Annotated in this window: 85 protein-coding genes, 1 tRNA gene and 1 pseudogene; 56 read left to right on the top strand and 31 right to left on the bottom strand. The window is 66.3% G+C overall.

The window, feature by feature from the left end; translation table 11 throughout:
* The first annotated feature begins 145 nt into the window (after nucleotides 1-145).
* From AWC08_RS06115 to AWC08_RS06095, 5 genes are read left to right on the top strand one after another with little or no spacing between them, the layout of a single operon-like run.
* Nucleotides 146-1,228, top strand: coding sequence for an AraC family transcriptional regulator (locus AWC08_RS06115; RefSeq protein ID WP_083271091.1), 1,083 nt, complete (start codon nucleotides 146-148; stop codon nucleotides 1,226-1,228).
* A gap of 34 nt (nucleotides 1,229-1,262) precedes the next feature.
* Nucleotides 1,263-2,744: a flavin-containing monooxygenase gene (locus tag AWC08_RS06110; protein ID WP_069433341.1), complete on the top strand. Its 1,482-nt coding sequence runs from the start codon at nucleotides 1,263-1,265 to the stop codon at nucleotides 2,742-2,744.
* The gene (locus AWC08_RS06105) at nucleotides 2,741-4,459 is read left to right on the top strand and encodes a GMC oxidoreductase (protein WP_069433342.1); all 1,719 of its coding nucleotides are present in this window, start codon (nucleotides 2,741-2,743) and stop codon (nucleotides 4,457-4,459) included. The genes AWC08_RS06110 and AWC08_RS06105 overlap by 4 nt, the downstream gene beginning before the upstream one ends.
* Nucleotide 4,460: 1 nt before the next feature.
* On the top strand, nucleotides 4,461-4,997 hold the full coding sequence (locus AWC08_RS06100) for a hypothetical protein (protein ID WP_069433343.1): 537 nt from the start codon (nucleotides 4,461-4,463) through the stop codon (nucleotides 4,995-4,997).
* A gap of 4 nt (nucleotides 4,998-5,001) precedes the next feature.
* Nucleotides 5,002-5,937 carry a beta-keto acid cleavage family enzyme gene (locus tag AWC08_RS06095; protein ID WP_069433344.1) on the top strand — a complete coding sequence of 312 codons (936 nt, stop codon included), beginning with the start codon at nucleotides 5,002-5,004 and terminating at the stop codon, nucleotides 5,935-5,937.
* Here the strand turns inward: AWC08_RS06095 and AWC08_RS06090 are convergent.
* On the bottom strand, nucleotides 5,866-6,360 hold the full coding sequence (locus AWC08_RS06090; protein WP_083271092.1) for a DUF302 domain-containing protein: 495 nt from the start codon (nucleotides 6,358-6,360) through the stop codon (nucleotides 5,866-5,868). The genes AWC08_RS06095 and AWC08_RS06090 overlap by 72 nt on opposite strands.
* Nucleotides 6,360-7,535 carry a thiolase family protein gene (locus AWC08_RS06085; RefSeq protein WP_069433345.1) on the bottom strand — a complete coding sequence of 392 codons (1,176 nt, stop codon included), beginning with the start codon at nucleotides 7,533-7,535 and terminating at the stop codon, nucleotides 6,360-6,362. The genes AWC08_RS06090 and AWC08_RS06085 overlap by 1 nt, the downstream gene beginning before the upstream one ends.
* Before the next feature lie 97 nt (nucleotides 7,536-7,632).
* Between AWC08_RS06085 and AWC08_RS06080 the strand changes: the two genes are divergently transcribed.
* On the top strand, nucleotides 7,633-8,112 hold the full coding sequence (locus AWC08_RS06080) for a winged helix-turn-helix transcriptional regulator (protein WP_069433346.1): 480 nt from the start codon (nucleotides 7,633-7,635) through the stop codon (nucleotides 8,110-8,112).
* 79 nt (nucleotides 8,113-8,191) lie between these two features.
* Here the strand turns inward: AWC08_RS06080 and rsgA are convergent, their stop codons facing one another.
* Entirely contained in the window at nucleotides 8,192-9,172 is a 981-nt protein-coding gene (rsgA, locus tag AWC08_RS06075; RefSeq protein ID WP_065133616.1) for a ribosome small subunit-dependent GTPase A, read from the bottom strand.
* A complete protein-coding gene (gene aroA / locus AWC08_RS06070; protein WP_142283430.1) occupies nucleotides 9,169-10,446 on the bottom strand; it encodes a 3-phosphoshikimate 1-carboxyvinyltransferase in 1,278 nt (425 codons plus the stop codon). The genes rsgA and aroA overlap by 4 nt, the downstream gene beginning before the upstream one ends.
* Nucleotides 10,447-10,501: 55 nt before the next feature.
* On the opposite strand from aroA, the gene AWC08_RS06065 reads away from it, so the two are divergent.
* A complete protein-coding gene (locus AWC08_RS06065; protein WP_069433367.1) occupies nucleotides 10,502-11,266 on the top strand; it encodes an SOS response-associated peptidase in 765 nt (254 codons plus the stop codon).
* Nucleotides 11,267-11,272: 6 nt separating this feature from the next.
* Here AWC08_RS06065 and AWC08_RS06060 read toward each other — a convergent pair whose 3' ends face one another.
* Complete coding sequence (locus AWC08_RS06060; RefSeq protein WP_232007824.1) at nucleotides 11,273-11,536, bottom strand: hypothetical protein; 264 nt, start codon at nucleotides 11,534-11,536, stop codon at nucleotides 11,273-11,275.
* Between AWC08_RS06060 and AWC08_RS06055 the strand changes: the two genes are divergently transcribed.
* The 5 genes from AWC08_RS06055 to AWC08_RS06035 all read left to right on the top strand — a co-directional run bounded on the left by AWC08_RS06055 (nucleotide 11,535) and on the right by AWC08_RS06035 (nucleotide 18,111).
* Nucleotides 11,535-12,449 (top strand): 3-hydroxyacyl-CoA dehydrogenase family protein, encoded by a 915-nt coding sequence (locus AWC08_RS06055; protein ID WP_372513486.1) that lies wholly within the window; start codon nucleotides 11,535-11,537, stop codon nucleotides 12,447-12,449. The genes AWC08_RS06060 and AWC08_RS06055 overlap by 2 nt on opposite strands.
* 45 nt (nucleotides 12,450-12,494) lie before the next feature.
* Nucleotides 12,495-13,778 carry a PucR family transcriptional regulator gene (locus tag AWC08_RS06050; RefSeq protein ID WP_069433348.1) on the top strand — a complete coding sequence of 428 codons (1,284 nt, stop codon included), beginning with the start codon at nucleotides 12,495-12,497 and terminating at the stop codon, nucleotides 13,776-13,778.
* Nucleotides 13,779-14,115: 337 nt separating this feature from the next.
* Entirely contained in the window at nucleotides 14,116-15,624 is a 1,509-nt protein-coding gene (locus AWC08_RS06045) for a long-chain-fatty-acid--CoA ligase (RefSeq protein WP_142283429.1), read from the top strand.
* 1 nt (nucleotide 15,625) lies between these two features.
* Nucleotides 15,626-17,314 carry a PHA/PHB synthase family protein gene (locus AWC08_RS06040; protein WP_069433350.1) on the top strand — a complete coding sequence of 563 codons (1,689 nt, stop codon included), beginning with the start codon at nucleotides 15,626-15,628 and terminating at the stop codon, nucleotides 17,312-17,314.
* Nucleotides 17,311-18,111, top strand: coding sequence for an alpha/beta fold hydrolase (locus AWC08_RS06035; RefSeq protein ID WP_069433351.1), 801 nt, complete (start codon nucleotides 17,311-17,313; stop codon nucleotides 18,109-18,111). Before AWC08_RS06040 ends, AWC08_RS06035 begins: the two co-directional genes overlap by 4 nt.
* Here the strand turns inward: AWC08_RS06035 and AWC08_RS06030 are convergent.
* On the bottom strand, nucleotides 18,089-18,577 hold the full coding sequence (locus AWC08_RS06030; RefSeq protein ID WP_069433352.1) for a YbaK/EbsC family protein: 489 nt from the start codon (nucleotides 18,575-18,577) through the stop codon (nucleotides 18,089-18,091). The genes AWC08_RS06035 and AWC08_RS06030 overlap by 23 nt on opposite strands.
* Nucleotide 18,578: 1 nt before the next feature.
* Nucleotides 18,579-19,427, bottom strand: coding sequence for an SDR family oxidoreductase (locus AWC08_RS06025; protein WP_065133608.1), 849 nt, complete (start codon nucleotides 19,425-19,427; stop codon nucleotides 18,579-18,581).
* A gap of 255 nt (nucleotides 19,428-19,682) precedes the next feature.
* Here AWC08_RS06025 and AWC08_RS06020 point away from each other — a divergent pair, with 255 nt between their 5' ends.
* Together AWC08_RS06020 and rsrA are read left to right on the top strand one after the other, a co-directional pair.
* The gene (locus tag AWC08_RS06020) at nucleotides 19,683-20,327 is read left to right on the top strand and encodes a sigma-70 family RNA polymerase sigma factor (protein ID WP_167544940.1); all 645 of its coding nucleotides are present in this window, start codon (nucleotides 19,683-19,685) and stop codon (nucleotides 20,325-20,327) included.
* Nucleotides 20,324-20,623 carry a mycothiol system anti-sigma-R factor gene (rsrA, locus tag AWC08_RS06015; protein ID WP_065133606.1) on the top strand — a complete coding sequence of 100 codons (300 nt, stop codon included), beginning with the start codon at nucleotides 20,324-20,326 and terminating at the stop codon, nucleotides 20,621-20,623. The genes AWC08_RS06020 and rsrA overlap by 4 nt, the downstream gene beginning before the upstream one ends.
* A gap of 3 nt (nucleotides 20,624-20,626) precedes the next feature.
* Here rsrA and AWC08_RS39520 read toward each other — a convergent pair whose 3' ends face one another.
* A complete protein-coding gene (locus tag AWC08_RS39520; protein WP_011728008.1) occupies nucleotides 20,627-20,701 on the bottom strand; it encodes a 50S ribosomal protein bL37 in 75 nt (24 codons plus the stop codon).
* Between the two features lie 153 nt (nucleotides 20,702-20,854).
* Here AWC08_RS39520 and AWC08_RS06010 point away from each other — a divergent pair, with 153 nt between their 5' ends.
* Nucleotides 20,855-21,070: a biotin/lipoyl-binding carrier protein gene (locus AWC08_RS06010; protein ID WP_065047355.1), complete on the top strand. Its 216-nt coding sequence runs from the start codon at nucleotides 20,855-20,857 to the stop codon at nucleotides 21,068-21,070.
* A gap of 22 nt (nucleotides 21,071-21,092) precedes the next feature.
* A complete protein-coding gene (locus AWC08_RS06005; protein ID WP_065133023.1) occupies nucleotides 21,093-22,595 on the top strand; it encodes a sensor histidine kinase in 1,503 nt (500 codons plus the stop codon).
* Between the two features lie 54 nt (nucleotides 22,596-22,649).
* Here AWC08_RS06005 and whiB1 read toward each other — a convergent pair whose 3' ends face one another.
* Both whiB1 and AWC08_RS05995 read right to left on the bottom strand, forming a co-directional pair.
* Nucleotides 22,650-22,904: a transcriptional regulator WhiB1 gene (gene whiB1 / locus AWC08_RS06000; protein ID WP_036353357.1), complete on the bottom strand. Its 255-nt coding sequence runs from the start codon at nucleotides 22,902-22,904 to the stop codon at nucleotides 22,650-22,652.
* 289 nt (nucleotides 22,905-23,193) lie between these two features.
* Nucleotides 23,194-24,150 (bottom strand): diacylglycerol/lipid kinase family protein, encoded by a 957-nt coding sequence (locus AWC08_RS05995; RefSeq protein WP_069433353.1) that lies wholly within the window; start codon nucleotides 24,148-24,150, stop codon nucleotides 23,194-23,196.
* A 177-nt stretch (nucleotides 24,151-24,327) separates the two neighbouring features.
* On the opposite strand from AWC08_RS05995, the gene AWC08_RS05990 reads away from it, so the two are divergent.
* Together AWC08_RS05990 and AWC08_RS05985 are read left to right on the top strand one after the other, a co-directional pair.
* A complete protein-coding gene (locus AWC08_RS05990; protein ID WP_083271093.1) occupies nucleotides 24,328-25,710 on the top strand; it encodes a sensor domain-containing diguanylate cyclase in 1,383 nt (460 codons plus the stop codon).
* 54 nt (nucleotides 25,711-25,764) lie between these two features.
* Nucleotides 25,765-26,196 carry a hypothetical protein gene (locus AWC08_RS05985; RefSeq protein ID WP_069433355.1) on the top strand — a complete coding sequence of 144 codons (432 nt, stop codon included), beginning with the start codon at nucleotides 25,765-25,767 and terminating at the stop codon, nucleotides 26,194-26,196.
* On the opposite strand, the gene AWC08_RS05980 is transcribed toward AWC08_RS05985, so the two are convergent.
* Genes AWC08_RS05980 through AWC08_RS05970 form a run of 3 tightly spaced genes read right to left on the bottom strand, consistent with a single transcriptional unit; the run spans nucleotide 26,148 to nucleotide 28,332 of the window.
* A complete protein-coding gene (locus AWC08_RS05980; protein ID WP_069433356.1) occupies nucleotides 26,148-26,630 on the bottom strand; it encodes a GNAT family N-acetyltransferase in 483 nt (160 codons plus the stop codon). The two genes, AWC08_RS05985 and AWC08_RS05980, sit on opposite strands and share 49 nt — an antisense overlap.
* Nucleotides 26,627-27,724, bottom strand: coding sequence for an isochorismate synthase (locus AWC08_RS05975; protein WP_069433357.1), 1,098 nt, complete (start codon nucleotides 27,722-27,724; stop codon nucleotides 26,627-26,629). The genes AWC08_RS05980 and AWC08_RS05975 overlap by 4 nt, the downstream gene beginning before the upstream one ends.
* Nucleotides 27,721-28,332: an acid phosphatase gene (locus tag AWC08_RS05970; RefSeq protein ID WP_065133018.1), complete on the bottom strand. Its 612-nt coding sequence runs from the start codon at nucleotides 28,330-28,332 to the stop codon at nucleotides 27,721-27,723. Before AWC08_RS05970 ends, AWC08_RS05975 begins: the two co-directional genes overlap by 4 nt.
* 87 nt (nucleotides 28,333-28,419) lie before the next feature.
* Here AWC08_RS05970 and AWC08_RS05965 point away from each other — a divergent pair, with 87 nt between their 5' ends.
* Nucleotides 28,420-29,220: a ParA family protein gene (locus AWC08_RS05965; RefSeq protein ID WP_082986199.1), complete on the top strand. Its 801-nt coding sequence runs from the start codon at nucleotides 28,420-28,422 to the stop codon at nucleotides 29,218-29,220.
* Nucleotides 29,221-29,296: 76 nt separating this feature from the next.
* Here AWC08_RS05965 and AWC08_RS05960 read toward each other — a convergent pair whose 3' ends face one another.
* Nucleotides 29,297-30,511: an Rv3212 family protein gene (locus AWC08_RS05960; RefSeq protein ID WP_065133025.1), complete on the bottom strand. Its 1,215-nt coding sequence runs from the start codon at nucleotides 30,509-30,511 to the stop codon at nucleotides 29,297-29,299.
* A gap of 16 nt (nucleotides 30,512-30,527) precedes the next feature.
* Nucleotides 30,528-32,045: a DEAD/DEAH box helicase gene (locus tag AWC08_RS05955; protein ID WP_069433358.1), complete on the bottom strand. Its 1,518-nt coding sequence runs from the start codon at nucleotides 32,043-32,045 to the stop codon at nucleotides 30,528-30,530.
* Nucleotides 32,046-32,306: 261 nt separating this feature from the next.
* Between AWC08_RS05955 and AWC08_RS05950 the strand changes: the two genes are divergently transcribed.
* On the top strand, nucleotides 32,307-33,011 hold the full coding sequence (locus AWC08_RS05950; protein WP_065133015.1) for a ferritin-like fold-containing protein: 705 nt from the start codon (nucleotides 32,307-32,309) through the stop codon (nucleotides 33,009-33,011).
* Nucleotides 33,012-33,018: 7 nt separating this feature from the next.
* Here the strand turns inward: AWC08_RS05950 and AWC08_RS05945 are convergent, their stop codons facing one another.
* Nucleotides 33,019-33,756, bottom strand: coding sequence for an MmpS family transport accessory protein (locus tag AWC08_RS05945; RefSeq protein WP_069433359.1), 738 nt, complete (start codon nucleotides 33,754-33,756; stop codon nucleotides 33,019-33,021).
* Between the two features lie 215 nt (nucleotides 33,757-33,971).
* On the opposite strand from AWC08_RS05945, the gene AWC08_RS05940 reads away from it, so the two are divergent.
* Nucleotides 33,972-34,232 carry a DUF3107 domain-containing protein gene (locus tag AWC08_RS05940; protein WP_065133013.1) on the top strand — a complete coding sequence of 87 codons (261 nt, stop codon included), beginning with the start codon at nucleotides 33,972-33,974 and terminating at the stop codon, nucleotides 34,230-34,232.
* On the opposite strand, the gene AWC08_RS05935 is transcribed toward AWC08_RS05940, so the two are convergent.
* Nucleotides 34,229-34,915, bottom strand: a complete 687-nt coding sequence (locus AWC08_RS05935; protein ID WP_065133012.1) for an HTH-type transcriptional activator FasR — start codon at nucleotides 34,913-34,915, stop codon at nucleotides 34,229-34,231. The genes AWC08_RS05940 and AWC08_RS05935 overlap by 4 nt on opposite strands.
* A gap of 181 nt (nucleotides 34,916-35,096) precedes the next feature.
* On the opposite strand from AWC08_RS05935, the gene AWC08_RS05930 reads away from it, so the two are divergent.
* The 3 genes from AWC08_RS05930 (at nucleotide 35,097) to AWC08_RS05920 (ending at nucleotide 38,604) form a co-directional block, all read left to right on the top strand.
* On the top strand, nucleotides 35,097-36,131 hold the full coding sequence (locus AWC08_RS05930; protein ID WP_069433360.1) for a DUF3152 domain-containing protein: 1,035 nt from the start codon (nucleotides 35,097-35,099) through the stop codon (nucleotides 36,129-36,131).
* A gap of 94 nt (nucleotides 36,132-36,225) precedes the next feature.
* On the top strand, nucleotides 36,226-37,404 hold the full coding sequence (gene moeZ, locus AWC08_RS05925) for an adenylyltransferase/sulfurtransferase MoeZ (RefSeq protein WP_065133010.1): 1,179 nt from the start codon (nucleotides 36,226-36,228) through the stop codon (nucleotides 37,402-37,404).
* Nucleotides 37,405-37,749: 345 nt separating this feature from the next.
* Complete coding sequence (locus AWC08_RS05920) at nucleotides 37,750-38,604, top strand: TIGR02569 family protein (protein ID WP_065133009.1); 855 nt, start codon at nucleotides 37,750-37,752, stop codon at nucleotides 38,602-38,604.
* On the opposite strand, the gene AWC08_RS05915 is transcribed toward AWC08_RS05920, so the two are convergent.
* Together AWC08_RS05915 and AWC08_RS05910 are read right to left on the bottom strand one after the other, a co-directional pair.
* Nucleotides 38,601-38,903 carry an MGMT family protein gene (locus AWC08_RS05915; RefSeq protein ID WP_065133008.1) on the bottom strand — a complete coding sequence of 101 codons (303 nt, stop codon included), beginning with the start codon at nucleotides 38,901-38,903 and terminating at the stop codon, nucleotides 38,601-38,603. The genes AWC08_RS05920 and AWC08_RS05915 overlap by 4 nt on opposite strands.
* A 2-nt stretch (nucleotides 38,904-38,905) precedes the next feature.
* A complete protein-coding gene (locus AWC08_RS05910) occupies nucleotides 38,906-39,640 on the bottom strand; it encodes an alpha/beta fold hydrolase (RefSeq protein WP_069433368.1) in 735 nt (244 codons plus the stop codon).
* Between the two features lie 116 nt (nucleotides 39,641-39,756).
* On the opposite strand from AWC08_RS05910, the gene AWC08_RS05905 reads away from it, so the two are divergent.
* From AWC08_RS05905 to nudC, 4 genes are read left to right on the top strand one after another with little or no spacing between them, the layout of a single operon-like run.
* Nucleotides 39,757-42,846: an ATP-dependent helicase gene (locus tag AWC08_RS05905; RefSeq protein WP_069433362.1), complete on the top strand. Its 3,090-nt coding sequence runs from the start codon at nucleotides 39,757-39,759 to the stop codon at nucleotides 42,844-42,846.
* Nucleotides 42,843-46,091 carry an ATP-dependent helicase gene (locus AWC08_RS05900; RefSeq protein ID WP_069433363.1) on the top strand — a complete coding sequence of 1,083 codons (3,249 nt, stop codon included), beginning with the start codon at nucleotides 42,843-42,845 and terminating at the stop codon, nucleotides 46,089-46,091. Before AWC08_RS05905 ends, AWC08_RS05900 begins: the two co-directional genes overlap by 4 nt.
* A 10-nt stretch (nucleotides 46,092-46,101) precedes the next feature.
* Nucleotides 46,102-47,187, top strand: a complete 1,086-nt coding sequence (locus AWC08_RS05895) for a potassium channel family protein (protein WP_065133715.1) — start codon at nucleotides 46,102-46,104, stop codon at nucleotides 47,185-47,187.
* Nucleotides 47,188-47,195: 8 nt separating this feature from the next.
* Nucleotides 47,196-48,113, top strand: a complete 918-nt coding sequence (nudC, locus tag AWC08_RS05890; RefSeq protein ID WP_065133716.1) for an NAD(+) diphosphatase — start codon at nucleotides 47,196-47,198, stop codon at nucleotides 48,111-48,113.
* A 6-nt stretch (nucleotides 48,114-48,119) separates the two neighbouring features.
* Here nudC and AWC08_RS05885 read toward each other — a convergent pair whose 3' ends face one another.
* Complete coding sequence (locus AWC08_RS05885; protein ID WP_069433364.1) at nucleotides 48,120-48,764, bottom strand: sensor domain-containing protein; 645 nt, start codon at nucleotides 48,762-48,764, stop codon at nucleotides 48,120-48,122.
* Nucleotides 48,765-48,832: 68 nt separating this feature from the next.
* Entirely contained in the window at nucleotides 48,833-49,078 is a 246-nt protein-coding gene (gene mrx1 / locus AWC08_RS05880; RefSeq protein WP_065133718.1) for a mycoredoxin Mrx1, read from the bottom strand.
* Between the two features lie 99 nt (nucleotides 49,079-49,177).
* Here mrx1 and AWC08_RS05875 point away from each other — a divergent pair, with 99 nt between their 5' ends.
* Together AWC08_RS05875 and AWC08_RS05870 are read left to right on the top strand one after the other, a co-directional pair.
* Nucleotides 49,178-51,277: an ATP-dependent DNA helicase UvrD2 gene (locus tag AWC08_RS05875; protein ID WP_167544937.1), complete on the top strand. Its 2,100-nt coding sequence runs from the start codon at nucleotides 49,178-49,180 to the stop codon at nucleotides 51,275-51,277.
* A 370-nt stretch (nucleotides 51,278-51,647) separates the two neighbouring features.
* The gene (locus AWC08_RS05870) at nucleotides 51,648-51,911 is read left to right on the top strand and encodes a WhiB family transcriptional regulator (protein WP_082986300.1); all 264 of its coding nucleotides are present in this window, start codon (nucleotides 51,648-51,650) and stop codon (nucleotides 51,909-51,911) included.
* A 7-nt stretch (nucleotides 51,912-51,918) separates the two neighbouring features.
* Here AWC08_RS05870 and AWC08_RS05865 read toward each other — a convergent pair whose 3' ends face one another.
* On the bottom strand, nucleotides 51,919-53,259 hold the full coding sequence (locus tag AWC08_RS05865) for a macrolide-binding ATPase MABP-1 (RefSeq protein WP_065133738.1): 1,341 nt from the start codon (nucleotides 53,257-53,259) through the stop codon (nucleotides 51,919-51,921).
* Between the two features lie 125 nt (nucleotides 53,260-53,384).
* Here AWC08_RS05865 and AWC08_RS34975 point away from each other — a divergent pair, with 125 nt between their 5' ends.
* The gene (locus AWC08_RS34975; RefSeq protein WP_142283426.1) at nucleotides 53,385-53,558 is read left to right on the top strand and encodes a hypothetical protein; all 174 of its coding nucleotides are present in this window, start codon (nucleotides 53,385-53,387) and stop codon (nucleotides 53,556-53,558) included.
* Here the strand turns inward: AWC08_RS34975 and AWC08_RS05860 are convergent.
* Together AWC08_RS05860 and AWC08_RS05855 are read right to left on the bottom strand one after the other, a co-directional pair.
* On the bottom strand, nucleotides 53,555-54,370 hold the full coding sequence (locus tag AWC08_RS05860) for a cyclodehydratase (protein WP_065133739.1): 816 nt from the start codon (nucleotides 54,368-54,370) through the stop codon (nucleotides 53,555-53,557). The genes AWC08_RS34975 and AWC08_RS05860 overlap by 4 nt on opposite strands.
* Before the next feature lie 63 nt (nucleotides 54,371-54,433).
* Nucleotides 54,434-55,783, bottom strand: coding sequence for a zinc-dependent metalloprotease (locus AWC08_RS05855; protein WP_065133720.1), 1,350 nt, complete (start codon nucleotides 55,781-55,783; stop codon nucleotides 54,434-54,436).
* 96 nt (nucleotides 55,784-55,879) lie between these two features.
* On the opposite strand from AWC08_RS05855, the gene AWC08_RS05850 reads away from it, so the two are divergent.
* Together AWC08_RS05850 and AWC08_RS05845 are read left to right on the top strand one after the other, a co-directional pair.
* Nucleotides 55,880-56,902, top strand: coding sequence for a YlbL family protein (locus AWC08_RS05850; RefSeq protein ID WP_065133721.1), 1,023 nt, complete (start codon nucleotides 55,880-55,882; stop codon nucleotides 56,900-56,902).
* A gap of 69 nt (nucleotides 56,903-56,971) precedes the next feature.
* Nucleotides 56,972-59,953, top strand: a complete 2,982-nt coding sequence (locus AWC08_RS05845) for a UPF0182 family protein (RefSeq protein WP_069433837.1) — start codon at nucleotides 56,972-56,974, stop codon at nucleotides 59,951-59,953.
* 99 nt (nucleotides 59,954-60,052) lie between these two features.
* On the opposite strand, the gene AWC08_RS05840 is transcribed toward AWC08_RS05845, so the two are convergent.
* A complete protein-coding gene (locus tag AWC08_RS05840; protein ID WP_142283425.1) occupies nucleotides 60,053-61,012 on the bottom strand; it encodes a GlxA family transcriptional regulator in 960 nt (319 codons plus the stop codon).
* An 88-nt stretch (nucleotides 61,013-61,100) separates the two neighbouring features.
* On the opposite strand from AWC08_RS05840, the gene AWC08_RS05835 reads away from it, so the two are divergent.
* Genes AWC08_RS05835 through AWC08_RS38960 form a run of 7 tightly spaced genes read left to right on the top strand, consistent with a single transcriptional unit; the run spans nucleotide 61,101 to nucleotide 65,453 of the window.
* Nucleotides 61,101-61,751 carry an HD domain-containing protein gene (locus tag AWC08_RS05835; RefSeq protein WP_069433839.1) on the top strand — a complete coding sequence of 217 codons (651 nt, stop codon included), beginning with the start codon at nucleotides 61,101-61,103 and terminating at the stop codon, nucleotides 61,749-61,751.
* A complete protein-coding gene (locus AWC08_RS05830; RefSeq protein ID WP_069433840.1) occupies nucleotides 61,751-62,473 on the top strand; it encodes a nitroreductase family protein in 723 nt (240 codons plus the stop codon). The genes AWC08_RS05835 and AWC08_RS05830 overlap by 1 nt, the downstream gene beginning before the upstream one ends.
* Nucleotides 62,442-62,942, top strand: coding sequence for a Dps family protein (locus tag AWC08_RS05825; RefSeq protein WP_069433841.1), 501 nt, complete (start codon nucleotides 62,442-62,444; stop codon nucleotides 62,940-62,942). Before AWC08_RS05830 ends, AWC08_RS05825 begins: the two co-directional genes overlap by 32 nt.
* Nucleotides 62,909-63,373, top strand: coding sequence for a styrene oxide isomerase (locus AWC08_RS05820; protein ID WP_069433842.1), 465 nt, complete (start codon nucleotides 62,909-62,911; stop codon nucleotides 63,371-63,373). Before AWC08_RS05825 ends, AWC08_RS05820 begins: the two co-directional genes overlap by 34 nt.
* Nucleotides 63,361-63,951 carry a UbiX family flavin prenyltransferase gene (locus AWC08_RS05815; protein ID WP_069433843.1) on the top strand — a complete coding sequence of 197 codons (591 nt, stop codon included), beginning with the start codon at nucleotides 63,361-63,363 and terminating at the stop codon, nucleotides 63,949-63,951. The genes AWC08_RS05820 and AWC08_RS05815 overlap by 13 nt, the downstream gene beginning before the upstream one ends.
* A complete protein-coding gene (locus tag AWC08_RS38965; protein ID WP_331716075.1) occupies nucleotides 63,923-65,005 on the top strand; it encodes a UbiD family decarboxylase in 1,083 nt (360 codons plus the stop codon). Before AWC08_RS05815 ends, AWC08_RS38965 begins: the two co-directional genes overlap by 29 nt.
* Nucleotides 64,908-65,453: a hypothetical protein gene (locus AWC08_RS38960; RefSeq protein WP_336442422.1), complete on the top strand. Its 546-nt coding sequence runs from the start codon at nucleotides 64,908-64,910 to the stop codon at nucleotides 65,451-65,453. The genes AWC08_RS38965 and AWC08_RS38960 overlap by 98 nt, the downstream gene beginning before the upstream one ends.
* Here the strand turns inward: AWC08_RS38960 and AWC08_RS05805 are convergent.
* Nucleotides 65,440-66,645, bottom strand: coding sequence for an RtcB family protein (locus AWC08_RS05805; protein ID WP_069433844.1), 1,206 nt, complete (start codon nucleotides 66,643-66,645; stop codon nucleotides 65,440-65,442). The two genes, AWC08_RS38960 and AWC08_RS05805, sit on opposite strands and share 14 nt — an antisense overlap.
* Before the next feature lie 153 nt (nucleotides 66,646-66,798).
* On the opposite strand from AWC08_RS05805, the gene AWC08_RS05800 reads away from it, so the two are divergent.
* Nucleotides 66,799-66,875, top strand: a tRNA-Met gene (locus AWC08_RS05800).
* Nucleotides 66,876-67,676: 801 nt separating this feature from the next.
* On the opposite strand, the gene AWC08_RS05795 is transcribed toward AWC08_RS05800, so the two are convergent.
* Complete coding sequence (locus AWC08_RS05795) at nucleotides 67,677-69,353, bottom strand: AMP-binding protein (protein WP_082986301.1); 1,677 nt, start codon at nucleotides 69,351-69,353, stop codon at nucleotides 67,677-67,679.
* 29 nt (nucleotides 69,354-69,382) lie between these two features.
* Nucleotides 69,383-70,915: a flavin-containing monooxygenase gene (locus AWC08_RS05790; protein ID WP_065133724.1), complete on the bottom strand. Its 1,533-nt coding sequence runs from the start codon at nucleotides 70,913-70,915 to the stop codon at nucleotides 69,383-69,385.
* Between the two features lie 88 nt (nucleotides 70,916-71,003).
* Here AWC08_RS05790 and AWC08_RS05785 point away from each other — a divergent pair, with 88 nt between their 5' ends.
* The 11 genes from AWC08_RS05785 to AWC08_RS05735 all read left to right on the top strand — a co-directional run bounded on the left by AWC08_RS05785 (nucleotide 71,004) and on the right by AWC08_RS05735 (nucleotide 84,266).
* Complete coding sequence (locus AWC08_RS05785; protein WP_085087507.1) at nucleotides 71,004-71,834, top strand: alpha/beta fold hydrolase; 831 nt, start codon at nucleotides 71,004-71,006, stop codon at nucleotides 71,832-71,834.
* A 67-nt stretch (nucleotides 71,835-71,901) separates the two neighbouring features.
* Nucleotides 71,902-72,567, top strand: a complete 666-nt coding sequence (locus AWC08_RS05780) for a TetR/AcrR family transcriptional regulator (RefSeq protein ID WP_232007883.1) — start codon at nucleotides 71,902-71,904, stop codon at nucleotides 72,565-72,567.
* Between the two features lie 271 nt (nucleotides 72,568-72,838).
* Nucleotides 72,839-73,930 (top strand): phosphotransferase, encoded by a 1,092-nt coding sequence (locus AWC08_RS05775; protein ID WP_065133727.1) that lies wholly within the window; start codon nucleotides 72,839-72,841, stop codon nucleotides 73,928-73,930.
* Complete coding sequence (locus tag AWC08_RS05770; RefSeq protein WP_065133728.1) at nucleotides 73,927-74,307, top strand: nuclear transport factor 2 family protein; 381 nt, start codon at nucleotides 73,927-73,929, stop codon at nucleotides 74,305-74,307. The genes AWC08_RS05775 and AWC08_RS05770 overlap by 4 nt, the downstream gene beginning before the upstream one ends.
* A gap of 14 nt (nucleotides 74,308-74,321) precedes the next feature.
* A complete protein-coding gene (locus AWC08_RS05765; RefSeq protein ID WP_065133729.1) occupies nucleotides 74,322-75,380 on the top strand; it encodes a TIGR03857 family LLM class F420-dependent oxidoreductase in 1,059 nt (352 codons plus the stop codon).
* Between the two features lie 5 nt (nucleotides 75,381-75,385).
* On the top strand, nucleotides 75,386-76,222 hold the full coding sequence (locus tag AWC08_RS05760) for an SDR family NAD(P)-dependent oxidoreductase (protein WP_065133730.1): 837 nt from the start codon (nucleotides 75,386-75,388) through the stop codon (nucleotides 76,220-76,222).
* Nucleotides 76,219-78,066: an AMP-binding protein gene (locus tag AWC08_RS05755; RefSeq protein ID WP_065133731.1), complete on the top strand. Its 1,848-nt coding sequence runs from the start codon at nucleotides 76,219-76,221 to the stop codon at nucleotides 78,064-78,066. The genes AWC08_RS05760 and AWC08_RS05755 overlap by 4 nt, the downstream gene beginning before the upstream one ends.
* Nucleotides 78,063-78,896 carry an SDR family oxidoreductase gene (locus AWC08_RS05750; RefSeq protein WP_065133732.1) on the top strand — a complete coding sequence of 278 codons (834 nt, stop codon included), beginning with the start codon at nucleotides 78,063-78,065 and terminating at the stop codon, nucleotides 78,894-78,896. The genes AWC08_RS05755 and AWC08_RS05750 overlap by 4 nt, the downstream gene beginning before the upstream one ends.
* 49 nt (nucleotides 78,897-78,945) lie before the next feature.
* A complete protein-coding gene (locus AWC08_RS05745; RefSeq protein ID WP_082986302.1) occupies nucleotides 78,946-80,475 on the top strand; it encodes a wax ester/triacylglycerol synthase family O-acyltransferase in 1,530 nt (509 codons plus the stop codon).
* On the top strand, nucleotides 80,472-82,460 hold the full coding sequence (locus AWC08_RS05740; protein WP_065133733.1) for a linalool dehydratase/isomerase domain-containing protein: 1,989 nt from the start codon (nucleotides 80,472-80,474) through the stop codon (nucleotides 82,458-82,460). The genes AWC08_RS05745 and AWC08_RS05740 overlap by 4 nt, the downstream gene beginning before the upstream one ends.
* 246 nt (nucleotides 82,461-82,706) lie before the next feature.
* Nucleotides 82,707-84,266, top strand: a complete 1,560-nt coding sequence (locus AWC08_RS05735; protein WP_065133734.1) for a succinic semialdehyde dehydrogenase — start codon at nucleotides 82,707-82,709, stop codon at nucleotides 84,264-84,266.
* A 131-nt stretch (nucleotides 84,267-84,397) separates the two neighbouring features.
* Here AWC08_RS05735 and AWC08_RS05730 read toward each other — a convergent pair whose 3' ends face one another.
* Both AWC08_RS05730 and AWC08_RS05725 read right to left on the bottom strand, forming a co-directional pair.
* Nucleotides 84,398-85,042, bottom strand: coding sequence for a TetR/AcrR family transcriptional regulator (locus tag AWC08_RS05730; protein WP_065133735.1), 645 nt, complete (start codon nucleotides 85,040-85,042; stop codon nucleotides 84,398-84,400).
* Nucleotides 85,035-85,973: a hypothetical protein gene (locus AWC08_RS05725; RefSeq protein WP_156781214.1), complete on the bottom strand. Its 939-nt coding sequence runs from the start codon at nucleotides 85,971-85,973 to the stop codon at nucleotides 85,035-85,037. The genes AWC08_RS05730 and AWC08_RS05725 overlap by 8 nt, the downstream gene beginning before the upstream one ends.
* A 612-nt stretch (nucleotides 85,974-86,585) precedes the next feature.
* Here AWC08_RS05725 and AWC08_RS05720 point away from each other — a divergent pair.
* From AWC08_RS05720 to AWC08_RS05705, 4 genes are all read left to right on the top strand, one after another.
* The gene (locus AWC08_RS05720) at nucleotides 86,586-87,359 is read left to right on the top strand and encodes an alpha/beta fold hydrolase (protein ID WP_065133737.1); all 774 of its coding nucleotides are present in this window, start codon (nucleotides 86,586-86,588) and stop codon (nucleotides 87,357-87,359) included.
* A gap of 50 nt (nucleotides 87,360-87,409) precedes the next feature.
* Nucleotides 87,410-88,510 (top strand): hypothetical protein, encoded by a 1,101-nt coding sequence (locus AWC08_RS05715; RefSeq protein WP_083271166.1) that lies wholly within the window; start codon nucleotides 87,410-87,412, stop codon nucleotides 88,508-88,510.
* Between the two features lie 76 nt (nucleotides 88,511-88,586).
* Nucleotides 88,587-89,855 carry a cytochrome P450 gene (locus AWC08_RS05710; RefSeq protein ID WP_065133400.1) on the top strand — a complete coding sequence of 423 codons (1,269 nt, stop codon included), beginning with the start codon at nucleotides 88,587-88,589 and terminating at the stop codon, nucleotides 89,853-89,855.
* A 341-nt stretch (nucleotides 89,856-90,196) separates the two neighbouring features.
* Entirely contained in the window at nucleotides 90,197-91,135 is a 939-nt protein-coding gene (locus AWC08_RS05705) for an alpha/beta fold hydrolase (RefSeq protein ID WP_065133399.1), read from the top strand.
* 210 nt (nucleotides 91,136-91,345) lie between these two features.
* On the opposite strand, the pseudogene AWC08_RS38955 reads toward AWC08_RS05705, so the two are convergent.
* A pseudogene (locus tag AWC08_RS38955) lies at nucleotides 91,346-92,632 on the bottom strand (PE family protein); the annotation flags it as partial.

Genomic DNA, 92,632 nt, shown 5'->3' with positions numbered 1-92,632 from the left:
CGCCGGCGGATGCGGGTAACCACTTGGCATTGCAACTCCTAAGATCCATGTTGTTGCAATGACCGTATGAATTTGCCACGCCAAATGCGACTGCAGCGTCACGCTCGGCGCCAGGCCGGTTCGCCCGGGCGGCCATACTGGTCTAGTGCAGGTGTTCGTCGGCTCCCGAGTGTCGCACTGGGATTTTCCGCGGACTACCGCCAGCGTCGCCCTGATGGCCGAATTCGGTCGCCAGAACGGGCTTTCCGTCGCTGACGTACTGCAGCGTTCCGGTGTGTCGGAGGCCGACCTGCATGACCACGAGCGGATGATCCTGGGCCGCCAGGAGCTGGCGGTCGCAACGAATCTGGTGAACCTGCTGGGCAACCCCGCGGATCTGGGGGTGCGGGTCGGCCGCAACTACTACGTCGGATCGTTCGGCATCTTCGGTTTCGCCTGCCTGACCAGTTCGACGCTGGGCGACGCCGTCCGGTTCGCGGCCCGCTACTACGACCTGAGCTACGGCTTCTGCCTGCCTACGGTCACGGTGGAAGGTGCGGAGGTGGCGCTGCGGCTGGACCTGCCGGACCTGACCGGTCCGGTTGCCGAATTCCTGATGCGGCGTGACCTGGCCGCGATCGCCCGGGTGATGTCGGAGTTGCTGGGCAGTCCCATCCCGTTCACCTCGATCGACTTCGCCGGCCCGGCGCCCGCGTCAGGAGACGCCGCGGCCCGCGACGCATTCGGTCTGACGCCGGGTTATGACTCGCCTGCGACCGTGGCGCGCTGGCCGGTGGGTTTGCTGGACAACCGGTTACCGCAGGCCAGCGAGATGAGCAGGGTGATGTGTGAGCAGCAGTGCCAGGCGCTGCTAGAGCGCCGCCGCCAGCGCACCGGGGTCGCCCGGCGGGTGCGCGACCGGCTGGCGTCGATCAACGGCGAGCCCCACACGATCGGGGCCGTTGCCCGGCACCTGGCCATGAGCGAGCGCACGCTGCGCCGCCGGCTGGCCGAGGAGAACACGACGTTCCGGGAGCTGGTCGAGGAGGTGCACCGGGTGCTGGCCGAGGAGCTGCTGGCAACGGGCGCGCTCTCGGTGGAGGACGTCGCGTTGCGGCTCGGCTACGCGGAGGCGACCAGTTTCATCGCCGCCTTCAAGCGCTGGACGGGGACGACGCCGGCCCGCTATCAGCGGTCGGTGGCCCCGCGTTTGGCCGGAATCATGGATTTGCCGACCGCAATCGGCTGACACTTCGTTGTTGTTGGCCCCTAACGTCGGATTCATGACATCAACACCTCGCGTTGTGGTGATCGGGGCCGGCTTTGGTGGTCTCGCCGCCGCCTACGAACTGTCCAAGGACGGGCTTGCCGACGTCACGGTGCTGGAGAAGGCCGACGATATCGGCGGCGTCTGGCGGGAGAACACCTACCCCGGTGCCGCATGCGACGTCCCGTCGAACCTGTATTCGTACTCGTTCGCCCGCAAGACCGACTGGGGCCGCCGGTACGCCGAGCAGCCCGACATCCTGGGCTACATCCACGACACCGCGGACAGGTTCGGGCTGCGCGGCCTGGTGCGGACCGGCGTCGAGGTCACCTCCGCCAGCTACGACGAGAGCACCGCCACCTGGCGGGTGGCGACGTCGACCGGCGAGGTCTTCGAAGCCGACGTGCTCGTGCCGGCGGTGGGACAGCTGTCGCGGCCGGCGCTGCCGGACATCCCGGGACTCGACACATTCGCGGGCCCTTCGTTCCATTCGGCACAGTGGCGCCACGACGTCGACCTGACCGGCAAGCGGGTCGCGGTACTGGGCACCGGCGCGTCGGCCATCCAGTTCGTCCCGCGCATTCGCCAGAATGCCGCGCAGGTCACCGTCTTCCAGCGCTCTGCGTCCTACGTGGTGCCCAAGCTGGATCGCGCCTACACCGACTCGCACCACGCCGCCTTCGCCAAGGTTCCCGGATTCGCCGCCGCCATGCGCACCACGATCTGGGAAACCACCGAGCTGTTGGGCTTCGCGCTGACCAAGGCCGCGCCACTGGCGCGGGTGCTCAAGAGCCTCGCGATGTCAAACCTCAAGCGCCACATCAAGGATCCGGTGCTGCGGGCGAAGCTGACTCCCGACTATCCGATCGGGTGCAAGCGGGTGCTGTTCAGCAGCGAGTGGTACCCGGCGCTGGCGTGCGGCAACGTCGACGTCGAGACCGACGCGATCACCGAGGTGACGCCGACGGGGGCGCGGACCGCCGACGGCCGGCTGCACGAGGTCGACGTCATCATCTACGGCACCGGATTCAAGGCCACCGAATTCCTGGCCCCGATGACCATTACCGGACGCGACGCACGCGACCTGCACAGCGAGTGGGTCGAAGGCGCCCGGGCTCACCTCGGCATGGCCGTCCCCGGGTTCCCGAACATGTTCCTGATCTACGGCCCGAACACCAACCTCGGCAGCAGCTCGATCATCCTGATGATGGAGCAGCAGTCCCGCTACATCCGCCAGATCGTGCAGGAGCTGGCCCGCGGCGGGAAGGCCCGCGCGTTCGAGGTGCGGCGCGATGTCGAGCAGGCCTACGACTCGGGCGTGCAGTCCCGGCTGGAGCGCGGGGTCTGGACGACCTGTGACTCCTGGTACCGCGCCGAGTCGGGCCGGGTCACCACGAACTGGCCCGGACTGGTCCACGAATATCAGCGCCGCACCCGTTTCGCGGCTCTCGAGGATTACCACGAAGTTCTTCCGGTGCCGGCGGAGGTCAACGCGTGAGCGGCTTCGACTATGACGTGCTGGTGATCGGGTCCGGTTTCGGCGGCAGCGTCACGGCGCTGCGGCTGAGTGAAAAGGGTTACCGCGTCGGCGTTCTCGAAGCGGGCCGGCGGTTCCGGGACGAAGACTTCGCGAAGAACAGCTGGCACGTCCGGGACTATCTGTTCAAGCCATCGGTCGGCTGCTACGGCATCCAGCGGATCGACGTGCTGTCGGATGCCGTGGTGCTCAGCGGCGCCGGGGTCGGCGGCGGTTCCCTGGTCTACGCGAACACGCTGTACGAGCCCGGCGACCCGTTCTATAACGACCCGCGCTGGAGCGGCATCACCGACTGGAAAGACGAGCTCGCCCCCTGGTACGACCAGGCCACCCGGATGCTCGGCATCGAAACCTATCCGCGCACAACACCTTCGGACAAGGTGATGCTGCAGATTGCCACCGACCTCGGAGTGGCTGACTCCTTCCACGCCACCCGCGTCGGGGTGTGTTTCAGCGGTACGGACGGCCTGGCCGCCCCGGGGGCCCCGGTGGGGGACCCCTACTTCGGCGGTGCCGGCCCGGACCGCAACGCCTGCCTGCACTGCGGTGAATGCATGACGGGCTGCCGGCACAATGCCAAGAACACACTCGTCAAGAACTACCTGTACCTGGCCGAAAAGCTCGGTGCCGCAATCCATCCGCTCACCACCGTCGTCGACGTCCGGCCGCGCCGGGAGGGCGGGTACGACGTGGTGACGCGCCGCACCGGGAGCAAGCTGCGCCGGCGGCGCCGGACCTTCACCGCCGAGCAGGTGGTGTTCTCGGCGGCCGCGCTCGGCACCCAGCGACTCCTGCACCGGCTGCGCGACGGCGGCAGCCTGCCGCACGTCTCGCCGCGGTTGGGGGAGCTGTCGCGGACCAACTCCGAGGCGATCCTGGCCGTGCGGGCGCGCCGCGACGATGTGGACTACTCCGAGGGTGTGGCCATCACGTCGTCTATCCACCCCGACGAGCACACCCACGTCGAGCCCTGCCGCTACGGCCACGATTCCAACCTGATGGGGCTGATGGGCACCGTGCTGGTCGACGGCCTGGACGGCGTCGGGAAAAAGGGTAGGTGGCGTACCGGCCTGAAAGAGCTTGTGCGGCAACGCCGGGACCTGCGCCGCCTGCTCAATCCGAAGTGCTGGTCGCAGCAGACCATTCCGCTGCTGGTGATGCAGACGCACGACAATTCGCTCACCACCTTCACCCGGCCCGGGCTGTTCGGCCGCCGCATGGTGACCCGGCAGGGGGTCGGCGAGCCGAACCCCACGTGGATCCCGGTCGGCCACGAGGTCGCCCGGCGGGCCGCCGAGCACACCGACGGCATCGCCGGCGGCGCGTGGGCGGACCTGGCGGACATCCCGATGACCGGACACTTCATCGGGGGCTGTGTGATCGGGGAGACCGCGGCCGACGGCGTCGTCGATCCGTATCACCGCATGCACGGACATCCCGGGTTGCACGTGATCGACGGCTCGACGATCACCGCCAATCTTGGAGTGAACCCCTCGCTCACCATCACCGCGCTGGCCGAGCGTGCCGCGTCGCTGTGGCCGAACAAGGGCGAGCCGGACCCGCGGCCTCCGCTGGGCGGCGGTTATGTTCGCGTCTCGCCGGTGGCGCCGGTCAATCCCGCCGTTCCGGCGAGTGCGCCGGGCGCTTTGCGCTCAGACCGGGACTACGCTCTATAGCGTGCTCGCAGCGTTCGGCTTTGAAAACCTGGGTGTGGTCGTCGGCGACATGTACTTCGTCGACCCGTCCCCGATGAAAGGTCAGGAAACCCCGGAGCGGGGTGTGCGACTGGAACTGCGCCTGGTCGACCGGGCCGATCCGCAAGGGTCGATCTATGCCGGCATCCCGATCACCTTCACCCGGCCGGTGTGGCGGGTCGATCTGTTCGGCTCCACCGAGAGCCCGCCGGGGACGCTGGACCGGGCCCATCACCACCCCCGGTTCGACGGCTGGGAGCCCGGGCGCCGGCACTTTGTCCCCGAACTGTCCGCCGATCCGGTGTCCTGGCTGGCCGGTCAGCTGGCCGATCCGGCCGCGGTGCTGGAGCGCTCCGGCGTCGACCCGAGCGAGGTCACCGAGGCCGATCTGACCGGGTTGGCGGCGTCGGCACCCGAGATCGTCGCCACCGTCAAGCGGATGCTCGACGGGGTGCGCGACGGCCAGTTGGCGCCGTCGCCTCCAAAGCCGGTGGCCGCGGCCCGCACCGGCTGGCTCTGAATTCGTGGGTCCCGTCGTCATCGAGTGCGCCATCAACGGCGCCACTCCCAAGTCGGCCAATCCCCATGTGCCGGTTGAGCCCTCGGAGATCACCGCGGATGCGCTCGCCTGCATCGAGGCCGGCGCGGCCATCATCCACAACCACATCGACCGGTACGGGATCGGCGTAGCGGAGGCAGCGGAGCGCTACCTGCAAGCGTGGCGACCCGTCCTGGCGGCCCGGCCCGACGCCTTGCTGTACCCGACGATCCACTTCGGCGAGGGCTTCTCGATTTCCTACGAGCACCTCATCCCGCTTGCCGCGGCCGGGATGCGGGTCGGGCTCACCGATCCCGGCTCGGTCAACCTCGGCGGCACCGACGCCGACGGCCTACCTACCGGAGATCTGGTCTACCGCAATTCATTTCAGACGATCAGCCGGGCCTTCGAAATCTGCCGTGATGCGGGACTGGGCCCCAGCCTGGCCATCTACGAACCCGGCTTCCTGCGGACCACCCTGGCCTGGTGGCGCGCGGGGCGGTTGCCGCAGGGCGCGATGATCAAGCTCTACTTCTCCACCGAACTCGGTTATCTGGGTGCGCCTTTCGGGCTACCGCCGACCGAGCGCGCACTGGACGCGTACCTGGAATTGCTGGACGGGTGCGACATCCCGTGGGCGGTCTCGGTCGTCGGTGGTGATCTGTGCGCCAGCCCGGTGGCCAGGCTGGCGCTGGAACGCGGCGGGCACCTGCACCTGGGACTGGAGTTCTACCGCGGCGAGCGCACCCCGACCAACGTGGAGTTGGTCACTGAGGCCGCCGACCTGTGCCGGCAGGTCGGCCGCGCCATCGCCACGCCAGACGAGGCCGCGCAAATTCTGCGCCTGCCGCTACGAGCCGCCGGTCACCTTGGTGGCCAGCGCGGCCAGCTTGGCGTCGAGTTGCTCGGCGGCACTGAGTAATTCGGGATTGCGTTCGACAACCATCAGCGACGACGGCTTGACGTAGGTGAGGCTGCTGCCGTTCGGTTCGTCAAGGATCAGGATCTCGACCGGGGCGAACAAGCCCGCAGTGACGTCGTGGCGCAACATGGTGATGGCGATCAACGGGTTGCCCAGAATGACGCGCAGCGCCCGGCGTTCGATGCCCGCCTTGGCGATCCAGGCGCCATGGTCGACCAGCGCGAAAAGCATGAATCCGTGGGGGCCCTCATAGGATTCGACTCTGCGCGCGAACGACTCCCAGTCGTCTGACGTCCCCACGAGCTCCGCGATGGGCACCGGTTGGTCCCCGATGTCGGCCACCAACGCGGCGATCAGCTCGTCGTAACTCTTGGTGCTGTCGTAGCGCACCCGCACGCCGTTGAACGGGACGTCGCGTGCCATCAGCCAAGCCGCTCGATGATGGTGGCGTTCGCCATTCCGCCGCCCTCGCACATCGTCTGCAACCCGTACCGGCCGCCGCGCTGCTCCAAAGCGTTCACCAGCGTGGTCATGATGCGGGCACCGCTGGCGCCTAACGGGTGGCCGATCGCGATGGCGCCGCCGTTGACGTTGGTCTTGGCCAGATCTGCTCCGGTGTCGTGCGCCCACGCGAGGACCACCGGCGCGAACGCCTCGTTGACCTCGAACAAGTCGATGTCGGCCAGCGTCAGCCCGGCGCGCCGCAGCACCTTCTCCGTTGCCGGGATGACACCGGTCAGCATGTACAGCGGGTCCGAGCCCACCGCGGTCGCGGTGTGGATACGCGCCAACGGCTTCAAGCCCAGCTTCTCGGCGACGTCGCTGCTGGTGATCATCACCGCGGCGCTGCCGTCGGAGAGCGGCGAGGAGTTGCCCGGCGTGATCTGCCAGTTGATCTGCGGGAATCGCGCAGCCATCGGCTCACTGTAGAACGCGGGCTTGAGCCCGGCCAGCGAGTCCACCGAGGTACCGGGCCGGATGATCTCATCGGTGGAGAGCCCCGCGATCGGGATGAGCTCGTTGTCGAACAGCCCCTCCTTCGTCGCGCGGGCCGCCTTCTCATGGCTGGCGGCCGAGAACTCGTCGAGCTGGGCGCGGGAGAAACCCCACTTCGCGGCGATCAGTTCCGCGCTGATGCCCTGTGGCACCAGCCCTTCGGGGTAGCGCCGGGTCATCTCCTCGCCAAACGGGTTGCTGCCCGGTAGTACCGAGGTTCCCATCGGCACCCGGCTCATCGACTCCACACCGCCGGCGATCACGATGTCGTAGGCGCCGGCGATCACGCCCTGGGCGGCGAAGCTGATCGCCTGCTGGCTGCTGCCGCACTGGCGGTCGACCGTGGTGCCGGGCACCGACTCGGGAAAGCCCGCCCCCAGCAACGCGTTTCGGGCGATGTTGACGGCCTGGTCGCCGACCTGGGTGACGGCACCGGCGATGACATCGTCGACCTGCACGGGGTCGACGCCGGTGCGGGCCACCACCTCGCGCAGGCTGTGCGCCAGCAGGTCGGCCGGCAGTACGTCGTGCAGCGCGCCGTTGGCCTTGCCTTTGCCGACGGGGGTGCGAACAGCGCCGACGATCACGGCGTCACGGGTCATGGCTCCTCCTTGAGTCTCTGACAGCTGAGTATTGCTGTCTATACCCAGCTATAACAGCTGGGTATACTGAAATCAACCCAGTCCGGAGGTGACGTGCATGACAATGCTGCAGGGGCGGCTGGCCGATCGGGACTCGTGGTCGGCGGTGGGGGAGTGCGCGATCGAGCAGACCATGGCCGTCGTCGGCACCAAGTCCGCGATGCTGATCATGCGCGAGGCGTATTACGGCACCACCCGGTTCGACGATTTCGCCCGCCGGGTCGGTATCACCAAGGCCGCGACGTCGGCCCGGTTGGCCGAGCTGGTCGACCTCGGCCTGCTGGAGCGCCGGCCCTACCGGGAACCCGGGCAGCGCAGCCGCGACGAATACGTGCTCACCGAGTCCGGCATCGAGTTCATGCCGGTGGTGTGGTCGTTGTTCCAGTGGGGTCAGCGCCATCTGCCGGGCCGGCACCGGCAGCTGCGGCTCACCCATCTGGGCTGCCGGGCCGATGTCGAGGTCCAACTGCGTTGCGCGCAAGGTCATCTGGTGCCGCCGGACGAGCTGGGGATGCGGGTGGCCGGCCGCCAGGCATAAGCTTCCCTCCTGGCGCGAGCGTGCGCTCAATGCCAGTCGCAGCGGCGCGAGTGCACGCTCGCGGCAAACGGCGGCGGGGTCACGTCTCCCTGAGGGTGGCCAGCAGTCGTCGTGCGGCGGCGACGCGGCGCGGCGCCGCACCGGTCAACGCGTCCAGCGCGCACTCGGGATCGGCCGGCGGACCCATGTGCCCGCAGCCGCGGGGACAGTCTTCGATGGCTTCGGAAAGATCGGAGAACGCCTTCATCACGTCGTCGGGTTGGATGTGTGCGAGCCCGAAGGACCGGATGCCCGGGGTGTCGATCACCCAACCGCCACTGGCCAGTGGAAGCGCGACCGACTGGGTGGAGGTGTGTCGCCCGCGGCCGATATCCGTCACTTCGCCGACTGCCCGATCCGCTTCTGGCACAAGGCGATTCACCAGTGTCGACTTGCCCACCCCGGAATGTCCCAGCAGCACGGTGATCTGGTCGTCCAACAGGTCGGCCACCGCCAGCAGCGGATCGTCGACTCCGGCGGCTACCACCGTGAGGTCGAGGTCGACGAACTGCTCGGCGAACGGTTCGGGTGGCGCGAGATCGGTTTTGGTCAGACAGAGGATCGGCCGTAGCCCGCCGGCGTACGCGGCGATCAGCGCCCGGTCCACCAGCCCGCTGCGCGGCGGCGGGTCGGCCAGGGCCACCACCATCAACAGTTGGTCGGCGTTGGCGACCACCACCCGTTCGGTGGGGTCGGTGTCATCGGCGGTGCGCCGCAACACCGTTCGCCTCGGGCCGCGCCGCACGATGCGGGCCAGGGTGTCGGTTCGGCCGGACAGGTCACCGACGATGTCGACGTCGTCGCCCACGACGATCGGGGTGCGACCGAGTTCACGCGCCCGCATGGCGACGACGCGCCGCGCCGGGTCCCCGCCCAACACGCATCCCCACCGGCCCCGGTCAACGCTGACCACCATCGCGGACTCGGCGTCGGCGTGCTGCGGACGAGTCTTGGTCCGGGGTCGCGATCCCTTGCCGGATCGGACCTTGACGTCGGACTCGTCGTAGTCGCCAGGCCTCAATCGCCCACCATTTCACGCCACAGCCGCGGGAACTCCGGCAGCGTCTTGGTGGTGGCGCCGATGTCGTCGACCTCGACACCAGGAACCCGCAACCCCACGATCGCGCCCGCCATCGCCATCCGGTGGTCGGCGTAGGCGTGCCACAGGCCGGGCCGCAGTGCAGTCGCAGTGATCACCAGGCCGTCATCGGTTTCCCGGCAGTCGCCGCCGAGGCGGTTGATCTCGGTGCTCAGCGCGGCCAGTCGGTCGGTCTCGTGCCCGCGCAGGTGCGCGATTCCGGTCAGCTGGGAGACCGATCCCGGCACTGCGAGCGCCGCCAGAGCAGCCACCGACGGTGTCAGCTCGCCGACGTCGCGCAGGTCCACCGCGAAGCCCAGGTAGCCCTCGGAACCCCGTACCTCCAGGCATGAACCAGACTGTGCGACAACGGCGTTCGCCCTCTTCAGCACGTCGAGGATATGTTCGGCGGGCTGCACGCTGGTCTGCGGCCAGCCGGTGATGCGGACCGTGCCGCCGGTCACCACCGCCGCCGCGAGGAACGCGACCGCGTTGGTCAGATCCGGTTCCACCTCCCAGTGCCGGGCCCCGACCAGGCCGGGAAGTACCTGCCAGCGGTTCGCGACCGTGTCGTCGACGACGACCCCTGCCTGCCGCAGCATCGCGACTGTCATCGCGATGTGCGGCGCCGAGGGCAGCGACGCGCCGGTGTGCTGCACGGTCAGGCCTTCGGTGAACGACGCGCCGGACAGCAGCAGGCCCGAGACGAACTGTGAGGACGCCGAGGCATCGATGGCCACCGTGCCGCCGGCCACCGCGCCGCTGCCCTGCACCCGAAACGGCAGCCCCGAGCCGTCGACCGGGACACCGAGCCCACGCAGCGCATCCAGTAACGGCGCGATGGGCCGGGCGCGGGCCTGCTCGTCGCCGTCGAAGACGACCGGGGCGGCGCTCAACGCGGCCAGCGGGGGCACGAAGCGCAAGACGGTGCCGGCCAGTCCGCAGTCGACCCGGGCATCCGGTTCGGGGGCGATGTGGCCGCTGACCGTCAGGTCGGATCCGGAACCCTCGACGTGCAGCCCCAGTGTGCGCAGCGCGCCGATCATCAGGTCGGTGTCGCGGCTGCGCAGTGCGCCGGTGATGGTGGAGCTGCCCTGGCCCTGCGCGGCCGCCAGCGCGGCCAGGATCAGCGTCCGGTTGGTCTGGGATTTCGAGCCCGGAACGGTCACGGTCGCGTGCACCGGTGCCGGTGTGGACGGGGCCTGCCATGCGCTCACCGGTCCATCATCGCTTGTCGCGGCCCGACGGCCGCAATCTGCCAACATGGAAGATATGTGCGGACGATTCGCAGTCACCACCGATCCGGCCCTGCTGGCCGAGAAGATCAAGGCAATAGACGAGGCCACGGGCAGCGGTGAATCGGCGTCCGGGCCCAATTACAACGTGGCTCCCACCACCAGCATTGCCGCCGTGGTCACCCGCCACGACGAGCCCGACGACCAGGCCACGCGCCGATTGCGGCTGATGCGGTGGGGTCTCTTGCCGCCCTGGGTCAAAGCCGATGCGAACGGTAAGCCGGAGACCAAAGGTCCGCTATTGATCAATGCGCGTGCCGACAAGGTCGCCACCTCGCCGGCCTTCCGGGCATCGGCCAAGAGCAAGCGCTGCCTCGTGCCGATGGACGGCTGGTACGAATGGCAGGGCAGCCTGGAAGGCCCGAAGGGTGGAAAGAGTGCGAAAACACCGTTTTTCATGCACCGCGCCGACGGAGGGCTGGTGTGCATGGCCGGTCTGTGGTCGGTCTGGAAGCCGGATAAGAACGCAGATCCGTTGTTGAGTTGCACCATTATCACCACCGACGCGGTCGGCGAGATGGCCGAAATCCACGACCGGATGCCGCTGATGCTCAACGAATCCGATTGGGATGCGTGGCTGAACCCGGACGCTCCGCTCGATCAGCAGCTACTGGCCCGGCCGCCAGATGTGCGTGGCATCGAGATGCGCCGCATTTCCACCCTGGTCAACAATGTGCGCAACAACGGGCCCGAACTTCTGCAGCCGGCCGAGCCCGAGCCCGGTCAGATGACGCTGTTGTAGCGCGGGCTACCGCTGCAGCGTCTGCCCGAGCAGCCCGGCAATCGTGGCAACGGACGCTTCCAGGGTGCGGATACGTTGATTGGAATCGTCGGCCGTTGCCCTCATCTCGCTGATATTCGACCGAAGCACGTCGGCCAGCAACTGCTGGGTGTCACCGAACGCCTTGATCGCTTCGGTCATCGAACGGAAGTCGGCTTGCGATCTTTCGACCGCGGCAACCCGCGCATTGAGGTTCGCTAGGACACTGTCGAGTTCTTCCTGCGTGGGCATGGTCGGCATCGTAGGCGTTTCTGTGCCGCCTAGCATGCAAAATGTGACTGGCAAGTACACCCACACGTTCGAGGAAATCCAGGACCGTCCGGTCGCGGTGATCGGCGCCGGAACACTGGGCCGCCGCATCGCGCTGATGATGGCGAGTCGCGGAGGGACGGTGCGGATCTATGCGCGTCGGCCCGAGCAGCGGGCCGAGGCACGGCAATATGTGCTGGAAAATCTGCCGAAACTGTTGGAAGACAGAGGCTTTGGTGAAATGGGCGCTGCTGTCGGCGCTGCGACGCTGTCGGAGGCACTAGATGGTGCCTGGCTTGCGGTCGAGTCGGTTCCCGAGCGGCTCGACATCAAGATTCCGCTCTGGGGCGAGATCGACCAAGTCGCGCCGCCGGACACCATCTTCGGCACCAACTCGTCGTCATTTCCCTCGCGGCTGATGGTCGAAAACGTCCGCGACAAAACACGGTTGTGCAACATGCACTTTCATATGCCGCCGGAGTTCAACGCGTTGGAACTGATGTCAGACGGCCAGACCGACCGCGGTCTGCTCGACACGCTGCTGGCCGTGCTCCCCGAATTCGGCGTGCATCCGTTCGAAGCCCTCAAAGAGTGCACCGGGTTCATCTTTAACCGGGTGTGGGCCGCCATCAAGCGCGAGTGCGTCGCCGTCGTCGCCGAGGGTGTGGCCCGCCCCGAAGACGTCGACGGCATCTGGAAGGTCAACTTCGGCTTCCCGTTCGGGCCGTTTCAGATGATGGATCTGGTCGGCCTGGACGTGGTGCTCGACATCGAGAACAACTACGCACAGGAGTTTCCGCATCTGCCCCAGGGTGTTCGGGACCTGCTGCAGTCCTATGTGGACGCGGGCAAGCTCGGTGTCAAGACGGGCGAGGGTTTCTTCAGCTACCGGTAGGAGAGGTTATCGCCGGAATACAAGGTAGGGGCTAACGTCGTCAACGTGGACAAGCCACGCTCCGACCTCGTTGTCGGGGTGAGCGATTACGTTGCCGAGGTCGCCACCCGGTTGCACGAACGGCTGGCCGACGTTGCCTCGGACATCCGTCGATTCCTCGACGATCACATCCCCGAATTGCGTCGGGACGCTCGGATCGTGGAGCTGCTCGGGACCAGCATCGGAAGCAACGTCGACACGATGCTGCACGCGCTGCGCTACGACATCGCCGTCCAGCGCGTCGAGGCGCCGACGGCCGCGCTGGAATACGCGCGCCGGCTTGCCCAACACGGGGCGCCCGTCCATCAGTTGGTGCGCGCCTATCGGCTCGGCCAGCGCCGGATGAATGAGCTGATCTTCGACGAATTGCGTGCGACGGATATTCCCGACGCGATGCGGGTGGCGGTGCTCGAGGCGATGAGCACCTCGATATTCGAATACATCGACTGGATGTCGCAGCAGGTCGTCGTTGTCTATGAAGACGAACGCGAGAAGTGGCTGGAGAACCAGAACATTCTGCGTGGTGTGCGAGTGCGCGAGATTTTGGCCGCAACCAAGATCATCGACGTGGATGCGGCATCGGCGTCGATTCGTTATCCGCTGCGCTGGCACCACGTCGGGCTGATCATGTGGTTTCCGGACCGGAGTTCGGAAATCGACGAGCTTCCGCGCTTGCAGCGATTTCTCCAGGAACTCGGCGAAGCCGCCGCGGTAGGGGCCAGCCCGCTGTTCATCGCCTTCGATCGAAGCTGCGGCTGGGGCTGGTTGCCGTATCGGGCCGCCACGGATGAGGTCGTTTCGACGGTGCGCGGGTTTGCGCTGAGCCGGCCGGATTCGCCCCATGTGGCGATCGGCACGATGGCGTGCGGAGTCGAGGGTTTCCGTCGGTCGCATCGGGAGGCAGTCGATGCCCGCCGCGTCGCAATCGCCGGGCAGCGGCGCGGCTCACCGACTGTTATCGCCACCAGTGACCCCGGACTGTCGGTGGTGGCGCGCCTTGGCGCCGATGTCGCCGGGACCCGCGAGTGGGTGGCCGAGGTACTGGGCGACCTCGCCAGCGACGAGGACAACGACGAGCGGCTGCGCGAAACGCTGCGGGTGTTCCTGAATTGCGGCTCCAGCTACAAGGCCGCCGCGGACCAACTCAACATGCACTTCAACACGGTGAAGTATCGAATCGGCCGGGCCGTCGCGCGACGCGGACGCGATATCGGCAGCGACCGACTCGAGGTGGAGCTGGCGTTGCTCGTCTGCCATTGGTTCGGCTCGGCGGTCCTGCAGCCGAAGTAGGGCGCGGGCTCGCGTCAAGGCGCGTCAGGAACTCGGCTCGGTGAGCTTGTGTACCAGCGTGATGGCGGCCGGTAGCAACACCGGAAACAAGATCATGATCAGCATTGCGACGATGGTCAGATAGGCCATGGAGAGCTCACATTCTCGAAAGCGATTGTAACGCTGAGTATTTAGACAGCGCGACGTTGCGCTCGAAGTAAAACTAGGTGCGCGGCCGACGAGCGGGGATGTCTCCGAGGCATCAAGTTTCAGCGTAGTTTTGTTTCCCGGAGACAAAGGATCTATCTACCGTTGCCGTCACCATGGAAACCACTTCGAACACGACATGGAGCAGATTGTGAACGCTCTGAGCGCCAACCTGATCGCCTCGAAAGACCGCCACGCCGACCGCATCGCGCTGCGCTGCGATGACATCGAGCTGACCTACGCCGAACTGGACGCCGCCGCATCCAGGGTGGCGACACTGCTCGAGCGGGCGGGGATCGGGCCCGGTGACCGGGTAGGCGTAATGCTGCCCAACACACCGGCCTTCGCAATCGCGTTCTACGGAATCCTCTATCGCGGGGCCATCGCGGTACCGATGAACCCGCTGCTGAAGTCTCGCGAGGTGGCCTACTACCTGTCCAACAGCGGTGCCCAAGCACTGTTCGGCACAACGTTGTTCGCTGACGAGGCGACCGCCGGCGCCCAGGAGACTGGTGCCCGGTGCTGGCTTGTCGACGACGCCGGTCTGGCGCAACTGACCGAGGATCTGCCCGCGCAGGATGAACCGGTGGCACGCGCCGACGACGACGTGGCGGTCATCCTGCACACGTCCGGGACCACCGGAAAACCCAAGGGCGCCATGCTCACTCACGGCAACCTGAGCCGCAACGCCGATATCAGCGTGCGAACTCTGATCAAAACCGGTCCGGACGACGTAGTGATGGGCTGTCTTCCGCTGTTCCATGTTTTCGGGCTGACGTGCGGGCTCAACGGTTCGATCCTGGCGGGAGCGACGCTGACGCTGATCCCCCGATTCGACCCGCGCAAGGCGCTCGAGGTCATCGGGCGGGACGCCGTCACGGTATTTCAAGGCGTCCCCACCATGTACTCGGCGCTGCTCAGCTTGGCCGGTGACGTGGCACCGGAGGCAATAGCCAGCCTGCGGACCTGCGTGTCGGGTGGCGCTTCGCTGCCGGTGCAAGTTCTCTCCGACTTCGAGAACGCGTACGGCTGCGCAATTTTGGAGGGCTACGGTCTCTCCGAGACCTCGCCGGTGGCGTCGTTCAATCATCCCGACCGCCCGCGCAAGGCGGGCTCGATCGGCACGCCGGTGCACGGCGTCGAAATGCGCGTGGTCGACCCGCACGGCGCCGAGGTTGCCCAGGGCGAACCCGGTGAGATTCAGATCCGCGGGCACAACGTCATGAAGGGCTATTGGAATCTGCCCGACGCCACCGCGGCCGCCGTCTCTGCCGACGGCTGGTTCTCGACCGGGGACGTCGGACGCGTCGACGAGGACGGCTATTTCTATATCGTCGACCGCACCAAGGACATGATCATTCGCGGCGGCTACAACGTGTACCCGCGCGAGATCGAAGAAGTGCTGTACGAGCACCCGGCGGTGGCCGAAGCCGCCGTCGTCGGCGTGCCGCACCCCGAACTCGGCGAGGACGTCGGCGCCGCCGTCGCGCTGAAGAACAACGCGTCCGTCGACCCTGACGAACTCCGCGAGTACGTCAGGGCCCGGGTGGCCGCGTACAAATATCCGCGCCAGATCTGGCTGGTCGACGCCCTCCCGAAGGGCCCCACCGGCAAGATCCTCAAGCGCGAAATCTCCGTTCCCGCAAATGAAAGCACCTGAGATGGCAATCCGAACCCGCCCAGATGAACTCGCCGCGCCCCTCGACCTGCTGCTGACCAGCGCCACCCGGCCGTTTTTCAGCCGGATGATGCCGGATGCGACCTGGAGTCGCCTCGGCGCCAAGCTGGCAAAGCGGCCCGGCGTGGTGACCGACCGGGCCGGCGCGCTCACCCGTGAACTCGGCGAGATCGTGGCCGGCCGCTCGCAGCGTGCACCGGCCCGTGCCGACAAGCGGTTCGCCGACCCGGCGTGGCAGCAAAATCCGGTGTTACACCGGGTCATGCAGGCGTATCTGGCGGCCGCTGAGGCGGCCGAGGGAATCGTCGCCGACGCCGGACTGGACTGGCGCGATGCCGAGAAGATGCAGTTCGTCGTCGATAACGTGGTGGAAGGGCTGGCGCCGAGTAACAACCCGCTGATCAGTCCGCTGGGCTGGAAGGCGCTGATCGACACGGGTGGGCTGAGCGCGGTTCGCGGCGCCAAAGCCTTTGCCCGCGATATGCTTTCGCAGCCGCGGGTACCGGCGATGGTGGAGCCGGACGCGTTCGCGGTAGGGGAGACCGTCGCCGTCACGAAGGGTGCTGTGGTGGCACGGACGTCGATGTTCGAGTTGATCCAGTACGCCCCCCAGACCGCGAAGGTGCGGACCATCCCGTTGTTGCTGATTCCGCCCGTGATCAACAAGTACTACGTCATGGACATCGCGCCCGGGCGCAGCATGATCGAGTACTTCGTGCAGCAGGGTCAGCAAGTGTTCGTCGTGTCGTGGCGCAATCCGCAAGCCCGGCACCGGGACTGGGGCTTCGACGCCTACGGGGCGGCGATCATCGAGGCACTCGACGCGGTGCAGACGATCACCGGTACCGACAGCACGCACCTGTTCGCCACCTGCTCGGGTGGCATTCTCGCGGCGATGACGGCGGCCCACCTCGCTGACATCGGTGAGGCGGACCGGATCGCGGGATTGGCACTGGCGGTCACCGTGCTCGACGAGACCCGGGCGGGTTTTGCGGCCGCGGCGATGAGCGAGCGGGCCGCTCAGGCGGCGATCCGGGCGTCGGACAAGAAGGGCTACCTCGACGGCCGCGCAATGGCCGAGATGTTCGCTTGGCTGCGCCCCACCGACCTGGTGTGGCGGTATGTGGTGAACAATTACGTGCAAGGCCGAAAGCCGGCGGCGTTCGACGTGTTGTTCTGGAACGCCGACACCACCCGCATGACCGCGGCACTGCACCGCGACATGGTATTGATGGGTCTGCGCAACGCACTGGTCGAGCCCGGCGCGGTCAGCATGCTGGGCACTGCGGTGGATCTGGCGCAGGTCACCAACGACGCCTATGTGGTCGGTGGGGTGGCCGATCACATTTCGCCGTGGCAGGCCACCTATCGCAGCGCGCGCCTGCTGGGCAGCAAGGACAACCGCTACGTGCTCTCGACCAGCGGGCACATTGCCGCGTTGGTGAACCCGCCCGGCAACCCCAAGGCCTCGTACCGCGCCGGACCGGTCGATGTGGACGACCCCGGGCAGTGGCTCGACTCAGCTCAGCAGTCACCCGGCTCCTGGTGGCCGGACTACGTCAGCTGGCTGGGCGAGCGCAGCGGAGCCGAGATCGACGCACCGAAAACCCTTGGTGGTGATGGCTTTCCGCCGTTGGGTCCGGCTCCGGGCAGTTACGTGATGGACAAGTGAGCCATTTCGTCACCGCGGGAGGGCAGCGGATCCGGGTCGAGGTGCGACCCGGGTCCGGGGTGCCGCTGGTGCTGTGCAACGGGATCGGCGCCAGCCTCAAGGTGCTCGACCCGTTGGTGGAGCAAATGACCCGTCCGGTAATGAGATTCGATGTTCCCGGAACGGGGGGTTCGCGGATCTCGCCACTGCCCTACGGCATTCCCTACCTCGCCTGGGTGCTGGGGCGGGTGCTGACGAAGCTGGATTTCGGGGTGGTAGACATCCTCGGGCTGTCCTGGGGCGGCGCGCTGGCGCAACAGTTCGCGTTTCAGAATCCACGCCGGTGCCGCAGGCTGGTCTTGGTGGCGACCGGGACGGGAGCGCTGATGGTTCCTGCGCACCCGCGGGTGCTGGCGAAAATGGCTACTCCTCGGCGCTTCTCGGATCCCGATTACGCTGCCCGCATTGCCGGCGAGCTGTACGGCGGCACGGTCCGCGCCCACGGCGATGATGTCGCGCGACTGTTCTTCAAACAGTTGCACGCCGGTTCGAGGATCGGTTACCTGCACCAGCTGCTCGCCGGCTCGGTGTGGACCAGCCTGTTCGCGTTGCCGGCGGTGCGCCAGCAGACGCTGATCGTGGCCGGCACCGACGACCCGATCATCCCGGTGGTCAATGCGCACATCATGCACCGGTTGCTCCCGCATTCGCGTCTGCACCTGCACCCTGGTGGGCATATCGACGTCGTGCACAACGCGGCCGAACTGGCGCCCGTCATCGAAGGGTTCCTGACCGCTAAGCCTGGATCGCGGCGGTGAACGCGCCGGTGACCCGGATCAGATCCTGCGGTGACACTGCCACGTCCCAGCCGCGCCGGCCCGCACTGCAGTACATCGTCTCCCATTCCAGGGCACTGGAATCGAGCACTGTGGGCAGGCGTTTGCGTTGTCCGAAGGGGGAAACCGCACCGAGCACATACCCTGTCGTTCGCTCCGCGACAGCAGGTTCGGCCATGGCGGCTTTTCCGACGCCCAGCGCCGCAGCGGCAGCCTTCAGCGACAACTTCGACGCCGCCGGCAGGATCGCTACCGCCAGGCCGGTCGGCACCGCGACGATCAGCGTCTTGTAAATCTGTGCTGCCGCAATACTTCCCGAGCTAGTCAGCGCGCTGACCGCTTCGGCGCCGAACGAGCGTTCACGGGAATCGTGGTCGTACTTCACCACCTGGTGCGGCACACCGGCTTTGGTCAGTGCGGCCAGAGCCGGTGTCGCGGCGGCGGCCACGTCAGGGCTGGGAGTACCCCGGCGGGTTCACGCCGTCCACCCAGAAGTCGACGCCGAGCTTGCCGCCCGGCACGCAGTCGTAGACCGACAGGTCGCTGACTCCGGATTCGAGCAGCACGTCCTCGCACAGCGCCATGTTGCCGGTGTACTCCCGCGACGGCTTGTTGAGGATCACGTAAGCGGCGTCGGAGTACACCTCGGGCTTGCGGGCGCGCGCCATCGCTTCGTCGCCGCCGAGCAGGTTCTGCACCGCGGCGGTGGCCACCAGGGTGCGCGGCCACAACGTGTTCGACGCGATGCCCTCGTCGCGCATTTCCTCGGCAATACCCAAGGCGCACAACGTCATACCGAATTTAGCCATCATGTAGGCCGTCGGCTTCAGCCACTCCTTGCCCAGCAGCACCGGGGGTGAGAGTGTCAGAATGTGCGGGTTCTCCCGGCCTTTCAGGTGCGGGATACAGGCCTGGGACACGGCATACGTGCCGCGCACCTGGATGCCGTTCATCAGGTCGAAGCGCTTCATCGGCACTTCGAGGATCGACCCCAGGTTGATGGCCGAGGCGTTGTTGACGCAGATGTCGATGCCGCCGAACTGCTCGACGGTCTTGGCCACGGCGGACTCGACCGAGTCGGGATCGCGCACGTCCCCGACGATCGGCAGGGCCTGTCCGCCCGCTTCCTCCAGCTCCTTGGCGGCCGTGTACACCGTGCCGGGGAGCTTTGGGTGCGGCTCGGCCGTCTTGGCGATCAGAGCGATGTTGGCGCCGTCTTGAGCGGCGCGCTTGGCGATCGCCAGACCGATACCGCGGCTGGCGCCGGAAATGAACATGGTTTTGCCGTTAAGGGACATGGCCGTCACATTAACGCCACATTCCGGCGGGCTGTACCGCGGGATCGCGGGCCGGAAATAGGGCGCCGGAAATTGCCGTTATGTGAGGCGGTGACTGCACGAGTCGGTGGCGGCCTTTAGATTGAAGGAGGGAGTTCGGTGTCAACTGCGACGAGCCTGTTGGGTGCGGAGCGGTTGGATCGCTTCCTTGCGAGTCCGGCGGCGTGGTTTGCGCGCTCCGGTGACGCCGCAACCGAAGGGACCGAGTTAATCAAGATGGCCGACATCGATGGCGAGACCGGGCTCGACGGTGCCGCCCTGGCCGAGGAGACGGACGCCGAACTGACGGCGCGCTTCGAGCGGGACGCGATTCCACTGCTCGACCAGCTCTACGGCGGCGCGCTGCGGATGACGCGCAACCCCGCCGACGCCGAGGACCTGCTGCAGGAGACGATGGTGAAGGCGTACGCCGGATTCCGTTCGTTCCGCGAGGGCACCAACCTCAAGGCGTGGCTGTACCGCATCCTGACCAACACCTACATCAACAGCTATCGCAAGAAGCAGCGGCAGCCGTCGGAGTATCCGACCGACGAGATCACCGACTGGCAGCTGGCTGCCAACGCGGAGCACACCTCAACCGGACTGCGCTCGGCGGAGGTCGAGGCACTTGAGTCGCTGCCGGACACTGAGATCAAAGAGGCGCTGCAAGCGCTGCCGGAAGAGTTCCGGATGGCGGTTTACTACGCGGACGTCGAAGGTTTTCCGTATAAAGAGATCGCCGAGATCATGGGCACGCCGATCGGCACCGTGATGTCCCGGCTGCACAGGGGCCGACGTCAGCTGCGAGAATTGCTTGCCGACGTGGCCAAGGATCGCGGCTTCACCCGCGGCGAGCAGGCACACGAGGAGGTGTCGTCATGAGTGAGTCCTGCGGCCGGCCCAGCGAGCACGACGACCACGGCGCCTTCGGCTGTGCCGAGGTGATCGCGGAAGTATGGACGCTCCTCGACGGGGAATGCACCCCTGAGAAGAAGGAAAGCCTGCGCCGCCACCTCGAGGCGTGCCCGGGATGCTTCCAGCACTACGGCATAGAAGAGCGTCTCAAAGCATTGATCGCAACGAAATGCAGCGGGGAGAAGGCGCCGGACAGCCTGCGTGAGCGCCTGCGCCTCGAGATCCGCCGGACCACGATCGTCCGGGGCGAGTTTCAGTCCTGACGGTTAAGCGTTGGGGCGCTTGCCGTGGTTGGCCTTGCTGTGCTTGCGGTCACGCTTCTTGCGGCCACGCTTGGCCATGATGGAACCTCGTTTCGTCTTCAATATCGTCGCCGGTTTGCCTTCCAGTGTCTCATGCGGCCGGCGACGCGCCCTCATTAGCCCGCGCGCGGTCACCCCCACCGGCCTTATGGTTCGATATACGCAGAACCGGCCGATACGAGTGGGGTGATGATGTCCGAGGAGGTCCGCGCCGAGATCGTGGCCAGCGTGCTTGAAGTCGTGGTCACCGAAGGCGACCAAATCGGCCAGGGTGACGTCGTGGTGCTACTGGAATCCATGAAAATGGAGATCCCCGTCCTGGCTGAGGTCGCCGGAACCATCAGCCAGGTGAGTGTGGCCGTCGGGGACGTGATCCAGGCCGGCGACCTCATTGCCGTGATCAGCTAGCCGTTGGGCGCCACGTACCTGCATGTCCACCCTCGGTAATCTGCTCGCCGAGCACACCGTCCTGCCCGGCAACGCCGTCGACCACCTGCATGCCGTGGTGGGGGAGTGGCAACTGCTGGCCGACCTCTCGTTCGCCGACTACCTGATGTGGGTGCACCGCGACGACGGCATGCTGGTGTGCGTGGCGCAGTGCCGGCCCAACACCGCGCCCACCGTTCTGCAGACCGACGCCGTGGGCAGCGTCGTCTCGGCTGACCGGTTGCCGCTCGTCGCCGAAACGTTCAGCTCCGGGATCACCATTCAGGAAACCGAAGCGCCGGAACATCATTCGTGGGAACTGCCCGGCCCCAACATCGCGGCTTCCCCGGTTCGCTACCGCGACCAGGTGGTCGCGGTGCTCACCCAGCACCAGACCGAGCTGGCCGCGCAGCGCATGTCCGGACACCTGGAGACCGCATACCGCGAATGTGCGGTCGACCTGCTCCACATGATCGCCGAGGGCACCTTCCCCGACGTCGGCGACGTCGCCATGTCGCGCTCGACGCCGCGCGCGGGTGACGGATTCATCCGCCTCGATGTCGAGGGCATCGTCGCCTACGCGAGCCCCAACGCGCTGTCGGCCTACCACCGGATGGGTCTGACGAGCGAACTGGAGGGCCACAACCTCATCAAGGTCACCCGTCCGCTCATCTCAGACCCGTTCGAGGCTCAGGAGGTCGCCGAACACGTGCTCAACCTGCTGGCCGGCGGGTCGAGCATGCGCATGGAAGTGGACGCCGGCGGCGCCACCGTGCTGCTGCGGACGCTGCCGCTGGTGGTCCACGGGGAGAACGTCGGGGCGGCAATTCTGATTCGCGACGTCACCGAGGTCAAACGGCGGGACCGCGCGCTGATCTCCAAGGACGCCACCATCCGTGAGATACACCACCGGGTGAAGAACAACCTGCAGACGGTGGCGGCGCTGCTGCGGCTGCAGGCCCGCCGCACCGTCAACGCCGAGGGCCGCGAGGCCCTGATCGAGTCGGTGCGTCGGGTGTCGTCGATTGCCCTGGTCCACGACGCGTTGTCCATGTCGGTGGATGAGCAGGTGAACCTCGACGAGGTCATCGACCGGATTCTGCCGATCATGAACGACGTGGCGTCGGTCGACCGGCCGATCCGGATCAACCGGGTGGGTGACCTCGGTGTGCTGGATTCCGACCGGGCCACCGCGCTGATCATGGTGATCACCGAACTGGTGCAGAACGCCATTGAGCACGCGTTCGATCCGTCGGCGGCCGGGGGGTCGGTGACCATCCGCGCGGAACGCTCGGCGCGCTGGCTGGACGTGGTGGTGCACGACGACGGCCGCGGCCTGCCCGAGGGGTTCAGCCTGGAGAAATCCGACAGTCTGGGGCTGCAGATCGTGCGGACACTGGTGTCCGCGGAGCTCGACGGTTCGCTGGGGATGCGTGAAGGCCCCGATCGTGGCACCGATGTGGTGTTGCGGGTTCCGATCGGCCGGATGGGGCGATTGCTGGTGTGAGCGCAGCAATACGGCCCCGATTTCTCGGGGCCGTAAAGCTACTTAGCTGAGTTGTCAGACTCCGCTTCGGGCCTTCGTCCGGGCGTTGCGACGCTTGAGTGCGCGCCGCTCGTCTTCGCTCATCCCACCCCAGACGCCCGAGTCCTGACCAGTGTTCAGAGCCCATCCGAGACACTCTGTGGTCACCGGGCACCGATTACAGACCAGTTTCGCGTCAGCGATCTGCGCGAGTGCCGGGCCGCTGTTCCCAACCGGGAAGAACAGCTCCGGATCCTCGTCACGGCAGACCGCCCTGTGGCGCCAATCCATTAGTTGCTACTCCTCACTAAGTGCGCAGCACTGCGCACGGGCATTTTTCTTCTTGGCTGTTGAGCGTGCTCAAGAAAGGTTTCCGTACCTCTGCATATTTCTGCATGCAACCTTTTGATCGTTTCACAGGCTCAACAGATGTCAATAGTGTTACGCGGGCCCGTGGGGTATCTCACTTCAACGGACTCTTACACAAGCCCTTACTCCGTTGTACTACACTACCTTGCAAATTTCGCCCCACAGTTTTGTCGCGGGCTTGTCACAGGTTCGGTTTGCCCAGCTCAGAGCGCTATTTACCCGGTGGTGCAACTACCGCGAGGGCGGCCGGAACGGCCCGAAACGTCATGGTTTCGCGCAGCCCGAGGTATTCACCGTCGTACTGGCAGGCGGACGGGCCGGCCATGGTGCTGACCCGGACGTGGCTGATGTCGTCGTCGCGGATGAGCTGCTCGGCTTCCAGCTTCGGTCGCTTGGCCAGCAGCTGGCGCAGCAGTCGCAGGGTGGGGATCAACTTCATGCTGGTGAGCGCGAACAGGCCGAGGCCCGACTCGAAGCTACAGCCCGGGTTGGTGACCATAGGGCGGTCGTCGCTGTAGGTCCACGGGTTCGTGTTGGACACCCAGACGAAGTGCACGCCCGAAACGGGCTGGTGGCCCGGCCGCTCCAGGACCAGGTTGGGCTCGCGGCGGCTGAACCGCACCGAGACGGGCGTGGCCACCCGCCAGTAGCGCACCGGGGTGATCTTGTGGCCCTTCCTGCGCTCCTCTTCGACCGCCTGGACCACCTCGGCGTCCACTCCCATGCCGGCGTTGACCAGCGCGTATATCTCACCGCAGTCGATCAGGCTGATGCGGCGCCACTGGTGGTCGCGTTCATAGGCGTTGAGCAGCGCGATGAGTTGGTCGGTCGCGCCGGACGCGTCCCGGGGTATGCCCAACGCCCTTGCCAGCACATTGGCCGAGCCGCCGGGAATGATGCCCAGCGCCGGAACCGGCCCGGACGGGGCGGAGCCGGGCCGGCCGAGCATGCCGTTGACCACCTGGTTGACCGTTCCGTCCCCACCGTGGACGACAACCAGGTCGAACGCGTCGGCGACAGCCTTGCGGCCGAGTTCTTCGGCGTGACCGGAGTAGTTGGTCAGCTCGATGGTGAGGTCAAGACGGCTGCCCAGGGCGTGCGCCACCAGTTGACGGGCGCTCGGCGTGATGGTGGTGGCAATCGGATTGACGATCAACATGGCACGCATGACGTTTGAGCTTATGCGCGACGACGATGCGGGCCAGAAGGGCCCGCTGAGGAGAAGCGCGGTTGAGGTGGGGCGCGACGACGATGCGGGCCAGAAGGGCCCGCTGAGGAGAAGCGCGCACAACTCCATTGGGCTCGTTCGACACCGGATTCGGTGTTCGCGCGCGATACTCACTCAATGGACCGGCGCGCCACCGGTATGTCGCCTTATGGTCCTGTGGCGATTGGAGGGAATGCATGGATGCAGTTCCGGCAACACCAACCTGCCACCGGGTCAATGGCCATCACTTTTTCTAACGCCGACGATGCCCGAGGGGCAGACGGCCGGGATCGCCAGACGCTGAGTTCCTTATTGGATGCCTACGTTGGTCTGGATTCGAACGGTCACGTGCTGGAGTGGAACGACGCCGCGGCCGCGATGTTGGGCTGGACTGCGGAGGAAGCAGTCGGGCAGCCGCTGGCAGAGCTCGTGGCGGTCCCTGATGGCGGGCAGAGCGGTTGGGCGCTACAGGACCTGCTGGACTACGTGCAAACCGGTCCATCACCGGTCGTCGGCAACGTCGTTGCGCAGGTGATGCACGCGAAAGACGGAACCGAAGTGCCCGTCGAAGTGGTCGTCACTGCGGTCCGCTCTGGGTCGAAGGTGGTGTTGCATGCACTCATTCGCGACATGACCGCGGTGTCGGAGGTTCGAGCTGTTCAGTGCGGTACCCAGACAATCTTCAAGGCCGTGTTCGATGACGCACCAGTCGGTATTGCCGTTGTCGGTCTCGACGGCAGCTTCCGGTGGGTCAACAAGGCGCTGTGCCGGATCACCGGATACCCCGAGCAGGAATTGACCCAATTGACGTTTCAGGACATCACATTTCCAGGTGATCTCGACAGCGACCTACAAGAAGCGACCCGGCTGCTGCACGGTGAGATCAGCTGCTACCAAATGGATAAGCGCTACTACGCCAAGGACGGACACCTCATCTGGGTTCATCTCTCGGGTTCGATGGTGCGCGACGCGGAGGGTCAGCCGTCGTGTTTCATCGCCCACATTGAGGACATCTCCGCTCGCAAACGTGACGAGGAACTGCTCAGGCAGCAGGCAACTCGCGATCCTCTGACAGGAGTGCTCAACCGCGCGCGATTCGCCGAGGAACTCGCCCGTTATGGAGCGCTGCTCAGTCGACATGGTTGCGAAGATGAGGCGGCGGTCTTCATGATCGACCTCGACGGCCTCAAACGGATCAACGATCAGTACGGCCATGCAGCGGGAGACAACTACATCAAGGACGTGGCCCAGATCATCGGCCGCCAGCTGCGCCTGTCTGATGTATTTGCCCGCATCGGCGGCGATGAATTCGCCGCCCTACTGCCGCACACTTCCGCCGAGCAGGCTCAGAAGCTGGCCCGCACGCTGGTCGAGCGGGTACGAACGCGCTCCCCGGGAAGTGTCACGATCGGCGTTAGCATGATCACCCCTGGGCAACTGGGCAGTGACGCTCTGCAACGTGCGGACGAGGCCATGTACCAGGCGAAACAACAAGGTGGCGGATGTACTTGTGGGCCGTGACGGCCACCAGGACGCATCTGAGCCCTCGCAGCGCAGCCTGACTACGCTGGCGCTGTGACCGTTCCCGCACCCTCCACCGTCCGTCGTGCCGGCTTCATCGTCGCGGCTCAGGGAGTCGCCGGGCTGGTGGTGGCCGCGATCCTGGTGGTACGCGGCCTCGCCGGCGCTGACCAGCAGGTCGTCAACGGCCTGGGCACGGCGGCCTGGTTTGCGGTGATCGGCGGCGGGGTGCTTGCGGGTGGGATCGCGCTGGTGAAAGGCAAGCGCTGGGGCCGGGGACTGGCGGTGTTCACCCAGTTGCTGCTGTTGCCGGTGGCCTGGTATCTGGCGGTCGGGTCGCATCGGCCGGTGTTCGGCACCCCCGTCGCGCTGGTGGCACTGGTCACGCTGGGGCTGCTGTTCAGCGGGCCGTCGGTGCGCTGGGCCGCGGGGCGCGATCAGCCCGGTCCGGCCAGCGCGGCCAGCTCCGGGCCCGACACCCGGTAGCTGGTCCACTCGGTCTGCGGCTGCCCGCCGACGCCGTCGTAGAGTGCGATCGCGTCGGTGTTCCAGTTGAGCACCGCCCACGACAGCCGGCTGTAGCCGTTGCGAATGCATTCGCCGGCCAGGACCGCCAGCAGTCCGCGGGCCAGGCCGCGACGGCGAAAGCGCGGCCGCACGTAGAGGTCCTCCAGGTAGATGCCCGCCACGCCGTCCCAGGTGGAGAAGTTCAGGAACCACAGCGCCATGGCCGCGATCTGGCCGCCGCTTTCGGCGACATGCCCGTGCACCGTCGGCGATTCGCCGAAAAGTGCTGCGGTTATTTGGTTTTCGGTGACGGTGCACTCGTCGGCGGCGTGCTCGAACTCGGCGAGCTCGTGAATCATGGCGGTGATGTCGGCAACGTCGGCCGGCGCGGCTCGGCGGATCTGCTCTCTCACTGCTGCACTCCCAGGGCCCTCAGTATCGTCGCGAATTTCGTTGTGGTTTCCGCGACTTCGTCGTCGGGATCGGATTCTGCGACGATCCCGCCACCGGCGTGGGCCAGTGCCGTCAGGCGGTCGGCCGACAATTCCGCGCACCGGATCGACACCACCCAGTAACCGTCGCCGCGTGCGTCACACCAGCCCACCGCCCCGGCGTAGAAGCCGCGGTCGCCTTCCAGTTCGGCGATCAATTCGCCGGCCTGCCGGGTCGGCACGCCGCCCACCGCCGGCGTGGGATGCAGTGCCAGCGCCAGATCGATTGCGCTGGTTGAACTATTGCTGAGGTGGCCGACGATCGGAGTGCACAGATGCCAGACCGCGGCGGTGCGGCTCAGTTGCGGTTCGGCGGCGATCGTCAGGTCGTCGCACAGCGGCTCGAGCGCGGCACGCATGGTGTCGATGACCAGTTGATGCTCGTGCCGGTTCTTGTCGGATCCGGCCAGCGCGGCGCCGTTGGCCGCATCGGTGTCGGGGTCGTCCGAGCGGGGAGCGGAACCCGCGAACGGCCGACACACGACCTGTCCACCGGATCTGGCGACCAGTAGTTCCGGGCTGGCGCCCACCAGTGCCGTCCCGGCGTACTCCGTGCCTGCGGCGCTCAGTTCGGCGAGAAAACCGTATGCCGTCGGGTCGGCGTCGACCAGCCGCCGCAGCAGGACACGACCGTCCAGGGCGGCATCGGCGGACAGCCGCAACGCCCGGGCCAGTACCACCTTGCGAAGCGCATTGTCCGGCGCGGCAAGCTGTTCGCGGGCGCGGCTGATGCGCTCGCGATGTTCGCCGCTGGAGGGCACAGCGGAGTGGATGCGTACCGCCGGCAGCGGGCCGGTGGGCCAGTCGGGCAGTGCGTCGAGGCGCCGCACCGCATCCGGGGCAAACAGTGCAGCCGGTCTGCCCATGTCGAAAGGCAACGCGCCCAGCACTATTGGTGCCGCTCCCGAGCGCAACGCGGCTTGCGCAGACGGGATGTCGGGGTAGTAGTGGCGGGCCCGCTCGGCGACCAGCGTCCCCCGGGGGCCGGTCAACGCAAACGCGGGTTCGGGGCTCACGCGATCGCGGTGGGTTTGGGATGGCAGCTCAACCCGAGCTGCGCCAGTTGCCGGATCCCGTGCTCGAACCCGCAGATCGCGATGGTCGCGGTGGGCATCCCGAAGCGGCTGCCCTCGGTCAGGCTGAATTGCGACCATCGGGTGATCACCGCGCGGGAGAAATGGCCGTGGCTGACGAGGAGCACGTCGCGCGACTCCATGTTCTCCAGCGCCAGGGCGATGGCCCGGTCGGCGCGTTCGCTGACCTGCGCGACGCTTTCGCCGCCGGGACATCCGTGCGTCCACACCAGCCAATCCGGGTCGGTTTCGTGGATCTGCGGGGTGGTCAGCCCCTCGTAGTCGCCGTAGTCCCATTCGGCGACCAGCGGGGTGACCTGGTCGACGATGAGTCCGGCCAGGTCGGCGGTGACCAGGGAGCGGCGGCGCGGGCTGCAGATCACCATCGGGCGCTTGAGGCGGAGGTCGCCGAGCACCACCCCGGCGAACTCAGCCTGTTCCCGGCCGGCCTCGGTCAGCTCGATGTCGGTGCGGCCGGTGTGCTGCCCCGATTTCGACCATTCGGTCTCCCCGTGGCGCAACAGCACCAGCCGGTGATCGTGTACGCCCATGCTCGCGATTCTGCCGGAGACACGCCGAGAGCCGCGGCGGGCCCGCCACCCGAACGGGGCAATGGGTTCCGTGCCAGGATGGGCACTGTGAGTGACATGCGCGTACTGGCGGTGGCCAACCAGAAGGGCGGTGTGGCCAAGACGACGACGGTCGCGTCGCTCGGTGCGGCGATGGTGGACGAAGGGAAACGGGTGCTGCTCGTCGACCTGGACCCGCAAGGGTGTCTGACCTTCTCGCTGGGCCAGGATCCCGACAAGTTGCCCGTCTCCGTTCATGAGGTGCTGCTCGGCGAGGTCGAGCCGAGCGCCGCTCTGGTGACGACGGATGAGGGAATGACGTTGCTGCCGGCCAACATTGACCTCGCGGGCGCGGAGGCGATGCTGCTGATGCGGGCTGGCCGCGAGTACGCCCTCAAGCGGGCGCTGGCCAAGCTTGCCGACGATTTCGACGTGGTGATCATCGACTGCCCGCCGTCGCTCGGCGTGCTCACGCTCAACGGGCTCACCGCCGCCGACGAGGTCATCGTGCCGCTGCAGTGCGAGACGCTGGCCCATCGGGGCGTGGGCCAGTTCCTGCGGACGGTGGCCGATGTCCAGCAGATCACCAATCCCAACCTGCGACTGCTGGGCGCCCTGCCGACGCTGTACGACTCCCGCACCACCCACACCCGCGACGTGCTGCTCGACGTCGCCGACCGCTACGAGCTGCCCGTGCTGGCACCACCCATCCCGCGGACGGTGCGCTTCGCCGAGGCGAGCGCGTCGGGCTCGTCGGTGCTGGCCGGGCGCAAGAACAAGGGAGCGCTGGCCTACCGCGACCTGGCGAAGGCGCTGCTCAAGCACTGGAAGACCGGCAAGGCGCTGCCCACCTTCGCGGTCGAGTACTAGTCCTCCCGCGAGCAGACACGAACGCACCCGGGAGCGACCGCTCCACGGGACGTTTGTGTCTGCTCGCGCAGGGGAATCAGCCCAGCGCCACCACAGTGTCGCCGCGCTGCTCGATCACCCGGGAACCCGACACCGCCGGAATCACGGCCGAGCCGTTGGGCTGCCGGTCCACCGGGATGTAGCGGCTGGCCTCGCCGTTGAGCGGGTCGTAGACGCCGATCGCGCCGGTGACCGGCACCAGCAGCTGCCCCGCCATCATCACCCCGGGCCCCAGCGGCGCGGCGGTCTCACCGGCCGCGATCGTGTAGCGCGCGGTCAGATTGCCCGCGTCCAAGACCAGCAGCGCGTCCCCGGTCCACCAGGTGACCAGATTGCCGGTCTGCGATACCACCGACGACGCAGACGGCGGGCCGGCCAGCAGCGTGCTCGCCACCGTGGTGCCGGTCTCGTCGACCACGTCGACGTGCGGCTGCGGTGTCGGCAGGTACACCGCGGTGCGATTTTGCGAGACCACCACCACGCGCGCGCCGGTGCCCGGACGCACCCCGGATTCCTGCACCACCTGCTGTTGGGGCTCGTCGTCTTCTTTGCCGGGACGCAATAGGACCAGCTTCAGGTCAGCTTGGCTCGTGCAGGCCTCGAGCACCGCCACCGAGGACGAGCTCGCCGCCGCCGATTCGAGGGTGCAGCCCGAATGCAGACCCCGGTTGACCGGCTTGACCCGGGCGTCGGTCTCGCCGTACGCCATCATCCGGACCATGTCGGAGCGCCACATCTCCAGCCGGGTGTCACCCGCTGACAACACGGTGGTGCCGTCGGAGGACAGCCGCACCTTGGGATCGGCGTAGCTGCTGCGGGCCGGGCCGCGGCGACCCGTTGATCCGTCGATGGTGCTGACCTGACCGCAACCCCGGTCATCGCGGTAGACCGCCACGGCGTAGTGGTACACCCACGTCAGCCCGCACAGGTCGGTATCCCGCGAGTAACTCCACTGGACCTGCCCGGTGCCGGGATCGCGACCCTGCACCTCCCGCCCGCTGCCGGTGGCCACGCTGCCGGCCACCACCACCGGTGCCCGAGTACTTGGGCTGGGGGCGGTCCAGAGCTGGCGCAGCGTCGCCGGGACGTCTCGGGCCTGGGTCGGGGTGGGCGCGGCGGTCGCGGCCGGCCGACTGATGGTGGCCCGCGCGTCGCTGGTCCACCAGATGAGCGACGCGGCTACCGCGATGACGACCGCGATTGCCGCGGCGGCCGCTATATCCGTCTTGGTGCGGCGCTCGGGTCGGACCACGGAAGTGAGTATGCCGTTAGTTGGCTGCCGCGGCGGTGTCAGCCGGCTTGCGACGACGGCGACGGCGCCGGCTGCTGCTGCTCGCGGCACCGCTGCCGGCAGCGGCGGGCGCCGCATTCTCGGAATCGGCGTCGGCGGCGGCGTCAGCGGCGGTGGTCTCGGGATGGCCGGTGACGGGCTTGCCGCCGCGGGTGCGCTTGCGGCGGTCCGGACGGCGAGCCGGGCGCTCGGAACTGCCGCTGCTGCTGGCCTCGCGCCGCTTGACCGGCGCCTTGCGCGGCTTTCCGACGGTGCCGCCGGCCTCTTCCGGAATGCCGAGCTCGGCGTACAGGTGCGGCGAGTTCGAATAGGTTTCCGAAGGGTCGGGGGAGCCCAGACCCAGCGCCTTGTCGATTGCCGCCCAGCGCTCCAGCTCATCCCAGTCCACCAGCGTGACCGCAATGCCGGTGCGGCCGGCGCGGCCGGTACGCCCGATGCGGTGGACGTACATCTTGTCGTCCTCGGGGCACTGGTAGTTGATGACGTGGGTGATGTCGTCGATGTCGATGCCGCGCGCGGCCACATCAGTGGCCACCAGGACGTTGATGTCCCCAGAGCGGAACGCCTTGAGAGCCTTCTCGCGCGCGATCTGGCCGAGGTCGCCGTGCACGGCTCCGACCGCGAAGCCGCGTTCCTGCAGCTCGTCGGCGACCTTCTGGGCGGTGCGCTTGGTGCGGGTGAAAATCATCGTCGCGCCGCGCTCGCTGGCCTGCAGGATCCTGGTGACCAGTTCCACCTTGTCCAGGGCGTGGGCGCGGTAGACGAACTGTTCAGTGGTGTCGTGCACCGCGAGCGAGTGCGGGGCCTCGGCACGGATGTGGGTGGGCTGAACCATGAAGGTCCGCGCCAGCGTGATGATCGGGTCCGGCATGGTCGCCGAGAACAGCATCGACTGACGGTCGGCCGGGATCTGGCGCAGGATGCGCTCGATGTCGGGCAGGAAACCGAGGTCCAGCATCTCGTCGGCCTCGTCGAGCACCAGCACCGACAGTCCGCCCAACTGCAGGTGGCCCTGCTGGCACAGGTCGAGCAGCCGGCCCGGAGTGCCCACCACGACATCGACGCCCTTGTGCAGCGCGTCGATCTGCGGCTCGTAGGCGCGACCGCCGTAAATGGCGAGGACCGACAGCGGGCGCTCGCTGCCGTCTTCGTTGGTCGCCTTGAGGTATTTGGCCGCGGTGGCCAGGTCACCGGTGACCTGCAGGCACAGCTCACGGGTGGGTACCACGACGAGGGCCCGCGGCGCGCCGGTCAGCGGCCGCGTCGCGGTCTCGGAGGTGATGCGCTGCAACAGCGGCACACCGAACCCGAAGGTCTTGCCCATGCCGGTGCGGGCCTGGCCGATGACGTCCTCGCCGGCGAGTGCCAGCGGCAGGGTTAGTTCTTGGATAGCAAAGGGGGTTTCGATGCCCTTTTCGGCCAGTGCGCTGACGATTTCGTCGCGGACGCCGAGGCTGGCAAAGGTTAGACCGGTGGTGCTTTTCAATGCGGTCATACGCGGGGAGAGTGCCTTTCGGTGACAGTAATCGAGTTTGAGTCGGTACTTCGTCTGTGTCGCGGTTCGCGCGCACGATTTCCGACTCCGATTACGTCGCCGAGGCCCGCTGCTTGATGTCGGGCGGGCCAGTTGCGTGCACGCACATTTCTTTTCTGCACAGGTAGGAGCAGCACAGATTCAGCCACTACCTACGAACATGGTACCTGGTCGCCCAGCGGGCACCCAGAGTCCGTTCATGCTGCCGACTAAAGTGTCAGCATGCCTTCGCCAACCACCGCCGACTCCAACGACGAGGCGGCCGATTCGCCCAGGCCACGACTGCCGGCGGATCATCCTGGCGTCAACGAACTGTTCGCGCTGCTCGCATATGGCGAGGTGGCGGCGTTCTACCGGCTGACCGAAGAGGCGCGGATGGCGCCGAACCTGCGCGGCCGGATCTCGATGGCCAGCATCGCCGCCGCCGAGATGGGGCACTACGAACTGTTGCGTGACGCGTTGGAACAGCGCGGTGTGGACGTGGTGCCGGCGATGTCGAAGTACGTGTCCGCGCTGGAGAATTACCACCGGCTGACCACCCCCAGCACCTGGCTGGAAGCCCTGGTGAAGACCTATGTCGGGGACGCCCTGGCCGCCGACCTGTATCTGGAGATCGCCGACGGGTTGCCCGACGAGGTCGCCGACGTGGTGCGCGCGGCCCTGTCCGAGACGGGGCATTCGCAGTTCGTCGTCGCCGAAGTGCGGGCCGCGGTGACGTCCAGCGGCAAGCAACGCAGCCGGCTGGCGCTGTGGTCGCGTCGGCTGCTCGGCGAGGCGATCACCCAGGCCCAGTTCCTGCTGGCCGATCACGACGAACTGGTCGACCTGGTGGTCTCCGGGACGGGCGGTCTGGGTCAGCTGGGCGCATTCTTCGAACGGCTGCAGCGCACGCATGACAGCCGGATGCGCGAATTGGGGCTGGGCTGAACCGGATTCAGCGGGTGCAGGTCGCCAAGGCGGAATTGTTGGTCGACGCCTTCACCAGCTGACCCTGCGCGTTGACGATCGAGCAGTTCAACTGGCCGTAGATGCTGGTGGCGATCACCGATTCGGTCTGCACGCCGGGATTGAGCACGACAACCTTGGTCCAGGGCAACGCGACGTTGAATTCGGTCACCGGAAAGCCGCGTGCGTCCGTGTAGGCGACGTTCACCAGGTCGAAGAGCGCCTTGTTGCCGGTGACGCTGTAGATGACGGTGCGTGGATTGATCGTCGCGCCCGGGGGAACGGCCGTCGGGGCCGGCGCAGCGCTGGGCAGCCGGGTGGGCGGCGCCGCCGTTTTGGTCGGCGCGTTGCCAGGGGTCAGGGTGGTGACCGTCTCCGGTGGCAGCGGCGCGCCGGATGGGGTCGGCGGAGCACTGGTGGACGCGCTCGGCGGCGCACTGGATCGGGGGGCCGTGACGGCCGTCCTGGGGGCCGGCAGCCCCACCGTCGCCTTGGTGGTGGCGCTGTCCCCGCTGTTGATGATCACCGCAGTGGCGATCGCGCCGATCGCGACGATGGCGCCGATGAACAACGCGACCGGGCGCCAGCGGCGGTCGGTGGGCCACGCCCATTCTTCTTCGTCGGCGGGCTGATCCCAGCTATCGGTGTCGGGGTCGTCGTCGAAGTCCTCGCCGTAGCCGTCTACGCGCGGTTCGTCGCCCGGGAACTCCTTGAGGTCTCGGACGATGTCGTAGAGGGTGTCACGGATGGTACTGATGGGGCCGATGTTAATGACGTGAACTGCTCGTCGCCGGGGCAGAACGAAGGCTAGACCGAATCGTGACGGGTTTGTTCACTAACCGCGAACTGCCGGTTCGGGGGCGGGGCGCTGTGCCAGTCCGGCCCGTCCACTAGCCTGCTGCACAGACGCCTGCGATGAAAACGCCAACGGAAGGGGCCCCCGTGGAGGTCAAGATCGGTATCACGGACAGTCCGCGCGAGCTGGTGTTCTCCAGTACGCAGACGCCCGGCGAGGTCGAAGAACTCGTCGGCGCCGCATTGCGCGACGACGCTGGTCTACTGAGCCTGAACGACGAGCGCGGCCGGCGCTTCCTGATCAACTCGGCCAAGATCGCTTACGTCGAGATCGGTGTCGCGGACGCGCGCCGGGTGGGTTTCGGCGTCGGCGCCGAAGCCGTGGCCGCCAAAGCTGCCAAGGGTTAGGAACGAGCGAGCGGCACGTGTGACAGTCCGCCCCAGGCGAACTGCACCGTGCCCTCGACCGCGTCGGACTTCGAGATCGGGCGATCCGAGTCCAGCCAGTAGCGGGCGCAGTCGACGCTCATGCCGACCAGTCCGACCGCGATCATCCGGGCGCGATGCGGGTCCAGGCCCGAGTCCTCGGCGATGAGCGCGAAGACCGCGTCGATGCACGATTCGGTGGCCGCCCGCACCTGGGCGGCGACCTCGGGCTCGGTGACGTAGTCGTTCTCGAAGATCAGCCGGTAGCCCTGGCTGTCGTGCTCGATGAAGTCGAAGAAGGCCTGCACCGCGCAGTGCAGTCGGCGCCGGTTGTCGGTGGTGCGGGCCAGCGCCTGCTGCACGCCGCAGACCAGATTTTCCACGTGCCGATTCAGCACTGCCAGGTATAGTTCCAGCTTGCTCGAAAAGTGTTGGTATAGAACGGGTTTGCTGACTCCAGCGCGGTCGGCGATCTCGTCCATGCCGGCCGCGTGGTAGCCGCTTTCCACGAAGACGTCGCTGGCGACGATGAGCAGTTGGCCGCGGCGCTCGTCACGGGGCAACCGATTACCCCTGCGGTTGGAGACCGGAGCGCCTTCAATCGGCCGAACACCGTCGGCCGATCTGACGGCACGTCGCTGCGCCGTCTTGGCTAGCTCGCTCATCGTCCTCGATCCGGTCGCATCGGCTGGCGACCATTCATCATCCCCCGCGGCCGCGCTTTGTCTTGCCATGACCTTACTACCTGGGGACTACCTGCGGTGTTAGGTCGATGTGAAGCGGGCCGGCGCGTTTTTCGGGCGCGCCAGGGCCGGTTGCCCGCAGTTGCTGTGCCATCCTGGGGAAATGACGTCCCAGTGGCCGCCCCGCGGTACCGGTCGCGCGCCAGTGCTGCGTGACGACCGGCGGGAGCCGCTGCGCGCCCAGCGTGACCCACTCGGACAGAGCGCCGGGAGGGTGCGCGCGGATCGGGACCGGCCGCGCCAATGGCGCAAGCAAACCTGGCTGGGGCGGTTCGTGTCCACCTACGGCTGGCGGGCCTACGCGCTGCCCCTGCTGACGGTGCTCACCCTGATCGTCGTCTACCAGACGGTGACCGGGACCAGCACGCCCAAGCCGGCGGCGCACGCGATTCACAAGGAGCCGCCCACCATCGGCGCGGTGGGCACGTCGATCATCGACACGCCGCCACGCGGGCTCGTCGCGTTCGACGCGAACCTGCCGGCGGGCACGCTGCCCGAGGGCGGGCCCTACACCGAGGCGGGGGACAAGACCTACCGCGTCATCCCGGGTGGCACCCCGCAGGTCGGTCAGGGCACCGGCAAGGTGTTCCGCTACACCATCGAGATCGAGAACGGCATCGATCCGAACATGTACGGCGGCGACAACGCGTTCGCGCAGATGGTCGACATGACCCTGGACAATCCCAAGGGCTGGACCCACAACCCGCAGTTCGCGTTTGTCCGGATCGACGCAACCAGTGCGAGCAAACCGGACTTCCGCGTCTCGCTGGTATCACCGGTTTCGGTGCGCGAGGGCTGCGGCTATGAGTTCCGGCTTGAAACGTCCTGCTACAACCCGTCTTTCGGATCAGATCGGCAGTCGCGGGTTTTCATCAACGAGGCGCGCTGGATCCGCGGAGCCGTTCCGTTCGAGGGCGACATCGGTTCTTACCGGCAGTATGTGATCAACCACGAAGTGGGTCACGCCATCGGCTATGTGAAGCACGAGCCGTGCGATCAGCAAGGTGCTCTGGCGCCGGTGATGATGCAGCAGACGTTCTCCACGTCCAATGACGACGGGGCCAAGTTCGATCCCGATCAGGTCAAGGCCGACGGCAAGACGTGCCGGTTTAATCCCTGGCCGTATCCAATCGCCTAGTTGGCGCGAGCAGACGCAAAAGCACCCGTTTTCGCTCCGAAATTGGTGCATTTGCGTCTGCTCGCGAGTGGCTGGATCGCCTAACCTCAGTGATGTGACGCCATCGTTGCCGCCGCTTGTCGAACCCGCCGCCACGCTCAGCCGTGAGGAGGTGGCCCGCTACAGCCGCCACCTGATCATTCCCGACCTGGGGATGGACGGGCAGAAGCGGCTGAAGAAGGCCCGCGTGCTGGTGATCGGCGCCGGGGGACTCGGATCGCCGACGTTGCTGTATCTGGCGGCCGCCGGAGTCGGCACCATCGGAATCGTTGACTTCGACGTGGTCGACGAGTCCAACCTGCAGCGACAGATCATCCACGGCACGGCCGATGTCGGACGCTCCAAGGCGCAATCGGCGCGCGACTCGATCGTGGCGATCAATCCCCTGATCGAGGTGCGTCTGCATGAGTTCCGGCTCGAGGCCGACAACGCGGTCGAGCTGTTCAGCCAGTACGACCTGATCCTGGACGGCACCGACAACTTCGCCACCCGGTATCTGGTCAACGACGCCGCGGTGCTGGCCGGCAAGCCCTACGTATGGGGCTCGATCTACCGATTCGAGGGCCAGGCCTCGGTTTTCTGGGAGGACGCACCCTACGGGCTGGGACTGAATTACCGGGACCTGTACCCGGAGCCGCCGCCGCCGGGCATGGTCCCGTCATGCGCCGAGGGCGGTGTGCTGGGCATCATCTGTGCCTCCATCGCATCGGTCATGGGGACCGAGGCGATCAAGCTGATCACCGGGATCGGCGAGACCCTGCTAGGCCGGTTGATGATCTACGACGCGCTGGAAATGAGCTACCGCACCATCCGGATCCGCAAAGACCCGTCGACGCCCAAGATCACCGAGCTGATCGACTACGAACAGTTCTGTGGCGCGGTGTCCGAGGATGCCGCCGCGGCGACCAGCGGATCGACCATCACGCCGCAGGAGCTGCGCGCGATGCTGGATGCCGGCAAGAAGCTGGCGCTGATCGACGTCCGCGAGCAGGTGGAGTGGGACATCGTGCACATCGACGGGGCGCAGTTGGTGCCGAAGGGGCAGATCGTCTCTGGTGAGGGTTTGGCGCAGTTGCCACAGGACCGTCCGACGGTGCTCTACTGCAAGAGCGGGGTGCGGTCGGCGGAGGCGCTGGCCGCGGTAAAGCAGGCCGGGTTCTCCGATGCGGTGCATCTGCAGGGCGGGATCGTCGCGTGGGCCAGGCAGATCGAGCCCGACATGGTCGTGTACTAGGCGGTCCAGCGCACGTCATCAGCCGCTCCGGAGGCGTTGCGCACCGGGTATTTGCAAGAAACGCAGGAACCGGCATGGACCCATGGATCGATTTGGCAGTCCTCGACGCACAACCGGCGGTCGGCCCGCAGATGCTATTTCGACTAGCGGATGGCTTTACGGTGACGCGGCGCCGGCGCAAACGGCGTAACCGGCGGCAATGGCGGCAACGCGGGCACGGGAACCGAAAACGGGCCCCTCGCCCTCGCCCCGACAGCCGGTGCCGGCTCAACTGAATCCACCTCGCCCGTCGCGCTCTCAGCGCGTCGTTCCGACGCGACTTGGCCCTCGATTAGGCTGACCGCTGTGACTGTCGAGCCGCCGCCCGAGCATGTAATGGCGGCGTTCGGTTTGACCGGCGTCCAGCCCGCGCCTCTGGGAGCCGCCTGGGAAGGCGGCTGGCGATGCGGTGAAGTGGTGTTGTCGATGGTGGCCGACAATGCCCGCGCGACGTGGTCGGCGCGGGTGCGGGAGACGTTGTTCGTCGACGGTGTCCGCCTGGCCCGGCCGGTCCGTTCCACCGACGGGCGCTACGTGGTGTCCGGCTGGCGGGCCGACACGTTCGTCGCAGGCGCCCCGGAAGCTCGCCACGACGAAGTCGTGTCGGCCGCCGTTCGTCTGCACGAGGCCACCGGCAAACTCGAGCGCCCCCGATTCCTCACCCAGGGGCCCACCTCGCCGTGGGCCGACGTCGACGTCTTCATTGCCGCCGACCGCGCCGCCTGGGAGGAACGACCGCTGCAATCGGTCCCTCCCGACGCGCGGACCGCCCCGTCGTCCGCGGACGCGCAGCGATCCGTCGAGTTGATCAATCAGCTTGCGACACTTCGCAAGCCGACCCGCAGCCCTAACCAACTGGTGCACGGAGACCTCTACGGCACCGTACTTTTCGCAGGCACCGCACCACCGGGCATCACCGACATCACCCCCTACTGGCGACCCGCATCGTGGGCGGCCGGTGTGGTGGTGGTCGACGCACTGTCGTGGGGTGAGGCCGACGACGGCCTCATCGAACGGTGGAGCGCGTTGCCCGAGTGGTCGCAAATGTTGTTGCGCGCGTTAATGTTCCGCCTGGCGGTACACGCGCTGCACCCGCGGTCCACCGCCGAGGCGTTTCCGGGTCTGGCGCGCACCGCGGCCATGGTCCGGATGATTCTCTAGTCCTCGAATTCGTGGCGGACCTCGCTCAGCGCGATCCGCCCGTCGGTCGACAGCACGCCCTCCGCGCGCAGCAGCTCGAGCTGGCGGGTGGTCAGATGCGCGGCGGGGCGTCCCGATGCGGTGATCACGCGGTGCCAGGGCAGGTCCGCGGAGTCGGTGCGCATGATCCAGCCGACGATGCGCGGGCTGGAAAGTCCTGCCGCAGAAGCGATGTCACCGTAGGTGGACACCCGACCCGATGGGATGGCCGCCACCAGCGAGCGCACCCGCTCGATCTGCTCGTCTGTCACCGCCGCCACTGTCAGACCGTCTGAAGGCGCTTACGGACCAATGCGGCAACGTCATCGGGTTTGGCGTGCGGCACCATGTGATCGCATTCGTAATCCAGCAGCTCGAAATCGTCACCCAGCCGTTCCCGCAGTCCCGCGATCAGCTCGTCGCTGACATAGGGCGGCGACGTCCATGTCGCACGCACCAGCGTCGTCGGCACCCCCGCCGGCGGCAACACCGCCTCGCGTGCCAGCTCACTCCAATAGGACATCATCGCGGGCAAGCTGATCCGCCAGCCGTAGCGCCCGTTGGGCAGCTGCACCAGGTGTTCGTCGACATCGGCATCGAGCACCGCCGGATCCACGTCGGCCCACACTCCGCCGCCCTTCTCCTGGCGCGCCTCGGCCCGTTCGGCGTAGTCCGGGGAGGCGAACATCGCCTCGGCGATCTCTGCCATCCATTGCCCGTCCAACCCGATTGCGGGATCCAGCAGCAGCAACGACGAAACCAGGTCCGACCGGGCCGCCGCCAGGTGCATCGCCACCGCGCAGCCGAAGGAATGGCCCACCACCAGCACCGGCGCCTCGGCCTGCGCCTCGAGCAGCGCTGCCAGCGCGGCGACGTTGGCGTCGATGGTCCACGGCGCGGCCCACGATGAGCGGCCATGCCCGATCAGGTCGGGTGCAGCCACCGCGATCTCGGACACGTAGTCCGCGAAGTGCTGCCAGCGCTGCCCGTGGCCGGTCAAGCCGTGCAACGCCAGCATCTGGATCGGGCCGGACGGGCCGAAGCGGTGCACATGAAGGGTCACGCTTCGATGATGCCAGTCGGTATCGGGCCTGGTCGCGGCAACTTGTCGGAGGCTGGTGATTGCATGCGGTCATGCCGATGCAGTGGGATCCCCAAACGCGCGAGGTGTTGCAGCGCGGGGTGCGCGGACAGGTGCGCATCCTGGGCGGCCCGGGCACCGGCAAGAGCACCTTGCTGGTCGAGGCCGCGATCGCACACATCGCAGCGGGTGTCGCGCCGGAATCGGTTCTGCTGCTGAGTAGTTCGGGCCGTATGGGGTTGCGCGAACGCAGCGCTCTGACCCGGGCATTGCTGGGATCGAGTAGGGCGGGAGCAGTGCGCGAGCCGTTGGTGCGCACGCTGCACAGCTACGCCTACGCGGTGCTGCGCAGGGCCGCCGAACGGGCCGGCGACCCGCCGCCGCGGCTGCTCACCAGCGCCGAACAAGACGCCATCATCCGGGAGCTGCTGGCCGGCGACGCCGAGGACGGCAATCGGTGGCCCGAGCACCTGCTGCCGGCGCTGCGCACCACCGGGTTCGCCAATGAATTGCGAAACTTGTTGGCGCGCTGTGCAGAGCGCGGTCTGGACCCCCAGCAACTGGAGCGGCTGGGCCGTCGCTGCAACCGTCAGGAGTGGGCCGCGGCCGGTCAGTTCGCCCGACAGTATGAGCAGGTGATGCTGCTGCGCGCGGCGGTCGGCACGGCGGCGCCGCAGGCGACGGCGCCGGCACTGGCCGCCGCCGAGCTGGTCGGCGCGACATTGGAAACCCTGGCGGTCGACCCGGAATTGCTGGCCGCCGAACGCGCCCGGGTCCGGCTGCTTCTGGTCGACGACGCCCAGCAGCTCGATCCGCAGGCGGCGCAACTGGTCCGGGTCCTGGCGTCGGGCGCCGAAACCGCGCTGATCGCCGGCGACCCCAACCAGGCTGTCTTCGGCTTTCGGGGCGGCGAATCAGCCGGATTGCTCGACGTCGACGGTCCCGCGGTGACGCTTACGACGTCGCATCGCTGCGCGCCTGCCGTTGCCCGCGCAGTCAGCGGCATCGCCGGCCGACTTCCCGCCACTAGCGCCGGCCGATGCATCGAGGGCACCGGGAGCGACGAAGGAGTCGTCACGGCGCGGCTGGCCGCCTCGGCGCATGCCGAGACGGCGTTGATCGCCGACGCCCTACGACGCGCGCATCTCGTCGAGGGCGTGCCGTGGTCGCAGATGGCGGTGATCGTCCGATCGGTGCCGCGTGCCGGCGCCAGGCTGCCCCGCGCCCTCGCCGCCGCCGGCGTCCCGGTCGCGATACCCGCAATCGGCGGGTCGCTGTCCGAGGAGCCGGTGGCCCGCACGTTGCTCACCGTCCTTTCCGCCACGTCCGACGGCCTCGACGGCAACCAGGCCCTGGCGTTGCTGTCCGGGCCGATCGGCCGGGTCGACCCGGTCTCACTGCGGCAGCTGCGCAGGACCCTGCAGCGCGGCCGGCCGGACGCTTTTGCCGGCCTGCTGGTGGAGGTGCTGACCGGCGACGAGCCGCTGTCCGGGCCGCAGTCCGGTGCGCTGAGACGGGTACGTGCGGTGCTGGCCGCTGCCGCCCGCTGTCACCGCGACGGCCAAGACCCGCGCTACACCCTGTGGGCGGCGTGGCACCGCAGCGGCCTGCAGAAGCGCTGGCTGGCGACTATCGAGCGCGGCGGCCCCGCGGGCGCCCAGGCCACCCGGGACCTCGAAGTCGTGACCGCCCTGTTCGACGTCACCGACGCCTACGTCGCGCGCACCTCAGGAGCGTCCCTGCGTGGACTCGTCGAGCACGTCGAGGCGCTGCAACTGCCGCCCGTTAGCCGTGATTCGGGCCCCGCCCCCCAGCAGGTCAGGGTGCTCAGTGCGCACGCGGCGCTGGGACAGGAATGGGACGTGGTGGTCATAGCCGGGCTACAGGACGGATTGTGGCCCAACACAGTTCCGCGCGGCGGCGTGCTGGCCACCCAGCGACTGCTCGACGAACTCGACGGGGTTGGCGGTGACGCCTCGGTCCGCGCGCCGCTGCTGGCCGAGGAGCGTCGGTTGCTGGTTGCCGCAATGGGCCGAGCCAGGCGGAAGTTATTGGTGACGGCGATCGACAGCGACGCCGGCGGTAGCTGCGGGGAGGCTGCGCTGCCGTCGCCGTTCTTCTTCGATATCGCACAGTTCGCCGGTGAGGAAACCGTTGCGACACAACCCGTTTGCGCGCCGCGCGTGCTGTCTGCCGCGGCGGTGGTGGGCCGGTTGCGGTCGGTGGTGTGCGCACCCGACGGCGCGGTCGAGGAACCGGTTCGCGTCTGTGCCGCAACACAATTGGCCCGCTTGGTCGAGGCCGGGGTAGCGGGCGCTGATCCGCGCGTCTGGCACGGTTTGGTCCCGGTCAGCACCAGCGCTCCGTTGTGCGACAGCGACGACTTGGTCACGCTGACGCCGTCCACCCTGCAGACGCTCACTGACTGCCCGCTGCGCTGGCTGGCCGAACGGCACGGCGGAACCAACCCACGGGAGCTGCGCTCGGCCATCGGTTCGGTGATCCACGCACTCATCGCCGAACCCGGCGAGACGGAAACCCAGCTACTGGCCGAGCTGGACCGGGCCTGGCAGCACCTGCCGTTCGCCGCCGAGTGGCACTCGGCCAACGAACTCACCCGGCACCGGGCGATGATTGCGGCATTCATCGAGTGGCGCGCGCAGACGCGCACCGAGCTGACCGAGGTCGGCGTCGAAATCGCCGTCGACGGAGTCCTGGAAACGGCGCGCAGCGACGGGGGCCAGGTCCGGCTGCGCGGCCGTGTCGACCGGCTGGAACGCGACGCCGCCGGCCGGTTGGTGATCGTCGACGTCAAGACGGGAAAAAGCCCGATCAGCAAGGACGACGCCCAGCAGCACGCCCAGTTGGCCATGTATCAGCTGGCCGTCTCCGAAGGCCTGATCGCAGCCGGTGATGAGCCAGGCGGAGCCCGGTTGGTCTATCCCGGCAAGACCGGGGCGGCCGGTGCCGCTCAACGCGAACAGGATCCGCTCACCCCCCAGGCCCGGGAGCAGTGGCGCGAAGTCATCCGGCAGGCCGCCGAGGCGACGGCCGGTCCGCAGTTCGTCGCCCGGCGCAACGACGGCTGTTCGCACTGCCCGCTGCGACCGTCCTGCCCCGCCCACGACGGGTCCGCCTCGTGAGCCCGCGCTACAGTCCCGCTGAATTGGCCACCGCGCTGGGCGTTTTCCCGCCCACCGAGGAACAGGCGGCGGTGATCGCCGCGCCGCCGGGCCCGCTCGTCGTCATCGCGGGAGCCGGGGCCGGCAAGACGGAGACCATGGCCGCACGGGTGGTGTGGCTGGTCGCCAACGGTTACGCCGAACCCGGCCAGGTGCTCGGCTTGACCTTCACCCGCAAGGCCGCCGGACAACTGTTGCGCCGGGTGCGCTCGCGGCTGGCCCGGCTGTCGGGGGTGGGTGTGGGGTCGGACGACGGTGCACCGACGGTCAGCACCTACCACGCCTTCGCCGGTTCGCTACTACGGGAGTACGGCCTGCTGCTGCCCGTGGAACCAGACACCCGGTTACTCACCGAGACCGAGCTGTGGCAGCTGGCATTCGACGTGGTCAACGGCTACCCGGGCCGGCTCGACACGGACAAGACTCCGGCCGCCGTCACCGCCCTGCTGCTCCGGTTGTGGGGCCAGCTCACCGAGCACCTGGTCAGCACCGACCAGCTCCGCGACACCCATCTGGAGTTGGAGAGGCTGGTGCACACCCTGCCCGCCGGACCCCGGCAGGGCGATCGAGGTCCCAACCAATCGCTGCTGCGCATGCTGGCGACCCAGACGCAGCGCGCCGAACTGGTGCCGCTGCTGGATGCGCTGGCCGAACGCATGTGCACCGCGAAGGTGATGGACTTCGGCATGCAAATGGCGTCCGCGGCCAGGCTGGCGGCAAGTTTTCCGCAGGTGGGGCAGGAACTGCGTAGCCGCTACCGGGTGGTGCTGCTCGACGAGTACCAGGACACCGGGCACTCGCAGCGCATCGCCTTGTCGTCGCTGTTCGGCGGCGGCGTCGACGACGAGCTGGCATTGACCGCGGTCGGCGACCCCATCCAGTCGATCTACGGCTGGCGCGGCGCCTCGGCGACCAACCTGCCGCGGTTCACCACCGACTTCCCGCTGGCCGACGGCTCCCCGGCGCCCACCTTGGAACTGCGGACCAGCTGGCGCAACCCGCCCAGCACGTTGCACCTGGCCAACGCCGTATCCGCCGAGGCGCGACGGCGCTCGGTCGCCGTGCGGCCGTTGCGGCCGCGCCCAGACGCGCAGCCGGGCACGGTTCGCTGCGCGCTGTTACCCGACGTGGCGGCCGAGCGCGACTGGATCGCCGACCACCTCCAGGAGCACTACCGCGCGGCCTGTGACGAGGGGGTCGCGCCGCCTACGGCCGCGGTCCTGGTCCGCCGCAACGCCGACGCCGCCCCCATCGCCGACGCGCTGCGGGCGCGAGGGATTCCGGTGGAAGTCGTCGGTCTGGCCGGCCTGTTGTCTGTTCCCGAGGTTGCCGATGTGGTGGCCATGCTGCGCCTGGTCGCCGACCCCATGGCCGGTGCCGCTGCGATGCGGGTGCTCAGCGGTCCGCGCTGGCGCCTCGGCGGTCGCGACATCGCCGCGCTGTGGCGGCGCGCCCAGGAACTCGACGGCGGTGCGGCCCGGACCGCCGAACCGCTCTCGGCCGAGGCGATCGCCCAAACGGCCGGCCCCGACGCCGACTGTGCCTGCCTGGCCGACGCCATCTCCGACCCCGGCCCCGCCGACCGCTATTCGACAGTTGGATACCAGCGGATCGCAGCGTTGGCCGCCGAACTGACAGCGCTACGTGGGCATCTGGGCTACTCGCTGCCAGACCTGGTCGCCGAGGTGCGCCGCGTACTGGGGGTCGATTGCGAGGTACGCGCCACCGCCACCGGGCAGTGGTCCGGCGCCGAACATCTCGACGCCTTCGCCGATGAGGTCCTCGGTTATGCCGAGCGAGCCGGCGTTGCAGCCAAGGCCTCGGTGGCCGGCCTGCTCGCGTATCTGGACGTCGCCGCGGAAGTGGAGAACGGTTTGACACCCGCGCAGCCGATCGTGGCACGCGACCGCGTCCAGGTGCTCACGGTGCACGCGGCCAAGGGCCTGGAGTGGCAGGTGGTGGCGGTGGCGCACCTGTCAGGCGGTACCTTCCCCTCGAACGCATCTCGAAGCAGCTGGCTGACCGACGCCGGAGAGCTGCCGCCGCTGCTGCGCGGCGATCGCGCCGCGACCGGCGCGCTCGGCATCCCGGTCCTGGACACTTCGGCTGTCACCAACCGAAAGCAATTGTCGGACAAGATTTCTGAGCATCGCGCCCAGCTCGATCAGCGACGGGTCGACGAGGAGCGCCGACTGCTTTATGTAGGCGTCACCCGGGCCGAGGACACCCTGCTGGTATCCGGGCACCACTGGGGAGCCACCGGCATCAAGCCGCGCGGCCCATCGGAATTCCTGTGTGAACTCAAGGATGTCATCGACGAGTCCGGGCGGTCCGGCCGGCCGTGCGGGATCGTCGAGCACTGGGCGCCGCCGCCCGCTGACGGTGAGCGGAACCCGCTGCAGGACAACGTGATCGAAGCGGTCTGGCCGGTCGACCCGTTGTCGCGGCGGCGGGCAGATGTCGAGCGCGGAGCCGCGCTGGTCATAACCGCCAAGTCAACCGAGACGCAGACCACCGCCGACGTCGAAGGCTGGGTGGCCGACGTCGACGCGCTGCTGGCCGAGCGCGCTCGGGCGGCCCAGCCGCCGCAGCGCGCCTTGCCGAGCCAGCTGTCGGTCAGCGGCCTGGTGGAGCTGGCGCGTGACGCCGAAGCGGCGGCGCAGCGGCTGATCTATCGGCTTCCCACCCGGCCGGACCCACACGCGTTGCTGGGCAACGCTTTTCACTCGTGGGTGCAGCAGTTCTACGGGGTCGAATTGCTGTTCGACCTGGGGGACCTGCCTGGCGCGGCGGACTCCGATGCGGGCGACCCGCAAGAGTTGGCCACGCTGCAGCAGGCATTCGCCGCATCGCCGTGGGCGGCCCGCACCCCGATCGCGGTCGAGGTGCCGTTCGAGATGCCGATCGGCGACACCGTGGTGCGCGGGCGCATCGACGCGGTATTCGCCGACGCGGACGGCGGAGTCACCGTCGTGGACTGGAAGACCGGTGAGCCGCCGCGCGGTGTGGAGGCCAGGCGCCACGCCGCCGTCCAACTGGCGGTCTACCGGTTGGCGTGGGCCGCCCTGCACGGCTGCCCGGAATCGTCGGTGCGCACCGCCTTCTACTACGTGCGCAGCGGGACCACCGTCGTGCCTGATGAGCTCGCTGATGCCGACGAGTTGAGCATGCTGCTGGTCGACTCCGGTCGCCCCACCATCGCCTGATCGTGGTTACATGACTTCCGTGGCGAAAGGGAGCTGGCGGCGGCTGCGGCGTCTGGATGAGAGGCTGACCGTTCAGCCCAGCTACGCCCTCGTCGGCGTGCTGCGCATCCCCCAAGGTCATGCCAGTCCCGCCCGCATCATCTCCCGCCGGGTGAGCATCGCCCTGGTGGCGCTGTTGGTCGGCGCCGTCACCGTCTACCTGGACCGCGACGGCTATCACGATTCGCAGGGCGACAGCCTGACGTTCCTGGACTGCCTGTATTACTCGGCGGTGACGCTGTCGACGACCGGCTACGGCGACATCACGCCAGTCTCGGAATTCGCCCGCGCGACGAACGTCCTGATCATCACTCCGCTGCGTATCGCATTCCTGATCTTGCTCGTCGGCACGACGCTCGAGGTCGTCACCGAAACATCGCGGCAGGCGTTCAAGATCCAGCGTTGGAGGAACAGAGTGCGCAACCACACCGTCGTCATCGGCTACGGGACCAAGGGCAAGACGGCGATCAGCGCCATGCTCAGCGACGAGGTGCCCCCCGGCGAAATCGTCGTAGTCGACACCGACCGGGCCGCCCTGGAGCGGGCCGCATCAGCAGGACTGGTCACCGTGCACGGCGACGCCACGAAATCCGACGTATTGCGGCTGTCCGGCGCCCAGCACGCCGCCTCGATCATCGTCGCCGCCAACCGGGACGACACCGCGGTGCTCGTCACCCTGACGGCGCGGGAGATTTCGCCCAAGGCCAAGATCGTCGCCTCCATCCGTGAGGCCGAGAACCAGCATCTGCTGCAGCAATCCGGCGCCAACTCGGTGGTGGTGTCCTCCGAGACCGCGGGCCGGCTGCTCGGCCTGGCCACCACCACCCCCAGCGTCGTGCAGATGATCGAGGACCTGCTCACTCCGGACCAGGGTCTGGCCATCGCCGAGCGGGAGGTGGAGCAGTCCGAGGTGGGCGGATCCCCGCGGCATCTGCGCGACATCGTGCTCGGCGTGGTCCGCGCTGGGCAGTTGCTGCGCATCGGTGCGCCCGAGGTGGACGCCATCGAGGCAGGCGACCGGCTGCTCTTCGTCCGGCACATCGCAGACGAACGATAGGCAACTACGTGGACTTTCGGCTGCGTGACGTTCCGCTGTTGTCCCGGGTCGGCGCCGACCGCGCCGACCAGCTGCGCACCGACATCGACGCCGCCGCGGCCGGCTGGCCCGACGCCGCTCTGCTGCGCGTCGATTCCCGCAACCAGGTGCTGGCCGCCGGCGGCAAAGTAGTGCTCGGCCCGGCGGCCGCGCTGGGCGACAAACCACCCGCCGAAGCGGTGTTCCTGGGCCGCATCGATGCCGGGCGCCACGTCTGGGCGATCCGGGGCCCGCTGCAGCCCCCTGACGACGGGGAAGTCGAGGTGCTGGATCTGCGCAGGCTCGGACGCATCATCGACGACACCAGCAGCCAGCTGGTGTCCTCGGCGTTGGCTCTGTTGAACTGGCACGACAGCGCCCGATTCAGCCCGGTCGACGGCACACCCACCAAACCCGCGCGCGCCGGCTGGGCGCGCGTCAACCCGCTCACCGGCCACGAAGAGTTTCCCCGCATCGACCCGGCGGTCATCTGCCTGGTCCACGACGGCGGCGACCGTGCGGTGCTGGCCAGGCAGACGGTCTGGCCGCAACGGATGTTCTCCCTGCTGGCCGGCTTCGTCGAGGCCGGCGAGTCGTTCGAAGTCTGTGTTGCCCGGGAGATTCGTGAGGAAATCGGCCTGACCGTGCGCGACGTGCGCTACCTCGGCAGCCAGCCCTGGCCGTTCCCGCGCTCGCTGATGGTCGGGTTCCACGCCCTGGGCGACCCGGACGAGCCCTTCTCGTTCAACGACGGCGAGATCGCCGAAGCGGCCTGGTTCACCCGCGACGAGATCCGGGCGGCACTCGACGCCGGCGACTGGTCCAGCGGATCCGAGTCCAAACTGCTTCTGCCGGGGTCGATTTCGATCGCCCGGGTGATCATAGAATCGTGGGCGGCCGGGGACTGATGACCGCTACTTGATCCGGTCGCAGATGTTGTCCAGGATCGTGCTGGCAATCCGCTCGGCCGGTTCGATGCCCAGCACGCCGACCGACATCAACACCGACTTGCGGGCCCGATACTGGTGACTCCACCCATTGTCGGTGATCCGCAGGCTCAGCGGATCCGGCTTGTCCAGCTTGAAGCCGTACTTCGGGTCGTTCAATGCCAGGCAAGCATTCAGTGAGGCTTCCAGCTGGTCGAGGGCGGACCGGGCTGCCTGGGCGTCGGGGTAGATCGCGACGGCCTGACTGACCGAATCCTTCATGGTGCGGCCACCCGGGTCGAGGTCGTCGGTCACTCCGCTGTAGCCGGCGCTGCGGAACTCCGTCCAGCCGGCGGCGAAGGTGAGATCGCTGGTGCCCGCAGCCCGGCAGGGCCCGGGTGCGTTGACGTCACCGGCCGGCGGATGGTTCAGGTTCGCGTGGGCATGGGTGGTGAGTTCTTCGTAGTTGGCGATGCGCCGCACGTCTTCCACGCTGACGATCAGCGCGTCGACTCCCGTGCTCGCCGAAGTGCTCGGAGCTGCCGGGGTGTTGCTGCGCTGTGAGCAGCCGGTCAGCGCGGCGAGCGCACACAGCACGACGACAATCGCCCGCCCCACCAGCGCCGCTGCCATAGTCCTTATCGTAGGGGCGACCGGACTCGGGAGTGGGCACCAATCGCGCTTCCGTGTCGGCGCCGCGGTCAGCCGGCGAGCTTCGCCTTGACCTCACTTGCGCTCGGATTGGTCATCGTCGACCCGTCGGCGAACTTCACCGTCGGCACGGTCCGGTTGCCCCCATTGACGGAGCTGACGAAATCGGCTGCCGCGGAATCCTGTTCGATGTCGACTTCGTCGTAGGCGATGCCCTGGGCCTTGAGCGCCGTCTTGAGCCGGAAGCAGTAGCCACACCAGCTGGTGGTGTACATGGTCAGCGCAGCGTTAGTCATGACTGGATAACCTAGCCCGGTGGCGATCCATTCCAGGCTCGGCCCGCCGAGCGACGAGCCACGCCCGGTTTGTCGGCAGGCACTGCCAAGATGGACGGCATGCCGGTGATGGCCGATCCCCTTATCGCGGGGCTGGACGACGAGCAGCGCGAAGCCGTGCTGGCCCCGCGCGGCCCGGTCTGCGTCCTGGCCGGTGCCGGAACCGGCAAGACGCGCACCATCACGCACCGCATCGCCCAGCTGGTCGCCGGCGGACACGTCGCTGCGGGGCAGGTGCTGGCGGTCACCTTCACCCAGCGTGCGGCGGGAGAGATGCGCTCCCGGCTGCGCGCGCTGGACGCGGCGGCGCGCAACGACTCGCGCGTCGGCACGGTACAGGCCCTCACCTTCCACGCCGCCGCGCACCGCCAGCTGCGCTACTTCTGGCCCCGGGTGGTCGGCAACACCCGCTGGGAGCTGCTGGACACCAAGTTCGCCGTCGTTGCCCGCGCGGCCAGCCGCTGCCGGTTCAACGTCTCCACCGACGACGTGCGCGACCTGGCCGGGGAGATCGAGTGGGCCAAGGCGTCACTGATCACCCCGGAGCAGTACGCGGGGGCGGTGGCGGGCGCCGGCCGGGACATTCCGCTGGACGCCGAGAAGGTGGTGGCCGTCTACACGGCCTACGAGGCACTCAAGGTCCGTGACGAGGACGTCACGCTGCTCGATTTCGACGACCTGCTGCTGCACACCGCCGCGGCGATCGAGAACGACGCCGCGGTGGCCGCCGAATTCCGGGACCGGTACCGCTGCTTCGTGGTCGACGAGTATCAGGACGTCACCCCGTTGCAGCAGCGGGTGCTCTCGGCCTGGCTGGGCGACCGCGACGATCTGACCGTCGTCGGCGACGCGAATCAGACCATCTACTCGTTCACCGGCGCCTCGCCCCGCTTTCTGCTGGACTTCTCGCGGCGCTTCCCCGACGCCACCGTGGTCCGGCTGGAACGCGACTACCGCTCCACTCCGCAGGTCGTCTCGCTGGCCAACCAGGTGATCGCCGCGGCCCGCGGCCGGGTGGCGGGCAGCAAACTGCAGCTGATCGGTCAGCGCGAGCCGGGACCGGCGCCGTCCTTCCGCGAGCATCCCGACGAGCACACCGAGGCCGCCGCGGTGGCCGCCTCCATCGCGCAGCTGATCGAAAACGGCACGGCGCCATCGGAAATCGCGATCCTCTACCGGGTCAACGCGCAGTCCGAGGTCTATGAGGAGGCGTTGACCGAGGCGGGCATCGCCTACCAGGTCCGCGGCGGAGAGGGCTTTTTCAACCGCCAGGAAATCAAGCAGGCCTTGCTGGCGCTGCAACGCGCGGCGGACCGCGGTGCCGAGGGCGCCTTGGCCGACGTCGTTCGCGGCGTCCTGGAACCACTCGGGCTCACGACGGAGCCGCCCGCCGGCACCAAGGCCCGCGAACGCTGGGAAGCCCTGACCGCGCTGGCCGAACTGGTCGATGACGAAGTGGCGCAGCGTCCCGGACTGGAGCTGCCCGGGTTGGTGGCCGAGTTGCGCCTGCGGGCCGATTCCCGCCACCCACCGGTGGTGCAGGGCGTCACGCTGGCTTCCCTGCACGCCGCCAAGGGTCTGGAGTGGGACGCGGTGTTCCTGGTCGGTCTGGCCGACGGCACGCTGCCCATCTCACACGCCCTGGCGCACGGGCCCGACAGCGAGCCGGTCGAGGAGGAACGCCGACTGCTCTACGTCGGAGTCACCAGGGCCAGAGAGCATTTAGCGCTGAGTTGGGCGCTGGCGCGGTCCCAGGGTGGCCGGCAGAGCCGCAAGCCGTCCCGGTTCCTCAACGGCATCGCCCCGCAGACCCGGGTCGAGGCCGCACCCGGGAAGTCGCGGCGCAATAAGGGTCCGGCGCGCTGCAGGGTCTGCAACAAAGACCTGTCAACACCGGCGGCCATCATGTTGCGGCGGTGTGAAACCTGCGCCGGGGACGTCGACGAGGAGCTGCTACTACAGCTCAAAGACTGGCGTCTGGCAGCCGCCAAAGAACAGAACGTGCCGGCCTACATCGTGTTCAGCGACAACACCCTGATCGCGATCGCGGAGCTGCGGCCCACCGACAACGCGTCGCTGATCGCCATCCCCGGCATCGGGGCCCGCAAGCTCGAACAGTACGGACCCGAGGTGCTCGAGCTGGTCCGCCAAGCCAATTGAAAGCGGCATATCCGCAGGTCAGAAAATCGGTTGCCGATCACGGCTGGTACGGTTTAGTCTCGTAACCGCATTTTGCCCGCTGCTGGTAGCGCATTTGGAAGGAGGGTGGCCAGCGATGATTTCGATGGATTGGTACGGCGTACGCACCGCCACCCGCCATGCCGCCGCTAGCCCGGCGGCAGCGGTGAAGCACCGTGTCGCCGCCGTGACTGGAGCGTCCGTGAGGCTCAACGTAGAGACGTAAACGCTTTTCGCCCTATGGCCACGGACCCCTAGTCGATCCGTGGCCATTGTTGTCTCAACAGACAACTTCCCTGGTCCGGATCAACGCAAAAGGACAGCCAACCGACCAGGAAGCAGGTGAAAGGACATGTCGGCCTCGACAGTCCCTAGACCGACCCAGCCGGCCCTGCCGTGTCATGCCGGCGATCCCGACCTATGGTTTGCCGAAACCCCGGCCGACCTCGAACGCGCCAAGACGCTCTGCGTGCACTGTCCGGTGCGGCGCCAGTGCCTGGCCGCGGCTCTGGAGCGTGCCGAGCCGTGGGGTGTGTGGGGCGGCGAGATCTTCGAGCGGGGCTCGGTTGTCGGTCGTAAGCGTCCCCGAGGGCGGCCTCGTAAAGAGGCCGCCTGACGGGCGTCTACACCACTACAGCGTCCGGCTCGGCGAAGCCGGGAATCAGCTCCTCCGACAAAGCCTTGATCGGCACCGTCGCATCCAGCTGGCACAGGATCGCGGCCACCGATGCGATCACCCGCATCGGGATCGCCAGCTTGGGCGGCAGATCCATCTGCCGGGCCGTCTTGATCTGGGCCACCGAGCGGTCGAACTGGCTGACCGTCATCCGCTGCAGCCACTTGCGGGTGTAGTGGAACTCCTCGACCTCGATCGGTTCGACGTACTGGCGCAGCATCTCGTCGATCTCGCGGACCGACACCTGCTGACCCTTCTGAATGAATCCGACCTTCTCCATGGTCGGCAACAACAGGTCGTAGTTCTTGTCGCGGGCCAACCGGATGGTCATGCCGAGCTCGATGGGGTAGCCGCCGGGCAACGGCGCGACGGCGCCGAAGTCGATGACTCCCATCCGCCCGTCGGGCAACAACATGAAGTTGCCCGGGTGGGCGTCACCATGCAGCATCTCCAGCCGACGGGGCGCGTCGAAGGTCAGTTCCAGCAGCCGAATGCCGATCAGGTCACGTTCCTCGCGGGAGCCGTGCCGGATGATCTCGGCCATGTGCTTACCGTCGATCCATTCCTGGATCACCACCTTCGGCGCACTGGCCACCACGTGCGGCACCGCGAAGTGGGGGTGGCCCTCGTACGCCTTGGCGAACCTGCGCTGGTTGTCGGCTTCCAGGCGGTAGTCCAGCTCCATTTCGGTGCGTTCGATCAGCTCGTCGACCACGCCCTGCACGTCGGCGCCGGGGGACAGCTGCTTGAACACCCCGACCATGCGCTGCATCGTCTTGAGGTCGGCGCGCAGTGCCTCGTCGGCGCCCGGGTACTGGATCTTGACGGCCACCTCGCGCCCGTCGGACCAGATGGCCTTGTGGACCTGGCCGATGCTCGCCGAGGCGACGGGGGTGTCGTTGAAGGAAGCGAAGCGTTCCCGCCACTTGGTGCCCAATTGCGCGTCGAGAACCCGGTGCACCTTGGCGGCGGGCAGCGGCGGCGCGTCCTTCTGCAGCTTGGTCAGCGCTTCGCGGTACGGCTCACCGAACTGCTCGGGAATGGCCGCCTCCATGACTGACAGCGCCTGCCCGACCTTCATCGCGCCGCCCTTCAGCTCGCCCAGGACGGTGAACAGCTGGTTGGCCGCCTTCTCCATCAGCTCTGCGTTGACCTCGTCCTTGGACTTACCGGTCAGCCGCTTGCCGAACCCGAGAGCCGCCCGGCCGGCCATGCCGACCGGCAGGCTGGCTAGCTTTGCGTTGCGGGCTGCGCGGCCGCGCTTGATGTCTGACACATACCCCATCATCCACGACGGCCCGCGCATCGTCTGCATTGAATTGAATCGTTGTTCTTTTCAGATATGTAGTCTCTTCGGGTCGCGCATCCGTGCGACGCATCGAACTCACGTCCGGAGGGTGGACCGCAACAGCCATGGCAGCCAAACAAGCGCAGCACGACGCCGCCGACGCCTTGTTCCGAGCGATCATCGAGACGTTGGACAAGCACCGCAACGAGCGCACCCTCGACGAGCACGTACTGGACGCCCTGGGCCGGGCATATGCGTCGATCTCCACGAGCGTTCCGGAGCAGGGTCGCCTCGGCTAGCAGGCACACAGCGGATGCCGGGTCCACGGCCGGGCCATGATCGTGCTCGCCCGTAGGTCGAACTCCAACGTGGCGTTGAGCGCCGCCGGGGGATCGGGCCGCTGCCCGCGCACCGCGGCGATCACCTGATTGACCTGGCTGAGTGCCAGCGCAGCGGTCGCCAGCATGGTGGCGCGATCGGCGACCCCGATGGTGTCGCGCAGCTGAGCTGCGATGGCCGGCCACGCCGCGTCGCGGTCGCGCCGGTGCAAGTCAGCGCAGCCCAGGCAGCTGGTCATCCCGGGCAAGACCAGCGGCCCCACCAGGCCGGTGCCGTCGCGGACCCGAACCGGAAGGTGCGGGACACCTGCGTTGTGCAGGTCCCGGACCACGCGCGGATCGGCCACCAGGAAGTCTGTCAACACCACCAGGTCGGCGGTGGCGGTGGTGACCATGGCGTGGGGCCGGCTGCTGTGCCCGGTCCGGACGCCCGAGGAGCGCAGGGCCTGTACCAGCAGGTCAGATAGCGGGCCCCGGCCGTGAACCCGGACGGAAGCCGCCCGCCCGGTCGGGGTGCCCTCCCCGCGGGTGGCCACGCCCGCCTCGACCAGCCCCGTGACCAGATCCGTGAGGTCGGCACCGGCCTGGCGCTGCAGTTCGGTCAGCGACACCGGCGATCGCATGGACCGCAGTAACGCGGCCAGACTCGGCGCGCTCAGCTCACCGGGAGGCCGGACCAGCACCGCGCGACGGGGATCCCAGCCCACCTGCACCACACCGTCGGGCCGTAACAGCACCGGCATCGCCGGATCGAGCGCATACAGGGACGGCATGACCAGCAACTGTGGCACGCCAGGCGGCAACGCCTCGCTCAGTTATCCACAGGGGCCCTCGGCTCAGTTATCCGCGGGACCCGGATCGTCGAGTTCGGCGTTCAGGTCGGAAAGGGCCTCGTCGATCCCGCTGGTGTCGCCACCGATCACGCGGTCGATGAACGCCGCGGGGTCGTCGAGGTCGTCGGACCCGGGCAGCAGGTCGGGGTGCTGCCAGACGGCGTCGCGCGCGTCCATGCCCGCGGCCTCCGTCAGCCGCTGCCACAACGCAGCGGCCTCGCGCAGTTTGCGCGGCCGCAGCTCCAGCCCGACCAGGGTCGCGAACGTCTGCTCGGCGGGGCCGCCGCTGGCCCGGCGCCGGCGCAGCGTCTCGCTCAGCGCCGCCTCCCCGGGCAGCCGCTCACCCAGTGCGGCGGTCACCACCGTCTGCACCCAGCCCTCGATCAGGGCGAGCAGCGTCTCGAGCCGTTCCAGCGCCTGTGTCTGCGCGGGTGTCGCCTTCGGTTCGAAGACGCCCTGGCTCAGCAGCTGCTCCATGGCGGCCGGATCGGCGAGCGATGCCGGATTGAAATCGCGGGCCAGCTCCTCGATGCCGGTCATGTCGATCTGCATGCCCGCGGCGTAAGCCTCGACGGCCCCCAACAACTGGCTGGACAGCCACGGAACGTGGCTGAACAGGCGGTGGTGCGCGGCCTCCCGGGCCGCCAGGAAGGTCATGATCTCGCTGCGCGGCTGCTCAAGGCCCTGCGCGAAGGATTCCACCGCGTCCGGCAGGAGCGCGGCGACCCCTTTGGGGCCGAGCGGGAGACCGATGTCGGTGGACGTCAGCACCTCTTTTGACAGCCGGCCCAATGCCTGGCCGAGCTGAGAGCCGAATGCGATGCCGCCCATCTGGGACATCATCTGCAGCAGCGGGCCGGCCATGCTCTTGGCCTCTTCCGGCAGCGATTGCGCCCACACGGACGAGATCTGCTGGGCCATCGGATCGCACAGCCGCTTCCAGGTACCCAAGGTGTTCTCAACCCAGTCCGACGGGCTCCAGCCGACCGCCTTGGTAGTGCCCTCGGGTAGTGCCGTCGCGCCGTTCAGCCACGTCTCGGCCAGATGAACCGCATCGCCGATCGCCGAGTTGGTGGTGGCGGGGATCGGTGCGACGAACCCGATCGAACTCGTGGCAACCTGGCGGGCCAGGTCGTAGTTCACCGGGCCGGCGTCCTTGCCCGAACTCATCGCGCTGCCCACACCACCGAACATCTCGCCCAGGCGGGTGAACAGCTGGCCGAGGTTGGCCATGTCGAAATCGCCGCCGAAGCCGAAGGGGTTGTTGCCTGCGCCGGCATTGGGATCGTTCTTCTCGCGCTTCTCGCGGTCGGGGTCATCTCCACCGGAGAAGCCGAAAGGCAGGTCAGCCATACGGTCAACCGTACTGCCCGCACCGACGGAAAGCGCGAGGCACCGTCACGCTCTCAGCTGAACGTCGCCGCGGCGGTGCCGGTTAGGGTAAGCGGCGTGAACAGGCGGATTTTGACCTTGATGGTCGCGCTCGTGCCGATCGTGGTCTTCGGGGTGCTGCTTGCGGTGGTGACGGTGCCGTTCGTGTCCCTGGGCCCGGGTCCGACATTCGACACCCTCGGGGAGGTCGACGGCAAGCAGGTCGTGCAGATCGAGGGCACCCAGACGCACCCGACGACCGGTCACCTGAACATGACGACGGTCTCGCAGCGCGACGACCTCACCCTGGGCGAAGCGATGAGCCTGTGGATCTCGGGTCAGGAGCAGCTGGTGCCGCGTGACTTGATCTATCCCCCCGGCAAATCACGCGACGAGGTCGACCAAGCCAACAACGCCGATTTCAAGACCTCCGAAGACAGCGCCCAATACGCCGCCCTGGGTTACCTGAAGTATCCGGAAGCCGTCACCGTCGCCTCGGTCACCGACCCTGGCCCGTCGGCCGGCAAGCTGAAGCCCGGCGACGCCATCGACGCGGTCGACCGCACGCCGGTGGCCAACGTCGAGCAGTTCACCTCGCTGCTGAAGAAAACCAAGCCCGGCCAGGTGGTGACCATCGACTATCGCCGCAAGAACGAACCGGCCGGCATCGCCGAGATCACCCTGGGAACCAACAAGGACCGCGATTACGGATTCATGGGCGTCGCGGTGCTCGACGCACCGTGGGCGCCCTTCACCGTCGACTTCAACCTGGCCAACATTGGTGGCCCCTCGGCCGGGCTGATGTTCAGCCTCGCCGTGGTGGACAAGCTCACCACCGGTGACCTGGCGGGTTCGACGTTCGTCGCCGGCACCGGCACGATCACCGTCGACGGCAAGGTAGGCCCCATCGGCGGAATCACCCACAAGATGGCCGCGGCGCGCGCGGCCGGCGCCTCGGTGTTCCTGGTACCCGCCAAGAACTGCTATGAGGCGATGTCCGACATCCCGTCCGGGCTGAAGCTGGTGAAGGTGGAAACGCTCGGTTCCGCGGTGGACGCCCTGCACGCGATGACGTCGGGGGGCGCGACTCCGAGCTGCTAGCCGAGCTGCCATCGCGGCCGTTTGCGTACAGTTGTGGCCATCGGGAAAACGAAGCAGGGAGCGTAGCTAGTGGGAATGCGGCCCGCCGCAAGGATGCCGAAGTTGACTCGGCGTAGCCGGATTCTGATTCTGATCGCACTGGGTGTGATCGTGCTGTTGCTGGCCGGCCCCCGGCTGATCGACGCGTACGTCGACTGGCTGTGGTTCGGTGAGCTCGGCTACCGCTCGGTGTTCACCACCGTGCTGGTCACGCGCATCGTGGTGTTCCTGGTGGCCGGCCTGCTGGTCGGCGGCATCGTGTTCGCCGGGCTCGCGCTGGCCTACCGCACCCGACCGGTGTTTGTGCCGAGCAACGACAACGACCCGGTCGCGCGCTATCGCGCGGTGGTGATGAGCCGGCTGCGGCTGGTGGGCATCGGGATCCCGACGGCCATCGGCGTGCTGGCCGGCATGGTGGCGCAGAGCTACTGGGTGCGCATTCAGCTGTTCCTGCACGGTGGCGACTTCGGCATCGCCGATCCTCAGTTCGGCAAGGACCTCGGCTTCTACGCGTTCGAGTTGCCGTTCTACCGGTTGGTGCTCAGCTACCTGTTCGTGGCGGTGTTCCTGGCGTTGGTGGCCAACCTGGTGTCGCACTATCTGTTCGGTGGGATCAGGCTGTCGGGACGGGCCGGAGCGTTGAGCCGCTCGGCGCGTATCCAGTTGGTCAGCCTGGTCGGTGTTCTGGTGGTGCTCAAGGCCGTTGCGTACTGGCTGGATCGCTACGAGTTGTTGTCGCACACCCGGGGCGGCAAGCCGTTCACCGGAGCCGGGTACACCGACATCAACGCGGTGCTGCCGGCCAAGCTGATTCTGATGGCGATCGCGCTGATCTGCGCGGCCGCGGTGTTCTCCGCGATTACTCTGCGCGACTTGCGGATCCCGGCGATCGGCCTGGTGCTCTTGCTGCTCTCGTCGCTGATCGTGGGGGCGGGCTGGCCCATGATCGTCGAGCAGATCAGCGTCAAACCCAATGCGGCGCAGAAGGAAAGCGAATACATCAGCCGAAGTATCGCCGCCACCCGCCAGGCCTACGGGTTGACGCCGGACGTGGTGACCTACCGCAACTACACCGGTGATGGCCAGGCGACCGCGCAGCAGGTGGCGGCCGACCGCGCGACCACCGCGAATATCCGGCTGCTGGACCCGACCATCGTCAGCCCGGCGTTCACCCAGTTCCAGCAGGGCAAGAACTTCTACTATTTCCCCGACCAGCTGTCCATCGACCGCTATCAGGACCGCGGCGGCAATCTGCGCGACTTCGTGGTGGCCGCCCGGGAGCTCAACCCGGACCGGTTGATCGACAACCAGCGCGACTGGATCAACCGGCACACCGTCTACACCCACGGCAACGGCTTCATCGCCTCGCCGGCCAACACCGTGCGCGGCATCGCCAACGACCCGAACCAGAACGGCGGCTACCCCCAGTTCCTGGTCAACGTCGTCGGAGCCAACGGCAGCATCGTGTCCGACGGCCCGGCGCCGCTGGACCAGCCGCGCGTCTACTTCGGACCGGTGATCGCCAACGCGGCCGCCGACTACGCGATCGTCGGCAAGACCGGCGCCGACCGCGAATACGATTACGAGACCAGCACCGAAACCAAGAACTACACCTATACCGGGGCTGGCGGCGTGCCGATCGGCAGCTGGATCTCCCGCAGCGTGTTCGCCGCGAAGTTCGCCGAGCGAAACTTCTTGTTCTCCAACGTGATCGGATCCAACAGCCGAATCCTGTTCAACCGCGACCCGGCGCAGCGGGTGGAGGCGGTGGCGCCGTGGCTGACCACCGACAGCGCGGTGTACCCGGCGATCGTGAATAAGCGGATGGTGTGGATCATCGACGGCTACACCACGCTGGACAACTATCCGTACTCCGAACTGACGTCGCTGTCCTCGGCGACGGCGGACTCGACCGAGGTGGCGTTCAACAGGCTGGCTCCCGACAAGCGGGTCTCCTATATCCGCAACTCGGTGAAGGCCACCGTGGATGCCTACGACGGCACTGTCACGCTGTATCAGCAGGACGAGAACGATCCGGTGCTCAGGGCGTGGATGCAGGTTTTCCCCGGCACGGTAAAGCCCAAGAGCGACATCAGCCCCGAGCTCGCCGAGCACCTGCGTTATCCCGAGGACCTGTTCAAGGTGCAGCGCATGCTGCTGGCCAAGTACCACGTCAACGACCCGGTGACGTTCTTCTCCACGTCGGACTTCTGGGACGTGCCGCTGGACCCGAACCCGACCGCCAGCAGCTACCAACCGCCGTACTACATCGTGGCGAAAAACATTGCCAAGAACGACAATTCGGCGTCGTATCAGCTGACCAGCGCGATGAACAGATTCAAGCGTGACTATCTGGCCGCCTACATCAGTGCCAGTTCCGATCCCGCCACCTACGGCAAGATAACGGTGCTGACCATCCCGGGTCAGGTGAACGGGCCGAAGCTGGCCAACAACGCGATTACCACTGACCCGGCAGTGTCGCAGGACCTCGGCGTGATCGGTCGCGACAACCAGAACCGGATCCGCTGGGGCAATCTGCTCACCCTCCCGGTGGGCCAGGGTGGTCTGTTGTATGTCGAGCCCGTCTATGCCTCGCCGGGTGCCAGTGATGCGGCGTCGTCGTATCCGCGGCTGATCCGCGTGGCAATGATGTACAACGACAAGATCGGTTACGGGCCCACCGTGGGCGACGCGCTGACGGCTTTGTTCGGCCCGGGCGCCGGTGCCGCCGCGACGGGCATCCAGCCCACCGATGCCGGGGTGCCGGCCGCGCCGCCGGCCAATCCGCCGCCCCCGGCCACTGGGCCGGGGACGCCACCTCCCACTGCGGCGCTGCCGCCGCCTCCCGACGCATCGACGGCTCTATCCCCTGCGAAAGCTGCTGTGCTGCAAGAGATCCAAGCCGCGATCGGTGCGGCCAGGGATGCGCAGAAGAAGGGTGACTTCGCCGGCTACGGGTCGGCGCTGCAGCGGCTCGACGAGGCGATCACGAAGTTCAACAACACGAAGTAGCGGCTGCGCGCCGCGGCCGCTCACTCTTGGCCACGAGCGCCCGCGTTTTGCCGTCGACACGCCGTGATCGGTGGCATTTTGCGCGCCCTCGCTGGGGGGTCAGCCCCGCGCCGCGGTGCGGAACCTCTCGCGGTAGGCCTTCGGTGACACGCCGAGGTGGTCGACGAATACTCGACGCAGGCTCTCGGGGCTGCCGAATCCCGCCAGCCGCGCCGTCTCGGCCACCGTGCGCCCCGCATCGAGCGCGGCACGCGCGGCGTCGATTCGTACCATCTCGACGTAGCGGGCCGGCGTCGTGCCGAGCTCGGACTGGAACAGCCGGGTGAGCTGCCGGGTGCTCAACGAGGCCCGCGTCGCAAGGGTATTGACGCTGTGGTCGTCCGCCGGGTTGGCCGAGATCGCGGCGGTGACCTTGCGCAGCGGAGACTCCGGCGGCGGATCCGCCTCGACCAGCACCGAGAACTGTGACTGGCCGCCCGCGCGCTTGAGATAGACCACCAACCACCGGGCCACGGCGCGGACCAGCTCTGTGCCGTAATCCATTTCGACCAGAGCCAGCGCCAGATCGATGCCCGACGACACCCCGGCGGAGGTGAAAACCTCACCGTCGCGGACGAAGATCGCGTCCGGCTCGACCGTGATGTCAGGGTAGGCCCGGGTGAACAACCGGACTTCGTTCCAGTGCGTGGTGGCGCGCCGGCCCTGCAGCAGTCCGGCTTGCGCGAGGATGAATGAGCCCGTGCAGATGGAGGCCAGGCGCCGGGTCCGGCCGGCAATCGACCTGATCGCCTTGACCAGCGCGGGGTCGACCGGCCGCCGCGGCAGGTCGTCGCTGCCGGCGACGAACACGGTGTCCGCGGCCTCGATTGACGAGATGGCATCGGTCACGCCTAACCGGGTTCCGATTGACGTCGTGACATCGCGGCCATCCAGCGATGCGATCTTCAGCTGGTAGTCGGCGCCGGCGCGGTTGGCTTCGGCGAACACTTCACCGGCCCCGGCAACGTCCAGCATGGTCACGTCGTCGAAGACGACGATCACGATCACGCGAGCCCCCATCCGTCCATTGTGGCCGTGTCGGTTTCTGTGGGAAAGACGGCTCAATCGACTACCCATGGGCAGGGGCCGATCGCCGCAGACTGACCGCATGAACACTCAATCGATCGAAACCATTGCCGGCATCGCCATTCCGGACACGCCATTGGTCCGCGAGGTCACCGACTACATCCGCGCCACTGAAGACGATCTGCTCTTCGACCACTCCCGTCGGGTGTTTCTCTTCGGCGCCCTGCAGGGGCACCGGCGGGGCCTGCAACCCGACCTCGAATTGCTGTACGTGGGGGCGATGTTCCACGACATCGGCCTGACCGAGCGCTACCGCTCCTCCATGCTGCGCTTCGAAGTCGACGGCGCCAACGCCGCGCGCGACTTCCTGCTGGAGCGCGGCTACGACCCTGCCGATGCCCGAAAGGTGTGGCTGGGCATCGCTTTGCACACCACGCCGGGAGTGCCGGAGTTCCTGGACCCCGAAATCGCATTGGTCACAGCCGGTGTCGAGACCGACGTGCTGGGTATGGGTCGCGATGACCTGGCGCCCGAGGCGCTGGACGCGGTCACCGCGGCACACCCTCGGCCGGACTTCAAGAACCGGATCATCGCCGCCTTCAACGACGGCATGAAGCACCGGCCCGACAGCACCTTCGGCACCATGAACGACGACGTGCTGGCGCACTTCGACCCGACGTTCCAGCGGGAGAACTTCGTCGACACCATCCTGGGCAACGGGTGGGCCGAGTGATGGACATCTACGAAGCGCTCTACACCACCAGGATGATGCGGCGGTTGCGGCCGGATCCCATCCCGCTGGACACCCAGGCCCGCATCCTGGACGCGGCGGTCCGCGCCCCCAACGGCGGTAACACCCAGCGCTGGCACTTCGTGGCAGTCGACGATCCGGGACTCAAGGCCGAGTTCGCCCGTCTGTTCCGGCAGGCCCGCGCGATCGAATACGAGAAGTTCAGCACCGGGACGGGGCCTATGGTGGCGCCGGCGCCCGGCGCGGACCTGGCCGACCATGCCGAAACGATGCGCCGGATCAAAGGTTCAGGAGACTATCTCGCCGACCACTTCGAAGACATTCCACTGCTGCTTTTCGTCTTCGCGATCGACGATCTCGGCGGCGCCAACATCTTTCCCGCCATCTGGAGTGCCCTGCTGGCCGCCCGCGCCGAGGGGGTCGGCGGAGTCATGACGATGGTGCTGCGCAACTTCGCCGACCGGGTGAACGAGATGCTCGGCGTGCCTGTCGAGGAAGGCTGGACCATGTCGGCGATGCTGGCCCTCGGCTATCCGCGGGGCAGGTGGGGCGTGGCCGCCAATCGTCGTCCGGTGCATGAGGTTTCGTCGCGAAACCACTGGGACGCACCGTTGGGTATCGAAGTGCCGCAGCCGCTGTGGCCCGCAACGCGGCAAGACGAAAGGATCAACGATGACCACATCGGTATCGGCCAATCGGCGTAATGCACGCGACGTCAAGGCTTTCCAGGCGCCCGCCAACTTATTCGCCAACCTGCAGAAGGTGCTCGTCGACCTGATCGAGTTGCACCTGCAGGGCAAGCAGGCGCACTGGAACGTCGTCGGAACGAACTTTCGGGATCTGCATCTGCAACTCGACAGCCTCGTCGACGTCGCGCGCGAGGCCAGTGACACGATCGCCGAACGGATGCGCGCCCTGAATGCGGTTCCCGACGGTCGATCCGACACCGTCGTCGCAAGTACCACCGTGCCCGCCGCACCGCCGGGACTGGTCCACGTCACCGACACGGTCGCGGTCATCACCACCCGGATCTACGCCGTCGTCGCCACCTTGCGTGCCGTACACGACGACGTCGACGACGCGGACCCGACGACCGCGGATCTGCTGCACGCCATCATCGACGACCTGGAGAAGGAAGCATGGCTACTCAAAGCCGAGATCGAGACGCCGTAACCGACCGTGCACTGATTCGGCACGGCATCTTTCTGTTCCTGATCGGACTGGTGACCGGCACGCAGGAGCGGCGCTTCACCAACATGCGCATGGCGTTGTCCGCACACCTCGAAGGGGTGATGAACGGCACCTTCCTGGTCGCTCTCGGTGCCGGCTGGGGCCGTGTGGGGCTGGTTGGTCCGGCGGCGAGAGTCGCGCGGTGGACGTTGCTCTACGGCACCTACGGCAACTGGCTGTTCACCACGCTCGGAGCGGCGATGGGCACCGCTGCCGCCAATCCGATTCTGTCGCAGGGTGATTCCGGGAGCCGCGGCCAGGAACGGGTCGTACTTTTCGGCTTTCGTGGCATGCGGTACGCATTCTTCACCTCCGTGGTACTCATCCTCGTCGGGTTGAGCCGGCGTGAGGAGGTGCGATCATGCGCCTCGTAGTCGCAATGACCGGCGCGACCGGCGCCCCGATCGGGGTTCGTCTCCTGGAAGTGCTGGGAGAGTTGGGGGTCGAGACGCACCTGATCCTGAGTGACTGGGCGCGCGCAACCATCAAGCTCGAAACGGATCGCAGCGTCAACGACGTCCGCAGGCTTGCCTCGCACAGTTACAGTGCCCGCGATCTCGCCGCCGGCATCTCCAGTGGGTCGTTCCGCACGGATGGCATGGTTATCTGCCCGTGCAGCATGAAAACGCTGAGCGCCATCCGAATCGGCTACAGCGACAACCTGATCACTCGTGCCGCCGACGTCGCGCTGAAGGAACGACGCAGGCTGGTGTTGGTGGCTCGAGAGGCACCGCTGAGCGCAATTCATTTGGAGAACATGCTCTTCCTGACACGCGCCGGTGCGGTCGTTTTTCCGCCGACGGTGTCCTACTACGCGCGGCCCGCATCGGTCGAGGAGATGACCGACTACCTCGTCGGCCGCGTCGTCGACCAACTCGGGATCGAACACGACCTGATCAAGCGCTGGAAGGACCACACGAACCATGAGCGACACGAGCCCCGATCTGCGTAGCTGGCTGGCCACCCTCGAAGCCGCCGGCCAGTTGCGTCGTGTCGTCGCACGGGTGGACTGGAACGAGGAGATCGGCGCGATCACCCGCGCCAATCTCTCGCTTGGTGGACCGGCGTTGCTGTTCGAGAACATCGCGGGCCATGAGGACACCCGGTGCACCAAACTGTTGACGTCGGGGATCGGCAGCCGTCGTCAGATCCAGCTGATGCTGGGACTGCCGGAGGACACCAGCGACGCTGCGATCGTCCGTCACCTGAAAGGCGCTTTCCGACAACCGATCCCGCCGCGCATTGTCGACGCGGGTCCGGTCAAGGAGAACATCGTGACCGGCGACGACATCGACCTGTGGCAGTTTCCCGCCCCGAAATGGCATGCGGCCGACGGGGGGAGATACATCGACACGTTCTGTGGCGTGGTCACCGGGGACAGGGTGACCGGGCGCGACAACATCGGTGTGTATCGGGGGATGATCGTCGGCCGCGACAAGATCGCCAAGTTGATGGTGCCCAGTCAGGGTTGGGGTGGGCATGCGCAACAGTACAAGCCGGAGCCGATGCCGGTGGCCGTCGTCTACGGTTGGCACGACGTGTTGGCGTTCTGCGCCGGCAGTCCCTTCCCGAAGGACGTCTGCGAGTGGGACATGATGGGCGCTCTGCTGGGCCGACCGGTCGACTTGGTGGCGTGTGAAACAGTGCCGTTGCATGTGCCCGCCAGCGCCGAGATCGTCGTCGAAGGATTCATTGATCCCGACCCCGCCACCTTCATGGACGAAGGCCCGTTCGCGGAATATCCGGGCTACCTCGACGGGCATCCCGCGCCCGCACCCGTGCTGCGGGTCACCAGGATCACCCACCGCAACGCACCCGGTGTTGCGGGGCACGCCCGAAGGCATTCGGCCGGGCCTGTTGAACGAAGATGCCATGGTCAACTACGCCCGCTCGGCAATCGCGTGGAATTTGTTGGAGACGAGTGGAATTGGCGGTATCACCGGCGTATGGATGTCACCGGTGTCCAATGGCACCAACATCGTGGTGCAGATCCACAAGACCTATAGGGGTCATGCGCAGCAGGTCGCCGCGGCGCTGTGGGGGAGCGGCGGATCGGTGTGGTTCTACAAGCACGTCATGGTCGTCGAGCAGGACATCGACATTCACGATCCCGCTGCGCTGGACTGGGCCCTGGCCTACCGGGTGAACGCAGGCCTCGGCGACATCGCCTGCTACGGGCCCACTCTCGGCTCACCGCTGGATCCCTCCACTCCGCCGCAGAAGTCGAACTCCGGCGGAGGGGAGTGGACCCGGGTGCTCGTCGACGCCACCCGCAGTTGGGATTTCGAACCGAGGCCGGAGTGGGGCGGGCGGCATTATCCGGCGCTCAACACGATCGACCCGGAGCTGGAGTCGATCGTCGCAGCCCGGTGGGAGGAATACGGGATCGGCATTCCCTATCTGGACGACCGGCACCGGGAACTGCTGACGATGCGACGGCTCAGGTCCCCTTGACGTTCATGATCTGCCGCAGCGAGGTCACCACTTCGACCAGTGATGCGGCGCCGACCATGACCTGATCGATGTCCTTGTAGGCCTGCGGGATCTCGTCGATCCACTCCTTGCCGTGTCGGTACTCGATCCCGCGCATCGCGGCGGCCAGATCCTGCTCGCTGAACAACTCCTTGGCCTTCGTCCTGCTGAACCGGCGGCCGGCCCCGTGCGGAGCCGACCACAGCCCGTCAGGGTTTCCCTTGCCCCGCACAATGTAGGACCGGGTGCCCATCGAGCCGGGAATGATGCCCAGTTTGCCTTCAGTGGCGTCGATCGCGCCCTTACGGGTCAACCAGACCGTCTCACCCTCGATGGTGGTCGGAACCGTGTAGTTGTGGTGAGTGTTGATCGTCTCGATCGCCACGCGCTGGGCCTGTGCACCCATCCATGACGCGAACACGTGGATGAACCGGTCCATCATCTCGGCCCGGTTCAGGTAGGCGAAGCGCTGCGCCCACTTCAGATCCTTGATGTACCGGTCGAATTCGGGTGTGCCTTCCTGCAGGTAGGCCAGGTCGCGATTCGGCAGCCTGACCTGTGGATCGGCCGTGCACTGGTCCAGGGCGATCTTGATGTGCCGCTGCGCGATCTTGTTGCCGACGCCGCGGGAACCGCTGTGCAGGAACAGCCAGACCGTGTCGTCGGTGTCCAGGCACAGCTCGATGAAGTGGTTGCCGCCGCCCAGAGAACCCAACTGCTGCATCCACTTCGGGCTGTGCGACAGGTCGACGTCGAGGTCTTGCTGCAGCTTGAGCAACTCGTCGTGCTTGCGCGCGGTGAACGAAAACCGTTGCAGGTTCTTGTTGTAGTTGCCGGGGGACAGCGGGATCGCGTCCTCGATGAGCTGCCTGAGCGCCGGTAGCTGGGAGCGGTAGTCGCCCGCGAACTTCGCCGCCAGATCCCGCTCGGTGAACCGGGTCTTGGCCGCGACCATGCCGCAGCCGATGTCGACGCCGACCGCCGCCGGGATGACCGCGCCCCGGGTGGGAATGACGGTCCCGACTGCCGAGCCCTTGCCCAGGTGGGCGTCAGGCATCAGTGAGACGTGCGGGTGCACGAAGGGCATCGACGCGGTGACCTTCGCCTGCTCGACGGTGTTGCCGGCGATGTCGGTGGCGAAGTTGAGCAGCTTGGGCCCGAGCTGTTCGGGCATGACGGTCTCCTGGATCCGATGGGTGGGATGCACGGACGGTATTCCCCCTGCGGCGGCGGTTGCAACGGAATTTCGTACAGCACTCGGTATCGGCGCTGGTCAAGAGGCGATTTGGAGAGGTTGCCACGCGTTGGGTAACCTTGCGTTTACCGACGCGGGGTGGAGCAGCTCGGTAGCTCGCTGGGCTCATAACCCAGAGGTCGCAGGTTCGAATCCTGTCCCCGCTACCAGCGAAAATGGCCCCCAGGCGCAAGCCTGGGGGCCATTTTCATGCCCGTTGGGAACACTTTTGGGAACATTAGCGTCGGTAACGAATGTGTCCGCAGCTCGGTTTTGTCCGACCGGGGCAGACAACAGGTCAAGTATTTTCTTGGTGAGTTTTGCTGCGTCACAATGAGGTACCGTCAAGTCTCGCCACGGGTTGATACATGGCGAAACATGACGTGACACAACGGCATTGTGTGTATCGCAGAGTTGAGTGGGACGACGTGGAGGGTTCGCTCACAGGCACGCCTGGGACATTCCGGTCGCTGCCGGTAGGGCGGACGGGCGCTCGGCTAGCTTCGACCAGGTCTCGCACTAGTTACCTAGAAGGCGCGCCTTCCTTAACGACGTTAGTGAGCGCTGAGCGGCGCGCAGCGTCGGTGCATGCGCCGCGGCGTTCAGTTGTCCCGAGTCCGCTGCGGCGGCCAATGCCTCCAACACTGTGCGGCATGCTCGCGGCGAATTCAGCACGATTTGGGCGGCCTCGGCGGGGCTGCACGCAAAAGTGTGATGTTCGAAGGCCAAAGCTAGTTAGGTCCTCTAAGTGGCGCGTAGATGAGTTGCTGGGTCCTTACGCGTAGATGAGTCGCTGGGTCCTTAATGGAAGTCGCGCCGTGGTCGTCGAGCTTTGGGTTCGCTTGCGGCTGCTGCGCGCCGCGCAAGCCCATGTTGGTCCTTCCTAGATCCGTGCTGGCGGCTTGAGCGTTGAGTGGCGAAACAGCCCCGCCTCTGGACAGCGATTGAGGTTAAGAAGGTCTGCGGCTCTGCTATTGCGTTCGACCGCCCGATCCGCCGAACAAAATCACGCTGGCGTGCTCGCGCAATTCGATCTTGCGGACTTTGCCGGTGACCGTCATCGGGAACTCGTCGACAATGTGGACGTAGCGCGGAATCTTGTAGTGCGCGAGCTTGCCGGTACAGAACTGTTGAATATCCGCCTCGGTGAGCGGGTCAGCACCAGAGTTCAACCGAATCCAGACCATCAGTTCCTCTCCGTATTTGGCGTCGGGAACACCGATCACTTGGGCATCTGAGATGTCGGGATGGGTGTGAAGGAACTCTTCAATCTCGCGCGGATAGACGTTCTCACCGCCCCGGATGATCATGTCCTTGAACCGCCCGGTCACCGCAATGTAGCCGTCGTCGTCCATTGCACCGATGTCGCCGGTGTGCATCCATCCCGAACTGTCTACGACCTCCGCGGTCGCGTCGGGTCGATTCCAATATCCGGCCATGACCGAGTACCCGCGCGTGCACAGTTCCCCGCTGGTGCCCCGCGGCAGGACGTCACCGTTGGGATCGACGACTTTGACTTCCAAGTGTGGACCGGGTTTGCCGACAGAATTGGTGCGTTGCGTGATGGTGTCGTCGCGGCGGGTCTGAGTGCTCACCGGTGAGGTTTCAGTCATGCCGTAGCAGATCGAGATTTCAGACATGTGCATCCTGTCGATGACGTGACGCATGACCTCGGCCGGGCAGGGGGATCCGGCCATGATGCCGGTGCGCAGCGAGGTGAGGTCGAAACTGTCGAAGGTGTCCAGCGCGAGCTCGGAGATGAACATGGTCGGAACTCCGTATAGTGCGGTGCAGCGTTCCGCTTGGACCGCAGTCAGTGTCGCCGCAGGATCGAAGCCGGGTCCCGGGATGACCATCGCGGCGCCGTGGGTGGTTGCAGCGAGGTTGCCCATCACCATGCCGAAGCAGTGGTAGAAGGGCACTGGGATGCATATCCGGTCGTCGCTCGTGTAGCCGAGCAGTTCCCCCACGAAAAAGCCGTTGTTGAGAATGTTGCGGTGAGTCAGGGTGGCGCCCTTAGGGAATCCCGTTGTGCCAGAAGTATATTGGATATTGATTGGGTCCGTATTGGTCAGACGGGCGGCGATCGTGTCGAGCATTGCGTCCTCGGCCTGATTGGCTGCCAAGTGGTCCCAGTCCAGGCCCCCGATGACCACGACATGTTCGAGGTGGGGGCAGCGGGACCGCACGTTACTGAGCATGGACACGTAGTCGGACGTCTTGAAGCTCCGTGCGGTGAGCACCATTGCGATTCCCGCTTGGTTGAGCACGAATTCAAGTTCATGTTCCCGGTAGGCCGGGTTGATTGTGACAAGTATGGCGCCGATCTCGGCGGCCGCGTATTGCGCAATAGTCCATTCTGGGGTGTTCGGTGACCAGATGCCGACGCGGTCGCCGGTGCCGATGCCCGCGTTAAGTAATCCGGTAGCGAATTGGCGTACGGCACTGCGGAACTCAGCGTAATTCCAGCGACGCCGAGACGGGATATCGATGAGCGCGTCGTGACCGCCGTAGGAGCGGGTGGTGGCGGCCAGGTTCGCGCCGATGGTCGTTTCAAGCAGTGGAGGGAACTGCGGTCCACGGTCATAGGAGAGCCGCGGATCAGCCGTCGTGGCGTGATCACGGCTCATGTTGGACGTGCTGGTCATGGCTTTCCCCTGGCGTTCGGCTGTGCAATTCAGAGCAGGTGGGGGACGCGGGGCAGATCCGACGGCGTGCCGTCGGTGGCGGTCAGGTTGTAGGCCAAAGGGTCGAAATACTTGAGGCGGCCGGCAAGTTCACTGGTGTTGCTAGGCCACAGCGTGGAGTTGTGGTGACTTTTATGAAGGAGCCAACTGGTGCAGCCACTGGCCCAGACGGTGCCGTGGAGGCGCTGATCCATCTCGTCGCCGAACTCGTTCTGCGCGTCGGCGCGGGCTTCGATCACGGCAAGGTTGTGGCGGTCCATCTCTTGGACGGCGGCCACGAAGTGGTCGATGTATTTTTCGATGACGAACAGGATCGAGGTGAACACCGCGGTATTGGGGCCGACGACGTAGAACAGATTGGGGAACCCGTGAACGGCGCCACCGAGGTACGACCGGGCGCCGTGTTCGCGCCAGTCGTGGTCGAGCGTCACACCGTCGCGGCCTACGACATTTGCGGCGTCGGCCCACTCGTACGGCTTGAATCCGGTCGCCAGCACCAATGCGTCGATTGAGTGTTTACGTCCGTCGGCGGTGATGACGCAGTGCGCCCGCACTTCAGTGATCCGCTCCGTGACCAATTCGACGTTGGTCCGGATGAAGCTCGCCAGGTAGTCACTCGACACGATCGGACGCTTGCACCCGAACCGGCTTGTTGGGGTCAGTTTGTGTCGGATCGAACGGTCGGGCACCTGCCGGCGCAGATGCCAGCGGCCTACCGCCTCGATGATCGTGGTGAGGGCCCCAGGCTTGAGCAACGCAGGAAACCCCATCTCGCGATGCCAACGCTGCCGCCAACGCCGCGCCCGATGAAGGCCCGGCACCCTCTTCATGAGCAGCTTTTCCCACCCCGAGACCTTCCAGTCGACGCGCGGCATCACCCACCCTGCCGAACGTTGAAACACCGTCAGATGGGCTACTCGTGGTGCGATGGCGGGAATGACCTGTGCCGCAGTGGATCCCGTGCCGATCACCGCAACGCGGCGCCCCGTCAAGTCGTAATCGTGATCCCAGGCGGTGGTGTGAAACAGCCTGCCCTGGAAACATTTTAATCCCGGGATGTCAGGGGTCGAGACACGGTTGAGGATGCCAACGGCGGGTACCAGCAGTTGCGCGGTGATAGTCCCGCCGGTGGTCGCGATACTCCAGCACCGCTGCTCGTCGTTCCACGCCGCCGAAGTCAATGCGCATCCGAGGTGGAGTCGCTGGGCAATCTTCTGGTCGGCGGCGAGCTGTTGAAGATAGGCCAGCAACTCGGGTTGGCGTGCGTACGCGTGCGACCAATCATGCTTGGGCGCAAAGGAGTAGGAGTAGTACGCCGAAGGCACGTCGACCGCGCATCCGGGGTAGTCGTTGTCGCGCCACGTACCGCCCACAATATCGGCCCGTTCTAGGACGACGAAATCGTCGATACCGGCCTGTAGCAGGCGCATGGCCGTGCCGAGGCCTGCCATTCCGGCGCCGACTACAACGACGCGTGCCCGTGCAGGAAGCTTGGCGTTCACGCCGCGGGCGTTGGTGTCCATTGAATCTCCTACTTGCGTGGGCCGCTGGGATATGACACAGTGTTCATAGTTTTTGACGCCATGTCAACTTTGTCGAGTGGAGCAAACCATGGAGTCCGCCGTGACCGATGCCTCGCCGCTGGTTTGCGTTCACGGCTTCAGTGGTAGCTGGCGCAATTGGGTCCCGATCACCCCGGCGCTGGAACGCCACCACCGCGTTTATGTCGCACGCCTCGCCGGGCATGCCCGTGGGTCCGCGTGGCCCTCGGGCGCCGACATCACCGTCAACGTCCTGGCCGATCAGCTTGAGCGCGACCTCGACGCGGCCGCACTCGATCGAGTCCACTTGGTGGGCAATTCTCTTGGCGGTTGGCTGTCGCTGGAGTTGGCGGCGCGCGGACGCGCTCTGTCGGCCACCGCGTTGTCCCCGGCGCTGGGCTGGCACTCCGGCGGCATGCACTTGCGCACATTGAACCTGAAACTAAGCGTTGCGCGCGCGGTGTTCTCGGCCATCGCGCCTTATGCGGAAACCGTGTTGAAGCCCTCGTTGCTGCGGCGGTGCCTGCTCAATGGCGCCATGGCCCACAGCGAGCGGATCTCTGTCGTGGAAGCTGCGGCGTTCGTGCGCGACAACCTGCGCTGCAGCGTCTACCAGGAGCTAAAGGATTCGTTCCTGCAGGTCGAGGCTGAACTGGGGGCAATTGACTGTCCCGTGCAGATCGGGTGGCCGGAGAAGGACGCCCTGATTCCGCAACACCCTTACGGAGTCCGGTTCCCTGCGCTGGTCCCTCATGCGAAGGTCACCGCGCTGGCTGGGGTAGGACATGTCCCCATGTATGACGACCCGGGATTGGTGGCCGCGATGATCGTCGAGTTCACCACTTCTGTCGACGAGGCTCGCCGCCAATCGCACGCGGCTTACTGCGCGGTCGAAGTCTGAGATGAGACCTCGAATCATGCAGGATGCATCGCCGACGTGGCCACGGTACGCCGATAGAGTTGACACGATGTCAACTGACTTCAGCCGTTCAAGGCGTGCGAACGATGAACCCCTGGCTGGGGACCGGCGGGCGATGACCAAAGGGGAACGGCAACGACGAGCCCTTCTTGACAGCCTGACCACGCTGCTAGCGACCCGACCGATCGGGGAGCTGACAGTCGGCGACATCGCCACGCACGCTGGCGTTCGGCGGTCCGGCTTTTACTTCTACTTCGAATCGAAATACACCGCGCTGGCCGTAGCGACCTCCGAGATTTGGTCGGAGCTGATGGACCGCGCCGAATCCTTCGCGCGTGTCGATGGAGAATCGGCCTCGGACTACCTGCGCCGCATCGGTGAACCCACGCTCGAGATGTGGCGGAGCCACGAAGCCGTGCTCGTGGCGTCGGTCCAGGCGATCCCTGCCGACGCGCAATTGGCCGCGATGTGGGAAACGTGGAATGAGCGTCTGTCGGCGATTCTGACCGATCAAGTGTTGCGTGACCGGGATCTTGGCCGCGCACACCCAGTCTTCCAGGACGTGCCGGCGCTGGTATCCACCCTGCTGTCCATGACGATGCACATGTTTTACCAGGACCGCTTGAACCGGTGCGAACCAACGCAGACTCAGACAATGCTCGACACCGTGCGGAGCATTTGGCTCTCGTCGGCGTGGGGGGTCGCCTCTGCATAATTCCCCCGCATAGCCAGCCGTTGTACCCAGAACTATTGTACGACAATGCTTTTCGAACACTGATCTGAGTAAGCAATAGCAGACGGCCCCCTGCTCCGAGGCCCTCGGCTACCCGCCGTCCCGGTATATCGCCTCGACCCGCCCAGGCTAGGTCAACCACCAGGCATTTATTCCCTTCGCGCAGGTCACCACAAGCCATTACATACTTGTCGATACACAAGTAAAGTCTGAAGCCAGTGACCCCGGTCACACACACCACGAGGAATCACACATGAATCACCCGACGACGTGGCTCGCCATTCCGCGATCCGTCGAAGAGATCGATGCCGCCTGGCTCAGCGAGGCAATGCACGCCGCCGGCACTCTGGAGCCCGCCGCGATGGTGCGTGATGTCCGGCCCCAGCGAATAGCGGTGGACACCGGGTTTTCCTCGGAGGTCTACCGCTTGCACCTGCGCGGTGATTCCCGGACGCCCGCCACAGTGATCGCCAAACTACCCACCAACACAGCGGTGCGCGAGGCGATGGACGTGGTGGGCGGATACGTCAGAGAACTCACCTTCTACCGTGACCTGGCCCTCGAGGCACCTATCCGGGCACCCCGGGTGCACGCCGCCGCCATGGCACACGATTCCACCGACTTCATCCTCGTACTTGAGGACCTTGCGGGCTGGGAGAACGAAAGCCACTACCGGGGAATGCCTTTCGCCCGGGCGCAGGCAACGCTGGCCGAACTGGCCCGGCTGCACGCGTGGCGCCCAAAGCCGGCGGTGGCGCAGCGGATCTTGGAGACTTTCCCGAGCTTGGGTGACTCCGCATCGCGGCAGGTGCTGCCGCCGCTGTTTGCCGAAGGTTGGGCGATCTACGAGGCGAACGCCCGCACAACGATCCCTGCCGTCGTAGGGGATTTTGCCACCAACCTCGCCACCCGCATCGGGCCCCTGCTGGATGTGCTGACCCAGCGCAGCACGCTGATCCACGGTGACATCCGCGCCGACAACTTATTCTTCCGCGGGCCGGAGATCGGGGTCGTCGACTACCAGCTCGCAGCGCGCGCAAGCGGGCTGGCAGACGTCGGTTACCTGGTGAGTCAGGGATTGACAACCGAGGAGCGCTCGGGCCGCGACGAGGAACTGGTCACCGAATACCTGCGCGCACTTACCGACGCCGGGGGCGCGGAGTGCGCCTGGGCCGACGCGTGGCGGCAGTACCGGTCGGCGGTTGCCTTTTACCTCATCGCCCCGGTGATCGCCATGCGCGGCTGGGACCTGTTGCCGCTCGACGCTCGTGAGCTATGCCTGCGGCTCGTTGAACGGGCGATCGCCACCATCGAGGACATCGACGCACTGGGGGATCTGTCATGACCACCGCGCGAACCGCCAGCACCGTGGTATGGCTCTACAACGACGAGGCGTGGAACAACCAACGCTTCGACCTGGCGGAGGAACTGCTCGGCGAGCAGGTCGTTCGCCACGGCGTCGACGAGGTCATCACCCTGACCCACGACGAGGCCGTCCAGCGGATCAAGGATGCCTACACCGTCTACGCCACCATCCACTTCACCCTGCTCACTGTGGTTGCCGACCCCGACGACGAGCACGTCGCGATCGTCTACCAATGCGACATGACCGGCCACGACGGCAGCCACGACCAGATCGCCAGCATCGAGGTGTTCCGCGTCGTCCACGGACGCATTGTCGAGGTCTACAACAACGCCCACCAACACGGCTCCTGGCGCTGAAGGGAACGACACTCATGACTGAACGACAGCTCGACGAGTTGGGTTTCTACCTACTTGGCGGTGCACCCACCGGACCGCGAACCCTGATCGAAGAGGCGCGGGCCGGCGAAGCGCTGGGCCTGGGCACCGGATTCATCTCCGAACGCTGGAACACGAAGGAACCCGCTTCGCTCTCCGGGGCTGCGCTTGCGGTGACCGAAGAGATGCGGGTCGCAATCGCAGCTACCAACCACAACACCCGCCATCCCCTGGTAACCGCATCGTGGGCCACCACAATGCACCGGTTCTCCAACGGCCGGTTCACCCTCGGATTGGGCCGCGGCGTCACTGCGCTGTACAAGGCGTTCGGCCTACCGCCGGTCACCACCGCCCAGATGGAAGACTTTGCGGGCATTATGCGCCGCCTGTGGCGCGGCGAGACCATCATCGCCCACGACGGCCCGGCTGGGAAATTTCGCGCCCTGCAACTCGATTCAGACTTCAATGAGGACATCCGGTTGGGGCTCGTGGCGTTCGGACCCGACACCTTGGCGTTGGGCGGCCGCGCCTTCGACGACGTCATTCTGCATACCTTCTTCACGGAAGAGACCCTGCAGCGCTGCGTGCGCACCGTTAAAGACGCCGCCGAGAAAGCCGGCCGCGACCCCGAGGCGGTGCACGTCTGGTCGTGTCTGGCCACAGTCGGCGATCATCTACCCGAAGAGCTGCGGATGAAGAAGACCGTCGCCCGGCTGGCGACCTACCTGCAGGGCTACGGCGACATCATGGTCAAGACAAACCACTGGGATCCGGAAGTGCTGCAACGGTTTCGCGCTGACCCCCTCGTTGCCTCGTTCACCGAAGCGATCGACAATAAGGCCGATGCCGCGCAAATCGCTCGGATCGCCGAATTGATCCCCGATGAGTGGCTTCAGCCCGCCGCGACCGGTACCGCCGAGCAGTGCGCCGCCCGGGTGCGCCGTGAACTGGAACTCGGCGCCGACCGCGTCATCATGCACGGCGCCACTCCCGAGGAGCTGGCGCCGATTGTCAAGGCCTATCGGGCCACTGACACCCGAACCCGAAAGAGCTGAGCCCGATGGATATTCGCGGAAAACGTGTACTCATCACTGGCGCGAGCCGCGGCATCGGACAGCAGCTCGCCCGGGGTTTCGCCGACGCTGGCGCCGACGTGGCGCTCGTGGCCCGCGGCAGCGGCCCGCTGGAGGAAGTGGCCGCCCGGCTGGGTGGGCGGGCCTACCCGTGCGACCTGACCAACACTACCGCGCTCCGCGGCCTTATTGCCCGCGTTGAGCGCGACGGCCCGGTCGACATTCTGGTCAACAATGCCGGAGACGAGTGCATCGGTCGGTTCAACGAGATGACCGCCGAGACACTGGATTTCATCATCGCGCTCAACGTGCTCGCCGGCGCCGAGCTGTTCCGCCAGGTACTGCCCGGCATGCTGGCGCGTGGGCACGGGCACCTGGTCAATGTGTCCTCGATGGCAGGGGTGTCGCTGCCGCCGACGCTGGCGACCTACGCGGCGACCAAAGCATTCGTCACCCACCACACGGTCAACCTCGCGTTCGAACTCCAGGACACTCCGGTCGGGGTGACCAAGGTCGAGATCGGAGAAGTCGCAGATACCGGACTGATGGAGAAGGGTCGCAGCTCCCCGGCATTATCGGCACTGTTCGACCGCATGTACCGGCTCAAGGTGAGCCGACTGATCACCCCGGAGGAAATCACCGACGCCGTGCTGAACGCAGTTCGTCACAACAAGCTGTCCGTGCGGTTGCCTAAGCGGCTGGCGTCTTCCTCGATGATGGTCGACCTACCGCGCCGCTCGGCGTGGCTAATGGCGCGCGGATTGACTACCCCTCCTCATTACTCCGGGCATCACGGCCCTACTACATCGAAGGCAGAGCTATGACCTCGTTGGATACAAGCCACCAGAGCCACGGACGCCACACGGCCAAGGAACCGACCGCTTCCAGCGATCCACGCACCCTGTGCGCGGCGTTTCAACGTACCGCAACCGTCGATCCGGATGCGGTCGCGCTACGAACTCCGGGAGATAGCGTCTCGATCACCTGGCGGCAGTACGCCACGCGAGTGCAAGCCATTGCCGCCGGGCTCGCCCGCCTAGGGGTTGGCCACGGTGACACCGTCGCGCTATTGATGTCGAACCGACCCGAATTTCACCTCGTCGATACCGCCGCCATCCATTTGGGCGCAGTTCCGTTCTCGATGTACAACACGAGTTCCCCCGAGCAGATCCAGTACCTGCTGAATCACTCCGGTGCCCGCGTCGTTGTGTGCGACGCAGACCATGCGCAACGACTCGACGGATCACGCGCGGACATCGAGCATCTTGTCTGCGTCGACGCAGACTTCGATGGCATCATCACCCTGGCGGTGTTAGAGGCAACGCCCCTGTCGGGCTTCGACTTTGAAGCTACCTGGCAGACTGTGCAACCTAGTGACCTGCTGACCCTGATCTACACCTCCGGCACCACCGGTGCACCCAAGGGCGTCGAGCTGACCCACTCGAACCTGCTCGCGCAATCGGCCGCCTGCCAGGAAATTTTCGACTTACGCTTCGGTGACCGAATCACCTCGTACTTGCCCTCCGCGCATATCGCCGACCGATTGTCCTGCCATTACGGACAACTCACGCACGGCACACAAATCACGTGTGTGTCTGACGCCCGCGCCATCATCGGCGCGCTGCCCGAGGTCCAGCCCACCGTGTGGGTCGCTGTTCCTCGCATCTGGGAAAAGCTGAAGCTGGCTATTGAAATGGGGCTGCACGCCCAAAGCGACCCAGAGACCGTCCAGCTCGCCCAGTGGGCACTCGGCGTCGGGCTGGCCAAAGTCCGCGCCGAGCAGACCGGTCAGCGTGTGCCGACCGAGCTGGTTGACGACTACCGCCGCGCCGACCAACAGGTCTTTGCAGCACTGCGACGCCAGTACGGATTCGATCAGATGCGCTGGGCGATGTCCGGTGCGGCCGCGCTGGCCCCGAGCGTGCTGGAGTTCTTTCTAGCGCTGGGTGTGCGGGTCTGTGAAATCTGGGGCATGTCTGAAACAGTCGGCGCCGCCACAGCCAACCCGCCGGAACGGGTCAAAGTCGGCACTGTCGGCCGGCCACTACCCGGAATTGAGTTGCGCATCGCCGACGACGGCGAAGCGCTGCTACGAGGACCGATCGTCATGCGCGGCTACCGGGGGGACCCGGCGCGTACCGCCGAAGTACTCAACGACGACGGTTGGCTGGCCACCGGTGACGTCGTCTCCCAAGACGACGACGGCTACGTCACCATCATCGACCGCAAGAAGGAACTGATCATCAACGCTGCGGGAAAGAACATGTCACCCAGCAATATTGAACTCGCCATTTCGGCAGCCTGCCCTCTCATCGGGGGCATTATGGTCGTCGGAGACGGCCGACCCTACAACGTGGCGCTGATCGTGCTGGATCCGCTGGTCTGCGCCGCGTTCGCAGCGAAGTCGGGGATCGCCGATAACTCACCCGCGGCGCTGGCCAGCCACCCGGCAATCAGCGCGATGATCGACGCCGGCGTGCAGGCCGGCAACGCCACCTTGTCCCGCGTGGAGCAGATTAAGCGATATCGCGTCCTGCCCGATATTTGGGACCCCGGCGGTCCACAGTTCACCCCCACCATGAAGATGCGTCGTCGTGCCATCGCCGAGCAGTACTCCGCCGAGATCGAGGAACTCTACAACTCGAACGCCGAGGAGCCGCAAAAATGAAGTCGTCGCTCGCCGGTCGAGTCGTCGCCATTACTGGTGGCGCCCGCGGCATCGGTTACACCATCGCCGAAACCCTGGTGGCTCGAGGCGCGCGGGTCGCGCTCAGCGACATCGACGAGGATGCGTTGAAAACCGCCGCCAGCACACTGTCGATCGAGACCTACGGCAACCTCGACGTCGTCGACGGCGACGCATTCGGCGCCTTCCTGGCTCGTGTCGAACGCGAATGCGGTGCCTTGGACGTGCTCATCAACAACGCCGGCATAATGCCGACCGGACCACTTCTGGAACAGTCTGACGCGCTGGCCCGTCGTGTCCTCGAGATCAACACGCTGGGCATGATCAACGGCACCAAACGCGCTCTGGCACTGATGCTCCCTCACCGACGCGGCCACATCGTCAACATGGCCTCCACCATGGGCGAAGCGGCCGTTCCCGGCCTAGGCGTCTACAACGCCAGCAAGGCAGCCACACTTACCTTCAGCGACGCGGCCCGACTGGAGTTCCGTCGCAGTGGAATTCACATCTCGGCCATCCTGCCCGCTGCGGTCAACACCGAATTGGCCGCCGGCGTCCAAGGACCCCGCGGCATCAAGAACATCGAACCCAAACAGGTCGCCGACGCAGTCGTAGCCACCTTGGAAAGCAACAAATCCCGGCCCCGCGTCTACGTTCCACCCATCGCCGGCGTTGTCCTGCGCGCCCAGCGACTCCTGCCACGCGTTCTCGGCGAAGCCGCCGTCCGCGCCCTGGGTGCGGAGTCGGCGGTCTTATCTCGTTCCGACCAAGCAAGCCGCCGAGCCTATCACCAACGGCTGCAGGGACATTGATGATGAAGCGCCGACACCCCTTTGTCCACCGCCACAGTAAGGACCTCCCGTGATCGCTTTGCCGAACATTCTGTCCAAGATGGACGCGCTCAGTCCCCAAGACGCGGGCTGGCTGTTCCTGGAGTCGCCGACCAACCTCATGCATGGTGGAGTGCTGTGCATCTTCGATTCACCCGAAGGGGCGGGACCCGACTTCGTACACGGCCTCGTTGATGACATGCGCCGCCAGACAACCGCTGTCGCGCCGTATAACCGGCGGCTGAAGAGCTCACTGCTCGGGCGGGTGTGGCCGCAGTGGGAGACCGTCGAACACATCGACCCAGACCGACACATCTTTCATCTTGCGTTGCCCGCCCCTGGCGGGGAACGTGAACTCGGCGTGCTGATTTCACAATTGCAGAGCATCGCGCTGGATAAGGACTACCCCCTGTGGTCGACCTATGTCATAGAGGGCCTGGCCGATAGCCGGTTTGCGATTTTCGGCAAGATGCACCATGCCCTATGCGACGGCGTCGCCGCGCTCGGCATGGTTGACACCTGGCTGTCCGACGATGCTGACGTCCGCCGCGAACCCGCGATGTGGAGGGCCGTCAAGCCGCCGCGCCGCCTAACGGACCGAATCGCCGACAACAGTCACGCACAAATGCCGAGCCAGGAAAACGGCGACGCGTCCCCCTCTGTGATGCAGACCTTGACCGATCTTGCCGCAGGACCTCCGAAACTCCTCAACGCCGGCGCACGGGCGGTTTACCGCGCAGCGATCGGAGTTTCCGCACGACCGTGGAACGCACCGCGCTCGGTCATCAACACCCCCATCACGTCGCATCGCCGCGTTGCCACCCAGTCCTATGACCTTCAGAGGTTCAGATCGATCTCGCGGCAGTCCGCCGGCACGATTAACGACGTTGTGCTAGCCGTATGCGCGGGCGGGCTGCGCCGCTATTTGACCGAGATCAACGCGCTGCCCGCCGAATCGCTCATCACCAATATCCCCGTGTCGGTGCGCCGCGATGACGGAAAGCCGCAGTCCGGCAACGCGATCAGTTGGGCGATGCTGTCGCTTGCGACCAACATTGATGATCCGGGCGAACGGTTCGCCGCTATCCGCGCCGCCGCTAGTCAGGCTAAAGAGCGCCTCGCCGAGCTCGGTGCTGAGGCCATCGAGACGTACAGTTTGTTGGCCACCACTCCGATTCTGCTTGAGCAGTTCGTTAGGCTCGGCGGGCACATCCCACCGATGTTCAACATCCCGATTTCCAACGTGCCGGGACCGCGCCAGCAGAAGTACCTTGACGGCGCACCCTTGCGGGAAGTCCAAGCCCTGACGGTCCTGTATGGCGGTCAGGCCCTCAACATCGTGGCCGTGTCCTACGTTGACCGGCTCAACCTCTCCTTCACCGCTTGCCACGCTGCCCTGCCCCACGTCCAGCGATTGGCGGTTCACTGCGGCGCCGCCCTACAGGAACTCGAAAGCCTCTATTCGCCAACTCAATCCACACCCAAGCCCAAATCGAAGCCCGCCGCCAAGCCTGCTTCGACACGGGCACGGATCGCAACCACCGAAGGAAAGGGCCAATGAGCACCACTACCCCCGTCGTGTCCGGCGATACAGCACCGACTCAGGAACAGCCGCCGATCGCGCTCATACCGGAGCGGGCGCAGCCAGATGGACCCGTCACTACCGCTCGGCTGCGCCGCACCGTCGCTGGCTACGGTGCCATTGCCGCGGCCGGAATCGCCCTGGCGTTCATAGCGGGCCGCCGGCCGGCGGCAAATCTGGGCGTCGGACTGATCGCGCCGGGGGCGGGGTACCTCTCCGCCGGAAAACCTTTCGCTTATGCGGCCACACAACCCGCGTTTTTGATTTCGCTAGGAATGTGGCTCGGCTCCGGCAACGTGCTCGCCCCACTGACCGTCTGGGGTGGGACCGCGCTGGCCAGCAGTCGGCGTTGGGTGCGCTGGCCGCTGGCCCGTACCGCCGTCCCGGCCGCCGCGGTCACCGCCCTGGGCGCGGTGCTGCAGATGCGGAAACGCGGATTCCAACACGCCGTCGCGCGCCGCGAGGAACGCAATGCCCGGCTGCGCGAACTCGGCGCCACCAGTCCGCGTCCGGTGGTGTCAGCGATGCGAACCATCGCTGCGAATGCCCCGCTGCCAGAGGTTCCCGAACTCAGTGCCGACCAGCTCGCCCAACAACGGTTCTTGCTTGACCGTGCTTTACAGCCGGTCGCCGAATTCAGCGGCTTCGACAAGATCGAGCAGTTTCAGACCTCCTCGATCCGCTATCAAGTCACTTCATGCGCGCTTTCGTTGGCGGCGCTGCAATACGACTACGCCCCCGCCTTCCACGGCTATCTCAATGTGGCCCAACGGAATCTGATCGCCAAATGGCAGGAGAGGGTTTGCTGGGCCTACTGGTCGAAGGAAAGCCTGTGGGGCCACCTGCGCTACAACCCCGACCCCGTCCCGAAGGACAACATCATGCTGACCGGCTGGTTGGGTTATCAACTGGCGTCCTACATGTCCAACAACCAGGACGAAAACTTTCGGAAGAAGGGATCGGTGACCTTCAACCATCCCGGTGGTCGACGGTTCGAATACGATTTCCACTCCCTCACCGAGGCATTGGTGCGTAACTTCGAGCGCTCCGACTTCACGCTCTATCCCTGCGAACCGAACTGGATTTACGCCCTGTGCAACGGGTTCGGCATCCTGCCGCTGCCCATCCACGATCGGCTGTACGGTACCGACTACACGGAACGGATTCTTGACAGATTCCGGACCGGCTTCGAAAACGAGTTCCTCTCTGTCGATGGGCGCACCATCGGCATCCGATCGGCGTGGACCGGCCTCACAGTGCCCGCAATGACGTCGGTGCTTTCCGACGCCAGTGTCATCTGGCAGCTCGCCCCGGTCTTTCCCGACATCGCACGACGCCAGTACGAGATCCTGCGCCAGGGATGGGTGAACCTTAACGCCGATGGCACCGTCACTCTTGACCTGAAAGGCTGGGACAAGATCGACACCGGCAACTACAAACGCAGCAACGTCAGCGCCCTGCTATGGCTACAGGCTGCCGCCGCAGAACTCGGCGACTCCGAGGTTGCCGCGGCAGCAGGGGCTTCGATCGAAGCGGAATCGTCGCCGACCATGCGCGACGGCGTCAAGTACTACGCCGACGTGTCGACCCAGGGGAACTGCGGAGTCCTGCTCGCCTCCACCGCCCGCACCAACAGCCATTTCAACCGGGTCAATCGAGGCATGCCCGAACAATGGGTCAACGGACCCATTCTGCAGGACGCCGACTACCCCGACGTGCTGGTGGCCCGGGCCGTCTCCGACGGGACCTCCCTGGACCTGGTCCTTCGGCCCGGTGCACAACACGACCGTCAGACACTCACCATCGGCCGACTACACCCGGGCCAGACCTACCGCACCATCGGTGCAATCGACCCTGACGTCACGGCAAACGCGGACGGGATCGCCTACATACAAGTTGATCTCGAGGGGCGCCACGCAGTCCGCATCACCCCCACCGCGACCCGAAACGCAATAGTCCCATGACCGCGCCGATGTCTCCCGTTGCACGGTTCATGCGGTGGGTGGCGCGGCCGATATCGCTTCTCCGCCAGCCAGGATCGGCCGTCGAACCGCACCCGACCGTCAAGCACACCGACGAGCCACCAAACCCGACCAGTCCACCACAGGACCAGTGATGCATTCGCGCAGGAAGGACCAGTGACGGTGAGGACGAGCAATGAGGCAAGAGAACACACTCGCTTGGAAACGCCACCCTCCGAAACAGCTTCGATGAGCCTCGAGAGTCTGCGGTCGCTGCACCTGAGACCGGAGCGAATCGCGTCATTGAGTCGAGGGGTCCGGGGCGGCGCCGAATTTGTCATCACCACAGCACCATTCACCGGTCAGGTGCTCGCACGGCTGCCGCAGTCGAGCGCGCAAGACGTTGCCCACGCCTACGCGGCTGCGCGTATCGCACAACAGCATTGGGCCGCCCGCACTCCAGCCCAACGCGCAGCGCCGTTCGTCGCGTTGCATGATCGGGTGCTAGGAAACAGTGAGCTGATCGACATCATCCAGGCCGAAACCGGCAAAGCCCGCAACAGCGCCTTCGAGGAGACCGCCGACGTCGCCGGCCTGGCCCTCTACTATGGGCGCCACGCCAAGAAACTATTGGCGCCCCGCCGGCGCAGGGGCGCCATCCCGTTGGCGACCCGGACTCAGGAGCTGCGGCAACCCAAAGGCGTCGTTGGGGTCATCTCACCGTGGAATTACCCACTGTCACTCGGTATCTGCGACGTCATCCCGGCCCTTCTGGCCGGAAACGCGGTCGTACACAAACCCGACACACAGACGGCGCTGACAGCGTTGGCGGCCCGAGAGCTGCTTGTGGGCGCCGGGCTGCCGGCCGATCTGTGGCAAATCGTCGTGGGCGAACCCGCGGAGATCGGTCAACCACTCATCGATCAAGCCGACCACATCTGCTTCACCGGGTCCACAGCCGCTGGGCGCCGCATCGCCGCTGAGGCCGCGCAACGCCTCATCGGGTGCACCCTGGAGCTTGGTGGAAAGAACCCGATGCTGGTGCTTGCCGATGCCAACGTGAAGAAGGCAGCCAAAGGCACTCTGCGCGCGTGTTTTTCGAGCGCGGGCCAATTGTGCTTGTCGATCGAGCGAATCTATATCGCCGATGCCATCTACGACGATTTCGTCCAACTATTTGCTGGCCACACCCGCGCTTTGCGCCTCGGAAGCGGTCCGAAGTTCGACTACGACGTCGGCAGCCTGACCTCGCAGCGTCAGCTCGACATCGTCGAACGCCACGTCGCCGATGCGCGGTCCAAAGGCGCCGACGTGCTGGCCGGCGGCCGCGCCCGGCCAGATTTGGGACCGTACTTCTACGAACCGACCGTCTTGGCCGGAGTCACCGCCGAAATGGAGGTGTATGCAAACGAAACCTTCGGACCGGTCGTTTCGCTGTACAGATTCTCTCGCGAGGACGAGGCCATCGCGATGGCTAACGACAGCGAATTCGGGCTCAATGCCTCCGTCTGGACGCGTGACCCTCGCCGCGGGCGGAAGATTGGCTCGCAGATCCGTTGTGGCACCGTAAACATCAATGAGGGCTATGGTGCGGCGTACTGCTCCAACGACGCCCCGATGGGCGGGATGAAGGCCTCCGGACAGGGCCGACGCCACGGCGAGCATGGCCTGCTGGAGTACACCGAACTGCAGACCGTCGCCAGTCAGCACCTCATCGGCTTCGACCCGCTTCCAGGCGTCAGCGCCCGGCTGAATTCCGGTATCCTTGCGGGAACCTACACGGCGATGAAAAGACTAAGGATCCGCTGATGGCTTGCTGCGTGCTCGTCGGATACCTGCTTGGCCGCGCCGTGAACCGATTCCGCCGCGATCGCCCGGTTGATCGGGTGGTCACCCGCTACACAGCGCCGCGAAACATCAACTCCGACAGTACAATCGCGTCAGGCTGATGCTCTGCGCGCCCGTCGAGTCGTGCCGCAGTGACGTCTGAGCCGTGACTTCCACCGCGCCAACGCCTCGGCGTGATCAAACGCATCGCCCTCCAACGACCAGCGGTAGGCGATCCCGATCGCCGTGAGGACGAATTGTTCCGCCTCGTCGTCGACGTCGATCGTCGCCTTAACGCTGCCGTCAGACTGGCCCTGCAGCAACGCCTTCACAGTGTTGGATTGCACCCAGGCAAACCATCCGGCAATGTGCGGACGCAAAGCGGGCACCGGACCGACCGCCTCGAACTCTAGGACGTAGAGGGCCCGCAGTAGACGAGCATCGCGTGCGCGCAACGACTCCAGGCGGTCGATTCGCTCGAAGATCCCTTCCAACGCGGTCGCGCCCTCAGCGGTCGGGGCCATCAGTCTGTCCTCGTATTGGGACTTGATAAGAGCATTCAGCAGGGCTTCTTTGGAGCCGTAGCGTTCTCGAACCATGGCCCTGCTGTAGCCGGCCCGCAGACCTATCTCGGCGACACTGGTCTGCTCGTAGCCACGCTCGGCGAACAGTTCGATTGCAGCATCCATCAGGCGGCGAGCGGACTCCTCAACCCGTTCTTGCTGCGTCTTGCGGCGCTTGACAGCGGTTCTAGACATCCCAGACATCATCGCCCATGATCGCCGCTCGCGGCGACCTGCTGCGCGGCACGAACTGATGAGCGCTCAACCTCATGGCGGCCATTCTCGTTTTACTTCGCTGGTCGCCAGTCTCAGCGGGGGAGAGACGCAGCTTTGCGGCGATCGGGATGGCGACCACGCCACAAGTGACCATCATGAACAGTCCGCCGAGACGCTGATCGACGGTCGAGGAAAGGTCCAGGGGAGACTTGTGCGCCATCGCGCCCCAGGCTCCGAAGAGCGACAACAGTCCGATGAATGCGGCGACCTCCTGCGCACCGATCAGAATTGACCTGCGGACAGCGAGCGTCACCATGCCGCCCGTTCGTAACACCGCCGCCCAGTACGCCACTCCGATCAGCAGCGCAAGCGTCGCCACCCAGATTGGCACGACGCCCCGTTCGGCGGCGCGATGATGCACTGCCGGCACGTGCACGACGATCAGTAGGGACCCGTATAGGAGACCTGGCCCTATTGCGAATACGGTCGCAGTACCGCGGCGGGGCGATGCCCGCTGAGTCTCAACTGGCATAGGCACTGCGCGCACCGCCAACAGCGGCGCGAACACTAGCAGAATTTCAAGTGCCACCATCGCGATGAGATGGGACTGGGTGGCCCAAGTGCGCGCGATCGGTGATGCCGCGAATGTCGCGAGGCCAGCGGCCGCAATGAGTGAACTCGCTTTTGTCCGCCGCACCAGCCACCAGGCCAGGCCCAGTACGCTGACCGCGATAGCACCGAATTCCAGCCATCCCCAAGACGCCGTGGAAGGCGATGGCGTTGACGACGTTGACGGCATCGAGCCCATATGATGGTGCTCGTGACGACCAGATCGGTGGTCGCCGTGATTGAGCGCATCAGAATTGTTGGACCACAAGATCATTCGTGCCACGGCGATGGCAGCAAGCACCTCGACAGCGGCCAGCAGCCAAGCGCGTACCGAGGGCCGACTGCGGTCGGCCCTCGGCCGATCGCTATTGCTTGTCACAAGCGATCCGTTCTCCGGGCGCCCGCCTCCATTAGTGGCCATGTCCACATAGTGACAGCATCACGGCGACGCCAACCCTTCTTTCCACACGCGTTACGGCACCCAGTGGATGCGGCCGACCAGCCGATTGGACATGTTGGCGTCGCATCAAAGATACTTGCGTAGTCACAAGTATACGATAAAGTTGCTCAGAGTGGCTACTTCGCGAACCAAGCGTCTGCCCCGAAGAGCGAAAGGCGCTGACATTATTCCCACAACGATGTGGAACGGATCTGGTCGCAACACCTTCGCTGGCTCGACGGTTGCTGGCCCTCGGCTCCGGCGATGACACAAACTTGGTGCAGACTCCGTGCCAAACTTGCTGCCGCTCAACGGGATCTGCGGCTGGCTCGGACATGGATGTGCTTGGGGGCTGTCAGAATCCCCACTGAGCAGATGACCCCCATCCTCCCGCCTGGTCGCCTGATGGTGCTACCTGGTCGAGGCACCACATTCGTCCGTGTCATGCAAGGACCCGCCGGTTCGCTTCCCGTAATGCTGCTGCATGGTTGGACACTGACCGCAGACCTCAACTTCCACGCGGTATACGACGTCCTGTCTCGGGAGCACACCGTCATCGCCCTGGACTGCCGATCACATGGACGTGGTATTCGAGCCCCGGGCGGCTTCCGTGTCCAGGACTCCGTCGACGACGCGATCGCCGTGCTGGACCAACTCGATGTTCCGCAGGCGATCATCTGCGGATACTCCCTAGGCGGCGTCACTGCCATCGCCACCGCCTTACGTCACCCCGACCGCGTCGCCGCGGTCGTGCCTCAAGCGTGTGCTCTTCGGTACAAAAGCGGACGCCGCGAGGTGGCCGTCTTTCATCTCCTCCGAATTTTGAGGCCACTAGCGCGACTCGGAATCGGTGCCACGTTGTCAGCCCGCATGTGGGTCGACACCGCGCAACGTAATCCTCACGTCGCCGCTCAGTGGCTCTGGCTACGCGAGGAGCTTGCACTCATGAACCCGTACGACATGACCGACGTACTCACTGACGTCTTTCGACAAGATCTCGCCGCCGAACTTGCTGCCGGTGGACTCGATGTGCCCGCTGCATTCGTAGTGCTAAACCGCGATCGGCTTTGTCGGCCCAGCTTGCAACGCCGCGCCGCCGAAGCCATCAACGCCCGTACCTTCACCATCGACGCCGACCACGATGTTCCCGTCTGCCAGCCAGACATCTATGCCGCCGTCACCGCGCAGGCGGTTGCCCACGCCCGATCATTGGCCAGTCGCAAAAGCGGTCCATCGCTCGGAGCTTGAGGTGTCGTCCGTAGTCCTTGCTGAAACCCGATGGCAGAAAAGAGAGAAGCGTGACGAAACCATATCGTTTGATTGTTTGGGGCCCCGGAGAGCTCGGCGGAGCCGTAATTCGGGCTGCCGTCGGACATGCCGACTTCGAGATCGTTGGAGCGAAGGTATTCAGCCCCCACAAACATGGAAAAGATATAGGTGAGTTAGTCGACGTCGGCCCTATTGGCGTTCAGGCGACGACTTCGCGTGATGAGATTCTCGCGCTGGACGCGGACTGCGTCATCTTGACTCCTGACGCGCGCGCACTAACAGAAGGCCTGGACGATGACGTCATCGCCCTGCTGAAATCGGGGAAAAACGTCATCGCGACGGTTGCTTACCACAACGTGACGATGGGTGACTCCTTCACGACCTCGCGCGCCTCGGCCGCGCAGTTGCACGCGGCATGCCGCAAGGGCCGAAGTTCTTTGCTAGGCACCGGCATTCATCCATCGTTCATGGTCGAGTCGCTTGCCCTGACTATGGCTCGAACGCTGACAGAGACCACACATATCCGCATTGTGGAGGCGTTTGATTTCAGCGGCGCACCAGGGGGAATGTGGGGTGGCCTCGAACTCCTGGGCTTCGGCGGAGATCCCGCTGATCTGGATTCTTCTTCGTTCATTGCCCGCTTCGGTGCGCTCTACTATCCCAAAATTGCGGGAAACGTTGGCTACGCACTATACGGCGCCGAAACAGGAGACATACGCGTCGACAGCGAGGTGCGCGGGCTACCCGCAGAACAGGACTGCGAAGTCCAGTCATTGCAGATCAAGAAAGGAACGACTGCTGCGCTACACCTGGTTCATCGCGGATATCTGGGGGACAACCTCTTCTACACAAACGAAGAGATCTGGTACCTGGCTGCGGGTCGCGTCTTCCGAGGAGACAATCTACCCTTCGACAATTTTCGTGGTCCTCTTTGCTACACGCTAGAGGTGAACGGCAAGCCGGCAAACCTGAGAACACAGATGGAGTGGGAAGTTACGGAACTGCGCAACCCGATCACGAACGCGTCGGTCGAGGTAATGCTGAAGGCGGTGGGCCCAGTTTGCGCGGCCGAGCCCGGTGTACTGCTGGACGACCATTCTCCGCACTACCGGGTCGATCCGCGCGGCTAATCGATCAGCGCAAAGACGTTGAGTGCTTGCGTTTGCGATCCATAGCAGTCGATGCATGTGACAAGAAAGAGTAGTAATGCCAAGCGTCAGGTCCGCTATCCCAGGCAAACCCGCGTTCGACGAGATGGACGTTTCGTCAAGGCAGTTTTGGACGAAGACTGCTGAAGAACGCGAATCCACCTTCAAGGTGTTGCGCGAGCAAAGGCCAGTCTCTTGGCAACGCCCGGTCGACGCCACGTTGATGTCTGTGCCTTCCGAGCCCGGTTATTGGGCTGTGGTAAGCAACGCCGATATCTGCGAAGTCAGTCGCAACAGTGACATATTCATCTCCCGCAAGGGCGTCCATATGGAGCCGGTGCCCGAGGATCTGATTGAAGCGTCGCTGTCGTTCCTAGGAATGGACGGCAAGAAGCACGCCAAGATTCGGGGGCTCGTACGAACGGCATTCACACCGCGGGCCGTCAAACGGCTCGTTGAGAGTATCGAGACGAACTCGGTTCGTATCGTGCGCGAATTGCTAGACGCCGGAACCGGTTCCGACTTTGTTCGCAACTGTGCTGTGAAGTTGCCGTTGGTGACGTTTTCCGACATCGTCGGGGTGCCCGAGGCAGATCGCGAGGCGGTGCGTGATGCGGCCGATGCAATGGTGTCGGTTTCCGACCCATCTTTTCTCGGTGGTCGCAACCCCTTGGAGGTGATGGTGATCAACCAGATGTACTTGCATCAGGTAGCCGTCGAGATGGCCCAGGACCGTCGCCGATCTCCGCGAGACGACATCATGACCAACCTCGTCCAAGCCGAAGTCGACGGTGAACGACTGACCGACAATGAAATTGGCGCGTTCATGGTGCTCATGTCGATCGCCGGTAATGACACCACCAGGCAGACTACAAGCTTGACGATGGACGCGCTGACTCAGAATCCCGAGCAGCGCGCTTGGCTGATGGATGACTTCGACAACCGGATTGGCACCGCTATCGAAGAATTCGTCCGTTGGGCGACACCGGTCATGACCTTCAGTCGCATTGCGTCAAGGGACTACACCCTTAGTGGGCAGCACATCGCCGCCGGAGACAAGGTAGTGATGTTTTACACCTCGGGAAACCGCGATGCCGAAGTGTTTGATCAGCCGGACCGCTTCGACCTCAGCCGCAACCCCAACCCTCACGTCGGCTTCGGCGGCGGCGGTGCTCACTATTGCCTTGGGGCCAACCTAGCTAAAGCGCAACTGCGGGCCTTGTTCCGCGAGCTGTTGACCACCTTGCCCAGGATCCAAACGGGCGAAGCCACCTATCTCAGCGGGAACTTCATCCGAGCGGTGCAGACGATGCCCTGCTACTTCTGATGCCGGCCATCCCGACCAGGTGGGAACAAATTTGGAAACCAAACTCTGCGAAACCACCCCAAATCAGCGCAACACGGCACAACCACCCGAACCGCAGACCCCCACTGACCTGCACAAGTGAGATCCAGCGAACACCCGAAAACCCCTGGCCCGAAGCTCATAACCCAGAGGTCGCAGGTTCGAATCCTGTCCCCGCTACAAAGTGGGATGGCCCTCAGGCGCAAGCCTGGGGGCCATTTTCCTGCAGGTTGGGAACACTCTGGGGGAGAGGAGGCGTGTTTTGGCACTCTTCGCCGCATCGCGAGCATATTGTGTTGTAGCCCAGACTACGATCGCGATTCATGACTGAAGGAGTTCCTGAACCGTCGGCACGAGCGCAGTCTGGCGAGATTGCCCCGCTGGACGTCGTCGGCTCCGGAGTACTTCCCCCGGTCGCTGCCAAGGTGCGCCGAACCTTCTGGGTGCTCGAGCGCATTGCGCCGTCTCTTGGATCGCGGTGGGCAGTCGAGTTATGGTGCACGCCACCAGTTCTCGAGTCGAGTCTGCGCATGCCGCCGGGTGTGTCCCCAGGCCGGCCGATAGAAGCGTATTGGGACGGGCATCGGGTCGCTGGCGAGGAGTGGGGCGACGGGCCACCGATATACCTGGTACACGGTTGGGGCGGCCAGCGCGCGCACTTGGCCGTGTTCGTCAAACCGCTGGTGGAGGCGGGGTATCGGGTCGTTGCGTTCGACCTGCCCAGCCACAACGAGTCCGATCCAGGTGCCCTCGCACCCGGGCGCACCACCGCCACCGAGTGCGCCGACGCGATCGCGGCCATGATCGAGACTCACGGCCCCGCCCACGCGGTAGTAGCTCACTCACTCGGAGCGAACGCGACTGCATTGGCGGCGGCGCAGGGCGCACCCGTAGGGCGCTTGGTCTTGTTGGCGCCCATGGGCGATTTTCCCCTCTATCTCGACCTGTTCGCCGCACGCCATGGCTTCGGTCGCCGGATCCGCGCGGGTCTGCACCGGCGGCTGGAAAAACGAATCGACATGCCGTTGTACGAGACGAACATGACGCGGATCGGTCGGCGAGCCAACTATCCACCTCTGCTTCTCATCCACGACCCCGACGACCCGGACAGCCCGTATGCCGCCAGCGAGCGGCTGGCAGCGGCATGGCCAGGCGCACGATTACTGACCACACGAGGGCTCGGCCGCTTAGCTCATTACCGAATCCTGCGCCACCGCCCCGCTATTCGCGCGGGGGTGGAATTCATCGGTGTGAGCAGCTGACAAGGCCCCAGAGGTAATGCGTTGGGACGACGCGTACCTCGCTCACCGACCTTCGACGATGCGTGCTGCCGACATGATCTTTGTGATGCATGCCGGGAAGATCGTCGAACGTGGTAACCACGCCGGGTTAATGGCGCAGCGAGGTGCCTACTATTCGATGGCCGGGGCCTAAACCGACGTCAGGGCTGCAGGGGCGCTGCGCACGCGGTCTCAGGACTGCCCGTCACCCCCGTTGTTGGAGACGGAGTTACCCCAGCCCGTGCCGCCGAAGCCGCCAGAGCCCACGGTGCCTCCGTCACCTCCCCAGTTGGGAAAACCGCCGTTGTTGGCGCCGAGGCCGCCTGCCCCTCCGCCGGCACCGGCTGTGCCGGCGCTACCGGAGAAGGGGAACCCCAGGGTCTCGAGGCCGCCACCTCCGCCGCCGCCGCCGGTGCCCAGGCCGCCGACCCCCGCCGCACCCCCGGCAGCGAATACGAAAGTTGGGAGGATGCGGGACGCGGAACCTCCTGCGCCTCCGGCTCCCGCGGCGCCGCCGGCGTAAGCGGCTCCTCCGCCCCCGCCTCCGCCTCCGGCGCCGGCTGCTTGCTGGAATGCAGTGCCGCCTGCGCCACCACCGCCGCCACTGCCGCCTGACCCGCCGCCGCCCAACGCGCCGCCGGGTGCGCCGGCGCCGCCGCCGCCACCCTTGCCGGCAACCCCTTGGGCGACGGTGTTGCCGAGGGTTTCGCTGGTGGCGGTGCCGCCGGTGCCACCGGAGCCGCCGATGCCACCGGTGCCGCCGCCGCCGGCGAAGGCGCCGCCGGAACCGGCCTGGCCGCCGTCTCCACCGGCGCCGCCACCGCCCCCGCCGCCGGCGATGGCTGAAATAACGTTGGCTGCGTCGGTCGTAGCCGCACCGCCGAACCCGCCGGTGCCGCCTTTACCCCCGGCGCCGCCGGTGCCGTTTACTCCGGCGCCGCTGGAGTTGCCGCCCGCCCCACCGGCGCCGCCGTGGCCACCCTGGCCGCCGTGGCCGCCGTAATCTTGCGCAAGAGTGCCGTCGTTGGTGCCGCCGGAGCCACCGGTACCGCCGGTTCCCCCGGTGCCGCCCGTGCCGCCGGTGCCGGCTTGCCCGTAATACCCTCCGCCGGGCCAGACCCCGTCGCCGCCGGCCCCACCAGCACCGGCGGCTCCGCCGTCGCCTCCCATGCCTCCGGCTCCGGCGATCGGGCCGTTGTTTCCGCCGCTGCCGCCGTGGCCGCCCGCGCCGCCGTTGCCGCCGAGACCGCCCATCCCGCCGGCCCCACCCACCAGGGCGTGATTCGCACCGCCCGCACCACCATTACCGCCGGTGCCACCTTGGTAGCCGTTCCCACCGGCCCCTCCGGGCGCGGCGTTGTTGAAGCCGGTATCGCCGCCGCCGCCGGCGCCACCCGCACCGCCGGGACCGCCCGCACCGCCGAACAGCGAGAACAACTGCTGGTTAACCCCGCCGGCCCCCCCGTTGCCGCCATGACC

Source organism: Mycobacterium gordonae, from assembly GCF_002101675.1.
GTDB classification, from domain to species: domain Bacteria; phylum Actinomycetota; class Actinomycetes; order Mycobacteriales; family Mycobacteriaceae; genus Mycobacterium; species Mycobacterium gordonae.
Note: the sequence above shows the minus strand (reverse complement) of the source record. Positions and strands in the feature narration are given on the sequence as shown.

Bases quoted from the DNA above. Each gene is read 5' to 3' on its own strand.
- AWC08_RS06020 (WP_167544940.1), top strand. From the start codon at position 19,683: ATGGCCGACATCGATGGCGAGACCGGGCTCGACGGTGCCGCCCTGGCC.
- AWC08_RS05970 (WP_065133018.1), bottom strand. From the start codon at position 28,332: ATGGGCGTACACGATCACCGGCTGGTGCTGTTGCGCCACGGGGAGACC.
- AWC08_RS05735 (WP_065133734.1), top strand. From the start codon at position 82,707: ATGAGCCTCGAGAGTCTGCGGTCGCTGCACCTGAGACCGGAGCGAATC.
- AWC08_RS05870 (WP_082986300.1), top strand. From the start codon at position 51,648: ATGTCGGCCTCGACAGTCCCTAGACCGACCCAGCCGGCCCTGCCGTGT.
- AWC08_RS05830 (WP_069433840.1), top strand. From the start codon at position 61,751: ATGGACATCTACGAAGCGCTCTACACCACCAGGATGATGCGGCGGTTG.
- AWC08_RS34975 (WP_142283426.1), top strand. From the start codon at position 53,385: ATGGCAGCCAAACAAGCGCAGCACGACGCCGCCGACGCCTTGTTCCGA.
- AWC08_RS06005 (WP_065133023.1), top strand. From the start codon at position 21,093: ATGTCCACCCTCGGTAATCTGCTCGCCGAGCACACCGTCCTGCCCGGC.
- AWC08_RS06110 (WP_069433341.1), top strand. From the start codon at position 1,263: ATGACATCAACACCTCGCGTTGTGGTGATCGGGGCCGGCTTTGGTGGT.
- AWC08_RS05790 (WP_065133724.1), bottom strand. From the start codon at position 70,915: ATGGACACCAACGCCCGCGGCGTGAACGCCAAGCTTCCTGCACGGGCA.
- AWC08_RS06025 (WP_065133608.1), bottom strand. From the start codon at position 19,427: ATGTCCCTTAACGGCAAAACCATGTTCATTTCCGGCGCCAGCCGCGGT.
- AWC08_RS05950 (WP_065133015.1), top strand. From the start codon at position 32,307: ATGCCTTCGCCAACCACCGCCGACTCCAACGACGAGGCGGCCGATTCG.
- AWC08_RS05840 (WP_142283425.1), bottom strand. From the start codon at position 61,012: ATGGGGGCTCGCGTGATCGTGATCGTCGTCTTCGACGACGTGACCATG.
- AWC08_RS05930 (WP_069433360.1), top strand. From the start codon at position 35,097: ATGACGTCCCAGTGGCCGCCCCGCGGTACCGGTCGCGCGCCAGTGCTG.
- AWC08_RS05760 (WP_065133730.1), top strand. From the start codon at position 75,386: ATGGATATTCGCGGAAAACGTGTACTCATCACTGGCGCGAGCCGCGGC.
- AWC08_RS05955 (WP_069433358.1), bottom strand. From the start codon at position 32,045: ATGACCGCATTGAAAAGCACCACCGGTCTAACCTTTGCCAGCCTCGGC.
- AWC08_RS05765 (WP_065133729.1), top strand. From the start codon at position 74,322: ATGACTGAACGACAGCTCGACGAGTTGGGTTTCTACCTACTTGGCGGT.
- AWC08_RS05775 (WP_065133727.1), top strand. From the start codon at position 72,839: ATGAATCACCCGACGACGTGGCTCGCCATTCCGCGATCCGTCGAAGAG.
- AWC08_RS05935 (WP_065133012.1), bottom strand. From the start codon at position 34,915: ATGAGCGAGCTAGCCAAGACGGCGCAGCGACGTGCCGTCAGATCGGCC.
- AWC08_RS05720 (WP_065133737.1), top strand. From the start codon at position 86,586: ATGCTGCTGCATGGTTGGACACTGACCGCAGACCTCAACTTCCACGCG.
- AWC08_RS05740 (WP_065133733.1), top strand. From the start codon at position 80,472: ATGAGCACCACTACCCCCGTCGTGTCCGGCGATACAGCACCGACTCAG.
- AWC08_RS05770 (WP_065133728.1), top strand. From the start codon at position 73,927: ATGACCACCGCGCGAACCGCCAGCACCGTGGTATGGCTCTACAACGAC.
- AWC08_RS06080 (WP_069433346.1), top strand. From the start codon at position 7,633: ATGACAATGCTGCAGGGGCGGCTGGCCGATCGGGACTCGTGGTCGGCG.
- AWC08_RS05820 (WP_069433842.1), top strand. From the start codon at position 62,909: ATGGCTACTCAAAGCCGAGATCGAGACGCCGTAACCGACCGTGCACTG.
- AWC08_RS05860 (WP_065133739.1), bottom strand. From the start codon at position 54,370: ATGCCGTCCCTGTATGCGCTCGATCCGGCGATGCCGGTGCTGTTACGG.
- AWC08_RS06090 (WP_083271092.1), bottom strand. From the start codon at position 6,360: ATGGCACGCGACGTCCCGTTCAACGGCGTGCGGGTGCGCTACGACAGC.
- rsrA (WP_065133606.1), top strand. From the start codon at position 20,324: ATGAGTGAGTCCTGCGGCCGGCCCAGCGAGCACGACGACCACGGCGCC.
- AWC08_RS05895 (WP_065133715.1), top strand. From the start codon at position 46,102: ATGACTTCCGTGGCGAAAGGGAGCTGGCGGCGGCTGCGGCGTCTGGAT.
- AWC08_RS05825 (WP_069433841.1), top strand. From the start codon at position 62,442: ATGACCACATCGGTATCGGCCAATCGGCGTAATGCACGCGACGTCAAG.
- AWC08_RS05705 (WP_065133399.1), top strand. From the start codon at position 90,197: ATGACTGAAGGAGTTCCTGAACCGTCGGCACGAGCGCAGTCTGGCGAG.
- AWC08_RS06055 (WP_372513486.1), top strand. From the start codon at position 11,535: ATGGTCGGCATCGTAGGCGTTTCTGTGCCGCCTAGCATGCAAAATGTG.
- AWC08_RS05910 (WP_069433368.1), bottom strand. From the start codon at position 39,640: ATGCTGGCGTTGCACGGCTTGACCGGCCACGGGCAGCGCTGGCAGCAC.
- whiB1 (WP_036353357.1), bottom strand. From the start codon at position 22,904: ATGGATTGGCGCCACAGGGCGGTCTGCCGTGACGAGGATCCGGAGCTG.
- mrx1 (WP_065133718.1), bottom strand. From the start codon at position 49,078: ATGACTAACGCTGCGCTGACCATGTACACCACCAGCTGGTGTGGCTAC.
- AWC08_RS38965 (WP_331716075.1), top strand. From the start codon at position 63,923: ATGAGCGACACGAGCCCCGATCTGCGTAGCTGGCTGGCCACCCTCGAA.
- AWC08_RS05785 (WP_085087507.1), top strand. From the start codon at position 71,004: ATGGAGTCCGCCGTGACCGATGCCTCGCCGCTGGTTTGCGTTCACGGC.
- AWC08_RS05755 (WP_065133731.1), top strand. From the start codon at position 76,219: ATGACCTCGTTGGATACAAGCCACCAGAGCCACGGACGCCACACGGCC.
- AWC08_RS05855 (WP_065133720.1), bottom strand. From the start codon at position 55,783: ATGGCTGACCTGCCTTTCGGCTTCTCCGGTGGAGATGACCCCGACCGC.
- AWC08_RS05805 (WP_069433844.1), bottom strand. From the start codon at position 66,645: ATGCCCGAACAGCTCGGGCCCAAGCTGCTCAACTTCGCCACCGACATC.
- AWC08_RS05795 (WP_082986301.1), bottom strand. From the start codon at position 69,353: ATGACCAGCACGTCCAACATGAGCCGTGATCACGCCACGACGGCTGAT.
- AWC08_RS06010 (WP_065047355.1), top strand. From the start codon at position 20,855: ATGTCCGAGGAGGTCCGCGCCGAGATCGTGGCCAGCGTGCTTGAAGTC.
- AWC08_RS05885 (WP_069433364.1), bottom strand. From the start codon at position 48,764: ATGGCAGCGGCGCTGGTGGGGCGGGCGATTGTCGTCGTGCTGTGTGCG.
- AWC08_RS06040 (WP_069433350.1), top strand. From the start codon at position 15,626: ATGGCAATCCGAACCCGCCCAGATGAACTCGCCGCGCCCCTCGACCTG.
- AWC08_RS06065 (WP_069433367.1), top strand. From the start codon at position 10,502: ATGTGCGGACGATTCGCAGTCACCACCGATCCGGCCCTGCTGGCCGAG.
- AWC08_RS05710 (WP_065133400.1), top strand. From the start codon at position 88,587: ATGCCAAGCGTCAGGTCCGCTATCCCAGGCAAACCCGCGTTCGACGAG.
- AWC08_RS05875 (WP_167544937.1), top strand. From the start codon at position 49,178: ATGCCGGTGATGGCCGATCCCCTTATCGCGGGGCTGGACGACGAGCAG.
- AWC08_RS05750 (WP_065133732.1), top strand. From the start codon at position 78,063: ATGAAGTCGTCGCTCGCCGGTCGAGTCGTCGCCATTACTGGTGGCGCC.
- AWC08_RS05865 (WP_065133738.1), bottom strand. From the start codon at position 53,259: ATGATGGGGTATGTGTCAGACATCAAGCGCGGCCGCGCAGCCCGCAAC.
- AWC08_RS05995 (WP_069433353.1), bottom strand. From the start codon at position 24,150: ATGCGTGCCATGTTGATCGTCAATCCGATTGCCACCACCATCACGCCG.
- AWC08_RS05730 (WP_065133735.1), bottom strand. From the start codon at position 85,042: ATGTCTAGAACCGCTGTCAAGCGCCGCAAGACGCAGCAAGAACGGGTT.
- AWC08_RS05990 (WP_083271093.1), top strand. From the start codon at position 24,328: ATGGACCGGCGCGCCACCGGTATGTCGCCTTATGGTCCTGTGGCGATT.
- AWC08_RS05905 (WP_069433362.1), top strand. From the start codon at position 39,757: ATGCCGATGCAGTGGGATCCCCAAACGCGCGAGGTGTTGCAGCGCGGG.
- AWC08_RS05815 (WP_069433843.1), top strand. From the start codon at position 63,361: ATGCGCCTCGTAGTCGCAATGACCGGCGCGACCGGCGCCCCGATCGGG.
- AWC08_RS05835 (WP_069433839.1), top strand. From the start codon at position 61,101: ATGAACACTCAATCGATCGAAACCATTGCCGGCATCGCCATTCCGGAC.
- AWC08_RS05780 (WP_232007883.1), top strand. From the start codon at position 71,902: ATGTCAACTGACTTCAGCCGTTCAAGGCGTGCGAACGATGAACCCCTG.
- AWC08_RS06060 (WP_232007824.1), bottom strand. From the start codon at position 11,536: ATGCCCACGCAGGAAGAACTCGACAGTGTCCTAGCGAACCTCAATGCG.
- AWC08_RS06085 (WP_069433345.1), bottom strand. From the start codon at position 7,535: ATGACCCGTGACGCCGTGATCGTCGGCGCTGTTCGCACCCCCGTCGGC.